General features: G+C 67.3%; 98 protein-coding genes and 2 pseudogenes (2 of these 100 only partly in view). 44 read left to right on the top strand and 56 right to left on the bottom strand.

Features of this window, described 5'->3' with window-relative positions; genetic code table 11:
* A protein-coding gene (locus tag AC6CR5_RS04525) for a branched-chain amino acid ABC transporter substrate-binding protein (RefSeq protein WP_006386439.1) crosses the window boundary here: on the bottom strand, window positions 1-152 show its 5' portion. It extends 976 nt beyond the left edge of the window; only the first 152 of its 1,128 coding nucleotides appear in the window; the start codon lies at window positions 150-152; its stop codon lies off the left edge, out of view.
* 292 nt (window positions 153-444) lie between these two features.
* On the opposite strand from AC6CR5_RS04525, the gene AC6CR5_RS04520 reads away from it, so the two are divergent.
* On the top strand, window positions 445-1,050 hold the full coding sequence (locus AC6CR5_RS04520) for an RBBP9/YdeN family alpha/beta hydrolase (RefSeq protein ID WP_026383505.1): 606 nt from the start codon (window positions 445-447) through the stop codon (window positions 1,048-1,050).
* Window positions 1,051-1,118: 68 nt separating this feature from the next.
* On the opposite strand, the gene AC6CR5_RS04515 is transcribed toward AC6CR5_RS04520, so the two are convergent.
* From AC6CR5_RS04515 to AC6CR5_RS04450, 14 genes are all read right to left on the bottom strand, one after another.
* Window positions 1,119-2,282 carry a pectate lyase family protein gene (locus AC6CR5_RS04515; protein ID WP_045953515.1) on the bottom strand — a complete coding sequence of 388 codons (1,164 nt, stop codon included), beginning with the start codon at window positions 2,280-2,282 and terminating at the stop codon, window positions 1,119-1,121.
* A 107-nt stretch (window positions 2,283-2,389) separates the two neighbouring features.
* Window positions 2,390-4,372, bottom strand: coding sequence for a Vi polysaccharide transport protein VexE (locus AC6CR5_RS04510; protein WP_153228327.1), 1,983 nt, complete (start codon window positions 4,370-4,372; stop codon window positions 2,390-2,392).
* Window positions 4,365-5,396 (bottom strand): KpsE/RkpR family capsule polysaccharide export protein, encoded by a 1,032-nt coding sequence (locus AC6CR5_RS04505; RefSeq protein ID WP_006386435.1) that lies wholly within the window; start codon window positions 5,394-5,396, stop codon window positions 4,365-4,367. Before AC6CR5_RS04505 ends, AC6CR5_RS04510 begins: the two co-directional genes overlap by 8 nt.
* 121 nt (window positions 5,397-5,517) lie before the next feature.
* On the bottom strand, window positions 5,518-6,231 hold the full coding sequence (locus AC6CR5_RS04500) for a P-loop NTPase family protein (protein WP_006386434.1): 714 nt from the start codon (window positions 6,229-6,231) through the stop codon (window positions 5,518-5,520).
* 9 nt (window positions 6,232-6,240) lie between these two features.
* Window positions 6,241-7,581, bottom strand: a complete 1,341-nt coding sequence (locus AC6CR5_RS04495) for an ABC transporter permease (protein WP_045953139.1) — start codon at window positions 7,579-7,581, stop codon at window positions 6,241-6,243.
* Between the two features lie 7 nt (window positions 7,582-7,588).
* Window positions 7,589-8,749 carry a polysaccharide biosynthesis/export family protein gene (locus tag AC6CR5_RS04490; protein WP_026383511.1) on the bottom strand — a complete coding sequence of 387 codons (1,161 nt, stop codon included), beginning with the start codon at window positions 8,747-8,749 and terminating at the stop codon, window positions 7,589-7,591.
* 57 nt (window positions 8,750-8,806) lie between these two features.
* Entirely contained in the window at window positions 8,807-10,867 is a 2,061-nt protein-coding gene (locus AC6CR5_RS04485; protein WP_006386431.1) for a glycosyltransferase, read from the bottom strand.
* Window positions 10,864-13,344: a capsular polysaccharide biosynthesis protein gene (locus tag AC6CR5_RS04480; protein ID WP_020927536.1), complete on the bottom strand. Its 2,481-nt coding sequence runs from the start codon at window positions 13,342-13,344 to the stop codon at window positions 10,864-10,866. Before AC6CR5_RS04480 ends, AC6CR5_RS04485 begins: the two co-directional genes overlap by 4 nt.
* A 43-nt stretch (window positions 13,345-13,387) precedes the next feature.
* Window positions 13,388-14,647 carry a nucleotide sugar dehydrogenase gene (locus AC6CR5_RS04475; RefSeq protein WP_150100375.1) on the bottom strand — a complete coding sequence of 420 codons (1,260 nt, stop codon included), beginning with the start codon at window positions 14,645-14,647 and terminating at the stop codon, window positions 13,388-13,390.
* A gap of 800 nt (window positions 14,648-15,447) precedes the next feature.
* Window positions 15,448-15,948, bottom strand: coding sequence for a Dps family protein (locus AC6CR5_RS04470; RefSeq protein WP_006386428.1), 501 nt, complete (start codon window positions 15,946-15,948; stop codon window positions 15,448-15,450).
* Window positions 15,949-16,065: 117 nt separating this feature from the next.
* Window positions 16,066-17,016: a LysR substrate-binding domain-containing protein gene (locus AC6CR5_RS04465; RefSeq protein WP_006386427.1), complete on the bottom strand. Its 951-nt coding sequence runs from the start codon at window positions 17,014-17,016 to the stop codon at window positions 16,066-16,068.
* A 77-nt stretch (window positions 17,017-17,093) separates the two neighbouring features.
* On the bottom strand, window positions 17,094-19,184 hold the full coding sequence (gene recG, locus AC6CR5_RS04460; protein WP_006386426.1) for an ATP-dependent DNA helicase RecG: 2,091 nt from the start codon (window positions 19,182-19,184) through the stop codon (window positions 17,094-17,096).
* Between the two features lie 36 nt (window positions 19,185-19,220).
* On the bottom strand, window positions 19,221-19,607 hold the full coding sequence (locus AC6CR5_RS04455; RefSeq protein ID WP_006386425.1) for a Rid family detoxifying hydrolase: 387 nt from the start codon (window positions 19,605-19,607) through the stop codon (window positions 19,221-19,223).
* Window positions 19,608-19,741: 134 nt separating this feature from the next.
* On the bottom strand, window positions 19,742-20,644 hold the full coding sequence (locus tag AC6CR5_RS04450; protein ID WP_024068766.1) for a LysR family transcriptional regulator: 903 nt from the start codon (window positions 20,642-20,644) through the stop codon (window positions 19,742-19,744).
* 91 nt (window positions 20,645-20,735) lie between these two features.
* On the opposite strand from AC6CR5_RS04450, the gene AC6CR5_RS04445 reads away from it, so the two are divergent.
* Genes AC6CR5_RS04445 through AC6CR5_RS04435 form a run of 3 tightly spaced genes read left to right on the top strand, consistent with a single transcriptional unit; the run spans window position 20,736 to window position 23,507 of the window.
* On the top strand, window positions 20,736-22,094 hold the full coding sequence (locus tag AC6CR5_RS04445) for an acyclic terpene utilization AtuA family protein (protein ID WP_020927532.1): 1,359 nt from the start codon (window positions 20,736-20,738) through the stop codon (window positions 22,092-22,094).
* Window positions 22,091-22,474: an AtuA-related protein gene (locus AC6CR5_RS04440; protein ID WP_006388243.1), complete on the top strand. Its 384-nt coding sequence runs from the start codon at window positions 22,091-22,093 to the stop codon at window positions 22,472-22,474. Before AC6CR5_RS04445 ends, AC6CR5_RS04440 begins: the two co-directional genes overlap by 4 nt.
* Before the next feature lie 55 nt (window positions 22,475-22,529).
* Window positions 22,530-23,507, top strand: a complete 978-nt coding sequence (locus AC6CR5_RS04435; RefSeq protein WP_054438456.1) for a Bug family tripartite tricarboxylate transporter substrate binding protein — start codon at window positions 22,530-22,532, stop codon at window positions 23,505-23,507.
* Window positions 23,508-23,616: 109 nt separating this feature from the next.
* On the opposite strand, the gene AC6CR5_RS04430 is transcribed toward AC6CR5_RS04435, so the two are convergent.
* Window positions 23,617-24,393 (bottom strand): ferredoxin--NADP reductase, encoded by a 777-nt coding sequence (locus tag AC6CR5_RS04430; protein ID WP_006388241.1) that lies wholly within the window; start codon window positions 24,391-24,393, stop codon window positions 23,617-23,619.
* Window positions 24,394-24,692: 299 nt separating this feature from the next.
* On the opposite strand from AC6CR5_RS04430, the gene AC6CR5_RS04425 reads away from it, so the two are divergent.
* The 3 genes from AC6CR5_RS04425 to AC6CR5_RS04415 all read left to right on the top strand — a co-directional run bounded on the left by AC6CR5_RS04425 (window position 24,693) and on the right by AC6CR5_RS04415 (window position 28,352).
* Complete coding sequence (locus AC6CR5_RS04425) at window positions 24,693-25,736, top strand: Fe(3+) ABC transporter substrate-binding protein (RefSeq protein ID WP_006388240.1); 1,044 nt, start codon at window positions 24,693-24,695, stop codon at window positions 25,734-25,736.
* Between the two features lie 163 nt (window positions 25,737-25,899).
* Window positions 25,900-27,570: an ABC transporter permease gene (locus tag AC6CR5_RS04420; protein WP_458212562.1), complete on the top strand. Its 1,671-nt coding sequence runs from the start codon at window positions 25,900-25,902 to the stop codon at window positions 27,568-27,570.
* Between the two features lie 5 nt (window positions 27,571-27,575).
* Window positions 27,576-28,352 (top strand): ABC transporter ATP-binding protein, encoded by a 777-nt coding sequence (locus AC6CR5_RS04415; RefSeq protein WP_026383520.1) that lies wholly within the window; start codon window positions 27,576-27,578, stop codon window positions 28,350-28,352.
* Between the two features lie 115 nt (window positions 28,353-28,467).
* Here AC6CR5_RS04415 and AC6CR5_RS04410 read toward each other — a convergent pair whose 3' ends face one another.
* Entirely contained in the window at window positions 28,468-29,445 is a 978-nt protein-coding gene (locus AC6CR5_RS04410) for a Bug family tripartite tricarboxylate transporter substrate binding protein (RefSeq protein ID WP_020927529.1), read from the bottom strand.
* A 416-nt stretch (window positions 29,446-29,861) separates the two neighbouring features.
* Here AC6CR5_RS04410 and AC6CR5_RS04405 point away from each other — a divergent pair, with 416 nt between their 5' ends.
* On the top strand, window positions 29,862-30,998 hold the full coding sequence (locus tag AC6CR5_RS04405; RefSeq protein ID WP_150100372.1) for an RNA ligase RtcB family protein: 1,137 nt from the start codon (window positions 29,862-29,864) through the stop codon (window positions 30,996-30,998).
* Window positions 30,998-31,621 (top strand): peptide chain release factor H, encoded by a 624-nt coding sequence (gene prfH, locus AC6CR5_RS04400; protein WP_054444903.1) that lies wholly within the window; start codon window positions 30,998-31,000, stop codon window positions 31,619-31,621. Before AC6CR5_RS04405 ends, prfH begins: the two co-directional genes overlap by 1 nt.
* Window positions 31,622-31,679: 58 nt before the next feature.
* On the opposite strand, the gene AC6CR5_RS04395 is transcribed toward prfH, so the two are convergent.
* Window positions 31,680-32,585: a pirin family protein gene (locus AC6CR5_RS04395; RefSeq protein ID WP_498085280.1), complete on the bottom strand. Its 906-nt coding sequence runs from the start codon at window positions 32,583-32,585 to the stop codon at window positions 31,680-31,682.
* A 150-nt stretch (window positions 32,586-32,735) separates the two neighbouring features.
* Window positions 32,736-33,434: a pirin family protein gene (locus tag AC6CR5_RS04390; RefSeq protein ID WP_150100371.1), complete on the bottom strand. Its 699-nt coding sequence runs from the start codon at window positions 33,432-33,434 to the stop codon at window positions 32,736-32,738.
* 187 nt (window positions 33,435-33,621) lie between these two features.
* Here AC6CR5_RS04390 and AC6CR5_RS04385 point away from each other — a divergent pair, with 187 nt between their 5' ends.
* Window positions 33,622-34,539: a LysR family transcriptional regulator gene (locus AC6CR5_RS04385; RefSeq protein ID WP_076415144.1), complete on the top strand. Its 918-nt coding sequence runs from the start codon at window positions 33,622-33,624 to the stop codon at window positions 34,537-34,539.
* Between the two features lie 71 nt (window positions 34,540-34,610).
* Here the strand turns inward: AC6CR5_RS04385 and ntrC are convergent, their stop codons facing one another.
* The 5 genes from ntrC to rdgB form a co-directional block, all read right to left on the bottom strand.
* The gene (ntrC, locus tag AC6CR5_RS04380) at window positions 34,611-36,113 is read right to left on the bottom strand and encodes a nitrogen regulation protein NR(I) (protein WP_498085279.1); all 1,503 of its coding nucleotides are present in this window, start codon (window positions 36,111-36,113) and stop codon (window positions 34,611-34,613) included.
* Window positions 36,113-37,177 (bottom strand): nitrogen regulation protein NR(II), encoded by a 1,065-nt coding sequence (glnL, locus tag AC6CR5_RS04375; RefSeq protein WP_006388232.1) that lies wholly within the window; start codon window positions 37,175-37,177, stop codon window positions 36,113-36,115. The genes ntrC and glnL overlap by 1 nt, the downstream gene beginning before the upstream one ends.
* 191 nt (window positions 37,178-37,368) lie before the next feature.
* A complete protein-coding gene (glnA, locus tag AC6CR5_RS04370; protein ID WP_020927523.1) occupies window positions 37,369-38,781 on the bottom strand; it encodes a type I glutamate--ammonia ligase in 1,413 nt (470 codons plus the stop codon).
* A gap of 184 nt (window positions 38,782-38,965) precedes the next feature.
* Window positions 38,966-40,189 (bottom strand): radical SAM family heme chaperone HemW, encoded by a 1,224-nt coding sequence (gene hemW / locus AC6CR5_RS04365; RefSeq protein ID WP_047993478.1) that lies wholly within the window; start codon window positions 40,187-40,189, stop codon window positions 38,966-38,968.
* Between the two features lie 30 nt (window positions 40,190-40,219).
* Window positions 40,220-40,843 carry an RdgB/HAM1 family non-canonical purine NTP pyrophosphatase gene (gene rdgB, locus AC6CR5_RS04360; protein WP_047993477.1) on the bottom strand — a complete coding sequence of 208 codons (624 nt, stop codon included), beginning with the start codon at window positions 40,841-40,843 and terminating at the stop codon, window positions 40,220-40,222.
* Between the two features lie 126 nt (window positions 40,844-40,969).
* Between rdgB and AC6CR5_RS04355 the strand changes: the two genes are divergently transcribed.
* Window positions 40,970-42,826, top strand: coding sequence for an EAL domain-containing protein (locus AC6CR5_RS04355; protein WP_006388228.1), 1,857 nt, complete (start codon window positions 40,970-40,972; stop codon window positions 42,824-42,826).
* Between the two features lie 144 nt (window positions 42,827-42,970).
* On the opposite strand, the pseudogene AC6CR5_RS04350 reads toward AC6CR5_RS04355, so the two are convergent.
* Window positions 42,971-44,404, bottom strand: a pseudogene (locus tag AC6CR5_RS04350) (methyl-accepting chemotaxis protein); the annotation flags it as partial.
* A gap of 233 nt (window positions 44,405-44,637) precedes the next feature.
* Here AC6CR5_RS04350 and AC6CR5_RS04345 point away from each other — a divergent pair.
* Both AC6CR5_RS04345 and AC6CR5_RS04340 read left to right on the top strand, forming a co-directional pair.
* A complete protein-coding gene (locus AC6CR5_RS04345; protein ID WP_047993476.1) occupies window positions 44,638-45,798 on the top strand; it encodes an acyl-CoA dehydrogenase family protein in 1,161 nt (386 codons plus the stop codon).
* Window positions 45,795-47,165 (top strand): MmgE/PrpD family protein, encoded by a 1,371-nt coding sequence (locus tag AC6CR5_RS04340; protein ID WP_026383528.1) that lies wholly within the window; start codon window positions 45,795-45,797, stop codon window positions 47,163-47,165. The genes AC6CR5_RS04345 and AC6CR5_RS04340 overlap by 4 nt, the downstream gene beginning before the upstream one ends.
* Before the next feature lie 16 nt (window positions 47,166-47,181).
* On the opposite strand, the gene rph is transcribed toward AC6CR5_RS04340, so the two are convergent.
* The gene (gene rph / locus AC6CR5_RS04335) at window positions 47,182-47,916 is read right to left on the bottom strand and encodes a ribonuclease PH (RefSeq protein WP_006388224.1); all 735 of its coding nucleotides are present in this window, start codon (window positions 47,914-47,916) and stop codon (window positions 47,182-47,184) included.
* A 179-nt stretch (window positions 47,917-48,095) separates the two neighbouring features.
* On the opposite strand from rph, the gene AC6CR5_RS04330 reads away from it, so the two are divergent.
* The 3 genes from AC6CR5_RS04330 to AC6CR5_RS04320 all read left to right on the top strand — a co-directional run bounded on the left by AC6CR5_RS04330 (window position 48,096) and on the right by AC6CR5_RS04320 (window position 49,943).
* The gene (locus tag AC6CR5_RS04330) at window positions 48,096-49,025 is read left to right on the top strand and encodes a YicC/YloC family endoribonuclease (protein WP_054507562.1); all 930 of its coding nucleotides are present in this window, start codon (window positions 48,096-48,098) and stop codon (window positions 49,023-49,025) included.
* A gap of 292 nt (window positions 49,026-49,317) precedes the next feature.
* Window positions 49,318-49,662, top strand: coding sequence for a type II toxin-antitoxin system RelE/ParE family toxin (locus AC6CR5_RS04325; RefSeq protein ID WP_498085278.1), 345 nt, complete (start codon window positions 49,318-49,320; stop codon window positions 49,660-49,662).
* Window positions 49,659-49,943 carry a helix-turn-helix domain-containing protein gene (locus tag AC6CR5_RS04320; RefSeq protein ID WP_081105005.1) on the top strand — a complete coding sequence of 95 codons (285 nt, stop codon included), beginning with the start codon at window positions 49,659-49,661 and terminating at the stop codon, window positions 49,941-49,943. Before AC6CR5_RS04325 ends, AC6CR5_RS04320 begins: the two co-directional genes overlap by 4 nt.
* A gap of 96 nt (window positions 49,944-50,039) precedes the next feature.
* Here the strand turns inward: AC6CR5_RS04320 and AC6CR5_RS04315 are convergent, their stop codons facing one another.
* Both AC6CR5_RS04315 and AC6CR5_RS04310 read right to left on the bottom strand, forming a co-directional pair.
* Complete coding sequence (locus tag AC6CR5_RS04315) at window positions 50,040-51,623, bottom strand: amino acid permease (RefSeq protein ID WP_024068754.1); 1,584 nt, start codon at window positions 51,621-51,623, stop codon at window positions 50,040-50,042.
* 160 nt (window positions 51,624-51,783) lie between these two features.
* Window positions 51,784-53,283, bottom strand: a complete 1,500-nt coding sequence (locus AC6CR5_RS04310) for an AMP nucleosidase (RefSeq protein WP_006388221.1) — start codon at window positions 53,281-53,283, stop codon at window positions 51,784-51,786.
* A 259-nt stretch (window positions 53,284-53,542) separates the two neighbouring features.
* Between AC6CR5_RS04310 and AC6CR5_RS04305 the strand changes: the two genes are divergently transcribed.
* From AC6CR5_RS04305 to AC6CR5_RS04295, 3 genes are all read left to right on the top strand, one after another.
* Window positions 53,543-53,839: a hypothetical protein gene (locus AC6CR5_RS04305; RefSeq protein WP_020927514.1), complete on the top strand. Its 297-nt coding sequence runs from the start codon at window positions 53,543-53,545 to the stop codon at window positions 53,837-53,839.
* A 59-nt stretch (window positions 53,840-53,898) separates the two neighbouring features.
* The gene (locus AC6CR5_RS04300) at window positions 53,899-55,989 is read left to right on the top strand and encodes a TonB-dependent receptor (RefSeq protein ID WP_173001274.1); all 2,091 of its coding nucleotides are present in this window, start codon (window positions 53,899-53,901) and stop codon (window positions 55,987-55,989) included.
* A 212-nt stretch (window positions 55,990-56,201) separates the two neighbouring features.
* A complete protein-coding gene (locus tag AC6CR5_RS04295) occupies window positions 56,202-56,795 on the top strand; it encodes a C40 family peptidase (RefSeq protein WP_006388218.1) in 594 nt (197 codons plus the stop codon).
* A gap of 107 nt (window positions 56,796-56,902) precedes the next feature.
* On the opposite strand, the gene AC6CR5_RS04290 is transcribed toward AC6CR5_RS04295, so the two are convergent.
* Window positions 56,903-57,673 carry an SDR family oxidoreductase gene (locus tag AC6CR5_RS04290; protein WP_498085277.1) on the bottom strand — a complete coding sequence of 257 codons (771 nt, stop codon included), beginning with the start codon at window positions 57,671-57,673 and terminating at the stop codon, window positions 56,903-56,905.
* Window positions 57,674-57,950: 277 nt separating this feature from the next.
* Here AC6CR5_RS04290 and AC6CR5_RS04285 point away from each other — a divergent pair, with 277 nt between their 5' ends.
* The 5 genes from AC6CR5_RS04285 to AC6CR5_RS04265 all read left to right on the top strand — a co-directional run bounded on the left by AC6CR5_RS04285 (window position 57,951) and on the right by AC6CR5_RS04265 (window position 62,981).
* Window positions 57,951-58,676 carry a c-type cytochrome gene (locus tag AC6CR5_RS04285; RefSeq protein ID WP_047992669.1) on the top strand — a complete coding sequence of 242 codons (726 nt, stop codon included), beginning with the start codon at window positions 57,951-57,953 and terminating at the stop codon, window positions 58,674-58,676.
* Between the two features lie 5 nt (window positions 58,677-58,681).
* Complete coding sequence (locus AC6CR5_RS04280; RefSeq protein WP_026383536.1) at window positions 58,682-59,602, top strand: c-type cytochrome; 921 nt, start codon at window positions 58,682-58,684, stop codon at window positions 59,600-59,602.
* A gap of 179 nt (window positions 59,603-59,781) precedes the next feature.
* The gene (gene gmk, locus AC6CR5_RS04275; protein WP_020927510.1) at window positions 59,782-60,414 is read left to right on the top strand and encodes a guanylate kinase; all 633 of its coding nucleotides are present in this window, start codon (window positions 59,782-59,784) and stop codon (window positions 60,412-60,414) included.
* A gap of 46 nt (window positions 60,415-60,460) precedes the next feature.
* Window positions 60,461-60,664, top strand: coding sequence for a DNA-directed RNA polymerase subunit omega (rpoZ, locus tag AC6CR5_RS04270; RefSeq protein WP_006219679.1), 204 nt, complete (start codon window positions 60,461-60,463; stop codon window positions 60,662-60,664).
* Between the two features lie 22 nt (window positions 60,665-60,686).
* On the top strand, window positions 60,687-62,981 hold the full coding sequence (locus AC6CR5_RS04265; protein ID WP_238874274.1) for a RelA/SpoT family protein: 2,295 nt from the start codon (window positions 60,687-60,689) through the stop codon (window positions 62,979-62,981).
* 135 nt (window positions 62,982-63,116) lie between these two features.
* Here AC6CR5_RS04265 and glnQ read toward each other — a convergent pair whose 3' ends face one another.
* The 3 genes from glnQ to glnH form a co-directional block, all read right to left on the bottom strand.
* Window positions 63,117-63,845 (bottom strand): glutamine ABC transporter ATP-binding protein GlnQ, encoded by a 729-nt coding sequence (gene glnQ / locus AC6CR5_RS04260; RefSeq protein ID WP_020927509.1) that lies wholly within the window; start codon window positions 63,843-63,845, stop codon window positions 63,117-63,119.
* The gene (gene glnP / locus AC6CR5_RS04255; RefSeq protein ID WP_035360348.1) at window positions 63,842-64,498 is read right to left on the bottom strand and encodes a glutamine ABC transporter permease GlnP; all 657 of its coding nucleotides are present in this window, start codon (window positions 64,496-64,498) and stop codon (window positions 63,842-63,844) included. Before glnP ends, glnQ begins: the two co-directional genes overlap by 4 nt.
* A 167-nt stretch (window positions 64,499-64,665) precedes the next feature.
* A complete protein-coding gene (gene glnH, locus AC6CR5_RS04250; protein ID WP_020927507.1) occupies window positions 64,666-65,418 on the bottom strand; it encodes a glutamine ABC transporter substrate-binding protein GlnH in 753 nt (250 codons plus the stop codon).
* A 165-nt stretch (window positions 65,419-65,583) separates the two neighbouring features.
* On the opposite strand from glnH, the gene AC6CR5_RS04245 reads away from it, so the two are divergent.
* The 5 genes and pseudogenes from AC6CR5_RS04245 to AC6CR5_RS04225 form a co-directional block, all read left to right on the top strand.
* Entirely contained in the window at window positions 65,584-66,624 is a 1,041-nt protein-coding gene (locus tag AC6CR5_RS04245) for a C45 family autoproteolytic acyltransferase/hydrolase (RefSeq protein ID WP_047992671.1), read from the top strand.
* A 209-nt stretch (window positions 66,625-66,833) separates the two neighbouring features.
* Window positions 66,834-67,709 (top strand): hypothetical protein, encoded by an 876-nt coding sequence (locus tag AC6CR5_RS04240; protein ID WP_047992672.1) that lies wholly within the window; start codon window positions 66,834-66,836, stop codon window positions 67,707-67,709.
* 858 nt (window positions 67,710-68,567) lie between these two features.
* On the top strand, window positions 68,568-69,143 hold the full coding sequence (locus AC6CR5_RS04235; protein ID WP_047992673.1) for a hypothetical protein: 576 nt from the start codon (window positions 68,568-68,570) through the stop codon (window positions 69,141-69,143).
* Window positions 69,140-69,835 carry a C39 family peptidase gene (locus AC6CR5_RS04230; RefSeq protein WP_080969384.1) on the top strand — a complete coding sequence of 232 codons (696 nt, stop codon included), beginning with the start codon at window positions 69,140-69,142 and terminating at the stop codon, window positions 69,833-69,835. The genes AC6CR5_RS04235 and AC6CR5_RS04230 overlap by 4 nt, the downstream gene beginning before the upstream one ends.
* Window positions 69,836-69,863: 28 nt before the next feature.
* Window positions 69,864-70,034 (top strand): annotated as a pseudogene (locus tag AC6CR5_RS04225) (C45 family autoproteolytic acyltransferase/hydrolase); the annotation flags it as partial.
* A gap of 30 nt (window positions 70,035-70,064) precedes the next feature.
* On the opposite strand, the gene AC6CR5_RS04220 reads toward AC6CR5_RS04225, so the two are convergent.
* The 3 genes from AC6CR5_RS04220 to nudC all read right to left on the bottom strand — a co-directional run bounded on the left by AC6CR5_RS04220 (window position 70,065) and on the right by nudC (window position 75,213).
* On the bottom strand, window positions 70,065-73,688 hold the full coding sequence (locus AC6CR5_RS04220) for a hydantoinase B/oxoprolinase family protein (RefSeq protein ID WP_498085276.1): 3,624 nt from the start codon (window positions 73,686-73,688) through the stop codon (window positions 70,065-70,067).
* An 86-nt stretch (window positions 73,689-73,774) separates the two neighbouring features.
* Entirely contained in the window at window positions 73,775-74,284 is a 510-nt protein-coding gene (locus tag AC6CR5_RS04215) for a winged helix DNA-binding protein (RefSeq protein ID WP_498085275.1), read from the bottom strand.
* A gap of 158 nt (window positions 74,285-74,442) precedes the next feature.
* Window positions 74,443-75,213, bottom strand: coding sequence for an NAD(+) diphosphatase (gene nudC / locus AC6CR5_RS04210; protein ID WP_006388201.1), 771 nt, complete (start codon window positions 75,211-75,213; stop codon window positions 74,443-74,445).
* Between the two features lie 277 nt (window positions 75,214-75,490).
* Between nudC and dctP the strand changes: the two genes are divergently transcribed.
* From dctP to AC6CR5_RS04190, 4 genes are all read left to right on the top strand, one after another.
* Window positions 75,491-76,465, top strand: coding sequence for a TRAP transporter substrate-binding protein DctP (gene dctP, locus AC6CR5_RS04205; RefSeq protein ID WP_024068741.1), 975 nt, complete (start codon window positions 75,491-75,493; stop codon window positions 76,463-76,465).
* Window positions 76,466-76,472: 7 nt separating this feature from the next.
* Window positions 76,473-76,973 (top strand): TRAP transporter small permease, encoded by a 501-nt coding sequence (locus AC6CR5_RS04200; RefSeq protein WP_020927502.1) that lies wholly within the window; start codon window positions 76,473-76,475, stop codon window positions 76,971-76,973.
* Complete coding sequence (locus AC6CR5_RS04195) at window positions 76,966-78,267, top strand: TRAP transporter large permease (protein WP_047992675.1); 1,302 nt, start codon at window positions 76,966-76,968, stop codon at window positions 78,265-78,267. Before AC6CR5_RS04200 ends, AC6CR5_RS04195 begins: the two co-directional genes overlap by 8 nt.
* Before the next feature lie 339 nt (window positions 78,268-78,606).
* Window positions 78,607-79,677: a porin gene (locus AC6CR5_RS04190; RefSeq protein WP_024068739.1), complete on the top strand. Its 1,071-nt coding sequence runs from the start codon at window positions 78,607-78,609 to the stop codon at window positions 79,675-79,677.
* Window positions 79,678-79,769: 92 nt separating this feature from the next.
* Here the strand turns inward: AC6CR5_RS04190 and AC6CR5_RS04185 are convergent, their stop codons facing one another.
* The 13 genes from AC6CR5_RS04185 to AC6CR5_RS04125 all read right to left on the bottom strand — a co-directional run bounded on the left by AC6CR5_RS04185 (window position 79,770) and on the right by AC6CR5_RS04125 (window position 93,175).
* Window positions 79,770-80,477, bottom strand: a complete 708-nt coding sequence (locus AC6CR5_RS04185) for an ABC transporter ATP-binding protein (RefSeq protein WP_047992676.1) — start codon at window positions 80,475-80,477, stop codon at window positions 79,770-79,772.
* 4 nt (window positions 80,478-80,481) lie between these two features.
* Entirely contained in the window at window positions 80,482-81,204 is a 723-nt protein-coding gene (locus tag AC6CR5_RS04180) for an ABC transporter ATP-binding protein (RefSeq protein ID WP_020927499.1), read from the bottom strand.
* Window positions 81,185-82,174 carry a branched-chain amino acid ABC transporter permease gene (locus AC6CR5_RS04175; protein ID WP_498085274.1) on the bottom strand — a complete coding sequence of 330 codons (990 nt, stop codon included), beginning with the start codon at window positions 82,172-82,174 and terminating at the stop codon, window positions 81,185-81,187. The genes AC6CR5_RS04180 and AC6CR5_RS04175 overlap by 20 nt, the downstream gene beginning before the upstream one ends.
* Before the next feature lies 1 nt (window position 82,175).
* Entirely contained in the window at window positions 82,176-83,027 is an 852-nt protein-coding gene (locus AC6CR5_RS04170; protein ID WP_498085273.1) for a branched-chain amino acid ABC transporter permease, read from the bottom strand.
* Between the two features lie 45 nt (window positions 83,028-83,072).
* Entirely contained in the window at window positions 83,073-84,323 is a 1,251-nt protein-coding gene (locus AC6CR5_RS04165) for an ABC transporter substrate-binding protein (RefSeq protein ID WP_054438417.1), read from the bottom strand.
* A gap of 373 nt (window positions 84,324-84,696) precedes the next feature.
* Window positions 84,697-85,503: a putative hydro-lyase gene (locus tag AC6CR5_RS04160; RefSeq protein WP_035200161.1), complete on the bottom strand. Its 807-nt coding sequence runs from the start codon at window positions 85,501-85,503 to the stop codon at window positions 84,697-84,699.
* A gap of 101 nt (window positions 85,504-85,604) precedes the next feature.
* Window positions 85,605-86,516, bottom strand: coding sequence for a LysR family transcriptional regulator (locus AC6CR5_RS04155; RefSeq protein ID WP_169537434.1), 912 nt, complete (start codon window positions 86,514-86,516; stop codon window positions 85,605-85,607).
* A 155-nt stretch (window positions 86,517-86,671) separates the two neighbouring features.
* Window positions 86,672-88,018 carry an amidase gene (locus tag AC6CR5_RS04150; RefSeq protein ID WP_251200465.1) on the bottom strand — a complete coding sequence of 449 codons (1,347 nt, stop codon included), beginning with the start codon at window positions 88,016-88,018 and terminating at the stop codon, window positions 86,672-86,674.
* A gap of 91 nt (window positions 88,019-88,109) precedes the next feature.
* Entirely contained in the window at window positions 88,110-88,793 is a 684-nt protein-coding gene (locus AC6CR5_RS04145; protein WP_316314153.1) for a DUF2848 domain-containing protein, read from the bottom strand.
* 79 nt (window positions 88,794-88,872) lie between these two features.
* A complete protein-coding gene (locus tag AC6CR5_RS04140; protein WP_054444919.1) occupies window positions 88,873-90,156 on the bottom strand; it encodes a TRAP transporter large permease in 1,284 nt (427 codons plus the stop codon).
* Complete coding sequence (locus AC6CR5_RS04135) at window positions 90,153-90,773, bottom strand: TRAP transporter small permease subunit (RefSeq protein ID WP_238874960.1); 621 nt, start codon at window positions 90,771-90,773, stop codon at window positions 90,153-90,155. Before AC6CR5_RS04135 ends, AC6CR5_RS04140 begins: the two co-directional genes overlap by 4 nt.
* 10 nt (window positions 90,774-90,783) lie before the next feature.
* Window positions 90,784-91,830 (bottom strand): TRAP transporter substrate-binding protein, encoded by a 1,047-nt coding sequence (locus tag AC6CR5_RS04130; RefSeq protein ID WP_054444920.1) that lies wholly within the window; start codon window positions 91,828-91,830, stop codon window positions 90,784-90,786.
* Window positions 91,831-92,266: 436 nt separating this feature from the next.
* Window positions 92,267-93,175: a LysR family transcriptional regulator gene (locus AC6CR5_RS04125; RefSeq protein WP_026383550.1), complete on the bottom strand. Its 909-nt coding sequence runs from the start codon at window positions 93,173-93,175 to the stop codon at window positions 92,267-92,269.
* An 87-nt stretch (window positions 93,176-93,262) separates the two neighbouring features.
* Here AC6CR5_RS04125 and AC6CR5_RS04120 point away from each other — a divergent pair, with 87 nt between their 5' ends.
* Together AC6CR5_RS04120 and fabV are read left to right on the top strand one after the other, a co-directional pair.
* Window positions 93,263-94,216, top strand: coding sequence for a DMT family transporter (locus AC6CR5_RS04120; protein WP_238919606.1), 954 nt, complete (start codon window positions 93,263-93,265; stop codon window positions 94,214-94,216).
* Window positions 94,217-94,345: 129 nt separating this feature from the next.
* Window positions 94,346-95,542, top strand: coding sequence for an enoyl-ACP reductase FabV (gene fabV, locus AC6CR5_RS04115; protein WP_047992684.1), 1,197 nt, complete (start codon window positions 94,346-94,348; stop codon window positions 95,540-95,542).
* 63 nt (window positions 95,543-95,605) lie between these two features.
* Here fabV and serB read toward each other — a convergent pair whose 3' ends face one another.
* Window positions 95,606-96,328, bottom strand: a complete 723-nt coding sequence (gene serB / locus AC6CR5_RS04110) for a phosphoserine phosphatase SerB (protein WP_026383552.1) — start codon at window positions 96,326-96,328, stop codon at window positions 95,606-95,608.
* Between the two features lie 13 nt (window positions 96,329-96,341).
* Window positions 96,342-97,250 carry a LysR substrate-binding domain-containing protein gene (locus AC6CR5_RS04105; protein ID WP_026383553.1) on the bottom strand — a complete coding sequence of 303 codons (909 nt, stop codon included), beginning with the start codon at window positions 97,248-97,250 and terminating at the stop codon, window positions 96,342-96,344.
* 242 nt (window positions 97,251-97,492) lie between these two features.
* Between AC6CR5_RS04105 and AC6CR5_RS04100 the strand changes: the two genes are divergently transcribed.
* The 3 genes from AC6CR5_RS04100 to AC6CR5_RS04090 are packed head-to-tail and all read left to right on the top strand — an operon-like array spanning window position 97,493 to window position 101,235.
* Window positions 97,493-98,569: an ABC transporter ATP-binding protein gene (locus AC6CR5_RS04100; RefSeq protein ID WP_047992797.1), complete on the top strand. Its 1,077-nt coding sequence runs from the start codon at window positions 97,493-97,495 to the stop codon at window positions 98,567-98,569.
* Between the two features lie 13 nt (window positions 98,570-98,582).
* Entirely contained in the window at window positions 98,583-100,229 is a 1,647-nt protein-coding gene (locus AC6CR5_RS04095; RefSeq protein ID WP_026383555.1) for an ABC transporter permease, read from the top strand.
* A 22-nt stretch (window positions 100,230-100,251) separates the two neighbouring features.
* Window positions 100,252-101,235, top strand: a complete 984-nt coding sequence (locus AC6CR5_RS04090; RefSeq protein WP_498085272.1) for an ABC transporter substrate-binding protein — start codon at window positions 100,252-100,254, stop codon at window positions 101,233-101,235.
* A 100-nt stretch (window positions 101,236-101,335) separates the two neighbouring features.
* On the opposite strand, the gene AC6CR5_RS04085 is transcribed toward AC6CR5_RS04090, so the two are convergent.
* Window positions 101,336-102,007, bottom strand: a complete 672-nt coding sequence (locus AC6CR5_RS04085) for an ABC transporter ATP-binding protein (RefSeq protein WP_006388175.1) — start codon at window positions 102,005-102,007, stop codon at window positions 101,336-101,338.
* Here AC6CR5_RS04085 and AC6CR5_RS04080 point away from each other — a divergent pair.
* Complete coding sequence (locus AC6CR5_RS04080; protein ID WP_026383557.1) at window positions 102,006-102,665, top strand: arylesterase; 660 nt, start codon at window positions 102,006-102,008, stop codon at window positions 102,663-102,665. The genes AC6CR5_RS04085 and AC6CR5_RS04080 overlap by 2 nt on opposite strands.
* 47 nt (window positions 102,666-102,712) lie before the next feature.
* Here AC6CR5_RS04080 and AC6CR5_RS04075 read toward each other — a convergent pair whose 3' ends face one another.
* Entirely contained in the window at window positions 102,713-104,683 is a 1,971-nt protein-coding gene (locus AC6CR5_RS04075; RefSeq protein WP_047992686.1) for a SurA N-terminal domain-containing protein, read from the bottom strand.
* A 339-nt stretch (window positions 104,684-105,022) separates the two neighbouring features.
* Here AC6CR5_RS04075 and AC6CR5_RS04070 point away from each other — a divergent pair, with 339 nt between their 5' ends.
* From AC6CR5_RS04070 to AC6CR5_RS04060, 3 genes are all read left to right on the top strand, one after another.
* The gene (locus AC6CR5_RS04070; protein ID WP_006388172.1) at window positions 105,023-106,315 is read left to right on the top strand and encodes a M20/M25/M40 family metallo-hydrolase; all 1,293 of its coding nucleotides are present in this window, start codon (window positions 105,023-105,025) and stop codon (window positions 106,313-106,315) included.
* Window positions 106,316-106,845: 530 nt separating this feature from the next.
* Window positions 106,846-107,595 carry a glycerophosphodiester phosphodiesterase gene (ugpQ, locus tag AC6CR5_RS04065; protein ID WP_006388171.1) on the top strand — a complete coding sequence of 250 codons (750 nt, stop codon included), beginning with the start codon at window positions 106,846-106,848 and terminating at the stop codon, window positions 107,593-107,595.
* Between the two features lie 12 nt (window positions 107,596-107,607).
* Window positions 107,608-108,498: a 23S rRNA (adenine(2030)-N(6))-methyltransferase RlmJ gene (locus AC6CR5_RS04060; RefSeq protein ID WP_498085271.1), complete on the top strand. Its 891-nt coding sequence runs from the start codon at window positions 107,608-107,610 to the stop codon at window positions 108,496-108,498.
* 61 nt (window positions 108,499-108,559) lie between these two features.
* On the opposite strand, the gene AC6CR5_RS04055 is transcribed toward AC6CR5_RS04060, so the two are convergent.
* The 3 genes from AC6CR5_RS04055 to AC6CR5_RS04045 all read right to left on the bottom strand — a co-directional run bounded on the left by AC6CR5_RS04055 (window position 108,560) and on the right by AC6CR5_RS04045 (window position 111,298).
* On the bottom strand, window positions 108,560-109,996 hold the full coding sequence (locus AC6CR5_RS04055; protein WP_448684928.1) for a dihydrolipoyl dehydrogenase: 1,437 nt from the start codon (window positions 109,994-109,996) through the stop codon (window positions 108,560-108,562).
* Between the two features lie 203 nt (window positions 109,997-110,199).
* Window positions 110,200-110,928: a glutathione peroxidase gene (locus AC6CR5_RS04050; RefSeq protein WP_006388168.1), complete on the bottom strand. Its 729-nt coding sequence runs from the start codon at window positions 110,926-110,928 to the stop codon at window positions 110,200-110,202.
* 169 nt (window positions 110,929-111,097) lie between these two features.
* A complete protein-coding gene (locus AC6CR5_RS04045) occupies window positions 111,098-111,298 on the bottom strand; it encodes a heavy-metal-associated domain-containing protein (protein WP_006388167.1) in 201 nt (66 codons plus the stop codon).
* Between the two features lie 162 nt (window positions 111,299-111,460).
* On the opposite strand from AC6CR5_RS04045, the gene AC6CR5_RS04040 reads away from it, so the two are divergent.
* The gene (locus tag AC6CR5_RS04040; protein WP_054443446.1) at window positions 111,461-113,734 is read left to right on the top strand and encodes a heavy metal translocating P-type ATPase; all 2,274 of its coding nucleotides are present in this window, start codon (window positions 111,461-111,463) and stop codon (window positions 113,732-113,734) included.
* A 26-nt stretch (window positions 113,735-113,760) separates the two neighbouring features.
* Window positions 113,761-114,153, top strand: coding sequence for a Cu(I)-responsive transcriptional regulator (gene cueR / locus AC6CR5_RS04035; RefSeq protein ID WP_006388165.1), 393 nt, complete (start codon window positions 113,761-113,763; stop codon window positions 114,151-114,153).
* 66 nt (window positions 114,154-114,219) lie between these two features.
* Here the strand turns inward: cueR and rlmD are convergent, their stop codons facing one another.
* On the bottom strand, window positions 114,220-114,273 hold the 3' end of the coding sequence (gene rlmD, locus AC6CR5_RS04030) for a 23S rRNA (uracil(1939)-C(5))-methyltransferase RlmD (protein ID WP_498085270.1). 1,452 nt of this gene lie beyond the right edge of the window; 54 of the gene's 1,506 nt are visible here — the last part of the coding sequence; its start codon lies beyond the right edge, outside the window; the stop codon is at window positions 114,220-114,222.

Here is a 114,273-nt window from a genome sequence, read left to right as displayed (position 1 = left end):
CGCACCATGTCGCCGTACTGGGTGACCGCGCCGGTGGTGGGGCCCACCACGCCGATCTTGATGGTCTGCGCCTGCGCGCCGGCGCTGAACGCCAACCCCGCGGCGACGCCCAGCGCCGCGATGACCGGGGTCAGACGAAATGCTTGCTTCATGAGTGGACTCCTTTAATGGCTTGTAATCGTTGGTTTTCGCACGGACGGACAGCCGGAAATGTGTTGGTCACGCCCCGTTACGTTGCATTAGCACGGCAAGCATACACTGAAAAATACCGGCATTTGCAGGGGGTTCCGGGCCGACTTGGGCGAGGTTTCGATATTGCGGTGCCGCATCGGCGACCCCGGCGCCGCCCCTCTCCCCGGCCGATTTCCTTTATGCCCGCCGCCGTATATGCAAAAGCGCATTTATTCGTTTGCGTTACTAAGACGGCGCGGCATCATGGCCGCCATGAGACTCCAACCGATCATCGTCCCCGGATGGAAAGACTCCGGACCCGAACACTGGCAATCGCGCTGGGCGGCCCTGCTGCCGCACGCGGTCAGGGTACGGCAACGCGACTGGGAAAATCCGGTCAGCGCGGAATGGATTTCCACGCTGGCGGCGCAGGTCGACCAGGCCCGCAGCCCGGTACTGCTGATCGCCCATAGCCTGGGCTGCCTGATCAGCGCGGCGCTGCCGGTGCCGCTGCGCGCCAAGGTCGCCGGCGCGTTGCTGGTGGCGCCGGCCGACGTCGAGCGCGCCGACGCCCCGGAATGCCTGCGCGGCTTCGCGCCGATCCCGCGGCACTCGCTGCCGTTCCAGAGCGTGGTGGTGGCCAGCGACAACGATCCCTATTGCCGGCTGGAACGGGCCCGCGCCTTCGCCGAGCACTGGGGCAGCCGCGTGGTGGTGATTCCGGGCGCCGGCCACATCAACGCCGACAGCGGCCTGGAAGACTGGCCGCAAGGCCTCAAGCTGTTCGGCGCGCTGCGCCGCCGCGCCTCGTGGCGGGTATCGCCGCCGCCCGAGCGCATCGCGCCGATTCCCGAGCGTCCCCTGTCGCACCAGGCCTGAGGCCGCCGGCTCTCTTGGCCGCCACGCGCGCGTCGGCCCGCGGCAGGCGGGAAACCCATCGCCGCCCGTCACCCTGCGCAGTTCGTCCCGACCCGTGATGCGGGCAGCGGGGTATCGCCGCTGGTGTTCCCCGCGTGCTTGCGGATGCGCTCCGCCAGCTCCGCCGAGGGCTTCTCATACCCATAGCAATAGGGCGGCGTCGGCGCGGCTTCCGGGCGATAGTCCTGCAGCACCGGCTTGGCGTCCCCCAGGTAGAGGTTGTCTTTCAGGCGCAGGAATGCCTTGAAGTCGCGCGTATAGCCGTGCACGGCCTTCAATTGCTGGTAGGCGCCCTCGTCGGAGGCGCCGTTGTCCAGCGCGCTGCGCTTGGCGGCCATGGGAATGTAGCGGCAGTAATTCACCTTGACGCCTTCCACCGTGGGGAAGAATTCCGGCTCCACGCACTCGCGCTTCGAATCGTTGTTGAAGATATTGCCTTCGACCAGCGCCTTGGCCTCCAGGCTGAAACTCATGCCGTAGAAATCCCAATTCTCCAGCAGATTGTTGAACAGGTGGAAGGTGCCGAACTGGCCCCTGGGGTTGCGCTGCACCGTGTTGAAGAAGTAATTGTGGTGCAGCGTCACGCGCGCGATGGAATCACGTTCGTAGTTCGCGAACAGGTCCTTCGAGGTGATGTTGTTGAGCAGCATGACCTTGTTCGAGTTGTGGAACTTGGTCCAGGAAATCGTCACGTCGGTCGAGCCGTTCTTCACGTTGAGCAAGCGGTCGGACATGCGCGACAGATCCATGTGGTCCACCCAGACATCGCGGCTGTCGTTGGCGATGTTCACCGCCTGCGTCAGGCGGTTCAGGCGGCCATCGATGGTCAGGTGCGTCAGGATCACGTTCCGGCTGCCATACACGCCCAGCCCGTCGTCGATCAGGGCCACGTGCCTGCCGCGGCCATCGATGGTCGTGTTCGACGGCACCCGCAGTTGCGATTTCAGAACGATGGTCATGTCGGAGGCGAAGCGGATCCAGGTGGGTCCCTTCTTGGCCTGCGCCAGCGCGGCGCGCAGCGTGCCCGGTCCGGCATCCTGGTCGGATGTGACCTCGATGAACCGGCCGCCCAGGCCGCCCGTGGCGCGGGCGCCATAGCCCTCCCGCTGCTGCAGCAGCGCGGACACGAATGGACAACGCTCGTCCGGGCTGGCGCAGGACTCGTTGGCGGCCGCCGCGCCGCCGTACAGCATGGCCAGCGCCGCCAGCCAGGCCAGCGCGCGCGGCAACCGCTTGGACCAGCGCCTGGCCCATTGCGGCGCCCTGCTCCTCATACTCTCTCTCGAATTCGTTCGCGGATTCATCGAAACTCGCTCCCCAACACTGCGCCGGCGGGCCGCGCGGATCGATCCGCGGGCTGCACGTGGCGCCAGATGCCGCCGCTCAGGCGCAGGTTTTCCGGCGGACCGGCCACATGCGCCCTCAGGTGTTTGAAATACGCCTCTTGCCAGCGCTGCGCGTACGCATCGGCGTCCTCGCCGGGTTCCACCGCGGGCAGCATCTCCAGCGTATAGGCGACGCGGCCGTTTTCCCAGCGCGGGGTGTAGAACACCGATGGCACGCCCTGGCGGTGCGCCAGGTGGGCGGCGAAACTGGAATAGGTCACCGCCTGCCCTTCGAACTGGGTGCGGGGCGCCGCCGGGTTGGCCGCGCCGTCCACCGCCAGGCACAGCACATTGCCCGCCGCCAGCGCGCGCATGCAGGCCTTGGCGACCTGCGCCTCGGTCTGGTCGGCGGTGGAGATCAGGGCGGCGGCATAGCTGCTCTGGGCGATGCTGGGCGCGGTGGCCAGCCAGCGGGAAGGGATGCCCAGCAGTTCCAGCGCCATCAGCCCGGCATACATGGGGCCGACGTGCGCCGTGGCCACCACCACGCCCCGGCCCGCCGCCAGCAGCGGCGCGAAGAAACGTTCGCCGGTGTCCAGTTCGCCCAGCATTTGCATGGCTTCCTCGACGCTGTCTTCGCGGCATTCGAGCCAATCGAACAGCAGGTGATCCACCAGGTGGCCCCAGCGCGCCCGCCGCTCCCATTGCGCGCGATCAGCCCCGGCATCGCCACGCAGCGACCAGGCCCAGTCCAGTCGCGCCTGCGGTATGGGCGCGGTATCCAGCTTCTGCTCCAGTTGTTCCAGCGCCTGCTGGAACGTTGGCGGCAGCGCCCGGCCGCGTTGCCCGACATAGCGCTCGAACAAGGCTTCGGCTTCCTGCTTGCGTCCCGCTTGCGAGAGCGCGCCGATGGCGGCGCGCTGCCAGAGTTGTTTGTCGGGCGATTTTTCGACCAGGTGCAGCAGTTGATCGGCGGCCTCCCCGTACTGCAGCGTGTAGCGCAGCGCGCGCGCATACAGGGCGCGTGTCTGCTCCAGTTCGGGGGCCAGCTCCATGGCCTGGCGCAGCGGCGCCACGGCGTCCTTGTAGCGGCCCGCGCGCAGCAGGGTTTCTCCGTGCAGCGTCAACAGCCGCACGTCGGTCGGGGCCGCTTCCAGGCCCGCCTCGAAGTGCGCCAGCGCGTGCACTTTGCGGTCGTCGTCCGTGGCGCGCCGCAGGTGCGCCAGCCCCAGCGATGCGCGCAACGCCGGGGCATCGTGCCCCGCGTCCAGCGCCGCATTGCCCAGCAGGATCGCCGCCTCGACCCGGTCGTCGTCGAGCAGCGCGCGCACCGCCACCGTCGCCACGCGCGCATTCGGCAGGTCATCGGCCTGCAAGGCCATGGCAATGCCGGCCGCCTCGACCGCGTCGCCGTTGCGCGAAAAGGCCAGCATCCACCAATGCGCGTCGCCCGGCGCGGCCGCCGCCAGGGCGGCGGTCTGGCGCGCGACGTCGGCCGCCTGCGCGATATGCCCGGCCTGCACCCGCAGTTGAATCCGCGCGGCCTGCAGCGCCGCGGAATCCGGCGCGATGGCGGCGGCGGCGTCCGCCTGGGCGATGGCGAGTTCCCACTGCTCGGTGCGGCCCAGCAGGCTGGCGAGCAGGCGGCGGTCGTCGGTGCGCGCCGGATAGGCCTGGACCAGCCGTTCCAGCGCGGCGATCGCCGGTTCCAGTCGCCCCACCCGCACGAACGGCGACACCAGCAGGCGGCGCGCATCGCGCCAGCCCTCTTCCACCCGCGCCAGCGCCGGCCCGAGCTCGGCCATGGCCTGCAAGGGGTCGTCCGCCTCCAGGATCCGCTTGATGACCGCGCGCAGGCGGCTGGTGGCATCGCTGGCGGCGGTGTTTGCGACGGCGGCGGGCGCCGCCGATGCCGGTGCCGCGGCGGTGCCGGGGCGTTCTATCGTCGTATCAACCATGGCGCAATCCTCTAAGCAAGGCCATCGCCGCGCGCAGGACGAACATGAGCACGAAGCCCAGCGCCAGCGCCTGCAACAGCAGCACGCCGGTGCGCGGACTGCTGGGCCGGTCCGTGGAGACCGGCTGCGCGATGATGGACAGGTAACGCTGCAGGCGCAGGGCGTCGGTCACGGCCTGCTGGTACGACTGCTGCGCCAGCGTCAGGTTCGAATCCGCAAAGGCCTGGGTGTTGCGCAGCGCCTCGTAGGATTTCAGTTGTTTCGCTTCCGTGTTGCCTTCGCCGCTCAGGCGCTGGCGCACGCTGGCGAGCCGTTTCTTCAGGGCCACGACCTGCGTTTCCGCGGGCTTGAGCATGAAGTGGTCCTTGTTGCCCAGCGCGCGGATCTTGTCCAGGTTGATCTGGGCGCTGCTCAGTTCCGCTTCGAGCTGGCTGGACAGGTTCAGCAGCATGGCCACCGTGGCGGTCGGGTCGATATTGCCGTGCGTGGTTCGCCACGAGGTCAGGGCTTCGCGCGCGGCCAGCGCCTTCTGCTCGGCCTGCCGGACCGATTCCTCGCTGACCTTCAGCTTGTCCGCCACGCCCTTTTCGTTCATGGAGCTGACGAAGTCCTCCGCCAGGCCGATCAAAGCCTTCGATAGCATTTCGGCGTCTTCGGGCGAATACGCGCGCACCCGCAGCACGTCGATCTGCTCCAGCGCATTGAAGGAAACCTGGACCGAGGCCCGATAGGCGCGATACAGATCGTCCTCGCTCGAATCCTCGGACAGGTGGTTGGCCGGGTCCAGGCCGGCGTTGCGCAGGTACTGCCGCAACCCGACCTTCTTGTCCAGCTGCCGCATGCTGTCGCGCGACCGCAGGAAATCGCTGACGGCCCAGCCGTCGACGAAACCGCCGAGCATGCCGCCCGAATTCCCCGTGGTGAGCAGGCTGGCCGCCATGGCGCCGCCGCCCTGCTGGCCCGAGCCCGATTGCACGAAGAAGCGCGATTCCGCTTCGTAGCGCGGCGTGGCCACGAACAGCACGTAGACCAGCGCCAGGGCGACCGGGGCGACGACGATGAAGGCATTGACCCAGCGGCGCCGGCGACGTTCGTCCAGCGCGGCCTGCCGCTCGCGGCGCCGGCGCTCGATCTCGGAACCGCTCTCAGAAGCCGAGCTGGCCCTCGTCGAAGCCGCCGAAGACGTCGTCGCCTGTTCCGGATTCGCTGCGTGATCGTCGCGGGGGGAACTTACTGATGCACTGGTCGAGGTCGTCTTCGATGCGGAGTGCGCTTCGTTCATAAATCAGGCCCTTCAGGCAATAGTCCGCCAATTGATTCTGGCGGTAACTGGAAAGAATGAGCGTCCTGCCGACCAGGCGTTCTTCGAACAGCGCCAGCCAGAGACGGGTGAAACGGCAGGGTTCGAAGGGAATCGCCCCTTCGATCACGTAGATGTCGAACGCCGGCGCCAGCGCCAGCGCGAACGAAAACTCCTGCCTCGCATACAGCGGCCAATGTTCCATCGGCCGGCTCAGGCTCCTGGGGTCGCTGATCAGGTCGGCCACCAGTTCGTACGTCGCATCGGCATCGATCTCGTACATCTGGCTCACCAGCTCGATCATGCTCAGGCCGTTGGCCTTGCCACGGATGAAGCCCTGCCGGCCGATGGCCCAGGACACGTTGCCCTCGTGCCGCACGAAGCCCTGGCGCGGCGGACGCAGGCCGCACAGCAGGTCGATGATCTGGCGATGCAGCTCCGGCGCGGGCGAAAGCAAGGCGTAGCGGCCGACGGGAATGTCGAGATGGGCGCCGGCCAGCAGCGCCTGCCGGCTGCCGAAGGCCAGGGGTTCATCCGTCACGCCATTGAGATGAATCATCGTCGTTCCTCACATGGGCTGGATATTGGGACGGGCCAGCCGCTCGGCCGCCAGGGCGACCACCATCAGGAAAACCAGGCTGGTCAGGAAATATCCCAGGCTCGCGTCCTGCGACGTGTAGGCGTCGAAATAGGCCGATCGCAACAGCTGCATGCCATGGGAGAACGGCAGCCACAGCATCCAGGGCCGCAATTGCTCCGGCAGCTGCTCCGAGACGAAAAAGACGCCGGAGAAAATCTGCAGGAAGCGCTCGATCACCGGCGCCAGCCGCAGGAAGAAGTGCCAGAAGGTCGCGATCGCGCCGAACAGCAGGCCCATCGCGGCGGCGCAGCACGCCATCAGCACCACGTACAGCATGAAGCCCGGCCAGCTCTTGGGCAGCGTTATGAGGTCCAGCGCATGGCCGGCGCCGATCAGCACCACGAACACCACCAGGTACACCGACACGTACAGCAGCGCCTGCACCAGCGCGCACATCAAGGGCGAAACGCCCTGGAAATTCAACAGGCCGCGGGCCGATACGTACGCCGTGCTGCTCCTGAAGATGATCTGCCGGAACATGATCCAGGTGGTCGCGCCCAGCAGCGAGAAGGTCTGCACGTCCATCCCCAGGATGTAGTGCGTGCCCATCAGGATGTACAGCGACGAAATCAGCGTCAGCAGCACCACCGGGCCCACCAGCGCCCACAACAGGGCGATGCGGCTCTCGCCGTGCATCACGTGCAGCTGGTAGACGAACAGCGCCAGCAACGTGCGTCCGCCTGGCCAGCCGCGGCCGGCCAGGCGCGGATGATGCCCGGCATGCAACCCGCGCAGCCGCTCCCGCAGGATATCCAGGTCGCCGGCCTCCCCCGGGGGCAGCTCCATTTCCAGCGCGACGTCGTTGCGCGACGCCTCGCGGCGCGCCTCCCGCGCCTCCTCCTGCCTGCGCCGTTCCTCGCGCCGCGCGTGCGCCTCGGCCAGGCGCCGGTCCTCGGCCACCAGCCGGGCCGGCATATAGCCCGGCGCGAACACGTCGACGCCCGCGCGGATGTCCTGCTCCAGCAGGCGCACGATGATGCGCAGGCGCCGCCGGGAGAAGTCCGCCAGCGTCTCGTCGACCTTGGCGCGCGCAATCTCCGCGTCCAGCTCCTCCTGCACCGCCTCGTACACCGCCCGCCGGGCGGCCACGGAGTCATGCGGCTCGCCCTGCAGGCGCGCCAGCAAAGGCCTGAACAGCACGGCCGGCTCGGCCTTCGCCTCGAACAGCGCGGCGGGATCCAGGCGCCACGCGGCGACGCCCGAACCCACCGCGTAGCTGCTGTCCTTTCTCCGCGCGCGCCAACCCTTGATCCGATCCTCGTTGCTCATCGACACGCTACTGGCTGACGCCGCTGGAGGAACTCGAGCCGGAGTCGGAGTCGATGGCGCGCGTCGCGCTGAAGCCGGCGCTCATGGTCACGCGGAACGCCGAAAGCACTTTCTGCACCTGCGTGAACGGCGCGTCGGAGATATAGATCGCCTGGCCCTCGTGCACGCTGAATTCGCGCGCCAGCGCCACCTGCTCGGCGCGCGTGAGATCGAACTGGTACACCACCGGCAGCAAGTCCGGCTTGCCGTCCACGCCTGCCTGCGCGGGCGTGAACAGGAAGACCGAGCGCGGGTCCGCCGTCTTGTCGTCCAGGCCCCTGGCATCGGCCAGCGCGTCCAGCACGCTGTAGTTGCGCTTGCTGATCGCCACGCGGCCCTGGTTGCCGGCGGCGCCCAGCACCGTCAGGAACTCACGCGATTCATACGCGGTGATGACATCGCCCGGGCGCAGCAGGATGTCGTTGTTCTGGTTGCGGTAGATGTCCGACAGGCGCACCGAGGCGACCTGATTGTCGCGTCGCAGGCTGACGACCAGTTGCTCCGGATTGGTCTGCACCGGCGCGGCCTGCGCCAGCGCGCTGCTCAGGCGCTGGGCGGTCTGCGTGATGGGATACATGCCCGGCTTGGTCAGGTTGCCCTGCACCGTCACCATCTGTCCGCGGGCGTCGGCCACGCGCGTCACGCTGACGTCGGCGCCGGCCACCAGCCGGCTCAGGCGCCCGACGATGGCGTCGTGCAGTTGCGCCAGCGTCATGCCGCCGGCCTGGAATTTGCCGAGAATGGGAAACGCGACATTGCCGTTGCGGTCCAGTTCCTGGTTGCCCAGGTCGCTCACGCCGGACGGGTCCGCCGTGAACACGCCCAGCCCGCCGCGCTCCCACACTTTCACGTTGACGCCGTCGCCCGGCACCAGGCGGTCGAAACCGGCCTGGGTCAGGTCGCGGTAGCGCACGGGAAAATCCGAGACCTCGGCAACCCGGCTCGCGCGCGCGAGCTCGCGCGAGGCCTGCATCACGACCACGTCCTTGGCGTCGTGGGCGCCTGTCACCTCACTGAGCATGGGGCCGGAACGCGGCAACTGGCAGCCGCTGAGCGTAAGCACGGTAATCAGCAGCAGGGCCGGCGCCGCGAGGCGGCGCGGGCCCGCGGCCGGGACGTTCATTTGCATAGTTTCCTTTGTCTTCGAAACCAGGGGACCTGGAGGGGGCCTGGGTAAGGCGGGCGTTCAGGCCTGCATCAGGCGCATCGGCGGCATATCCATGCTCTCGTCGTTCTCCGACTCGGGCATGGCCGGCATGCACAGGCTCAGGAACTTGGCCAGCATGGCCTCCAGCGAGAACAGGGTCTGCGCCCGATGGCGGCTTTGCGCCCTCAGGCTCGCGTCGGCGCGCACCCGATCCACGATCGAGGCGACCTTGTCGCAGGCCTCGTGCAGGTCCGGATGTTCGACATCGCCCAGCAGGTGGCCGGTCTGGTCCTCCTCGAAACACTCGCCCGCCCCGCCGGCCGGCGTCGAGACCACCGGCACGCCGAGCAATTGGGCTTCGATCAGCACGTTGGGCAGGCCCTCGTAGCGCGACAGCAGCACCTTGGCATCCATCTGCGAATACCAGTAGCCCACGTGGTTCGACAAGCCGACCAGCAGCAACCGGTCCATCACGCACAATTCCTGCGCCAGCGCCACGATGTTCTCGTGCAGGCGGCCGTCGCCGACGATGACGAAGCGCGCCTGCGGACGCTGCTTCAGGTAGAGCGCCGCGAGCTTTATCCATAGTTGCGGCCGCTTGTCCGGCTCCAGGCGGAACACGCCGCCGATGGTCTCCGTCGCGTCGGCGGTGCTTTCCTGGAAGGCGCGCCACTTTTCCTGGTCCGTCGCCGCGGCATCGGTGGCCAGGTCCGGCACGCCGTTGTACAGCACGTGGAAGCGCACGATGGGAATGCCGAGCCACTCCGCGTAGGCCTCGGCGGCCTTGCGGCTGTTGCTGACGAAATGCACGCCGGGCACCTGCGCCAGGGCCTGGTACAGCTCGGGATACTCCTCGCGGAAGCGGTCCTTGCGGATGTTCGGCGGCAGGCCGCGGAACACCAGGTGGATGGTCGGCGCGCCGGCCAGCAGCGCCGCCAGGGCGCCGAACAGGCACGTGCCGTCCTGCCACAGGCTGACCACGTCGAAGGTGTTGGCGCGCAACACCGGCGCCAATCGCGTCACGCCGTAGTGGACCGGCGGCGGCAATTGTTCCAGCAGCCGGCTCAGGCTGCCGTCCGGCACCGACTGGTGGGCCACCGAGATCGCCGGCAGCTTGTTGATTTCCGTGACCGGAATCCGCGCCTTGACCAGCACCGACAGGAAGAAGTCCAGCCCCTGCTTTTTGGTGGAACCGGCCGGCTCGGTGTGCTGCTTGACCAGCACCTCGACTTTTTCCGGCTTCATCGGCACGTCGGCGGGCCGCGGGGCGGGCGTATCCGCCATGCGGGCCAGTTCCCCGGCCAGCCGCGTCAGCTGCCGTTCGGCGCCGCCGGGCCCCAGGCTGCCGGTCACCAGCGCGACCGAGACGGGCTTGTCGGGCGAGTATTCCGGAATCTGCCGATTGCGGAAATGCAGGATCGCATGCTTCATCGAGACGATCCTGATGTCCTTGCCGGCCAGCGCGGCTTCGGGCTCCAGGCGCTGATAGAAGGCGTAGTCGCTGGCCAGGCCGTCGGCCAGTTCCGCCGCCTTGCTGCCCGGCGCAAGATGCTTGGCCACGGGCGCGATGACGTCGAAGGCGTCCGCCAGCAGGCCGCGCTTGCGCAGGCGCTTGGCGAACTCGACGCGGATGTTGCGGTCCGTATGCTGCAGGATCAGCCGGCGGAACAGCTCGTCGGACTGCTCATGCGCGCGGATATCGCTCAGCAGCTTGGCGCGGGCGAACAGCCGCGACGGATTGTCCGTGGACTCGGGCAGGTGCCGCTCGACCAGCGCCAGCGCGTCGTCGACGCGGCGCTCCTTGACCAGCCGGGTCGCGCAATAACGCACGATCTCCAGATCGTCCGGGCATTCCCGCAGCAGCGTGGCCCATTGCTCGGCCATACCCTCGTTCAGGCCGGCCGCTTCCTTCAGCCGGAGCAGCAGGAAGCGCACCTTGGAGTCGGCCATGTGGCCGCGCGCCAAGGCTTGCGCGTCGACCAGGTTCGCCTGCGCCACCTGGACCCGTCCCGACGCCGCCACGATTTCCTCCAGCCGCGTCTTGACCTCCTGCAGGTCGGACGCGGTGTTCTTGCGTTCGGTAGTCAGTGGCGGATTCATGCGGCCTTCCTGCGGTTGGCCTTGTCGATCCACACCAGGCAGCGCTGGATGTAGTGGTCGTACTGGGCCGGATTGTCGGAACGTTCCTGGAGCGCGCGCCAGTAGGGCAAGGCCTGTTCGAAGCGGTGCAGCCGCATGGCGCCGACCGCGGCCAGGCGCAGGCCGATGGGATCGTCCGGCACCAGCTGCAGGATGCGCTCACCCAGCGCCAGGCGCTCGGTGGTGCTGGACGAGTCCAGCGCGCGCGATTCGGCGTACAGCACGGCCAGGATTCGCCGCTTCTCGTGGTCGACTTCCGTCATCTGCGGCCACGACTGCGCCACGCGCTCGAGCAGGTTCCAGGCCGCCTTGGGATCGCCCGCCGACAGGATCTCGCGGGCGCCGCGGATGGCGCGCGGTCCCAGCCTTCCCAGCTGGCGTTCGGCTTCCTCCTTGGCGCTCTGGTCGGCCGAGCCATGGGCCAGCACCATCTTGTAGGCGTCGATGGCCTCGCCGAACCAGCCGCCGTTGAACGCGACCCGCGCGAAATGCAGCTGCGTGCTGAAAGGCGCGGATTCGTTGGCGGCGGCCTGCTCCAGGTGCCGCATGGCGGTCTGCTTGTCGCCCAGCGCGTCGGCCGCGCGGCCGCGCATCGCATGCAGTTCCGGGAACTCGACGCCGGTGTCCAGCGCGATGTCGGTCAGGTCGATCACTTCCTTGTGGTTGCCCGCCACCAGCGCCGCCCGCACGCCCAGGCGCATGGCGCGCTCGAAGGCGCGCTGCGCGCGCACGCCGGCCAGGGCGTCGGGGTTGAGCAGGCGGTGCGCGCAGATGCGCTCGGCGGCATCGCGCAGGCGGCCTTCTTCCAGCGCCTGCGCGCCCTCTTCCGCCCAGGCCGTGGATTGCGCGCGCAGCCAGGCCGAAATGTCCTCCTGCTCGCTGTCGGCAAGTTTGCAGGACACGGCCAGCGCGGCGGCGGCCATGATGCATCCGCGCCAGGTCGCTTCCTTGACCAGTTCCAGCGCCTCCACGTCCTTGAGCGTGGGCGACTCGGACGCCAGCGCTCGCAGCCCCGTACGGTCCCCGGCGATCAACCGGTCGCGCCACAGCATGGCGAAGCTGCGGCCATGCGACGGAATCGCGGCGCGCACCTCATGGACCCAGCGCAGGGTGGCGTCCATATCGCTGCCGGCCTGCAGCAGCGAGAGCACGGTGTCGGCCGCCTCCGTGGCGGTCGCGTCCTGCGGCGCGGAAATGCGGAACAGCTGCTTCCAGTTGCCCAGGGCTTCGTCCACGAATCCCAGGTGACCGGCCGAAATCGCCGCGATGCGCACGATTTCCGGCGTCTCGATCTCGTCGCCCAGCAGGCCGGCGGCCAGCGAGTGCGCCAGGTCATAGCGACCCAGCTTGAAGTGGTTGCGCATCAGGATCTGCTCGGCCTTGCTGCCGGTGGCCAGCGTGCCGTCCGCGCCGCCCAGCAGCGCCAGCGATCCTTCGTAGTCGCCCAGCTCTTCCTGGATGCGCGCGAACAGCAGCGTGTGGTCGGGCAGGCCCGGATGGCGGCGCAGCACGTCGCGCAGGCGGCGCGAGGCTTCGCGCAGCTCGCCCGCGTCCCAGATCTTCTCGATGCGCTCCGCGCTTTCTTCGGCGCCCAGCTTGGGCACGCTCAACTGCGGGGTGGAGGCGCTCAGGCGCGGACGCACGAAGGTCTTGAACCACTCGGTGTACAGGCGTTCGGCGAACAGCGGGGTGTAGTGCGTCAGGTCCAGCCCGCCATCTTCCATCGCGTCGGCCTGCCCGATCTTGTTCATCAGCGGCGTCGGATCGTAGCAAGGCACGCCGATGCGCTGGGCGCTGGCGGTCACCGCGGCGATCAGCTGGGCGCGTTGTTCGATCGGCACGTTGTCGGGCGTCATGGCGTTGACGTGCGTGACGAACACCACCTTGTCCCGGCCCAGCAGGTCGACCAGTTGCTGCATCTGCTGCTCGATCTCGTCGTCCGTCTGCTCACGCTTGACGATGCGGGCAAGCAGGTCCCGATTGTCCGCCGACAGGCTCTTGAAGACGGGATCCTGGTCCAGCCATGCGCGCCGCTCGGCGAGCCGTTCGTCGCTGGCCTGCGCCCAGAACGCGCGGGTGCGCGCCCGGTCGGCGAAGAACTCGCTGAAGTAGCGCCCCAGGTAGTTGGACTGGATCGGATAGCCGCCGACGGTCAGCAGCTTGCGCGAGGATAGCTCGACCATATACAGGTCCGCCGGCTTGTGCACGCCGCGCCGGGCCTGCTCGCCGTTCGACGGACGGAAGATCACGCGCTGCACGTCGGTCGGAATCTCGGCCTGGCCGAACATGAAGCGGGCCTGCTGCAGCGCCTCGGCGCTGGTGTGCACGAAACCGTAGTTGCGCCCGAGCTGTTGCTTGATCGGGTAGCGCGCCACGGCATCGCGCAGCGGGGTATGGATGCGGCAGGTGCCGATCGGAGCGATGGTAAAGGCTGTCATTCCGGGCCTCTCCTGTGTTTGATGGGTTGCGGCGGGCCTGGACTCAGAGCGTCCAGTACAACAGGTCGGACTGAAGCCGGCGGCTGTCCAGCACCGACTTCAGGTCGCACACCATGCCGCCGGCCTTGACCAGTTGCGGCAGGTCTTCCCAGATGGTGTCCATGGTTTGGCGGTGCGGCACCGCCAGGATCAGCACGTCCATGTCGCGGAACTGGTCGCGCTCCACCAGGCTGATGCCGTACTCATGGCGCATCTGTTCCACATCGACCATCGGGTCGCAGGCCACCGGCGTGATGCCGTAGTCGCCCAGCGCGCGATACAGATCGACCACCTTCGAATTGCGGATGTCCGGCACGTTTTCCTTGAACGTCATGCCGAGGATGCCGACCCGGGTCGAGGCGTTCAGGCGACCATTGCGCGCCAGGGTCTGCACCACGCGCGAGGCCACGTGGCCCGCCATGCCGTCGTTGATGCGGCGGCCCGACAGGATGACCTCGGGGTGGTAGCCCAGCTCCTGCGCCTTGGACGTCAGGTAGTAGGGATCCACGCCGATGCAGTGGCCGCCGACCAGGCCGGGCGTGAACTTGAGGAAGTTCCACTTGGTGCCCGCCGCTGCCAGCACCTCGGCGGTGCGGATGCCGACCAGGTCGCAGATCTTCGACATCTCGTTCATCAGCGCGATGTTGATGTCGCGCTGCGTGTTTTCGAGCACCTTGGCGGCCTCGGCCACCTTGATGGAAGAGGCGCGATGCACGCCCGCGTCGATGATCTGCTCGTAGACGCCCGCGATAATCTCCAGCGATTCCTCGTCCTGGCCGGACACGATCTTGACGATCTTCTCCAGCGGATGCTCGCGATCGCCCGGATTGATCCGTTCGGGGCTATAGCCGAGCTTGAAATCCACGCCGCAGCGCAGGCCCGATGCCTTTTCCAGCTCCGGACCGCAGATTTCCTCGGTCGCGCCGGGGTGCACGGTGGATTCGAAAACCACGATGCAGCCGGGACGCAGCACCGGGCCGATCGACCGGCAGGCGCGCACCAGCAGGGAAAAATCAGGATTGTTTTTCTCGTCGACCGGCGTCGGCACGGCCACGACGAAGAAATCGCACCCTTCCAATTCGCTCACCTGGTCGGTGAACTGCATGGGGGAAGCCAGCAATGCATCACGCTCGATCTCGCCGGTCCAGTCCTCACCCTCTTTCAGGCTCGTGATCCGCCGCTTGTCCACATCAAAGCCGACGACATCAAAACGCCTGGAAAATGCCACGGCCACGGGCAGGCCGACATATCCTAGACCGCACACTGCGATTCTCTTTACCACGGGGGACCTCACTGTTTTCGTCGTGTCGAAGACACTAGAAACCGACACCCGGGCATTACCGAATCGATGCGGAATCGCATCGCATTTGCCTGCCCGGGGTGGACGCGTTGCTCAAATTTGATTACATCTCGATACCCCGCCATACGGTCGGGTAGCGAGCCAACGAATCGTAGGCCCGGCAGACAGCAAATTTTTTTCTAAAAGTTTTCGATGCTATGGAAATAAGTCGCCGAGGTCGTAATAAACGTGGGGAAATCCCTGAAATAATCTCTTTTCCAACACAATTTGAAATGAATGAGATTGTTTGTCTTGTTAGCAAATATATAAAGTCGTTTTCTTATCTTGGCTTAATAAAACTGCAAGGAATGAGCATTCGTTCGGGAGCAGCAGTAAGCGCCCTGGGATAAATGTCTTTATTGCAACTTCAAGTCACGGATGGCGTCCGAATTTCCAAAAAATATCGTGCTAGAAGGGAATCGAAAATACTCACGCCGATTGACCATTTCCAAAGGCCGTGGCATACGCGCCCGCGAGTGGCGTACCCGGAAATCTGTCCTGATATTGAAATGACTTCCACCGATGACAGGCCGGTGGATTACACATTCGAACAAGTGCGCCAAAAGGGTGGCCGCCGATCCGCGCATATACCCGCCCCGCCTTCCGGAGAATGCGCCTGGCGTCCCGGCGGGAAACCGGAGCGCGGCCGCATGAAAAAGCCCCCGGGAACCGCAAGGTCCCCGGGGGCTTGGCATGCCGCTGGCGCCGGCCAGGCGCCGCCCTGCCTATTGCAGCAGGCTGCGCAGCATCCAGGCGTTCTTTTCGTGCACGTCCAGGCGCTGGGTCAGCAGGTCGGCGGTGGGCTGGTCATTGGCGGCATCGGCCTTCTCGAAGGCGGCGCGGGCCGTCTTGGCGACCGATTCGTTGGCGTTGACCAGCAGGCGCACCATCTCCAGCGCTTCCGGCACGGATTCCGGCTCGGCGATGGACGACAGCTTGGCGTACTCGCGATACGTGCCCGGCGCATAGTGGCCCAACGCGCGGATGCGTTCGGCGATGCTGTCCAGCGCGTTCCACGACTCGGTGTACTGGGTCATGAACATCAGGTGCAGCGTGTTGAACATGGGCCCCGTGACGTTCCAGTGGAAGTTGTGCGTCATCAGGTACAAGGTGTACGAGTCGGCCAGCAGCTTGGACAGTTCGCCGGCGACGGCGGCGCGGTCCTTGTCCGAAATGCCGATGTTGATGCGCGGAACGCTGGGGGTCTTCTTGGAGGACTTTGCCATTGCTAGCTCCCTGTGGGGTTGGTAGACAAAACGAGGATAACACCGCGATTGCGACAATCCGGCCCAAACGCCGGCCGGCGCGAGGCGGCTTGATCGAGCGCAAATGCGCTCGCAATTTCAATCCTGCACGGCCGCGGCTTCGTCCGACAGCATCCGCACGCCGGGCAGCTCGCATTCGTACACCGCCTGGGCCAGCGCCTCGATCGCCGCCAGCCTCGGGAAGCTGCGGCGCCAGGCCAGCACCACGCGGCGCTCGGGCACGTGGCCCTCGAACGGCAGGTAGCGCAGCAGGCTGTTGGAAGGCGGCTGCTCCGGCACCGCCGTCACCGGCAGCACCGTCACGCCGATGCCCGCGGCCACCATGTGGCGGATCGTCTCCAGCGAAGAGCCCTCGAAGGTGCGCTGGATGCCGTCGCTGGCGGCCGAGAAGCGCGACAGTTCCGGACACACCTCCAGCACCTGGTCGCGGAAACAGTGGCCGCTGCCCAGCAGCAGCATGGTCTGCTGCTTCAGGTCCTGCGCGTCGATCGATTCGCGCTGCGCCAGCTCGTGGTCTTGCGGCACCGCCACCACGAATGGCTCGTCGTACAGCGGCTGCATCACCAGCCCCGCTTCCGGCAGCGGCAGCGCCATGATGGCGCAATCGATCTCGCCCTGGCGCAGCAGCTCCACCAGCCGCACGGTGAAGTTCTCCTGCAGCAGCAGCGGCATCTGCGGGGTGCGGCCGATCTGCACCGGCACCAGGCGCGGCAACAGATACGGGCCGATGGTATGGATCACTCCGACCCGCAACGGGCCGGCCAGCGGGTCGTGCCCCTGGCGCGCGATCTCCTTGATGCTGGCGCTCTCTTCCAGCACCTTCTGGGCCTGGGCGACGATGCGCTGGCCGATGGGCGTGACGCCCACTTCGGCGCCGCCGCGCTCGAACAGCGTCACGCCCAGTTCGTCCTCGAGCTTGCGGATCGCCACCGACAGCGTGGGCTGGCTGACGAAACAGGCCTCGGCCGCCCGGCCGAAATGGCGCTCACGGGCCACGGCCACGATGTATTTGAGTTCGGTCAGAGTCATGGACTAGGCCCCGGGGGTTGGGCGCCGGCCCGGCGGGCGGCGCTGGAAAATGAAAAGGTCATTGGCAAACCCGTCCGCTAGGTGCGCAGGAAGTCTTCCCGGCCCCGCATCCAGCGGGCCAGGTGCGCCTCGACGGCGGCGGGATGTTCGGCGCGCAGCCAGACCGCGGCATCGCGCGCCTGTTCGGCGATCTCGGCGTCGGTTTCCAGATCGGCAAAGCGCAGCAGCGCCATGCCCGACTGGCGCGTGCCCAGGAATTCGCCGGGGCCGCGCTGCTCCAGGTCGCGGCGCGCAATCTCGAAACCGTCCGAGGTTTCGAACATGGCGCGCAGGCGTTCGCGCGCCACCTGCGACAGCGGCGTCTGGTAGAGCAGCACGCAGACCGATTCGGCGGTGCCCCGCCCCACCCGGCCGCGCAACTGGTGCAACTGCGCCAGGCCGAAGCGTTCGGCGTGCTCGATGACCATCAGCGAGGCATTGGGCACGTCCACCCCGACCTCGATCACGGTGGTGGCCACCAGCAGGTCGATCTCGCCCTCGCGGAAGGCCTGCATCACGGCGGCCTTCTCGGCCTGCGGCAGGCGGCCATGCACCAGGCCGATGCGCAGGTCCGGCAGGTCCACCCGCATGCCTTCGTAGGTATCGACGGCGGTCTGCAGTTCCAGCGCTTCGCTTTCCTCGACCAGCGGACAGACCCAATACGCCTGCTGTCCGCCGCGCGCGGCCTGCGCGATGTGGGCGATGACTTCCTCGCGGCGCGCGTCCGACACCAGCTTGGTCAGCACCGGCGTGCGCCCCGGCGGCAGTTCGTCGATCACCGACACGTCCAGGTCGGCAAAAAAGGTCATGGCCAGCGTGCGCGGGATCGGCGTGGCGCTCATGTTGAGCTGATGCGGCACGATGCGGCCGCGCACCGTCTCGCCCTTGCGCGTCAGCGCCAGTCGCTGGCCGACGCCAAAGCGGTGCTGCTCATCGACGATCGACAGGCCAAGGCGCTGGAATTCGACATGGTCCTGGATCAGCGCCTGCGTGCCCACCACCAGTTGCACGCTGCCGTCGGCCGCGGCGGCGGCGGCCTCGCGGCGCGCCTTGGCGGTCAGGCTGCCGCTGAGCCAGGCGACGTTCACGCCCAGCGGCTGCAGCCACGACACCAGCTTGCGGAAATGCTGTTCGGCCAGGATCTCGGTGGGCGCCATCAACGCCACCTGCGCGCCGCCGGCGATGGCCTGGGCCGCGGCGATAGCGGCGACCACGGTCTTGCCGCTGCCGACGTCGCCCTGCAGCAGGCGGTGCATCGGGTACGGCCGCGCCAGATCCGCCGAAATCTCGGCCACCACGCGCTGCTGGGCGCCGGTCAGCTTGAACGGCAGCGCCTGGTACAGCCGGTCCACCAGGCCGCCCGGCTCGTCGCGCACGGGCAGCACCTCGGCTTCCTTGACCCGGCGCGCGGCGCGCGCCGCCGCCAGCGACAGCTGCTGGGCCAGCAACTCATCGAATTTGATGCGACGCCAGGCCGGATGCACCCGGTCCAGCAGCGCCGCTTCGGATTCGCCCTGCGCCGGCGTGTGCAGCGCGCGGATAGCCGGCGCGAACGGCGGCAGGTCGTAGCGCGCCAGCGCTTGCGGCGGCAGGGTATCGGACAGGTCGGCGCGGTCGAGCGCCTGGGCGATGGCGCGCCGCAGCGTCAGCTGCGGCAGGCCCTCGGTACTGGGATAGACCGGCGTCAGGGCGGTGGGCAGCGGCGCGTCGGCATTGGTCAGGCGCGGATGCACCATCTCGCGTCCGAACAGGCCGCCGCGCACTTCGCCGCGCGCGCGCAGCCGCTTGCCGACCGTGACCTGCTTTTGCTGGCTGGGATAGAAATTCAACCAGCGCAATTGCAGTTCGCCGCTGTCGTCCGCCAAGGTGGCGGTGAGCTGGCGACGCGGCCGGTAGAGCACTTCGGATTTGGTGATCTCGCCTTCGACCTGGCCGGCGAAGCCGGGGCGCAACTGGCTGATCGGGATCACCCGGGTCTCGTCCTCGTAGCGCAGCGGCAGGTGCAGCACGAAGTCCTCGGGCAGCACCAGACCCAGGTTACGCAGCTTGCGCTCCGTATCCGTCATGGCTTTGCCGGCGCCTTTGGTATCGGCGCCGGATCGCTTGGTAGCCACGGCCGCGGCCGGCATATCGGGATGAAACCCCTGGGAAAACGCGTGGTGGCGTTACAGGACCAGGATGGCCTCGACCTCGAACTGGGCGCCCTTGGGCAGGCTGGCCACGCCCACCGTCGAACGGGCCGGGAACGGCTGCGGAATCAGCTCGGCCATGATGGCGTTGGCGGCGGTGAACTTGCCCAGGTCGGTCAGGAACAGCGTCAGCTTGACCACCTGGTCCAGCGTGCCGCCGGCGGCCTCGACCACCGCGGTCATGTTGGCGAACGCCTGGCGCACCTGCGCATCGAAGTTCTCGGAGACCAGGTCGCCGGTGCCGGGTTCGAGGCCGATCTGGCCCGACAGGTAGACGGTCTTGGTGCCGCTGACGGCAACCGCTTGCGAGTAAGGGCCGACGGCGGCGGGCGCGGCGTCGGTATGGATGATTTGCTTGCTCATGGGCGGAATCCTTCTGGTGACGGATAGCTACAACTATCGGATTTTAATCGGCAATAGGGTTTTGCGAAAGGCTCATGCGAGCCGACCCGAGCCTCCCATGTTACCCACACTTCACGGCGCGCAAGGGCAATCCGTCATCGGAACGCCGCGCCGATCTCCGCCCGGCTGGCCCACAGCAGGTCGTACAGCGCCTGGGCCGCCAGCGGCAGGCTACGCCCCTGGCGCCACACCAGGTACAGCGGCCGAAGCAGCGCCTTGCCCGCCAGCGGCACGATGCGCAGGTCCGGCCCGCCGAAATGGAACAGCGTCATCGCCGGCACCACCGCCACCCCCAGGCCGGCGCGCACCAGTCCCGTGACGGTCGCCAGGTGCTCGACCTCGAACACCGGCGGCGGCGCATCGGCGCCGAAGGCCGCATCCAGATGCTTGCGCACGCTGCTGTTGCGCGCCAGCTGGATCACCGCGTGGCGCGCCACGTCGCGCAGCCGCACCCGCGCCATCGCCGCCAGCGGATGGTCGGCGCGGCACACCAGGAAATAGCGGTCGGCGTGCAGGAACTCGCTGTCCAGGTCGCTCATGTCCGGCCGCCTCGACGCCACCGCGAAATCCACCTGGCCGTCGCGCACCATGTCCAGGCACGGATCGAGCAAGGCGTCGCGCAGGTCCACCGCGATGCCCGGATGCTGCTCGCGGAACCGCGCCAGCAGCGGCGGCAGCCAGCCCGCCGCCAGCGACGGCAGCGCGGCCAGCGCCACCCGGCCGCGGCGACGGGCCGCGTGGTCGCGCAGGTCTTCCATTACCAGGTCCATGTCGGCCAGCAGGCGGCGCGCCGAGGCATCCAGCACGCGCCCTTCGGCCGTCAGCTCCACATTGCGGGTATTGCGGTCGAACAGTCGCAGGCCGGCGCTGTCTTCCAACTGGCGGATCAACGCGCTGAAGGCCGGCTGCGTCAGGTGGCAGCGCTGGGCGGCGCGGGTGAAGTGCCTTTCGTCGGCCAGGGCCACGAAAGCGCGTAATTGCCGGGCGGATAGATTCATGGTTTTTCTGGATTAATTGATCCGATATTTCTATTTTACGGATGAGCGGGCGCTGCCTATAGTGGGCTCCGGCTTCCCCTACGCGACTTTTATGCCTTCCTCTCCCCTGCTCATCGGCTGCGCCTCCGGCTTCTCGGGCGACCGCAGCGACGGCGCCGCCGCCGTGGTGCGTACGCTGGCCGCCCGGGGCGGCGGCACGCTGATCTTCGAAACCCTGGCCGAGCGCACCCTGGCGCTGGCGCAACTGGCGCGCAATGCCGACCCCCGCCGCGGCTTCGAGCCGTTGCTGGACGAGCTGGTGGCGCCAGTGCTGGCCGACTGCCTGCGCCACGGCATCGCCATCGTCAGCAACTTCGGCGCCGCCAACCCGGTCGGCGCCGCGCGCCGCATCGCCGAGCTGGCCGCGCAACAGGGCTTGCCGGCGCCGCGCATCGCCGTGATCCATGGCGACGCCCTCGACACACCAGACCAGCGCGACCTGCTGCGCCAGCGCCTGGGCGCGGCGCTGGACGGGGTCGAGGTGGTCAGCGCCACGGCCTACCTGGGCGCCACCGAGATCGCGCAGGCGCTGGCCGCCGGCGCACAGATCGTCGTCGCCGGTCGCGTCGCCGACCCGTCGCTGACACTGGGTCCGGCGCTGGCCCACTTCGGCTGGCGCCACGATGACTGGCCGCGCCTGGGCCGCGCCACCATGGCCGGCCACATGCTCGAATGCGGCTTGCAGGTCACCGGCGGCTACTTCTGCGTGCCGGGCCTGAAGGAAGTGCCGGACGTGCATGCCGCGGGCTTTCCCATCGCCGAGATCCACGCCGACGGCGAGTTCGTCATCGGCAAGGCCGCCGATACCGGCGGGATGGTGGACGCCCGCACGGTCAAGGAACAACTGCTGTACGAGGTGCACGATCCCGCGCGCTACCTGACCCCCGACGTGACCGCCGACCTGAGCCAGGCGCGCGTCGAGGAACTGGGCCGCGACCGTGTCGCCGTGCGCGGCATCACCGGCCACGCGCGCCCGGCCGAACTCAAGGTCAACGTCTGCCACCACGGCGGCTGGCTGGCCGAGGCCGAAATTTCATACGCCGGCGTGCAGGCCGAGGCGCGCGCGCGGCTGGCCGCCGACATCGTGCACAAGCGTCTCGGATCGGCGCTGCGCCTGCGCGCCGACCTCATCGGCGCCATCAGCATCCTGGACAACGACGCGGGCGCCCTGCGCCACGACCATCCCGGCGGCCAGGCGCGCGACGTGCGCCTGCGCATCGCCGGCGAGCACGCCGAGCGCGCCATCGCCGAACGCGTGCTGCGCGAGGTCACGGCGCTCTATACCTGCGGCCCGGCCGGCGGCGGCGGCGTGCGCACCGCGCTGCGCCCGCGCCTGAACATGGTGTCCTGCACCATTCCCCGCGAGGCCGTAACCAGCGGCTGGCGCTTCCTGGACGAGATCCCGCAATGAACCCAGCCCTGACCTCCGTGCCCCTGTACCGCCTGGGCCACAGCCGCTCCGGCGACAAGGGCGACACCTCCAACCTCAGCCTCATCGCCTGGGATCCCGAATGCTATGAGGTGCTGGCCGAGCAGGTCACCGAAGCGCGCGTGGCCGCCTGGTTCGGCTATCGCCGACCGGCCCGCGTCACCCGCTACCTGTTGCCGACCCTGCACGCCATGAACTTCGTGCTCGAAGGCGTGCTGGACGGCGGCGTGAACGACGCGCTCAACCTGGACGCGCACGGCAAAAGCCTTTCCTTCCGCTTGCTGGACATGACGGTCCAGGTCAGCCCCGCGCTGGCCGCCCGCCTGCCCGACATCGCGGGCGACCACCCCGCCCCCGCCTGACCCCCGCAGTCCCTCACCACCACAACAACACACAACACACGACAGGAGACACACCATGCGCTTTACCCTCAAGGGCCGGCTGGCCCTGCTGCTGGCGGCCCTGCCGCTGACGGCCCTGGCCCAGGGCACGGCGGCGACGGGCTTTCCCGCCAAGCCGATCACCTTCATCGTGCCGTTCGCGGCCGGCAGCGCCACCGACCAGATCGGCCGCGCCATCGGCCAGGGCGTCACCGAGCAGACCGGCCAGGCCGTGGTGATCGAGAACAAGCCCGGCGCCAGCGCCATGATCGGCGCCGCCACCGCGGCCCGCGCCGCGCCCGACGGCTACACGGTGCTGATCACCACCAACACCACCCACGCCGCCAACGAGCATCTGTACAAGACGCTGACCTACCACCCGGTCAAGGACTACGCGCCGATCTCGCTGCTCGGCAAGGGCGGCCAGATCATGGTGGTCAACCCCAACTCGGCCGCCAAGTCGGTGGGCGACTTCCTGGCGCAGGCGCGCCAGTCGCCCGGCAAGCTGAGCTTCGGCAGCGGCAGCTCCAGCAGCCGCATCGCCGGCGAACTGCTGCAGCAAATGGCCGGCGTGCAATTGCTGCACGTGCCCTACAAGAGCAACCCGCTGGCCGTCACCGACCTGCTGGGCGGGCAGATCGACATGATGATCACCGACACCGCCACGGGCCTGCCGCAGGTCAAGTCCGGCAAGCTGCGGGCCCTGGGCGTGACCGGCCAGGCGCGCTCGCCGCTGGCGCCGGACGTGCCCACCATCGCCGAGTCCGGCGTGCCGGGCTACGAGATGGGCTATTGGTTCGCGGCCTACGCGCCGGCCGGCACCCCGCCGGACGTGGTCAAGCGCCTGAACGAGCTGCTGGTCAAGGCCACGCAGAGCGCTCCGGCCAAGCAGTTCTATGCCCAGACCGGCACCGACCCGGCCAGTTCCACGCCCGAGGAACTGGCGCGGTTCCAGCAGGCCGAGTCGAAGAAGTGGGGCGACATCATCAAGAAGGCCGGCATCCAGCCCGAATGACGTCCCCGGGGCGGCGCGCCCGCGCTGCCGCCTTTATCGCAACGCCGGAAACAAAAAGCCCCGTCGCATGTGCAACGGGGCTTTTTTGCCACGAAGGAAGGACCGCGCCTTATTTGTCCACGAAGGCGCGCTCGACCACGTAGTCGCCCGGCTGGCCGACGCCCGGGGACACCACGAAACCGCGCTTGTCCAGCATGGCGCTGATGTCGGCCAGCATGTGCGGGCTGCCGCAGATCATGGCGCGATCGGTTTCGGGGTTGATCTGGGGAATGCCGATGTCTTCACACAGCTTGCCGTTTTCCATCAGCTCGGTGATGCGGCCCTGGTTGCGGAACGGCTCGCGCGTGACGGTCGGGTAATAGACCAGCTTTTCGCGCACCACGTCGCCGAAGAACTCGTTGTTGGGCAGTTCGTTCTCGATGAAGTCGGCGTAGGCCAGCTCGCTGACCCAGCGCACGCCATGCACCAGAATGACCTTGTCGAAGCGTTCGTAGACGTCCGGATCCTTGATGATGCTCATGAAGGGCGCCAGGCCCGTGCCCGTGCCGAACAGGAACAGGTGCTTGCCGGGCTTGAGGTCGTCGACCACCAGCGTGCCGACCGGCTTGCGGCTGACCAGGATGGTGTCGCCTTCCTTCAGATGCTGCAGGCGCGAGGTCAGCGGACCGTTCTGCACCTTGATGCTGAGGAATTCGAGGTTCTCTTCGTAATTGGCGCTGGCGATGCTGTACGCCCGCAGCAGCGGCTTGCCTTCGACTTCCAGGCCGATCATGACGAAGTGGCCGTTGTGGAACCGCAGGGCCGCGTCACGCGTGGTGGTGAAGGAGAACAGGGTGTCGTTCCAGTGGTGCACGCTCAGCACGCGCTCGGTATTGAAAGCAGCCATGTCGTATCTAGTAAGGGCGGAACCAGGGGTCGACGGGAAACCGCAACGGCCTCGGCTCGTTCCGCGAGGGGTTCGCCATGGCGCACAAAAGACGCGCCCGGCATTAGGGTTGTCCCTATTCTACAGGGACTTGATGATAATTGCTCTCATTATTCCGTAATACCCTTATGCCGTATTGATGGGGATCAAGGGTCTTATGCACAGTCTTACATTGAGTTGAATACGATAAAACTTCCTGTTATCGTCCCGCTCTGACTTGATAATCATTTTCGTTAGCAGACCGCTTTGCCGGAGTCCCTATGTCCAAGCGTCCCCAAATGACCACCCTGCTGCGCGCCCTGGCCCTGGCCGGCGCTGCCGCCTTCGCCGTCCCGGCCCACGCGGCCGAGGAAGTCAGCCTCTACACCACCCGGGAACCGAAGCTGATCCAGCCGCTGCTGGACGCCTTCACCAAGGAAAGCGGCATCAAGGTCAACACCGTCTTCGTCAAGGACGGCCTGCTCGAACGCGTCAAGGCCGAGGGCGCCAAGTCGCCCGCCGACGTCCTCATGACCGTCGACATCGGCAACCTGCTCGACCTGGTGGACGGCGGCGTGACGCAGTCGATCAAGTCGCAGACGCTGGAATCGGTCATCCCCGCCAACCTGCGCGGCGCCGATGGCAAATGGTACGCCCTGTCGCTGCGCGACCGCGTGCTGTACGTCGAAAAGGACCTGAAGCTGGAATCCTTCCGCTACGAGGACCTGGCCGACCCGAAATGGAAGGGCAAGGTCTGCATCCGCTCGGGCCAGCACCCCTACAACACCGCCATGGTCGCCTCCATGATCGCCCATGACGGCGCCGAGGCCACCGAGAAGTGGCTGCGCGGCGTCAAGGCCAACCTGGCCCGCAAGGCCGCCGGCGGCGACCGCGACGTGGCCCGCGACATCCTGGGCGGCATCTGCGACATCGGCCTGGCCAACGCCTACTACGTCGGCCACATGAAGAACGCCGAACCCGGCACCGACGCGCGCAAGTGGGGCGACGCCATCAAGGTGGTCCGCCCGACCTTCGCCAACGAGAAGAGCGGTGGCACCCACGTGAACGTCAGCGGCGCCGCCGTGGCGGCCCATGCGCCCAACAAGGCCAACGCCATCAAGCTGCTCGACTTCCTGGTGTCCGAGCCGGCGCAGGCGCTGTACGCGCAGGCCAACTACGAGTACCCGGTGCGCAAGGGCGTCAAGCTCGACCCGGTCATCGCCAGCTTCGGCGAACTGAAGGTCGATCCCCTGCCCCTGACCGAGATCGCCAAGTACCGCAAACAAGCCAGCGAGCTGGTGGACAAGGTCGGTTTCGACAACTAAACCGCAGCCAGGCGGCGCCCACGGGCGCCGTCTCGCGGCACTCAGGCCTGCCCTCGCTCGCCCGGAAAACACCCGGACGGGCGACGGCAGGCCTTGACGCTACTATAGGCGCCGCCCGCGCGGCGCCTTCCCCGCAGTAAACCCGCAGTAAACCTTCTGAAGCATGCATACAGATTCCCTGCCCCGGCCACTGCGTTTGCGCTGGGCTGAACGCGGCGCCGGCTGGCTGGCCGGCGCCGCCCTGATCGGCCTGGCGGTGCTGGCGCCGGTGCTCACCCTGGTCTGGTGGGCGCTGGGCGGCGATCTGTCGCACTGGCGGCACCTGGCCACCTACGTGCTACCGCAGGCGCTGGCCAACACCGCCGTGCTGCTGGCCGGCGTCGGCGTGCTGGTGACATTGCTGGGCACCGGCTCGGCCTGGCTGGTGACGGCCTACGAATTCCCCTCGCGGCGCGCCTTGACCTGGGCGCTGCTGTTGCCGCTGGCGGTGCCGACCTACATCATCGCCTTCGCCTATCTCGACCTGCTGCATCCGATCGGCCCGATCCAGAGCGGCATCCGCGCGCTGCTGGGCTACGACAGCCCGCGCCAGTTCCGGCTGCCGGACCTGCGCTCGATCTACGGCGCCATCTTCGTGCTGGGCTTCGTGCTGTATCCCTATGTCTACCTGAGCACCCGCGTCATGTTCATGACGCAGGCGGCCAGCCTGCTGGAAGCGGCCCGCACGCTGGGCGCCGGCCGCTACGCCGTGTTCTTCCGGGTGGCGCTGCCGCTGGCCCGGCCGGCCATCGTGGTGGGCGTCAGCCTGGCGCTGCTGGAAACCCTGAACGACATCGGCGCCTCGGAATTCCTGGGCGTGCAGACGCTGACCGTATCGGTCTATACCACCTGGGTCACGCGTTCCGATCTGGCCGGCGCGGCGCAGATCGCGCTGACCATGCTGGCCATCGTCATCGGCCTGATCCTGCTTGAGCGCCATGGCCGCAAGCGCCAGCGCTACGCCAATACGCAACGCATGCGGCCGATGCAGCCGCGGCGGCTGCGCGGCGCGGCCGCCGTGCTGGCGGCGGTGCTGGGCTGGATTCCCGTGGTGGTCGGCTTCGCCGCGCCGGCGCTGTATCTGGTCGTCGAGACCTACAAGCGGCTGCACCTGGTGGGCGGCGTTTCCAGCCAGTTGCTCAACGGACTGGGCAACACACTGATCGTGGCGTTCAGCGCCACCCTCGTCACGCTGGTCTGCGGTCTGGTCGTGGCCTGGGCCGGCCGCACGCTGCGCGAAAGCGCCGGCTTCAATCCGGGCCGCGCCTGCGCCCGCGTCGCCAGCCTGGGCTACGCCGTGCCGGGCACCGTGCTGGCCATCGGCCTGCTCACGCCCTTCGTCTGGATCGACACCGCGGTGGCCAAGGTCTTCGGCGGCAGCGGCCTGTTCCTGATGGGTTCGATGGCGGCGCTGGTGTGCGCCTATGCCATCCGCTTCCTGGCCATCTCCACCGGCGCGCTCGAAGCCGGCCTGGCGCGCATTCCGCCGTCGCTGGAACAGGCCTCTCGGCTGCTGGGCGAAAGCTCGGCGGGCACCTTGCGCCGCGTCCACCTGCCGCTGCTGCGCCCGGCGCTGGCGGCCAGCGCGCTGCTGGTGTTCGTGGACGCCATGAAGGAATTGCCGGCCACGCTGCTGCTGCGGCCCATGAATTTCGACACGCTCGCCACCTGGCTCTATGCCGAAGCGGCCCGCGGCACCTACGAGGAAGGCGCGGTCGCCGCGCTGGCGATCGTGCTGGCCGGCCTGCTGCCCGTCATCCTGCTGGCCCGCACCAATCTGAAAATGGGACATTGAACATCGTGCCCGAACTGCTTGAACTCGATCACATCTCCCTGGCCTACGACACCCCCAAGGGCCTGCGGCCCGTGGTGCAGGACCTGACGCTGGGCCTGCCCGCCGGCCACATCGGCTGCCTGCTGGGCGAATCCGGCTGCGGCAAGACCACCGTGCTGCGCGCCATCGCCGGCTTCGAACCGGTGCGCGCCGGCCGCATCCTGCTCGATGGCGCTGTCATTTCCTCGCCCGCCGAACAGGTCGCCCCCGAAAAACGCCGCGTCGGCATGATGTTCCAGGACTACGCGCTGTTCCCTCACCTGTCGGTGGCGCAAAACGTTGCCTTCGGCCTGCGCCGCCTGGAACGCGCCGAGCGAGCGCGCCGCGTCGAAGAGATGCTGGCCCTGGTGGGCCTGGCGCACGCCGCCAACAGTTATCCGCACGAGATCTCCGGCGGCCAGCAGCAGCGCGTGGCGCTGGCGCGGGCCCTGGCGCCCTCGCCCGACCTGCTGCTGCTGGACGAGCCGTTCTCGAATCTGGACGTCGACACCCGCGAACGCCTCGCCTTCGAGGTGCGGGAGATCCTGAAGACCACGGGCCACACCGCCATCCTGGTGACGCACAACCAGGCCGAGGCCTTCGCCATCGCCGACCGCATCGGCGTCATGGCGGCCGGGCGCATCGCGCAATGGGACACGCCCTACAACCTGCACCACCACCCGGCCGACGACTTCGTGCGCGACTTCATCCGCCGTGAAGCGCTGGTGGAACAGCGCGAGCAGGTGTTCGCCCGCGGCCGCTGATCTTCCAGCCGGTTCGCCGCGCCCGGAACATGGGCGCGACACGCGGTGATCGCGCCCGCAGTCAGCGCCGCAGCCCGGTTCGGCCAACCGCGCGGCGCGCGCCGACGGCGGCCGATCAGTCGGCCGACAGCTTGACCTTCTGCGACAGCGCCTTGAACGACTCGTACTGGCTGCGCGTCAGGCGCTCCACTTCCGCCGGCGTCGAGCCATAGGGCATGAAACCGGCTTGCTCCAGCTTGTCCTTGACGTCCGGCATCGCCAGCGCGGCCTGGAAGGCTTCGCTCAACGCGTTGGTGATTTCCGCCGGCATCCTGGCCGGGCCATAGACGGCGAACCACGGATCCACCACTGCCCCGCCGTAGCCCAGTTCGGCCAGCGTCGGCACGTCCGGCAGCGCCGGCGCGCGCTTGCTGCCGGTGACGGCCAGCGCGCGGACCTTGCCCGACTTGATGTGCGGCAGCGAAGCCGGCAGATTGTCGAACATGATCGGCAGATGGCCGCCCAGCAGGTCGTTCAGCGCCTGCGCGCTGCCCTTGTAGGGTATGTGCTGCATGCCGGCGCCGGTGAGCTGGTCGAACATGACGCCGGCCAGGTGCATCGAGGTGCCGGTGCCAGGCGTGCCGAAGGCGGTGCCAGGATGCTGTCTGGCGTAGGCCACCAGGTCCTTGACGCTGTCGGCCTTGAGCGACGGGCCGGTTTCCAGCACGACCGAGGACGCGCCCAGCATGCTGATGCCGGTGAAGTCCTTGGTCGGGTCGAACGGCATCGACGGATAGACGAAGGGATTGAGCGCATTGGTGGAGATGGCGCCGAAGCCGATGGTGTAGCCGTCCGGCGCGGCCTTGGCCACCGCATCCATGCCGATGTTGCCGCCCGCGCCGGGACGGTTCTCGACGATGACAGGCTGGCCCAGTTTCTCGGCCACCTTGGCGCCGGCGGTACGCGCCACCAGGTCGGTGGTGCCGCCCGCGGTGTACGGCACGATGAACACGATGGGCTTGGCCGGATAGCCGGCGGCCTGCGCCACGGCGGCGCCGTGGACCAGGGCCAGCGCGGCCAGGCCGCGCAGCGCGTTCAGGGTAAAACGTTGCATGATGTCTCCATCCCGATTGTTATCACGTTAGGGATGCGCATCATACTGTGTGGCGCAATTCAGACGCCATGAAGAACGAAATCGCGGATCTTCGCGCGCGCCCCGATCCATCCGCCGCGATCGGTGATACAGTGCCGACTTCCCGGCAAGCGGCGCCTTGATTGCGTCCTGGCTTCGCCAGCCCCGAGGCGCCGCGCCCGATGCGCGGCCCCGCCCATACCCACCGACTGCACAGGAGGAAAGCACCATGCAACAACAGACTTCCGCCGTTGCAGGCCGCGTCTAGCACGTTCGAATTTCCTTGCCGCTCATAGCGGCAGACCGTTCGCATTGCCCTGGCCCGGACCTGCCTGACAGGGTCTCTCATTCGTATCGCAATGAGAGCAGCCCTTCTCATGACCTGATCTGGAATTTCCATGGGCAATTGCATTCAAGCATTGTCCGAGCGCGTCACATTGATCGCCTCGGACGACACCTGGATCGAAGGCAACGCGATCCAACAACTACACACCACCGCCAGGCTCGCCGGCATGCGCCGCGTCGCGGGCATGCCGGACCTGCATCCCGGACGCGGCTATCCAGTGGGCGCCGCGTTCTTCTCGCTCGGCCGCCTGTATCCGGCCTTGATCGGCGGCGATATCGGCTGCGGCATGGCGCTCTGGTCGACTCATCTCGAAAGCCGCAAAGTCGCGCCGGACAAGCTCGACAAGCGGCTGCGCAACATCGACGAACCGCTGGACGACACATGGCAGGCGCTAGTGTCGGAACTGGCGCCCGCCGGCGTGGGCCATCGGCAGGCGCTGGGCACCATCGGCGGCGGCAACCACTTCGCCGAGTTGCAGTGCATCGATGAAATCCACGATGCGCAGGCATTGGCGGCCTTGCGCATCGACGAGAAACAACTGCTGCTGCTGGTGCACAGCGGTTCGCGCGGCCTGGGCCGCTCGATCCTGGAGGAACATGTCCGTCGCCATGGCCATGACGGCCTCGGGCAGGACAGCGCCGCATGCCGGGATTACCTGGCGCAACACGACGACGCGTTGCGGTTCGCGCAGGCCAATCGCCACCTGATTGCGCGCCGCATGCTGGCGCGCTGGGACGTGGACGGCGAACAGGTACTGGATGTCGACCACAACCTGGTGACCCCGGCCACCATCGCCGGAGAAGCGGGCTGGCTGCACCGCAAGGGCGCGACCCCGTCCGACGGCGGACCGGTCATCATCCCCGGTTCGCGCGGCGATTTCAGCTATCTGGTGGCGCCGATCGCCAGCGAGGCCAGCCTGTTCTCGCTGGCGCACGGCGCGGGCCGCAAGTGGATGCGCAGCGAGTGCAAGGACCGCCTGTTCAAGCGCTACAGTCCCGCGCAACTGAGCAAGACCCGGCTGGGCAGCCACGTGATATGCCAGGACAGGCAACTGATCTATGAGGAAGCGCCGGAGGCGTACAAACCCGTGGACAGCATCATCGCCAGCCTGCAGCAAGCGGGCCTGCTGACGGTGCTGGCCAGGCTGCGCCCGGTGTTGACCTACAAGACCCGGGGGGAGTGCTGCTGATGATGCTGCTACAGTTATCCGCGGCCCAGGGGCCCGACGAATGCTGCCTGGCGGTCGCCAAGGCCCTCGCCTACCTGTTGCGCGAGGCCGAGGCCCATGGCGTTGGCGTCGATATCCTCGAACGGGAGAGCGGCGCCAAGGCCGGCACGTACCGCTCGGTGCTGCTGGCCCTGGACGGCCCCGGCGCGGCCGGCCTGGCCGCGTGCTGGGAGGGATCAATCCAGTGGATCTGCCCCAGCCCCTATCGCCCTGGCCATCAACGCAAGAACTGGTTCATCGGCGCCTTGCGCTGCGACCCGCCCGCCAGCCGCCTCGACGCGGAAATACGCTTCGAAACAACGCGTTCATCCGGGCCGGGCGGCCAGCACGTCAACAAGACGGAATCCGCGGTGCGCGCGACGCACGTGGCAACGGGCATCAGCGTGAAGGTGCAGTCCGAACGCAGCCAGCATGCCAACAAGCGCATCGCCGCGCTGCTGATCGCGCATCGGCTGGCCCAACACGAGCAGGCCGCGCATGCCACGGAACGCGCCCGGCGGCGGCAATTCCACCACGAGGTGGCTCGGGGCGGTCCCGCGCGCGTGTTCAAGGGAGAGGCGTTCGAGTTGCTGAAAGCCCGATAGGCGACGAATCGGCCGGAGCCGCCGGGCGCATGCCGCCCCGACGCTCCGGCCGCCGACGTCAGGCCCGCGGCGGCGGCAGCGGGATGAACTCGGTCTCGTCGCCCGGCACGGTCTGGCCGAAGCGGTTGCGCTGCCAGTCTTGCTTGGCCTGCTCGATGCGGTCCTTGCTGCTGGAGACGAAGTTCCACCAGATGAAGCGCGGGCCTTCCAGCGGCTCGCCGCCGAGCACCGCGAAGCGCGCGTCGGTACAGGCGCGGATCTGCACCGGGCGGCCCGGCGCGAACACGATCAGGCGGCCGCTTTCGAACACCTGCCCATCCACCTCGACCGAACCGACCACCAGGTAGGCGGCGCGTTCTTCATGTTCGGCGGGCAGCACCGTGACGGCGCCGGCCCGCAACTGCATGTCGCCATAGAACAGCGGCGAATGGGTCTTGACGGCCGAGGTCTTGCCGAACAGCGAGCCGGCCACGACCTGGGCGCGCACGCCCTCGCCTTCAACCACGGGCTGGGCGTCCAGGCCGTAGTGGGTGAAGCCGGGATCGGTTTCCTCGTGCGCCTTGGGCAGGCCGACCCAGATCTGCAATCCGGTCAGGCGCTGCGCGGCCTGGCGGCTTTCGAGCGAGGAACGTTCGGAATGGACGATGCCGCGGCCGGCCGTCATCCAGTTCACTTCGCCCGGCAGGATGGTCTGCGTGTTGCCGGCGCCATCGCGGTGCACCATCGAGCCTTCGTACAGGTAGGTCACGGTGGACAGGCCGATGTGCGGATGCGGGCGCACGTCAATGCCCGAGCCCGCGGCGAAGTCGACCGGGCCCATGTGGTCCAGGAACACGAACGGGCCGACGGTGCGGCGCTGCGCCGAGGGCAGCGCGCGGCGGACTTCGAAGCCGCCGAGATCGCTGCTGCGCGGCACCACCACGGTTTCGATCTGGCTATCGCCGGGTTGGGACAAGGTGGACATGGAAATGCTCCTGTAGGTTGGCCGTCTTGGGACCATGTTAAGGCCCCGGGGGCCTTTGCTGAACCGCCTGCCGCGCCATCGCCCGACGGCGGACCGGCCACGCATCGAAAACAGGCCGGGCGGACCATTGGTCCGCCCGGCCGCGGGCCGTCAGGCCAGGTCGAACACCAGCACCTCGGCGTTGTCGCCGCCGGACAGCACCACCCGCGTTTCATCGCTGATGGCGACCGCGTCGCCGGCCGCCAGGGCGACGCCATTGACCGTCAGGCTGCCGCGCGCCACGTGCACCCAGGCACGGCGGCCGGGGGCCAGTTCCAGCGTGGCCGACTCGTCGCCGTTGAACAGGCCGGCGTAGAGCCGCGCGTCCTGGTGGATGATCATCGAACCATCGACGCCGTCGCCCGACACCAGGGCTTGCAGGCGGCCGCGCTTTTGCGCGTCGCTGAACGCCTTTTCCTCGTACTCCGGCGCGATGCCGGTGACGTTCGGCTCGATCCAGATCTGCAGCATGTGCGTTTCCTTGTCGGCGCGCGGGTTGAACTCGGAATGCATCACGCCGCGGCCGGCGCTCATCCGCTGCACGTTGCCGGGCTGGATGGTGGAACCGCTGCCCATGCTGTCCTTGTGCGCGATGGCGCCGTCCAGCACGTAGGTGATGATCTCCATGTCGCGGTGCCCGTGGGTGCCGAAGCCGCGGCCGGCGGCGATGCGGTCATCGTTGATCACGCGCAGCGCGCCGAAACCCATATGGGCCGGATCGTAGTAGTTGGCGAACGAGAAGGTGTGGAACGAATCGAGCCACCCGTGGTTGGCGTGACCGCGTTCGGCGCTACGGCGAATGGTAAGCATAGTGGACTCCCTGTTTCAAATAAGTGAATGGTTTCGCGGTGGCTGGCTTCCCTGCTTTCTGGTCGGGAAGACAGCGCTGCGCAACCGGCATGAATGACATTGTGCGCGTACTTGGCAGCCGGTTTGACGCTATGATTTGAAGAAACCATTCAAATTATTTGAATGATATTTTCCGGAGCCCGTCCCCATGCAACAGCCGATCACCCCCGAATTGCTGGTCCTGGTGGACGCGATCGCGCGCCACGGCAGCTTCGCCAAGGCGGCGCGCGAGCTGGACAAGGTGCCCTCCGCCGTGACCTACGCGATCCGCAAGCTGGAGGATGGGCTGGACGTGCTGCTGTTCGACCGCTCAGGCCACCGCGCCGTGCTGACGCCAGCCGGCGAGACGCTGCTCAAGGATGGCCGCCACGTATTGCAGTCGCTGGACGATCTGGCCTGCCGGGTCAAGCGCATCGCGACCGGCTGGGAGGTGGAACTGCGCATCGCGGTCAGCGCGGTGCTGCCGTGGCGGCCGCTGTACGACCTGGTCGAAGAGTTCCAGGCGCTGGGCAGCGCGACCACGCTGCGCTTTTCGACCGAAGTGCTGAGCGGCAACTGGGACGCGCTGACCTCGAACCGCGCCGACCTGGTGATCGGCGCGGGCGCGGCGGGCGAGCCCACCGGCCCCTACCGCTCACAGACCATGGGCCAGGCCCAGTTCGGCTTCTGCGTGGCCGCGCATCACCCGCTGGCGTCGGCGCCGCAGCCCTTGAGCCGCGCCGACATCACGCGCTATTGCGCGGTGGTGGTGGCCGACACCTCGCGCAACCTGCCCCCGCAATCCCGCGGCATCCTGGCCGAGCAACCGACACTGGTGATGCCGACGATGCAGGCCAAGATCGAGGCGCAGATCCGCGGCCTGGGCTGCGGCTACCTGCCGCTGACGCTGGCCGCGCCCTATCTGGCGCAGGGCGTGCTGGTGATCTGCGACACCGACGAGGGCATGTCGCTGACCGAGCACGTGGCGTATGCGTGGCGGGCGGAGGCGCCGGGCGAGGCGTTGAAGTGGTGGTTGCAGAAGCTGAAGTCGCCGCGCCTGTGCGAAGGGCTGCTCGGCATGGCGTGAGCGCATCGTTTCCGCAAGAGAACGCCACGCGGGCGACGCAGCGCCGCCCGCGCGTTCCAGGCAAATGCGCCCTACTCGTCTTCGATGCCGAGTTCGCGCAGCTTGCGGGTGATGGTGTTGCGGCCGATCCCCAGCCGCGAGGCGGCTTCGACGCGGCGGCCGCGGCTGGCGTCCAGGGCGCTTTGCAGCAGGATTTTCTCGAACTGGCGCGTCAGGGTCGCCATGACGGCGGGCTCGCCGCGTTCCAGGCGGTACTGGGCGTCGCGCAGCAGCGAGTCCTGCCAGTTGCGCGGCGCGTCGTCGTCGATGGCGGCGGCCGGCGTGTGCTGGACCACGGTGCCGATGGCGGCGACGCTGGCGCCGGCCGGTGGGCGCGGCGAGACCGTGCCGGCGGCCGGCGCGTGTTCCATGGCGCGGATCTCGGGCGGCAGGTCGGCGCGCTCGACCGTCTGGCCCGGGGCCATGACGGTGAGCCAGTGGCAGAAGTTCTCCAGCTGGCGCACGTTGCCGGGAAAGTCGAACTTGGTCAGCACCGCCAGCGCCTCCGGCGTCAGCCGCTTGACCGGCACGCCCAGCGAGCGCGCGCTGGCGGTCAGGAAATGCTGGGCGAGCGCGGGAATGTCCTCGACCCGCTCGCGCAGCGGCGGCAGGCGCAGGCGGATCACGTTCAGGCGGTGGAACAGGTCTTCGCGGAACAGGCCCTGCTCGACCCGCTGTTCCAGCGGCTGGTGGGTGGCGGCGACGATGCGCACGTCGACCCGCACCGGCTGGGCGCCGCCGACGCGATAGAAGCTGCCTTCGGCCAGCACGCGCAGCAGGCGGGTCTGCAGCTCGATCGGCATGTCGCCGATTTCGTCCAGGAACAGCGTGCCGCCGTGGGCTTCCTCGAAGCGGCCGCGGCGCAGCGTGTTGGCGCCGGTGAAGGCGCCGCGCTCATGGCCGAACAGCTCGGCTTCGAGCAGGTCGCGCGGAATGGCGGCGGCGTTCAGCGCCACGAACGGGCCGCTGGCGCGCACGCCGTGGCCGTGCAGCGCGCGCGCCACCAGCTCCTTGCCGGTGCCGGACTCGCCGGTGATCAGCACGGTGACCTTGGACTGGGCCAGCCGGCCGATGGCGCGGAACACTTCCTGCATGGCGGTGGACGAGGACTGCGTCATCATCCAGCGCTCGTTGTTCTGGGCTTCGCCCTGCCCTTCGGGACTCTCGGGCTGGGCCGATTCCTGCATGGCGCGCTGGATCAGCGCGACCGCCTCGTTCACGTCGAAGGGCTTGGCCAGATAATCGAAGGCGCCGCCCTGGAAGGCGGACACGGTGCTGTCCAGGTCGGCGAAGGCGGTCATGACGATGACCGGCAGGCCCGGATGGCGTTCCTTGAGCTGGCGCAGCAGCTCGAGGCCATTGCCGCCGGGCATGCGGATATCGGAAACCAGGGCGACGGGCGTCTCGTGCGACAGCGCTTCGAGCACGTCGGCGGCCTGGGAAAAACTACGGGTGGGGACACCGGCGCGGGCCAGGGCCTTTTCGAGGACCCAGCGGATGGCCTGGTCGTCGTCGACGATCCATACGGGTTTCATCAGAGTGCGGGCTCCATCGGTAGGACCAGGCGAAACTCGGTGCGCCCGGGTCGGGATTCAAATTCGATGATGCCTCCGTGCTGCTGCACGAAATCCTGGGCCAGGCTCAGGCCCAGGCCGGTCCCGCCGGCGCGCGCGGTGACCAGTGGATGGAAGATGCGGTCGCGGATATGGTCCGGCACGCCGGGGCCGTTGTCGATGATGGACAGTTCCAGCGCCAGGCGGTGCTGGCGGTGCGCCAGCATGACCTGCCGCGCGACGCGCGTGCGCAGCGTGACCACGCCCGGCTCCAGCCCGGGCGCCTGCGGCCGCGCCACCAGTTCCTGCGCGGCGTTGCGGGCCACGTTCAGCACCGCCTGCATCAGGCGGGCGGCGTCGCCCTTCAGGTCGGGCATGGAGGCGTCGTAGTCGCGCACCAGCGTGACGTCGTTGCGGAATTCGGCCTGGATCAGCGCGCAGACGCGCTCGCAGATCTCGTGGATGTTCACCGGCCGCGCGTTCAGCGGCACGCGCTGCGGCCCGCTCAGGCGGTCCACCAGCGCCTGCAGGCGGTCGGCTTCGGAAATGATGACCTGGGTGTATTCGGCCAGCGCCGCGCTCGGCAGCTCGGCTTCCAGCAGTTGCGCGGCGCCGCGCAAGCCGCCCAGGGGATTCTTGACTTCATGCGCGAGGTTGCGCAGCAGCTCGCGGTGCGCCTCGATCTCGTCGACCAGGCGGTGATTGCGGTCGGCCAGCACGCGCTGCTCGATCTCGCGGGTCTCGATCAATGCGGGCCAGGGCTGGCCGCTCAGTCCCACCGTGGTCACCGCCACTTCCACCGATTCAGCGGCGCGGCGCAACGATGCCAGTTGCCGGACGTCGGCATACCTGCCAGCGGCGGCGCGGTCGATGGACGACTGGATGTTCTCAGGATTGTCGAACAGCGTGGCGGCGGAATGGCCGCGCAGCTGCTTGCGGGAACGGCCGAAAAGATCCTCGGCGGCCGCATTGGCGTATTCGATATGACCGCGTTCGTTGACCAGGAAAACGGACGTGGCAAGCAGATCGAGAGCTTCTACATTCATTTTTCAACGTACCCGAATGACTACATGGGGGAAATCGGCACGCCGGTCCGGCGGCGCCCGCGAGCGCGGCGCCCTGCCCGCCGGCACGGGGCCGGGCGGGCAAGTCTTCGGTCGGCGACCTGGCGGTGCGCGTGGTGTCGGCCCTGGTTTCTGCCTACATCATCGCGCTCCCCCAGCCACGGCCCCTGGGATCAGAGGCTGTAGTACATGTCGAATTCGACCGGATGCGTGGTCATGCGCAGACGGTTCACATCGGCCATCTTCAGGTCGATGTAGGCGTTGAGCATGTCGTTGCTGAACACGCCGCCGCGGGTCAGGAACTCGCGGTCGTTGTCCAGCGCTTCCAGGGCCTGTTCCAGCGAGGAGCAGACGGTCGGGATCTTCGCGTCTTCTTCCGGCGGCAGGTCGTACAGGTTCTTGTCGGCCGGATCGCCCGGGTGGATCTTGTTCTGCACGCCGTCCAGGCCGGCCATCATCAGGGCCGAGAAGGCCAGGTACGGGTTGGCCAGGGGGTCCGGGAAGCGCGCTTCGACGCGACGGCCCTTCGGGTTGCCCACGTACGGGATGCGGATCGAGGCCGAACGGTTGCGGGCCGAGTAGGCCAGCTTGACCGGGGCTTCGTAGTGCGGGACCAGGCGCTTGTACGAGTTGGTGCCCGGGTTGGTGATGGCGTTCAGGGCGCGGGCGTGCTTGATGATGCCGCCGATGTAGTACAGCGCGAATTCCGACAGGCCGGCGTAGCCGTTGCCCGCGAACAGGTTCTGGCCGTCCTTCCAGATCGACTGGTGCACGTGCATGCCGGAACCGTTGTCGCCGACGACGGGCTTGGGCATGAAGGTGGCGGTCTTGCCATAGGCGTGGGCCACGTTGTGCACGATGTACTTGACGATCTGGGTCCAGTCGGCGCGTTGCACCAGGGTGCTGAACTTGGTGCCGATTTCCAGCTGGCCGGCGCCGGCCACTTCATGGTGGTGCACTTCGACCGGCACGCCCATCTGTTCCATCAGCAGGCACATTTCCGAACGCATGTCCTGGAACGAGTCAACCGGGGGAACCGGGAAGTAGCCGCCCTTGACCGCGGGACGGTGGCCGGTGTTGCCGCCTTCGAATTCCAGGCCGGTGGACCAGGAGGCCTCTTCCGACTTGATCTTGACGAAGGTGCCCGACATGTCGGTATTCCAGGTCACGCCGTCGAACACGAAGAATTCGGGTTCCGGACCGAAGTAGGCGGTGTCGCCCAGGCCCGAGGCCTTCAGGTAGGCTTCGGCGCGCTTGGCCAGCGAACGCGGGTCGCGGTCGTAGCCCTTCAGGTCGGACGGCTCGACCACGTCGCACGACAGGATCAGGGTCGGCTCTTCGCGGAACGGATCCAGGTTGGCGGTCGACAGGTCGGGGATGAGCAGCATGTCGGAGGCTTCGATGCCCTTCCAGCCCGGGATCGACGAACCGTCGAAAGCCTGCCCGCTTTCCAGCTTGTCTTCATCGATCGCGGTCGTGGGCACCGACACGTGGTGCTCGCGGCCGACCGTATCGGTAAAGCGGAAATCCACGAATTTGACTTCGTTGTCGGCGATCTGTTTCAGGACGTCTTTCGGGCTTGCCATGTCATCTCCATTAGATAAAAGGGTCGAGGGCTGTGCCGCTCGACTGGCATAAAAGAGGGAAGCAATAAGCGTGCCAGGTTTCACCCCCGGGATTGCCCGGGGAAGGCGGCAAGGCGATGGGAAAATGTAGCACCGATTTGGTGCAAAAGATGGGGCATGATTGCCCCATCATGGTGCCTGACTGCTACAGGAACATTTCCTGCAGGTCGTTCAGGAAGCGCCAGCCCAGGGGCGTGGCCCGCAACCGGGTGGGATCGGCGTCCAGCAGGCCTTTGGCGGACGCTGCCTCCAATTGGTGCGCAATGGCGGCCAGCGACAGGCCGGTGCGCTCGTTGAACAGGGTGGCGGCCACCCCGTCCTTGAGCCGCAAGGCATTGAGCATGAACTCGAACGGCAGTTCGTCCGGGCCGACCTGGCGGCTCTCGGCCAGGTGGCTGCCGTCGTGCGCGGCGGCGGCCCGCAACCAGGACTCCGGGCTGCGCAGGCGCGCCTCGCGCACGATGCGGTCGTGGAACGACAACTTGCCGTGCGCGCCCGGCCCCAGGCCGAGGTAGTCGCCGAATTCCCAGTAGTTCAGGTTGTGGCGGCAGCGCGCGCCGGGCCGCGCGTACGCCGAGACCTCGTAGCGCGCCAGGCCGGCCGCGGCAAGTTCGGCCTCGACCGCGTCCTGCATCGCGGCGCTGGTGTCATCGTCCGGCAGGTCCTCGGGGGGAAACTTGGCGAAGACCGTGTTCGGCTCCATCGTCAGGTGATAGAGCGATAGGTGCTCGGTGCCGAAGCCGATGGCCTGGCGCAGATCGTCCACGCAGGCCGCCAGGGTCTGCCCGGGCAGCGCGAACATCATGTCCAGATTGACGCGCGGCGCGGCGCGCTGGGCCATCTCGATGGCGGCGCGGGCCTGGGCCGAGTCGTGGATGCGGCCCAGCTTCTTCAACTGGGCGTCGTCGAAGCTCTGGATGCCCAGCGAAAAGCGCGTCACGCCACTGGCGGCGTAGTCGCGGAACCGGCCGGCCTCGGCGGTGCCGGGGTTGGCCTCCATGGTGATTTCCGCGTCGGGCCATACGTTCAGACAGGCGCGCAGCATCGCCAGCAGCTCGTCCAGGCCGGCGGCCGAGAGCAGGCTGGGCGTGCCGCCGCCGATGAACACCGAAACCACCTGGCGGCCCCAGATCGACGGCAGCGCCTGCTCCAGGTCGCTGCGCAATGCGTCCAGGTAGGCGCGTTCGGGAATCTCGCCGCCGGGCGCCGCATGCGAGTTGAAATCACAGTACGGACACTTGCGCACGCACCATGGCACATGCACATAGACCGACAGCGGCGGCAGGCTGGTCAGCGTGGCGCCGGCCGGGGTGACCAGGCGCGTACGGGCCGCGCCCGATTCGGCGCGGATGGGGATGGTGATGGACATTCGGTGTTCCTGGGCGCCACGGCGCCCGTGTCAAGCCTGGTTCAGCTTGCTCAGCAATTCGCGCAGGGCCCGGGCGCGATGGCTGATGGCATTCTTTTCCTCGGGTGCGAGCGCGGCGGCCGTCAGGCCCTGATCGGGCAGATAGAAATGCGGATCGTAGCCGAAACCGTTCGCCCCTTCGGGCTGGTCGATGATCTCGCCCTGCCACAGGCCTTCGCCGATCAGGGGACGCGGATCGTTCTCGCCGCGCACCAGGGCCAGCACCGCCACGTAACAGGCGCTGCGGTCGCTGGCCGCCGCCAGCTTCTCGACCAGCAGCGCGTTGTTGGCCTGGTCGGATTTCTCGCCGCCATGCATCTTGGCGTAGCGGGCCGAGTACACGCCCGGCGCGCCGCCCAGCGCGGCCACACAAAGGCCCGAATCGTCGGCCAGCGCCGGCAGGCCGGTCAGGCGGCTGGCGTGGCGCGCCTTGGCCAGCGCGTTTTCGACGAAGGTGACGTGCGGCTCCTCGGCTTCGGGCACGCCGAGTTCGCCCTGCGGCACCAGCTCGATGCCGAGCGGCGCGAACAAGGCGGAGAACTCGCGCAGCTTGCCGGGGTTGTTGGACGCCAGCACGACGCGGCGCAGGGAATCGGGAATCTTGGGGGATGTCATGGGCCAAATTGTATAGGGCGCGGCGCCGATGCCCAGGCGTAACCGCCGCGATGGCGAAACAACGCCGACATATTTCGTTGTCAATATGATCAATCTTGTCACTGATCGTATCTGAACGTCCCGGCGATGAACCCACTTCACGCTTTGCCCCGGCCGGCCGCGGCCAGCGCGCCTCCCCTTTCCACCGGCGCCGCGACGCCCGCGCCGGTCAGCCTGGCGGGCATCCTGCGCGAACGGCTGTTGCGACCCCGTTTTCAACCGGTGATCGACCTGTCCCACAGCCGCATCTATGGCCACGAAAGCCTGATCCGCGGCCCGGTCGACACCACCCTGCACTTTCCTGACGCCCTGTTCGCCGAGGCCCGCCGCCAGGGCCTGCATCCACAACTGGAGCTGGCCAGCTTTCGCGCCGGCGCCCAGGGTTTCAACCAGAACCCGGCTGCCGGCAAGCTGTTCCTGAACCTGTCGGGTTCGGCGCTGATCCACTACTGGTCGCTGTGGGGCGACGAAATGCCCTTGCGCCTGCTCAAGGACTGCACCCTGGCGCCGTCCGACATCATTGTCGAACTGACCGAGCAGGACCCGCTGTCCGAGCACATGTCGACGCTGGGCAGCGCCTTCGCCTGCCTGCGCGAATATGGCATGCGCATCGCGCTGGACGACTATGGCGTGGGCAATTCGAACCTGCAGCTGTGGGCAGAAATGCAGCCCGACCTGGTCAAGATCGACCGCTACTTCTTCAATGGCATCGGCCACGACGACCGCAAGCAGAACATGGTGCGCGCCATCCTCAAGGTGGCGCAGTACCTGGGCACGGCCATCGTCGCCGAGGGCATCGAGACCGCCGAGGACCTGGCGGTGGTGCGCGACCTGGAGATCCGCTACGCCCAGGGCTGGCTGCTGGGCCGTCCCGACGAAACCCTGCTGACCGAACTGACCCCGCCGCTGCGCGACTCGCTGCGGGTACGCGCGCCGGCTCCGCTGTCGCAACGCTCGGCCGGCGGCACCGCCGCCAGCCTGCGGGTCGAGGCCCCGGCCGCCTTGCTGAACAAGCACACCAACGACGACGTGCATCGTCTTTTCATCGAGCACAAGAGCCTGCACGCGGTGGCCGTGGTCGACGCCGACAACCGGCCGGTGGGCATCATCAACCGCCGCGATTTTTCCGAGCACTATGCGCAGCGCTACACCCGCGAGCTGTTCGGCCGCGACGCCTGCTCGACCTTCATGAACGCCGAGCCGGTGCTGGTCGACCTGGACGTGTCCATCGACCAGTTGAGCCACGTGCTGATCTCCGAAGACCAGCGCTACCTGATGGACGGGCTGATCATCACCCGCGACGGCCGCTACGACGGCCTGGCCACCGGCGAGACGCTGGTGCGGTCCGTGACCGAGATGCGCATCGAGGCCGCGCGCTATGCCAATCCGCTGACCTCGCTGCCGGGCAACATCCCCATCAGCCGGCATATCGCCACGCTGCTGGACGACGCCGCGGACTTCACCATCTGCTATGGCGACCTGAACAACTTCAAGCCGTTCAACGACGTCTACGGCTACTGGCGCGGCGACGACATGATCATGCTGACCGCCGACGTCATCAAGCGCCACTGCGACCCGCTGCGCGATTTCGTCGGCCACGTTGGCGGCGACGACTTCGTGGTGCTGCTGCGCAGCCCCGACTGGAGCGAACGCATCCAGCGCATCATCGCCGAATTCAATGAACGCGCCATCGACCTGTACGACGACGAAGGCCGCCGCAACGGCGGCATCGAGGCCGAGGACCGCTACGGCGTGCCGCGCTTCTTCCCGTTCGTGACACTGGGTGTCGGCGCCCTCACCGTCACCCCATCCCTATGCGAGCGCATCCGCCCGGAGGACATCGCGTCGGCCGCCGCCCATGTCAAGCACAAGGTCAAGCATGGGAACTTGTCGCTGGTGGCCGAGCGCTACAGCGGCGCCAGCCTGCCGCAGGTCGCCGCCTGAAGCGTGGCCGGCGGCCTGCGCCTGGGCGATCTGGAATACCGACACCGCCCGGCGCAGATGCTGCGCCTGCAGTTCCAGCGCGGCCGCGGCGGCGGCCGTCTGTTCGACCATGGCGGCGTTCTCCTGGGTCGAACGCTCGATGTCCGCCACGGCGTCATTGACCGAAGCGATACCCGCGGCCTGCTCGGCCGTGGCGCTGGAGATCTCGGCCACGATCTGCGTCACGCGGTCGACCGACACCAGCATGTCGCGCATGGTGTCGCCGGCCAGATTGACCTGGCGCACGCCGGCCTCGACGCGCGAATTCGAATCCTCGATCAAGCCCTTGATTTCCTTGGCCGCCTGCGCGCTGCGCTGCGCCAGCGAGCGCACTTCACCCGCCACCACCGCGAAGCCCTTGCCCTGCTCGCCCGCGCGGGCCGCTTCCACCGCCGCGTTCAGCGCCAGGATGTTGGTCTGGAACGCGATACTGTCGACCACGCCGACGATCTCGCCGATGCGGCGCGCGCTGTCGGCGATGCCTTGCATGCTGGTCACGACTTCCTCCACCGCCTGCCCGCCGCGCTGCGCAAGCTGCGTGGCGCCGAGCGCCTGGCGGCTCGCCAGATCGGCGTTGCCCGCGGTCATCTGCACCGTGTGCGCCAGCTGCGTCATGTTGGCCGCCGCTTCCTGCAACGATCCGGCCTGGCGCGCGGTGCGGTCCGACATGTCGGCGCCGCCGGCGGCGATCTCGCCCGAGCCCGTATGGATTTCCTCGACGCCATGGCGCACCGACGCCACCGCCGCCGACAGGCCGGTCTGCATGCGCCGCATGGCCGAATACAGCACGCCGATCTCGTTGTCGCCATGGACGGCGATATTGCCGGTCAGGTCGCCGTCGGCGATGCGGTCGAAGTGCGCGCCGGCCTCGTTCAACGGGCGCAGGATGCGTCGGCGCACGGCCAGCCGGATCAGCACCGCCAGCACCAGCACGAAGCCGAGCACGGCCACGGCCACCAGCGTCACCCGCTGCATGGTCTGGCTGGCGCCGGCCACCGCCGCCTGGCCCTGCTGGCGCGCGTAGGCCTGGTAGGCCTCGGCCTGCTTGACGTAGGCCGCGCCGGACACCGGCAGCACCTTGTCGACCAGCCGGTTGACCTCGATGCCGTTCCAGCCCTTGATCGCCTTGAACATCGGCGCCAGGGTCTGGTCGGCAAAGGCGGCATAGGCCGCCAGCGTCTGGTCGAACAGCGGCGCGCCCTGCGCGCTGGTGTCGGCATTGGCGCGCAGCCGCGCCTGGCTGGCCGCCGCCTGCTTGAGCAGCGCGTCGGCCTGGTTCAGCGACTGGTCGCGCGCCTCCTCCAGTCCGCCTTCCATGGCGGTTTTGGCGTCAGTCAGCGCGGCGCGCGCCTGGAACAGCCGGCTGGTCATGTCCGACAGGTCGCTGGCGCGCTCGATGCTGCCGCGGCCCAGCGCCTCGATGTCGGCGCGGTTTTCGCGCAGCACGAAGATGCCGGCCGCCGCGGCCAGCGCAAACAGCGCCACAAACACCGCCAGAATGGCGGAAACCGCCGTCGTCACCCTGAGATTTTTCCGCATATCCATCCGTCTGTTGCATCGCCACCTAGGCGTATCGGGGCGATTATGGGGATGCAGTTTGGCAATTTCTTGACACAACCCCGCTCCCCGCATGACGAACGGCGGTCACATAAATGCGCTTTTGCGAACAGGAACCCCGTATTAATGAATTGTGAATTGGCAGGCGCGGCGCCTTGCGGCACATTCAATCCTGTCCCGAATTCCCTTTCATTGTCGACATCGCAACCCACCCCATGCCTCAAGCCTCCCACGCCTACCAGGACATCCGCGAAGCCGTCCGCGACCTGTGCGCCCAGTTCCCCGCCGAATATTTCCGCAAGATCGATGAAGAACGCGGCTATCCCGACGCCTTCGTGCGTGCCCTGACCGACGCCGGCTGGCTGGCGGCGCTGATCCCGCAGGAATACGGCGGCTCGGGCCTGGGCCTGACCGAAGCCTCGGTCATCATGGAGGAAATCAACCGCAGCGGCGGCAATTCCGGCGCCTGCCACGGCCAGATGTACAACATGGGCACCCTGCTGCGGCATGGTTCCGAGGCGCAGAAGCGCGAATACCTGCCGCGCATCGCCGCCGGCGAGCTGCGCCTGCAGTCCATGGGCGTGACCGAACCCACCACCGGCACCGACACCACCAAGATCAAGACCACCGCCGTGCGCCGCGGTGACCGCTATGTCATCAACGGCCAGAAGGTCTGGATCTCGCGGGTGCAGCATTCCGACCTGATGATCCTGCTGGCGCGCACCACGCCGCTGGACCAGGTCACGCGCAAGTCCGAGGGCATGTCGATCTTCCTGGTGGACCTGCACGAGGCGGTCAAGCACGGCATGTCGATCCGCCCGATCCCCAACATGGTCAACCACGAGACCAACGAACTGTTCTTCGACAACCTCGAAATCCCGGCCGACAACCTGATCGGCGAGGAAGGCAAGGGTTTCAAGTACATCCTGGACGGCCTGAACGCCGAGCGCACCCTGATCGCCGCCGAGTGCATCGGCGACGGCTACTGGTTCGTCGACAAGGTCACCGCCTACGCCAAGGAACGCATGGTGTTCGGCCGCCCCATCGGCCAGAACCAGGGCGTGCAGTTCCCCATCGCCCGCGCCCACATCAACGTCGAGGCCGCCAGCCTCATGCGCTACGAGGCCTGCCGCCTGTTCGACGCCCACGAACCCTGCGGCGCGCAGGCCAACATGGCCAAGCTGCTGGCCGCCGACGCCTCCTGGGAGGCCGCCAACGCCTGCCTGCAGTTCCACGGCGGCTTCGGCTTCGCCACCGAATACGACGTCGAGCGCAAGTTCCGCGAGACCCGTCTCTATCAGGTCGCGCCGATCTCGACCAACCTGATCCTCTCCTACGTCGCCGAACACATCCTGGGCCTGCCGCGTTCCTTCTGACCATGACTACCGACACCTCCCACCCCAGCGCCACCCTCGCCGCCTTCGCCGCCAACCTGCGCTTCGAGGACATCCCCGCCCCGGTGCTGCGGCGCGCCGAAGACCTGCTGCTGGATTGCCTGGCGTCGATCCTGGCGGGCGCCTCGGCGCGGCCGGTGCTGGCCATCGACCGCTACGCCGCCGCCATGGGGCCTGCGGACGGTCCCAGCGAGATCCTGATCAACCGGCGCCGCACCTCGCCGGTGTTCGCCGCCATGGTCAACGCCGCCGCCGCCCACGTGGTCGAGCAGGACGACGTACATAATGGTTCGGTGTTCCACCCGGCGGCCGTGGTGTTCCCGCCGGCGCTGGCGGTGGCCCAGGCGCTGGGCCGCAGCGGCCGCGACCTGCTGGTGGCGGCCGTGGCCGGCTACGAAGTCGGCATCCGCGTCGGCGAATTCCTCGGCCGTTCGCACTACAAGATCTTCCACACCACCGGCACCGCCGGCACGCTGGCCGCCGCCGCGGCCACCGGCCGCCTGCTGGGCCTGTCGCCCGCGGCCATGCTGGACGCCTTCGGCTCGGCCGGCACCCAGGCCGCCGGCCTGTGGGAATTCCTGCGCGATGCCGCCGATTCCAAACAACTGCATACCGCCCGCGCCGCGGCCAACGGCATCGCCGCGGCCTACCTGGCGCAGGAAGGCTTCACCGGCGCGCGCCACATCCTCGAAGGACCGCAGGGCATGGCCGCCGGCATGTCGAGCGACGCCGATCCGGCGCGCCTGACCGACCGCCTTGGCACGCGCTGGGCGCTGGCCGAAACCTCGTTCAAGTTCCATGCATCGTGCCGCCACACCCATCCGGCGGCGGACGCCCTGCAACAGGTGCTGCGCGAACACGAGCTGGCCGAAAGCGATATCGCGCGCGTGGTGGCGCACGTGCACCAGGGCGCCATCGACGTGCTGGGGCCGGTGGTCGATCCGCGCACCGTGCACCAGTCCAAGTTCTCGATGGGTACGGTGCTGGGGCTGATCGCGCGCCAGGGCCGCGCCGGCCTGCCGGAATTCGACGCCGCGCTGGACGATCCGGCAGTGGCCGACTTCCGCGGCCGGGTCACGATGGAACTGGATCCGGAAGTCGACGGCGCCTATCCGCAGCGCTGGATCGGCAAGGTCACGGTGCATACCCGCGACGGCCGCGTGCTGCACGGCCGCGTCGACGAACCCAAGGGCGATCCCGGCAACACCCTGTCGCGCGACGAGATCGAAACCAAGACGCTGAGTTTGGGCCGCTATGCCGACGCCGCCACCGAGGCCGAACTGCGCGGTCTGATCGACGCGATCTGGGGCCTGGAGCGGGCCGGCAAGGTGGGCGCCCTGCTGCCCTGAGGCCCGCGCCGGCCGCTTAGGCCAGCGCCGCCCGCTGCGCCCGCACCAGGCCGGCGATGCCGTTCTCGGCCAGGCCCAGCATCGCGTCCAGCTCGGCGCGCGTGAAGGTGGCGCCCTCGCCCGTGCCCTGCACTTCCACGAAGGCGCCGCCGCCCGTCATGATGACGTTGACGTCGGCGTCGCAGGCCGAGTCTTCCTCGTAGTCCAGGTCCAGCACCGGACGGCCCTGCACCAGCCCGACCGACACCGCCGCCACCGCGTCGCGGATTGGATTCACGGCCAGGTCGCCGCGCTGCATCAGCAGCGCGACCGCGTCGGACGCCGCCACCCAGGCGCCGGTGATGCTGGCGCAGCGCGTGCCGCCGTCGGCCTGCAGCACGTCGCAATCCAGGTGCAGCGTGCGCTCGCCCAACGCCCGCATGTCGAACACGGCGCGCAGGCTGCGGCCGATCAGGCGCTGGATTTCCTGGGTGCGGCCGCTCTGCTTGCCGCGCGCGGCCTCGCGGTCGCCGCGGGTGTGGGTGGCGCGCGGCAGCATGCCGTATTCGGCCGTGACCCAGCCCTCGCCCTTGCCCTTGAGGAACGGCGGCACCTTTTCCAGCACGCTGGCGGTGCACAGCACGTGCGTATTGCCGGCCTTCACCAGCACCGACCCTTCGGCGTAGCGCGTGAAACCGCGCTCCAGGCTGAACGGGCGCAGTTCGTCGACGGCGCGGCCCGACGGGCGGGCAATGGCGTTGGCAGTGGTCATGGCAAGGCTCCAATCAGATTCGGTTGGCGGCATTGTACGGGCTGCCGGTCGCTGCCCCGCCCGGGTTTGGAGTATCCTGCCGCGATACACGGGTTGCATATACCCGCCCGCGTCCGCGCACGACGGACAGGCGGAACCGGCGCGGCCCGATCCAAAACAAGCAACAGGATATCGACACCATGATTCGCAGCATGACCGCCTTCGGCAACGCCCGGGCAGACCTGGAACAAGGCACGCTGGCGCTGGAACTGCGCAGCGTCAACAGCCGCTTCCTAGACCTCTATTTCCGCCTGCCCGACGAGCTGCGCCACGTCGAGACGCCGCTGCGCGAACTGCTGACGGCGCAACTGGCGCGCGGCAAGGTCGAGATCCGCGTGTCGTACACGCGCAATGCCAGCACCGATCTGTCCAAGCTGGAACCGGCCTGGCTCGAAAGCCTGGCCGAACAACTGCAGGCCGCGCGCCGCATCCTGCCCGACATCGCCGCGCCGCGCCTGGTGGAACTGTTCAACTGGCCCGGCCAGCGCGCCAATGACGCGCTCGACCCGCAAGTGTGGGGCACGGCCTGCATGCAGGCCGCCCAGGAAGCGCTCAAGCAGTTGCAGGAAGGCCGCGCGCGCGAAGGCGAACGCCTGGCCGGCATGATGCGCGATTGCGCCGACGGCGTGGCCGGCATCGTCGAACTGGTGCAGAACCACCTGCCCCAGTTGCTGGCCGACCACCGCGACAAACTCGCCGCCAAGCTGCGCGAAAGCGTGGAATCGGCCTTCCCCGGCGGCTTCACCCATATCTCGGGCGCCGAACTGTCCGAGCGCCTGTCGCAGGAAGCCAACCTGTTCGCGCTGCGCATCGACGTTGCCGAGGAACTGTCGCGCCTGCGTTCGCACGTGGAGGAACTGCGCCACCTGCTGACCGACGGCGGCGGCAAGGCCGCGGGCAAGAAGAACGCCGGCAGCGCCGGCAAGCGCCTGGACTTCCTGTTCCAGGAAATGAACCGCGAAGCCAATACGCTGGGTTCCAAGGCAGGCAGCATGGAAGTCACGCGCGCCGCCATGGACCTGAAGCTGCTGATCGAGCAGATGCGCGAGCAGGCGCAGAACATCGAGTGAGGCGTCGATAAGGCTCGCGCATCCGCATTGCCGATCGCGGCGCATGCACTGAAGTCTTGCGGCGCACCCTGGGCCGTACAGCCAGTATGGCCCCCTCGGGAACATAGAACCCGCTTGTCGTTTGAGCGAACGGCCCGCATGCGCCCGGGCATGGATCGACATTGCCCGCTCGTCCAGGAACAGATGACGAATCGGTCCCTGGCCCGCCAATCGACCCGCTGCCTATCAATACAATGCCAGTTGCTCTTGTATCAGCTAATCCATTGGATTAGGATAGGACTCACGCGAAGTCATGCACGGCCTTGTCGAATTGCCCTCTTATATCCGCTTGGCCGACAAGCTTCTGACTGCGCAGGAACGCCAGGACCTTATCGACTATCTGGCCGGGAATCCAAAAGCCGGAGACATCATGGAAGGCACGGGCGGCGTACGCAAACTGCGCTGGCGCCGCGGTGACCACGGCAAGAGCGCGGGCGTGCGCGTCATCTACTACTACCATGATGACCTCATGCCCTTGTATCTGCTGACGCTCTTCGCCAAAGGCGACAAAGGCAATCTGACCAAGACCGAGCGCAATGATCTGGTCAGCCTGGTCGACGTCTTGACGAACATCTGGAAGAGGCGAGCGCAATCATGAGCAGCACATTCAACAACATCAAGCAGGGCTTGCACGAAGCGATCGCCCATGCCGAGGGCGATACTCGGGGCGTGCGCGTGCACCGCCCCCGTCAAGTCGACGTAAAAGCGGTACGAGCCAAAGTGGGCATGACCCAGGAGCAATTCGCCGCCCGATTCGGCTTTTCCACTGCGACGTTGCGGCACTGGGAACGCGGCGACCGTTCTCCGCGAGGACCGGCGCTGGTATTGCTTAACGTGATTGAAAGAAACCCCGAAGCGGTGATGGAAGCACTGACATAAGCTGAACGCTTGTAGTGCTTCTGCTCGTGCTGGCTATCGGCGCCCCGCTGCCGCGGCTCCGTTCATCGGCGCCAGGACAACGGGGTATCCCACCTTTCATCGCCCGCCAGTGCCCGGCGCAGGCGCCGTCTCCGGCCCGACCGTGGCCGGCTCGCCGCGCAGCGCCGAGTCCAGGTAGGCGCTGCGCGCCCGGGCGTCCGGGAATGTCATGTCCTTGTAGCTCACGAAGCGCGAACCCTTGACCAGGCGGTAGCCCAGCCAGATCAGCAGGAACAGCGGGATGCCGATATAGGTGGCCGCCACCCCGCCCCAGTCGATCCGGTGCTCCAGGAAGGCCTGGTAGTTCTGGCCCAGCGTGATGATCAGGCACAGCACGAAGGCGAAGATCGGGCCGAACGGGAAGAACGGCGACACGTAAGGCAGGTCGGCCAGGTTGCGGCCCTGCTTGACGTAGCCGCGGCGGAAGCGGTAGTGGCTGATCGCAATGCCCAGCCAGGCGATGAAACCGGTCATGCCCGACGTGTTCAGCAGCCAGATGTAGACCGCCTTGGGGCTGAAGATGAACGAGAAGAAACAGAGCGCCGCCACCACCGTGGTGGCCAGCAGCGCCCACAGCGGCACGCCGTTGCGCGCCACCCGGCCGAAAATACGCGGCGCCTTGCCATCGCGCGCCAGGCTGTAGAGCATGCGGGTGGCGGCGTACATGCCGGAGTTGCCGGCCGACAGCACCGAGGTCAGCACCACCGCGTTCATGATCGAGGCCGCCGCCAGCAGGCCGGCGCGCTCGAAGATCAACGCGAACGGGCTGACGCTGACGTCGGTGACGTCGTTGCGCAGCAGGTGCGGATCGGTATAGGGGATCAGCAGGCCGATCACCAGGATCGCCATCACGTAGAACAGCAGGATGCGCCAGAACACCTGGCGCACGGCGCGCGGCAGGTTGCGCGCCGGATCCTTGGATTCGCCGGCGGCGATGCCGATGAGTTCGGTGCCCTGGAACGAAAAGCCCACCACCATGGCCACGCCGATCAGCGCCGCGAAACCGCCGGCAAACGGCGCGTCGCCCACGGTCCAGTTGGCCACGCCGCCGTCCTCGCCGCCGCGGATGATGCCCAGCAGCATCATCACGCCCATGGCAACGAAAGCCAGCACCGCGATCACCTTGATCAGCGCGAACCAGAATTCGGCTTCGCCGAAGCCGCGCGCCGACAACGCGTTCAGGCCGAACGTGATGGCCAGGAACAAGGCGCTCCAGTACACGCCCGGCACGTCGGGAAACCAGTAGGCCATCACCAACTGCGCGGCCACCAGGTCCACCGCCACCGTGACGGCCCAGTTGTACCAGTAGTTCCAGCCCAGCGCGAAGCCGAAGCCGTCCTCGACGTAACGGGCGCCGTAGGTCGAGAACGACCCTGACACCGGCATGGCGGCGGCCAGCTCGCCCAGGCTGGTCATGAGGAAATAGACCATCACGCCGATCAGCACATAGCCCAGCAGCGCCCCGCCCGGTCCGGCCTGGGCGATGGTGGCGCCGGAGGCCACGAACAGCCCCGTCCCGATGGAGCCGCCCACCGCGATCATCGTCAGGTGGCGCGCCGACAGGGCGCGGCGCAATTCGGACGGTTCTGCCGCCCCCTTCTTGCCGCCGGCGCGGTGCTGGTCGTGTTCCGTCAATGCCAAAGTCGTGTTCCTTCAGAGCAAAAAAGCCCCCGCGGATTGTGCCCCCGGGCGCCGTGGATTTCCACGCAACGCGCGAGCATAGCGCAACTGCCCCCCGGCCGTCGAAACCGCGGGGGAGCCGGCGAGGATCCGTCCCCGCCCGCGAAAGCCCGCTACGGGGCTATTGGAACGCCGTTTCCATGAAGGTGCGCAACTTGCGCGAGTGCAGCCGCTCGGGCGGCATGCCGCGCAGGCGCTCCAGCGCCCGGATGCCGATTTCCAGGTGCTGGTTGACCTGGCGCCGGTAGAACGCGCTGGCCATGCCCGGCAATTTCAGCTCGCCATGCAGGGGCTTGTCGGACACGCACAGCAGCGTGCCGTACGGCACGCGGAAACGAAAACCGTTGGCCGCGATGGTGGCCGACTCCATGTCCAGCGCGATGGCGCGCGACTGCGCGAAGCGCTCGACCAGCTCGACATGGTCGCGCAATTCCCAGTTGCGGTTGTCGATGGTGGCCACCGTGCCCGTGCGCATGATGCGCTTGAGGTCCCAGCCGGACAGGCCGGCCACCTCTTCCACCGCCTGCTCCAGGGCCACCTGCACTTCGGCCAGCGCCGGCACCGGCACCCAGGTGGGCAGGTCGTCGTCCAGGACGTGGTCCTCGCGCACGTAGCCGTGCGCCAGCACGTAATCGCCCAGGCGCTGCGAATCGCGCAGGCCGGCGCAGTGGCCCAGCATCAGCCAGGCGTGCGGGCGCAGCACCGCGATGTGGTCGGTGATGGTCTTGGCGTTGGACGGCCCCACGCCGATGTTGACCAGCGTGATGCCGGAGTGATCGCCGCGCACCAGGTGATAGGCCGGCATCTGCGGCAGGCGCTGGCCCTGGCCTTCGTCGGCCGGGCCGGATTCGCCGCGCCGCGTGATGCGGTTGCCCGGCTCCACCAGCATCTCGTAGTCCTCGTTGCCGCTGGCCATCAGCGCGCGGGCGCGGGCGCAGAACTCGTCAACGTAGAACTGGTAATTGGTGAACAGCACGAAATTCTGGAAATGCGCCGGCGCCGTCGCGGTGTAGTGCTGCAGGCGATGCAACGAATAGTCCACCCGCTGCGCCGTGAACGGGGCCAGCGGCTTGGGTTCGCCCTCCTTGCCGCGCCAGGAGCCGTTGACGATGGCATCGTCCGTCACCGCCAGATCCGGCACGTCGAACAGGTCGCGCAGCGGGCGCTTGAGGGCCTCGAGGTGCTCGCCTTCGACGTAGGCGCCTTCCGGGAAGGCGAAATGCAGCGGGATCGGCGAATCGGATTCGCCCACTTCCACCGCCACGCGGTGGTTCTGCAGCAACTGGCCGACCTGCTCGATCAGGTAGTCGCGGAACAGGGTCGGCTGGGTGATGGTGGTCTGGTATATGCCGGGCTCGGCCACGTGGCCATATGACAGGCGGGTATCGATCGGGTCGTAGGTCTCGACCAGGATGCGGATGGCGGGGTAATAGGCGCGGGCCCGCTCGCGGCCGCTGGTGGAGCCCTTCAGGACGTCGCGGAACGCCGCGCGCAGGAAGGCCGTGTTGCGCGCATAGATTTCGGCCAGCCGGTCCACCGCCGCCACGGCGTCATGGTAGGGCTCGAAAGGAATCGCCTCGGGCCGGTTCATCGAGGACAAAGGGTGTACTGCGTTCATCATTGAGCTTGGCTCCGCTTTCTTATGGTCTTCTTTCAGCGGCCGCTCGCGGCGATCAAGCCGGGAGGGCCGATGCCAACGATTATGCCCGAGCCTAGGACTACATGAAGCGTCATATTCGGCCGCGTTGCGCGGCCGGATGCGCGGGCGCGCATCGCCACAATCAAAGAAACAATATATCATTCCGATTTTTCGCCTTTCCGCCCCGCCCATGCCGCCGGCTTCCCGCCTCCATCCCGCTGCGCGCCCTGCCCGATGGGCAGTGCTGGGTTGGCTGTGCGCCTGCCTGTTGCTGTCACCGCTGGGCGGCGTGCGGCACGCGCTGTCGCACCTGGCGGGGAGTCCCGCTTCCAGCCAGGACGACGCGCACACCCCCGACAAGCTGGGCCATTGCGACCTCTGTCATATCTGGGATCTGCTGGATGCCACGCTGCCGGCTTCCTTTCCCGCATTCGCCTGCGGCGCGCCGCGCATCGCGGCGTCCGCGCCGGTGCCAAGCGGCACCACCCTCATCGCCACGCCCTGGTTCCAATCGCGCGCCCCGCCCGCCGCGGCCTGACACCCGCCCGCCCGATTTCAACCGCCGCCGCCTGCCGGCCGGCAACCAGGATTGCCACCATGCCTTTTGCTGCTTCCCATGCGGGGACGCGTTCGTCCCTGCGCGTCTTTTCCCTGAGCCCGCTCGCCCTCGCCTGCCTGCTCGCCTTGCCGCCGGCCGCCCGCGCCCAGGCCGACGCGCCTGACGCGGCCACGCTGTCGCCCGTCATCATCACCGCCAACCCTCTGGGCAGCGAAGCGCTGGCCTCGCCGTCGACCGTGCTGCAAGGCGCCGGCCTGGACCTGCGACGCGCCTCGAACCTGGGCGAGACGCTCAACGGCCTGCCGGGCGTATCGACCACCACGTATGGCCCGATGGTGGGCCGCCCCATCATCCGCGGCATGGACGGCGACCGCATCCGCCTGCTGAACAACGGCGTCGGTTCGCTCGACGCCTCGTCGCTGTCGTTCGACCACGCCGTGCCGCTGGACCCGCTGTCCACCAACCGCGTCGAGATCCTGCGCGGGCCGGCCGCCCTGCTGTATGGCGGCAGCGCCATCGGCGGCGTGGTCAACACCATCGACAACCGCATCCCCACCGAGCCCATCGACGGCGTCCAGGGCGACGTCGCCGGCAGCTATGGCGGCGCCAACAACGACCGCAACGGCGCGATCCAGCTCGAAGGCGGCGACGGCACCTTCGCCATCCACGCCGACGCCTTCAGCCGCAAGACCGGCGACCTGCGCATTCCCGGCTACGCCCGCACCTCGCGGCAACGCGCGATCGACGGCCCCGACCGGGACCAGCCGCGCGGCACCCTGCCCAACAGCGACGGCCAGGCCAGCGGCGGCGCGCTCGGCATGTCCTGGACCGGCGACCGCGGCTATGCCGGCCTGTCCTACAGCGGCTACGACTCCGACTACGGTTCGGTGGCCGAGCCGGACGTGCGCATCAGGATGCGCCAGGAACGCTTCGGCTTCGCCAGCGAGCTGCGCGACCTGGAAGGCCTGTTCACGAGCGTCAAGCTGAACTTCGCCTACACCGACTACCAGCACAAGGAAATCGAGGACGGCGAAACCGGCACCCTGTTCAAGAACCGCGGCTACGAGGCCCGCATCGAGGCGCGCCACGCCGACATCGGCCCGCTGCACGGCGTGGTCGGCCTGCAACTGGGCCAGACGCGCTTCTCGGCCCTGGGCGAGGAAGCGCTGGTGCCCACCACCGACACCGACGCCATCGCGCTGTTCGCGCTGGAGGAATGGAAGATCAATGATCGCCTGACGCTGAGCGCCGGCGCGCGCGCCGACCATACCCGCCTGACCCCGGGCGGCGGCGGCAACGAACGCTTCGACGGCTCCAACCGCCGCACCTTCACCGCCGGCAGCTTCTCGCTGGGCGGCATCTACAAGCTGGACAGCGCCTGGTCGGTGGCCGCCAACACCGCCTACACCGAGCGCGCGCCCACCTTCTATGAGCTGTACGCCAACGGCCCGCACGCCGCCACCGGCCAATACCTGGTGGGCGACCAGAACCTGGCCAAGGAACGCGCCTGGTCCGGCGACCTGTCGCTGCGCTACAAGAAGGACGCCGACAGCGCCAGCGTGGGCGTGTTCTACAGCCGCTTCTCCAACTACCTTGCCGAGATGAACACCGGCCGCTTCCGCGACGACGACGGCGATCTGGTGGCCGCCGGGGACGACGAGGCCCTGCCCGAGGCGCGCTACCAGGGCGTGTCCGCGCGCCTGTACGGCGTGGAGGCCGAAAGCAGCACGCGCGTGCTGCAGTTGGGCGGCCACAAGCTGGACCTGGGCCTGTCGGGCGACTACACGGTGGCGCGCAACAGCGATACCGGCCACTCGCTGCCGCGCATTCCGCCGCTGCGCCTGCGCGTGGCGCTGGACTACGGCTACGGCCCGTACAGCGCCGGCTTGAGCGTGTCCAAGGCCTTCGCCCAGCACAGCCGTCCGGACAACGACACCGCCACCGCCGGCTACTACAGCCTGGACGCCAACGCCGGCTACCGCTTCAAGGTCGCGGCGGTGCAGTGGCAGGCCTACGTGCGCGGCATCAACCTGACCAACCAGGACATCCGCTACGCCACCTCGGTGCTGCGCGACGTCGCGCCCGAGGGCGGCCGCGCCGTGATGGTCGGCCTGCGCGGCAGCTTCTGACCCTGGCGCCCGGTGCCCGTTACCTTTCCCCGACCGGATCAGGTAACGGGCGGCCCGCCAGGATGCTGCATTGCACTACAAATGTAATGAAACTTTATTCCATTACAATGCGATGGCAGTTCGTGAAGCTCAAGCCTCCCCTGCCCCCTTTCCGCCGGCTTGTCCCCCGTGGACAAAGCCATGCCGCCCACTCCGATTTTTGAAGTGACGTAATGACGCCGCCCACGCGAAAAGCCCGCCTTGCCTTTTTCCGCCTTCCCGCTTTGCTGTCAGCGCCCCTGCTGGCCCTGACGTTCTCCTGGTTACCCGGCGCCGCCCAGGCGTCGATCCCCTCCGAACAGGCCCGCGCCTCCCTGTCCGGCCTGCGCCTGGCGCAGGACCCCACCGTGCCGACCCTGCGCGAACGCGTGGTGCAGGCCGGCCTGGCCGCCATCGGCACGCCCTACAGCTGGGGCGGCGACGATGCCGCCGAAGGTTTCGACTGCAGCGGCCTGGTGCTGTACGTCTACCGTGAGATCGCCGGCCTGGAACTGCCGCGCACCGCGCGCCAGCAACGCACCCAGGGCGACACGGTGAACAACAAGAAGCAGCTCAAGCCCGGCGACCTGGTGTTCTTCGCCACCCGCGGCCGCGGCATCACGTCGCACGTGGGCATCTACATCGGCCAGGACAAGTTCGTGCACGCCCCGCGTCGCGGCGCCAAGGTGCGCGTGGACGAAATGAAGAATCCGTACTGGTCCAAGCGCTACCTCGGCGCCCGCAGCTACATCGATACGGCTAAGGGCCAGATGCTGGCGCAGAAGTAAAGCCCGAAGGACGGGCCCCCGCGCTGCGCGCCATGCGCTTGTCGACGAAATGGCTCGATAAAAAATAAAAAAGCGCCCGCGGGCGCTTTTTTCATTGGTGGCGCGGTTCAGCCGCGCCCGACGAACGGCATGTTGGTCGCCATGATCGTCATGAACTGGACATTGGCGTCCAGCGGCAGACGGGCCATGGCCGCGACGGCCTGCGCGACGTGGGCCACGTCCATGCGCGGCTCGACCTTGGTGCTGCCATCGGCCTGCAGGATGCCGGCGGCCATGCGTTCGGTCATGTCGGTGGCGGCATTGCCGATATCGATCTGGCCGCAGGCAATGTGGTACGGACGGCAATCCAGCGAGATCGACTTGGTCAGGCCCGTCACCGCGTGCTTGGTGGCGGTGTAGGCGATCGAGAACGGCCGCGGCGCGTGCGCCGAGATCGAGCCATTGTTGATGATGCGTCCGCCCTGCGGGGTCTGCGCCTTCATCACGCGGATCGCGGCCTGCGCGCACAGGAACATGCCGGTCAGGTTGGTGTCGACCACCTCGCGCCAGAGCGCCACCGGCAGTTCCTCGATCGGCATCGCCGGCGCGCCGCGGCCCGCGTTATTGAACAGCACGTCCAGGCGCCCGTATTCGCGCTGGGTGGTGTCGAACAGCTCGCGCACCGCCTGTTCGTCGGACACGTCCGTGGGAACCACCAGGGCCCGCACACCATCTTCGCCCGCCGCCGTGCGCGTGGCTTCGAGCAGCTCGCGCCGACGGCCGGCCAGCACCACGCGATAGCCTTGCGCCAGGAATTCCAGCGCCACCGCGCGGCCAATGCCGGTGCCGGCGCCGGTGACCAGCGCAACGCGGGGAGGGTCGATCTCGTTCGTGTGCATTGGATGCTCCTTGTTATCTGTCGGCGAAATGCTACCCGAATCATTCTGGCGATGGTGCAAGCGAACGTTCCATTCGCTACGCGCCGAGTGCGGCTGGACAAGCACGGATCAGGAAACGAGCCGGCGAACGGATGCAGCGCCGCCGCGATTGCCGCCATCGCTGTTGCAAATTGAACGCGCGCAAAACCCCTGGCGGGCTTTGATCTGTCACAAATTTCCATATAATTTCTGGAAATTAACTTATTACCAAAATTCCAATAAATTTCGGAGTTTGATCATGGCATTACTGCCCTTTTCCACCGTTCGTTGGGCGGGCGCGCTCGCCCTGAGCGCCGGCGTGCTCGGTGCGCTGCCCGGTCCCGCGCAGGCCGCTCCCGATGGGCGCCAGATCAGCACACAGGGCGCCAACGGCGCGCCGGCCTGTATGACCTGCCACGGCGCCAACGGCGAAGGCAACCCCGCCGCCGGCTTTCCCCATCTGGCGGGCATGGGCGCCGCCTATCTCGCCGAACAGCTCGAAGCCATGGCCAACGGCTCGCGCGTGAGCCCGGTGATGGCCGCCACCGCCAAGGCGCTGGACCCCGCGCAGCGGCAAGCGGTGGCCGCCTATTACGCCGGCCTGCCGTCGCCGCTGAACATCGACCGATTGGCCGCCACGGCCCGGCATCCGGTCAAGCCCGACGATACCGGCGCCTGGCTGGCCACGCGCGGCGCCTGGGACAAGAACGTGCCAGCCTGCAATCAATGCCACGGCCCGGGCGGCATCGGCGTGGGCGCCAACTTTCCCAGCCTGGCCGGCCAGCCCGCCGCCTACATCGCGGGCCAACTGCGCGCCTGGCGCCAGGGCCAGCGTCCGCCCGGCCCGCTCGGCCTGATGCCAGCCGTGGCCACCCGCCTGACCGACGCCGAGATCGACGCCGTGTCCGCCTACTACGCCGGCCTGCCCAAGGCCGCCGACCTGCTTGCCGCGCAAGCCAACACCGCCGCGGGAGCCAAGCAATGACCCCGATCCGTCACCGACTCGCTCATCTTCTGTTCGCCGCCGCGGCAACCAGCGCGTTGCTGTCGACCGGAGCGGCCGTGGCCGCCGATGCGCGCCCCGACTTCACGCCGCCCAGCGCCGCGTCGCTACCCGACAGCGAATTCGGCAAGATCGTGCGCCAGGGCGAGCAGATCTTCCTGCACACGCCGCAGAACGCCAGCAAATTCGTCGGCAACGACCTGAACTGCGCCAGTTGCCACCTGGACGCGGGCCGCCGCCCCGATTCCGCGCCGATGTGGGCGGCCTACGTGCTGTATCCGGCCTACCGCGCCAAGAACGGCCACGTCAACACGCTGGCCGAGCGCCTGCAAGGCTGTTTCCGCTTCAGCATGAACGGCAAGCCGCCCGCGGCCGACGACCCGGTGCTGACCGCCTTGCAGACCTATATGTTCTGGCTGGCGAGCAAGGCGCCCACCGGCGTCGCGCTCAAGGGCCAGGGCTACCTCAAGCTGCCCAAGCCGGCCCAGAAGGCCGACTACGTGCGCGGCAGCGAGGTCTACGCCCAGTACTGTGCCGTCTGCCACGGCGCCGAGGGCAAGGGACAGAAGAACGGCGAGCACTGGGTATTCCCCGCGCTGTGGGGCCCGGATTCCTTCAACTGGGGCGCCGGCATGCACCAGATCGGCAACGCCGCCGGCTTCATCAAGGCCAACATGCCGCTGGGCCAGGCAGGCATGCTGAGCGACCAGGAAGCGTGGGACGTGGCCTACTTCATGAACGCCCACGAACGCCCCCAGGATCCGCGCTACACCGAATCGGTGGCCAAGACCCGCGCCAAGTACCACGACTCCGACGACTCGCTCTACGGCATCGAGGTGAACGGCCACCTGCTCGGCAGCGACGCGCCCGCGCCGGGCGGCAAGCTGACGCAGGCGGCGGCGCGCTGATCCGCTCCCGCGCGGCGGCCCCGCCACGGGCCGCCGTTCGGGGCCGCTTTCTTGCCGGGCCGCATCGCGCGCCCCAACCCGCAGGTGGTTGGCATTGACAGCGCGCGCAGGGTTTTCCCCCTGCCGCGCTGCGCGATTTGCTATTCTTCGGGTCTCGGCATCACACGCTCGTCACATTCATGCACGCCACTTCCGGCAATGTCTTCATGGTCGTCGCCCCCAGCGGGGCCGGCAAGTCCAGCCTGGTCAAGGCCTTGCTGCAGCAAGACCCGTCCATTCTCCTCTCCGTCTCCTGCACCACGCGTGCCCCCCGCCCCGGCGAGGAAGACGGCCGCGAATACCGCTTCATCGGCATCGACGAATTCAAGCAGTTGCGCGACGAGCAGCGCCTGCTGGAATGGGCCGAGGTGCATGGCAATTTCTACGGCACGCCGCGCGATCGCATCGACGAAGCCACCCGCGAGGGCCGCGACGTGCTGCTGGAAATCGATTGGCAAGGCGCGCGCCAGGTGCGCCAGCGTTTTCCCGGCGCGATCGGCATCTTCGTGCTGCCGCCTTCGATCGAGGAACTCGAAAGCCGCCTGAAGGCGCGTGGCCAGGATGCGCCGCAGGTGATCGCGCGCCGGCTGATGGCCGCGGGCGGCGAAATCGCGCACGCGCCTGAATGCGAATATGTTATTATTAATCAAGAATTTAGCGTGGCCTTGTCGGAACTGACTCAAATCGTCAGCGCCGCGCGGCTGCGTTTTTCGTCTCAGGCCGTGCGCCACGCCGAATTGTTTGCGCAGCTCGGCATCCCGGCGGCGCACTGAAACGAAACCGCATTCTCCCTATCCACCATCAGCACCAGGTGTCCTAATGGCTCGCATTACCGTCGAAGACTGTCTGAACCAGATCCCCAACCGTTTCAAGCTCACGCTGGCCGCCACCTACCGCGCCCGCGAGCTGGCGCAAGGCCATGCCCCGCGCCTGGACAGCAAAGACAAGCCCACGGTCACTGCCCTGCGCGAAATCGCGGGCGGCCTCACCGGCGTGGAAATGCTGCGTAAAGTTCCCACCTGATCTTTTCCGGGGGGCGGCAAGCATGGCTTTTCCCGGGCTGAAGTACGCTTCATCAGGTCTGCTTGCCGCGCTACGTGCCGGCTCCCGTCTCGGGCGCCGCGCGGGCAAGAAAGACAAGAATTCCCCCACGCCACCCTCCGTCGCCGCGCAAGAAGCGGCGGATGCGACCGCCTCGCCGGTCGCCTCGCTGGCGCCGCTGACCGAAATCATCGGCAGCTATCTCGACAAGAAAGATGTAGAACGCGTGCGCGAAGCCTATCGCTTCGCCGACCAGGCGCACCTGGGCCAGTTCCGCGCCAGCGGTTCGCCCTACATCTCGCACCCCATCGCCGTCACGGAAATCTGCGCGGGCTGGAAGCTCGACGCGAATGCGTTGTCCGCCGCCCTGCTGCACGACGTGATGGAAGACCAGGGCATCGCCAAGCACGAGCTGGCCGAGAAGTTCGGTCCTGAAGTCGCCGAGCTGGTCGATGGCCTGTCCAAGCTGGACCGCCTGGACTTCGCCACCAAGGCCGAGCAGCAGGCTGAAAGTTTCCGCAAGATGCTGCTGGCGATGGCGCGCGACGTGCGCGTCATCCTCATCAAGCTGGCCGACCGCCTGCACAACATGCGCACGCTGGACGCGGTCAACCCCGAGAAGCGCCGCCGCATCGCCCGCGAAACGCTGGACATCTACGCGCCCATCGCCCACCGGCTGGGCCTGAACCTGCTGTTCCGCGAACTGCAGGACCTGTGCTTCGCGGCCATGTACCCGAACCGCTACCAGGTGTTGTACAAGGCCGTGCTGGCCGCGCGCGGCAACCGCCGCGAGGTGATCGGCAAGATCGCCGACTCGGTCCGTGCCGCGCTGCCCGCCGCCGGCATCGAGGCCGAAGTCACCGGCCGCGAGAAGACGCTGTTCGGCATCTACCGCAAGATGGTCGACCAGAAGAAGTCGTTCTCGGACGTGCTCGACATCTATGGTTTCCGCGTCATCGTCCACACGCTGCCCGAGTGCTACCTGGCACTGGGCACGCTGCACCAGCTGTACCGGCCGGTGCCCGGCAAGTTCAAGGACTACATCGCGATCCCCAAGGTCAACGGCTACCAGTCGCTGCACACGACGCTGGTGGGCCCCTACGGCACCCCGGTGGAATTCCAGTTCCGCACCCGCGACATGCATCACGTGGCCGAAGAAGGCGTGGCCTCGCACTGGCTGTACAAGGGCGCCGACCTGACGCTCAACGACCTGCAGAAGCGTACCCACCAGTGGCTGCAATCGCTGCTGGACATCCAGAGCCAGACCGGCGATTCGGGCGAATTCCTCGAACACGTCAAGGTCGACCTGTTCCCGGACGCCGTCTACGTCTTCACCCCGCGCGGCAAGATCATCTCGCTGCCGCGCGGCGCGACGCCGGTGGATTTCGCCTACGCCATCCATACCGACATCGGCAACCAGGCGGTGGCGGCCAAGGTCAACGGCGAGTTCGTGCCGCTGCGCACGGAACTGAACAGCGGCGACACGGTGGAGATCGTCACCTCCCCCGCTTCGCGCCCGAACGCGCAATGGCTCAATTACGTGCGCACCGGCCGCGCCCGTTCGGAAATCCGCCACTACCTGCGCACCGTCAAGTACGAGGAATCGGTGGCCTTCGGCGAGCGCCTGCTGGGCCAGGCCCTGCAGGAATTGCACATGCCGCTGCCGGCCACCGACGACCCGGCCTGGCAGAAGCTGGCGCGCAGCACCGGCGCCAGCTCACGCGAGGAAATCCTGGCCGACATCGGCCTGGGCAAGCGCCTGGCCGCCGTCGTGGCGCGCCGCTTCGCGCCCGAACACCAGCTGGTGGCCACCACCGCCGCGGCGGTGGACGAGCTGACCTCGGCGCGCAGCGCCCCGATCCTGATCCAGGGCAACGAAGGCCAGGCGGTGCAGTTGGCGCCGTGCTGCGGCCCGCTGCCCGGCGACCCGATCATCGCCGGCATGCGCATGGGCCATGGCCTGGTGGTGCACACCGCCGACTGCCCGGTGGCCATGCGCCAGCGCCTGCGCGAACCGGAACGCTGGATCAACGTCGCCTGGGACGCCCACACCGCCAAGCACCTGGCCACGCGCCTGGACATCGTCACGCGCAACGAGCGCGGCGTGCTGGGCCGGCTGGCCGCCGAAGTCACGGCGGCCGACGCCAACATCATGCATGTGACCATGCACGATGACGCGGTCTCGACGGTGTCGCTGCACCTGACCATCCAGGTGGACAGCCGCAAGCACCTGGCGCAGGTGATCCGCGCCATCCGCCACGTGCCGCAAGTGCAGAAGATCGTGCGCGTGAAGGGCTGAAGGCGGAGCCCACCCCCGAAGCGCTGCGCGCTTCCCCCTCAAGGGGGCATGTCTACGGACCGGCGGAGCCGGATCCGTGACATCCCGCTTGGGGGCGCTTTCATTGCGGCCTTTGAAGCGTGGGGCGATCCGTGCTCAGGCCACGTGTTGCAGGAAGTCCTTCAGGCGCTGGCTGGGCGGATTGTCCAGCAGCTCGGCCGGCGGACCGTCATGCGCGATCTTGCCGGCATCGATGAAGATCAGGCGGCTGCCGACCTTGCGCGCGAATTCCATTTCGTGCGTGACCACCACCATGGTCATGCCCTCCTCGGCCAGGTCGCGCATCACCTTCAGCACCTCGTGGCGCAGTTCCGGATCGAGCGCCGAGGTCGGCTCGTCGAACAGCATCAGCTTGGGCTTGATCGCCAACGCGCGGGCGATCGCCACGCGCTGCTGCTGGCCGCCGGACAGCTCGGATGGGTAGTGGTTCATGCGCTCGGCCAGCCCGACCTTGCCCAGCAGTTGCTCGGCCAGTTCGCGCGCCTCGTCGCGGCTCTGTCCGCGCGTGTGCACCGGCCCGAACATGACGTTCTGCAGCGCGGTCATCTGCGGGAACAGATTGAACTGCTGGAACACCATGCCGGCCTCGCGCCGGATCTCGCGCACCTGGGCGGCGCCGCCGTGCACGCTCAGGCCGTCGACCAGCAGGTCGCCGCCGTTGATCGTTTCGAGCACGTTGATGCAGCGCAGGAAGGTGGACTTGCCGGAGCCGGAGGGCCCCACCACCACGACCACCTCGCCCGCGTCGATATTGAGCGAAATGCCGTCCAGCACCGTGGACGCGCCGAACGTCTTGGTGACGTCATGAAATTCAACCATGCTCATAGTATGCGCATCCTCTTTTCCACCAGGTGCAGGATCAGCGCCATCGTGCCCGTCAGGATCAGGTAGACGATGGCAATGGCCGACCAGATCTCGACCGCGCGGAAGTTGCTGGCCATGATCTCCTGGCCCTGACGGGTCAGTTCCGCGACGCCGATCACGATGAACAGCGACGAATCCTTCAGGCTGATGATGCACTGGTTGCCCAGCGGCGGAATCATGCGGCGGAACGCCACCGGCCCGATGATGTGGAACAGGATCTTGTGAAACGGCAGGCCCATCGCCTGCCCGGCTTCCTTCAGCCCCTTGTGGACCGACAGCAGCGAACCGCGCACGATCTCGGAAATATAGGCGCCTGAATTGATGATGAGCGTGACGATGGCCGCCCACTCGGCGTCCACCCGGATGTTCGCCAAGAGCGGCAAGGCGAAATAAATGAACATCACCTGCACCACGATCGGCGTGCCGCGGATCACCGCGACATACACCTGGGCGATGCCCGACAGTATCGGATGCCCGTAGGCCCGCGTCACGCCGGAGAGCGCGCCCAGCAGAAAGCCGCCGAACAGGCCCCAAAAGGTGATCTTGATGGTCATCTGCGTGCCCACCCACAGGTTGGGCAGCGCATCCATCACTACATTCCAGTCAAAATCCACGAATTACCCCTCAATGGCGCGCCCGCGCGCCGCATCATGGCGGAAACGCCCGGCGCCGCAAGCGGCTCGGGGCCGCCCCGTCCCGGGCCCGGCGTCGCCGGAGCGAAGCGCCGGGGCCCCAGACTGCCGGGCGGCCCCGAAATGCAACATCAATCCGACGAAAAAGCTCAGGGCTTCTTGCCGAACCACTTCTCGTAGATGGCGTCGTACTGGCCGTTGGACTTGAGCGTGGCCAGGGCCTTGTTGACCTGCGGCACCAGTTCGCTGCCCTTGGGGAAGGCGATGCCGTAGAAGTCGCCGCTCTTGACCGAGCCGACCACCTTGACGCGGCCCTTGCCAGCCGTGTTGGCGTAGTACTGGACGTTGGGCGTGTCGTGCACGGCGGCGTCGACCCGGCCGGTGGCCAGTTCGAGGTAGGCGTTGTCGATGTTGGGGAACAGCTTGAGCTTGGCGTCCGGCACCTGGGCCTTCAGGAAGTCCACGGTGGCCGTGCCGGTCTTGACCGCGACGGTCTTGCCGGCCAGCGACTTGGCGTCCTTGATGTCGGTGTTCTTTTCGCCGACCAGGATGGCCAGGCCGCTTTCGTAGTAGGGATCGGAGAAGTCGATCACCTTCTTGCGGTCATCGCGGATGGTGATGCCGGCCAGCGCCACGTCGATGTTCTTGGTCTGCAGGCCGGGGATGATGCCGTTGAAGTCCATCGGCTGCAGCTTGTACTTGACGTTCAGTTCCTTGGCGATGGCCGCCCACAGGTCCACGTCAAAGCCGGTGTAGGTGTTGCCCTGCTTGAACTCGAACGGCACGAACGCCGTGTCGGTGGCCACCACCAATTCCTTGCCTTGGGCGTAGGCGCCGGAGGCGGCGCCGAACATGGCCACGGACAGGCCGACCAAGGCGGCGGCGACTTTACGTTTAATCATGAAACTCTCCTCTTGGGGCTGATAGCGCCCGGGGTTGCAGTTGGAACATGATGCGCGGGCCACGCCGGGATCGCCGGAGCAACTTACGGCGCATGTTAACGCATCCGTCCCCACCGCAGAGAGCTTAGAAAAATTACAATCCGCATGACACCCCGGAGAATCCCCATGCCCTACAAGTATGTACGCATCGCCGGCAACCGGCGCCAGGTCGGCGTGGCCCTCGGCAAACTGGCCCGCCCGCTGATGGCGACCTACCTGGACCAGAGCGCCACCTGGAAGGCGCTGCGCCCCTGGCGCGGCCATCCGTACCTGGACGAACTGGGCGAACAGGCCCGGCGCGCCCTTCCCGCCGTGTGGGACGAACTGGAGGGGCTGGCCGAGGGGCTGGGGATGCCGCTGGCGGACGTGTTGCTGTGGAACTGCCGGGGCGACCTGCTGCACAGCAGCGGCAGCGGCGACGGCTGCACCTCGGTGGCGCTGAAGGCGGCCGATGGCACCCGCTGGATCGGCCACAACGAGGACGGCGATCCGTTCCTGTACGGCCGCTGCCATCTGGTCGACGTGGCGCTGGACGACGCGCCCGGCTACCTGAGCTTCTATTACCCGGGATCCCTGCCCGGCCACACCTTCGGGGCCAATCGCGCCGGCCTGGTGCAGACCATCAACAACCTGCGCACGCGCCTGCGCCAGCGCGGCGTGCCGCGCATGCTGCTGGCGCGCGCCGTGCTCGACTGCGCCACGCTGGACGAGGCCGTGGCGCTGCTGCGCGACGCGCCGCGCGCGGGGGGCTTTCACCATACGCTGGGGTCGGCGGCCAACGCCCGCATCTTCAGCGTCGAGGCGACGCCGGGCGCCGCGTCAGCGCAGGAGATCGGCACCCGGTATGGCCACGCCAACCACATGGTGCATCAGGCCAGCCGGGGGCAATCGCAGATCATCACCGACTCGTCGCGCGAGCGCCAGCGCCGCATCGAGGGCATCGTCGACACCTGGTCCCCCGCCACCATTGGCGCCGACCTGCTGACGGCGCTGCATGACACCGAGGGCGAACTGCCGATCCTGCGCACCGATCCCAAGGATCCGGACGGCGAAAACACGCTCGCCACCGCGATCTTCGAAATCGGCGATGGCGAGGTGACGCTGCGGGTCTATGACCGCAAGACCAAGGCGGACATTGTGCTGGATGTGATGAACGATCCGGAGTAGAAATACTTGCGCGCAGAACCGCGCGCAAGTATCAGCAATGCACTGAGATGCTAGCCAACGAATGTCAGGGTGCCCTCTCCCTCACGACGGTTCTTGGCATACACGGCATGCAGGTGACCTCACGCAATTCCGACAAATCCCGGACCAAGTCCAATCGAAAAATACCGCAACCAAAAATAGAATGAGACTCAATATTATTTGAGAGTCTCATGCGTATTTCGCGCCTTTGTGCCAGCCTAATTCTAGCTATCCCCTTCCCAGCGTGGGCTGAGTTGCCTCTTACGGTGGAGAACCTGATCACCGACGCGGGAAAGCTCAGAATGGAATTATCGTTGGCCTACGCCAACACGGACCGCTCTGGCATATCAATCGGCGAACCGATTATTGTCCAGACGGGGCCGACGTCATTCATTACCGTTCCCACCTCGCTCGGAGAGAGTCTCGGTAATAGCGACACCGTGGTAGGCACACTCGGCCTGCGATACGGCCTGACAACAGACACCGAGCTATACGCCCGAATAAGCGGCCTCTCATCAAACCAACGCAATAGCGGTGTCGACGGCACAACCACCAGCAGCGAGTCGAAATTCGTCGATGCTTGGGTAGGCATCAACTATCAATTCAAGCAAGACGACGACGGTCCTGCCGTACTCGGATTTGCGGAAATCGCTTTACGGGAAAAGCACAGGCAAGGCAGTACCAGCCTCAAGTCGGCCATGCTAGGCGTCACCGCCTACCACGCGATCGACCCAATCTTATTCTCATTGACGGCCGCCTATCAGTTCAACCAAGCCCGTGCAGATGGTTCTTACCGATACCAGCCAGGCAACTTGCTATTGCTCAACCCGTCGGTAGGCTTCGCCGTCAACGACCGCGTGACACTGACCACCGGCACGCAATGGACATATCGGCAGGCCGATCGGCTGGACGGTCATAGCCAAGGTATCAATCGCACCTCGACTGATCTATTACTTGGCGCCGGTTACGGCCTCACAAGCGATAGCACACTGACCACCACCCTAAAAGCCAATGTATCGGGCCGTAGCGGTTCGGAGTTGCGAGCCAACTGGCTGTACACATTTTAATTTTGGGTGTGATCGTAAGAAAAAGGGCGGCAAGCCGCCCAAAAAATTGCCGGTGACGCAAACACCGTCAATAGGTGCCTTGGGAGTCTATTTCAAGGCTGGTTGTAGTTCCTGCAGTTCCTAGAGAGTCTATATGAAACCTTTAACACGCTTAGCGCTAATACTACTAACCGCCGGCCTTCTGTCATCGCAGGTATATGCCAGCTCACCGCAGACACGCGGACCGATTGCAGTTTTCAATCAGACCGATATAAATCTGATGTTCGAACCTTCGAATAGCCCAATGCAACTGGCGACGTTGTCACAGCAGGAAATGAAAGAGACAGAGGGTGCATGGTGGCGGTATTACATGTATTTTTATGCCCCTCGTCTTTCTGCTGCTGGATGGTCGGTCTATCAAGCCGCGCCATATATGAGGTTCTACCATTTCCGCAACCTTGTTGAGTATTACTGGCACAGACGATAACAACCGGAACACCATCTTACAGTCGCCAAGGTAGCCATAGTCGCCTTGGCGACCTCAAAACGGAGCAAAGCTTGGAGCCACATGAGTAAAAAAATCCGTAACTATTTTCGTTCGATAAAGTGGAGTGACCCTGGCACTATTTTTTTCTTATGTGAATTCATCCCCTTCCTCTTATTTGTGATTGCCATAATATTAGTGGGTGTTCTAGCAATTCGAGATTGGCAATCTCTTTGAATCACCCTAATCAGAACGCTATGCCATCACAACGTTGAATTATTACGATCAAGCGCTCCAGACAGCAACGCATCTGTCAGTTGCTGCGGTTACCACTATGCACCCCAAAAGTTCTGACAGACGCCATCAATCACGGTGCATTTAAGCGACAAGCCCCAATGATCGCATCTTCCCTCTCCCTCTTTTGCCTGAGCGAACTGCCCTTCTCGCGGTTCGGTTTCCCTCGCTGGCGATCCGCGCTAGCCATCACGATCCTCGGTTTGGGAGGCGGTTTGATTTCCGGGGTGCTCCCCCCAGAATCGAATTGGCCTGCGGTCCCCATGTGGGTAACCCTATGCGGAGCAATAATCTCCACCTGGGCCGCCTTTCTTATCATCGTCTGCGTATTGCGAGCCTGGATGAAACGCGATGGCCGATGGGATGGCCAAGGCAATTTGTTCAACTTGGTGGCGACCTCTTGGCTCGTGGCCGACCTGCTCGGTATCGGCCTGACCGCCATGGGTGTCCCCCTGCTCGCTACGCTGCTGTTGTGGCTATATTCAGTGTGGGTCGGGGCCAATGCCCTCTCGAGCGCGATCCCCAAAGCCAGTATAGGCTACAGCATCGGCGGCATTGCGATGGGGCTGATTCCAGCCATCTTGGTCACAATACTTGTGTATACGGCGCTTGGCGTCGTCCTAGCCATGTTGAGAATCGCTTTGCCGCTCCCGCCCATCGTCGCCCCAGCGCAATGAACCAGACGTATTTCATCGTGCCGCGGCTTCTCGCCCTTGCCGCGCTAGCAGCGGCCAACGCCATTGCGGCCGGCGCGTCGAGCGATGCCATTCCTCCCGGCCCGGTAGGCGTCCTGCTCCTGACGCACTCCAGCAATGGAATCGTTCCGGTAAGAAGCTGGAAACATCTGCGCGACGACCGGATAGTCAAGCAGGATCTGGACTACTCTTGCGGCGCCGCAGCTCTTGCCACGCTACTCGACAGCCACTATGGTCAGGCAGTCAGCGAAGAACAACTTCTTAAGGCCATGGACAAAACTGATGGAAGAGCCAGCTTCGAGGACATGGCAAATGCTCTCGCCCAGTTCGGCTTCAAGGCTCAAGGCTTTGCCGCGAGCTTCGATCAATTGGCCAGACTTAAAATGCCAGTCATCGTTTACATGAAGCACCGCAAGGACGATCACTTCAGCGTCTTGCGAGGCATCAACGGAGACACCGTATGGCTGGCGGACCCATCGCTGGGCAATCGTACATTCAGTCGTACACAGTTTGAATCTATGTGGAATGTGAGGGGAGAGGCGCTTTCAGGGAAATTCTTGGCGGTGTTACCGATTGACCCCGAGACGACAGCCGCAAACACTTTTTTTTCCAAGACGCCTCGCCGTCAAACCGCCAATACAGTCAAGCAACTGACGATTCACCCGATACCCTAAGCAGTTCGTAACGATACAGAAGCCTGCCATCCTGCGCACCGATGCCCAGGACCCGGACGGCGAAAACACGCTCGCCACCGCGATCTTCGAGATCGGCGATGGCGAGGTGACGCTGCGGGTCTATGACCGCAAGACCAAGGCGGACATTGTGCTGGATGTGATGAACGATCCGGACGACGCGGCGCCCGATCCCGCCTGAACGGACTCGGACGCCGATGGTGGGCGGCGCTTACGCCGCGCCGTAGCCCCCGCCTCCCGGCGTTTCCACCACGAACACGTCGCCCGGATGCAACTGGGCGCTGTCCTGCGGACCAAGCTCCTCGATCGAGCCATCCAGCCGCTCGACATAGTTGCGGCCCATCGCGCCCGGCTCGCCGCCGGCCAGGCCGAACGGCGCATAGCGGCGGTTGTTGGACAGGATCGCGGCGGTCATGTCTTCCAGGAAGCGGATGCGGCGCACGCCGCCGTTGCCGCCCGGATAGCGCCCCGCCCCGCCCGAACCGTGGCGGATCTCGTACGACTCCAGCCGCACCGGGAAGCGAAACTCCAGCACTTCGGGGTCGGTGAGGCGCGAGTTGGTCATGTGCGCCTGCACCACCGAAGTGCCCGGGAAGCCTTCGTCGTGGGGACCGGCGGCATCGATGCGCACGGGACCGGCGCCGGTGCCGCCCGAGATGGTCTCGTAGTACTGGTGACGCGCGTTGCCGAAGGTGAAGTTGTTCATGGTGCCCTGGCTGGCGGCCAGCACGCCGAGCGCGCCGTACAGCGCGTTGACGATGCACATGGACGTTTCGACGTTGCCCGCCACCACCGAGGCCGGCGGGTTCGGGCGCAGCATCGAGCCTTCCGGCAGGATGATCGACAGCGGCACCAGGCAGCCGTCGTTCAGCGGGATGTCGTCGTTGACCAGGGTGCGGAACACGTACAGCACCGCGGCCACGGCGATGGCACCCGGGGCGTTGAAGTTGTTGTCCAGCTGGTCCGAGGTGCCGGTGAAGTCGACCACGGCGCTGCGCGCCTGGTTGTCCACCCGCACCGCGACGCGGATGACCGCGCCGTTGTCCAGCGGATACTCGTAGCTGCCGTCCTTGAGCACCGAGATCACGCGGCGCACCGCCTCTTCGGCGTTGTCCTGCACGTGGCCCATGTAGGCGCGCACCACGTCCAGGCCGAAGTGATCGCACATGCGCAGCAGTTCCTGCACGCCCTTTTCGTTGGCGGCGATCTGCGCGTGCATGTCGGCGATGTTCTGGTCCGGATTGCGCGCCGGCCAGCGGCCGGAACCGAGGATGTCGCGCGCGGCCTGTTCGCGGAACTCGCCGCCCTTGACCAGCTGGAAGTTGGTGAACAGCACGCCTTCGTCTTCGACCGTCTTCGAATCCGGCGGCATCGAGCCCGGCGTGGTGCCGCCGATGTCGGCATGGTGGCCGCGCGAGCCGACGTAGAACAGGATCTCGCTGCCCTTGCGGTCGAACACCGGCGTGATCACCGTGACGTCCGGCAGGTGGGTGCCGCCGTGATACGGGTCGTTGACCACGTAGGCGTCGCCCGGCTGCATGCGGCCGGCGTTGGCGTTCATGACGGTGCGCACCGACTCGCCCATGGAGCCCAGGTGCACCGGCATGTGCGGCGCGTTGGCGATCAGGCGCGCCTGGGCGTCGAAAATGGCGCAGGAAAAGTCCAGGCGTTCCTTGATGTTGACCGAATACGCCGTGTTCTGCAGGCGGTAGCCCATCTGCTCGGCGATCGACATGAACAGATTGTTGAACACCTCCAGCATCACCGGGTCGGCCTGGGTGCCGATAGCGCGGCGCTCGGGGCGGGCCTCGACGCGGCGGATCACGAAGTGGTCCTGTTGCGTCAGCTCGGCCTGCCAGCCGGGCTCGACCACGGTGGTCTGGTTCGGCTCGGAGATGATGGCGGGGCCCGCCACCACGTCGCCGCCGGCCATGTCTTCACGCACGTACAACGGCGTGTCGCGCCAGGCGCCGCCGCTGTACATGCGCACGGCGCGGCGCGGCGCCAGCGCGCCGTCGCGGCTGCGCGAAGCGGGCGTCTCGGTGACGCGCTCGCCGCCGCCGGTGGCTTCCACCGAGATGGTCTCCACCACCAGCTCGCGGTTGGGCATGAGGAAGGAATAGCGCTGGCGATAGGCCGCCTCGAAGTCCTTGCGGGCCTGGTCCAGGTCCGAATACGGCACTTCGAGCGCGGTGTCGGTGCCGCGGTACTTCAGGTGCAGGCGGCGCTGCACCTGGATGTCGCTGTCGGCCACATGCTGGCGGCGCAGTTCGCCCACGGCCTGCTCGGCCAGCGCGTCCAGTTCGCCTTGCAGCTCGGTCATCAGCGCGGCGTCGAGCGTCTTTTCGACGGTCTTCTGGCGCATGTCGGTCTGGTCGGCCAGGCCCATGCCGTAGGCCGACAGCACGCCGCCCAGCGGGTGCGCGAAGACCGTGGTCATGCCGAGCGCGTCGGCCACCAGGCAGGCGTGCTGGCCGCCGGCGCCGCCGAACACGGTCAGCGCGTATTCGGTGACGTCGTGGCCGCGCTGCACCGAGATGCGCTTGATGGCTTCGGCCATGTTGCCGACGGCGATTTCCAGGAAGCCTTCGGCCAGCTGTTCCGGCGTCATGTCGCGGCCGGTGGCGGCGCGGACCTCGTCGGCCATGGCCTCAAAGCGCTGCACGACGGCGTCGCGATCCAGCGCTTCGTTGGCGTCGGGGCCGAACACCTTGGGGAAGAAATCGGGCTGAATCTTGCCGAGCAGCACGTTGCAGTCGGTCACGGCCAGCGGCCCGCCGCGGCGGTAGCAGGCGGGGCCGGGGTTGGCGCCGGCCGAATCCGGGCCGACGCGCAGGCGCGCGCCGTCGAAATGCAGGATCGAACCGCCGCCGGCCGCGACCGTGTGGATGCTCATCATGGGCGCGCGCATGCGCACGCCGGCCACCAGGGTCTCGAACTCGCGCTCGAATTCGCCGGCGTAGTGCGACACGTCGGTGGAGGTGCCGCCCATGTCGAAGCCGATGATCTTGTCGAAACCGGCCTGCTCGCTGGTGCGCACCATGCCGACGATGCCGCCGGCCGGGCCGGACAGGATGGCGTCCTTGCCGCGGAAGCGGTGCGCGTCGGTCAGGCCGCCGCTCGATTGCATGAACATCAGGCGGATGCCGGGCAGTTCGCCGGCCACCTGGTCGACATAGCGCTTGAGGATGGGCGACAGGTAGGCGTCGACCACGGTGGTGTCGCCGCGCGAGACGTACTTGATCAGCGGGCTGACCTCGTGCGAGGCCGACACCTGGGTGAAGCCGATCTCGCGCGCGATGCGGGCGGCGCGCTGCTCGTGGCCGGTGGCGTGCCAGGCGTGCATGAAGACGATGGCGACGGTGCGGATGCCGCTGTCGTACGCCGCCTGCATGTCACGGCGCAGCGCGGCCTCGTCCAGGTCGCGGATCACTTCGCCGTCGGCGGCGACGCGCTCGTCGGCCTCGACCACGGCTTCGTAGAGCATTTCCGGCAGCAGCACATTGCGGTCGAACAGGCGCGGACGGTTCTGGTAGGCAATGCGCAGGCCGTCGCGGAAACCGCGCGTGGTCACCAGCAGCGTGCGTTCGCCCTTGCGCTCGAGCAGCGCGTTGGTGGCGACCGTGGTGCCCATCTTGACGCATTCGACCTGCTCGGCCGGCACCGGCTGGCCGGGCGCGATGCCCAGCAGCTTGCGGATGCCCGCCACCGCCGCGTCGCGGTACTGCTCGGGATTTTCCGACAGCATCTTCGCGGTGGTGGTGGTGCCGTCGGGGCGGCGCGCCACGATGTCGGTGAAGGTGCCCCCACGATCAATCCAGAATTGCCACTTCATAACTATCCTCGGGTACAAGAAGCCGCCACGGCGCTGCCGGCCGCGGCGTGCGGGTTGCGGTACGGGGCGCTGCCCCGCGTATCGGTTTACAGGGAGGTCGCGGCGCGCGCGGCCTGGTCGTACAGGCCGGACAGGGCGCGCAGCATGTGCGCCAGCTGGCGGCTGAATTCCAGGCCTCCCCCACCCGGCGCGTCCAGGCCGGCGGTCAGGCATTGCTCGCGGATTTCACCGTAGCGCTTGATGATGGCCGCGCCCTCGGGCGTGACGCTGTAGAACACTTCCTTGCTGGCGCGCTCGCCCTTGACCACGCCCAGGCGGTCGAGCTTTTTCAGCGCGTAGTTGACGATGTGCGTGTCCTCGACATTCAGCGTGAAGCAGATGTCGGCCAGCTTCTTGGGGCGCTGGCGGTGGAACACGTGGTGGAACACCATGACGTCGGTGGGCGTCAGGTCGGGCAGGCCCGCCGCCGCCATGCAGCGCACGGTCCAGCGATCGAAGGCGTGGCTGGCGATCATCAGGCCGAATTCGACTTCGGACAGGTCCGGCGCGCTGCCGCCGGCCAGGTGGGCCGACGAGGCGATCAACGTGGAGGTCATAAGGGCCGCGCAACAAGTTTATCTGCGCGAAATACTAATAATTTATCTATATTTCATCAATAAAAAACAAAACAGGGACGGAAAAAATCCCTCGATTCGAGGGAATACCCCTAGGATGAATGCCCGCCTAAGGCGCGGGGGCGGCACTCCGCGCCTTGCTAGGGCGCGTCCCAGCCAGCCGGCAGGTGCGCGCGGATCAGCGAACCGGCAATGGAGATGCGCGCCGCGATCTCTGGCATCGGATCGCCCGGACCGAACCAGCGCGCGTCGGCGATCTCGTCTTCCTGCACGCGGATCTCGCCCGACACGTACTCGGCCGTGTAGGCCACCATCAGCGAATGCGGGAACGGCCACGATTGGCTGCCGAAGTACTTCAGGTTGCCGACCCTCAGGCCGACCTCTTCCAGCACCTCGCGGTGCACCGTCTGCTCGATGCTTTCGCCCGGCTCGACAAAGCCGGCCAGGGCCGTGTAGCGCCCGGCGGCATTGGCGGTGTGGCGCGCCAGCAGGATACTGTCGCCCTTGCGGATCAGCACCATCATGGCCGGCGAGATGCGCGGATAGGCCGAGAAGCCGCAGGCCGGGCAACGCTGGCAGAACTCGCCGCTGACGCGCGTGGTGGGCGTGCCGCAGGCGCCGCAGAAGCGATGGGTGCGGGCCCATTCGGCGATCTGGTAGGCGCGCCCGGCAAGCGCCATGCGTTCCTCGTCCAGCACCCCGAACAAGGACCGCAGCTTCTTGAAGGCGTAGCCGTGCGGCGCTTCGATGCCCGGTTCGACATGCGCGGCGCGGGCCGGCGAATCCGGCGTGGCCCAGACCGGCTGCAGGGCGTCGGCCCCAAGCCCGGCGCGCCCACAGGCATCCAGGTCCGGCAACACGCTGGTGGCTTCCTCGACCAGCAACTCGTCACGACGAAAAACGAAATTCACACGACCCTCTGCGACACGACTGCGATGACGAGATCTTAGAAGAAAAAGACGCTGCCGCAAGACAACGTCCGGCCCGTGGGCACACTATTTCAATCATCAAGTATTTCGGACCCGGCGGCCTAGGAATTACCCGTAAACACGCGCTTGCAGGCACTTTGTGACCAAGAGGCAACATAGAATGGCACGGCTTTTCAGCTATGCGTCATGCCGCGCCGCGCGCTTTTTCGCAATGCCTCCGGGCCCTGCCCGCACTCATCATTCGCAAAGAAGGACCATCATGTTCAAGAAGCTCTCGCTGTTGACCGGCTCCATCGTCCTGGCGTTCAGCGCCGGCGCCCAGGCCCAGACCAAGTGGGACCTGCCCAGCGCCTATCCCGCCAGCAACTTCCACGTCGAAAACCTGACGACCTTCATCAAGGACGTCGACACGCTGTCGGAAGGCAAGCTCAAGATCACGCTGCACAACAACGCCTCGCTGTACAAGGCGCCCGAGATCAAGCGCGCGGTGCAAGGCAACCAGGCCCAGATCGGCGAGATCCTGCTGACCAACTTCGCCAACGAGGACCCGATCTACGAACTGGACGGCCTGCCCTTCCTGGCCACCGGCTACGACGCCTCGTTCAAGCTGTACCAGGCGCAGAAGCCGTTCCTGGAAAAGAAGCTGAATTCGCAGGGCATGACGCTGCTGTACGCGGTGGCCTGGCCGCCCCAGGGCATCTTCGCCAACAAGGACATCAAGCAGATCAGCGACATGAAGGGCCTGAAGTGGCGCGCCTACAGCCCGGTGACGGCCAAGATCGCCGAACTGGTCGGCGCCCAGCCGGTGACGGTGCAGCAGGCCGAACTGTCGCAGGCGCTGGCCACCGGCGTGATCGACTCGTACATGTCGTCGGCCTCCACCGGCTACGACACCAAGACCTACGAGTACATCAAGAAGTTCTACGACACCCAGGCCTGGCTGCCCAAGAACGCCGTGATCGTCAACAAGAAGGCGTTCGACGCGCTTGATCCGGCCACACAGGAAGCCTTGAAGAAGGCCGGCGCGCAGGCCGAGGAACGCGGCTGGAAGCTGTCGCAGGAAAAGAACAAGTGGTACCAGGAAGAACTGGCCAAGAACGGCATGGAAACCGTCAAGCCCACGGTCGAACTGAAGGAAGGCCTGTCGGTGATCGGCAAGCGCATGCTGGATGACTGGCTCAAGAAGGCCGGCGCCGACGGCCAGGCCATGATCGACGCCTACCGGAAGCAGTGATACGACCATGCGCCGCTTTCTGGATGGACTTTACGGCGCGGCCGGCCTGCTGGCCGGCCTGTGCACGATCGGTGTATTGGTTGCGGTGCTGGCCGCGATCGTCGCGCGCCAGCTTGGCCTGAACATTCCCGGCACGGACGCCTATGCCGGGTATTTCATGGCCGCCGCCGGGTTCCTGGCGCTGGCCAGCACCTTCAAGCATGGCGAACACATCCGCGTGACGCTGCTGCTGAACGCGCTGTCGCCAGCCGGTAGCCGCCGCCTGGATATCTTCGCGCTGGCGGCGGGCACCCTGATGGCCGCCGCCTTCGCCTTCTTCAGCGTCAAGCTCACTTACGACTCCTGGCAGTTCAACGACATCTCCACGTCCAACGACGCCACGCCGCTGTGGATTCCGCAGCTCAGCATGGCCGTGGGCACGGTCCTGTTCCTGGTCGCCCTGCTCGATGAGCTGGTACGTCGTTCACGCGGCCTGGCCGCCGCCACCTCGCAGCAAACCCATGAATGAACTTCTCGTCATTACCCTGCTGGTCGTCTCGATCTTCGCATTCCTGGGATGCGGCGTCTGGGTCGGCCTGACGCTGGCGGGCACCGCCTGGATCGGCATGGAGATGTTCTCCAGCCGCCCGGCCGGCGATGCCATGGCCGTCACCATCTGGGGCGCCTCGTCCAGCTGGACGCTGACCGCCCTGCCCCTGTTCCTGTGGATGGGTGAAATCCTGTTCCGCACCCGCCTGTCGGAAGACCTGTTCAAGGGCCTGGCCCCCTGGCTCAACCGCCTGCCGGGCCGGCTGCTGCACACCAACGTGATCGGCTGCGCCATCTTCGCGGCGGTGTCGGGCTCGTCCGCGGCCACCTGCGCCACGGTCGGCAAGATGACCATCCCCGAGCTGACGCGCCGCGGCTACCCCGAATCGAAGATCCTGGGCACGCTGTCGGGCGCGGGCACCCTGGGCCTGCTGATCCCGCCGTCGATCATCATGATCGTCTACGGGGTGGCGGCGGACGTGTCGATCGCCAAGCTGTTCATCGCCGGTATCGTGCCGGGCATCCTGCTGGCGCTGTTGTTCATGGGCTACATCGCCTGGTGGGCAATCCGCAATCCGGACGAAGTGCCCGCCGCCGACCCCGGCCTGACGTTCAAGGAAAAACTGTCGCGTTCGCGCCACCTGATTCCGGTGATGCTGCTGATCGGCGCGGTGCTGGGCTCGATCTACACCGGCCTGGCCACGGCGACCGAGGCCGCGGCGGTGGGCGTGGTCGGGGCGCTGATCCTGTCGGGCCTGCAAGGGTCGCTGTCGCGCGCCACCTTCATGCAATCGCTGCTGGGCGCCACCCGGTTGTATTGCATGATCGCGCTGATCCTGGCGGGCGCGCAGTTCCTGACGCTGGCGATGGGCTACATCGGCCTGCCGCGGGCGCTGGCCGAGTGGATCGGCGGACTGGGCCTGTCGCAGTTCGGGCTGATCGTGGCGCTGATGGTGTTCTTCATCGTGCTGGGCTGCTTCCTGGACGGCATTTCCATCGTCGTGCTGACCATGGGCGTGCTGCTGCCGACGGTGCAGGCGGCCGGCATCGATCTGATCTGGTTCGGCATCTTCATCGTTTTCGTTGTGGAAATGGCACAGATCACGCCGCCGGTGGGCTTCAACCTATTCGTGCTGTCGGGCATGAGCGGGCGCGAGCTGCCCTATATCGCCCGCGCCTCGCTGCCGATGTTCTTCCTGATGATCCTGGCGGTGCTGCTGCTGTACCTGGTGCCGGGCATCGCGACGTGGTTGCCGCTGCACATGACGCTCTGATTCGCACACTACCCGCCCAAAACCCCGTTCCTGCAACGGGTTTTTTTTTGGAACAATGCCAGGATTGTTCCAGTCGTCGCCTTTTTTGCAATTCTGTAAACCCAGGGAAAACGCGAAAAAGATAAACGCACTACACAAGCCGTAACTTTTCTAGAATCCTCGTGGCGTTCTGGATTGGCACCACTATGGCGCACGGAACGTACAGAGGGCCCATGCTCCGGACCCGCGCCAACCCCTGGCGTCGGTGCAACGGCCCAGCTCCAGGCGAACCGCCAGGCGCGTCCAGCCGAGCCAAAAGCCCGGCCCACGCTAAGAACAGAAACATTAGGAGAAGCCTTCGTGAAACGCATTACTCTTACGCTCGCCGCTGCTGGCCTTGGCCTGGCCGCAGGCGCCGCTTCCGCTGAAACCAGCGTCACCCTCTACGGTATCGCCGACGTCAGCATGCGCTACGTCAATACCGGCTCCGGCGCATCCGGCGAGGACGGCAGCCGCCTTTCGATGGAAAACGGCGCCATCTCCAACAGCCGCTGGGGCCTGCGTGGCTCGGAAGACCTGGGCGACGGCAACCGCGCCTTCTTCCGCCTGGAGCAAGGCTTCAACGTGCAGAACGGCAACTCGTCCAGCTCGGGCAAGACCTTCAACCGCCTGGCCTACGTCGGCCTGGACGGCGGCAGCATCGGCGCGCTGACGCTGGGTCTGCAGAACACGGTGATCCAGGACCTGATGGCGGACTACTTCGACCCGCTGACCGTCGGTAACTACAACGAAAACTCGTGGCTGCCCGCCGCCATGGGCCGCGTGCGCAACAACAACACCTTCCGCTACTCGAACACGCTGGGCGACCTGAACGTGATCGCGTCGTGGGCCAACGGCGACAAGTGGTCGGACCGCAAGGCCGGCCAGCAGATGGGCGTGAGCCTGCGCTATACCGTTGGCCAGCTGGGCCTGGGCGGCGCCTTCATGCGCACCTACGAAGGCAACGACTCCGAACTGCGCCAGCAAGTGTGGAACTTCAGCGCCTCGTACCAGTTCGAAAGCGCCAAGGTCTTCGCCGGCTACTTCAACGGCCGCGACCAGACCGGCTGGGTCAACGCCGTCATGGGCGGCACCACCACCGCCCAGCTCGACCGCAAGGACAACGGCTACTTCGCCGGCGTGACCTGGCAGGCCACCCCGCGCTGGGCCATCACCGGCGCCGCCTACTACGACCAGAGCAAGAACGTGGTCGAAGACGGCGACAAGGGCAAGCGCTACGCCCTGGTGGCCGTGGCCGAATACGCGCTGTCCAAGCGCACCCAGGTGTACGGCACCGTGGACTACAACAAGGTCCGCGACGCCGCCACCGGCGAAATCGCCGGCCGCACCAGCCAGCTGGGCGCCGGCGTGGGTATCCGCCACATCTTCTAAGTCCTTCGCGACTTACGGCCCGCCCCCGGCCGCATGTCAAAAAGCCCGTCGCGCGAGCGACGGGTTTTTTTTCGTCCAGCGCCTTGCCCGCGCTACATCCCCAGATAAGCCTGCCGCACCTCGTCCGACGCCGCCAGTTCGGCCGCGTTGCCGGACAGCGCGACTCGTCCGCTCTGCATCACATAGGCGCGCGCCGCCACTTCCAGCGCCTGCGCCATGTTCTGCTCCACCAGCAGCACCGACAGGCCGTCGTCCCGGTTGAGCGCGGCCAGCGCGTCGAACACCTGCTCGACCAGCAGCGGCGACAAACCGAGACTGGGCTCATCGATCAGCAGCAGCCGTGGCCCGCTCATCAGGGCCCGGCCGATCGCCAGCATCTGCCGCTCTCCGCCGGACATGGTGCCCGCCAGTTGTTCCCGCCGCTCTTTCAGGCGCGGGAACAGCGCGTAGACCTTGTCAAGCCGTTCGCGATAGACGCGCTCGTCGCGCACCGTGTAGGCCCCCAGGCGCAGGTTCTGCTCGACCGGCTGACGCGCAAACACCCGCGCGCCCTCCGGAATCATGGCAATGCCCTGCTTGACCAACTGGTCCGGCGGCGTTCCCGTGATGTCGCGCCCTTCGAAGACGATCCGGCCTTCCTTGGGTTTGACCGAACCGATGATGGCCAGCAGGGTGCTGGACTTGCCGGCGCCGTTGGCGCCCAGCAGCGCCGCGATTTCGCCCGGGCGCACTTGCAGCGACAGGTCGCGCACGGCCTGCACGCCGCCATAGGCCACGCTCAGGTTGTCGACTTTCAACATCACGTCAGGCACGGTGCTTTCTCCCCAGATAGGCTTCGATCACGGCGGGATTGCGCACGATGTCCTGCGGCGCGCCTTCGGCGATCATCTGGCCGAAGTTCAGCACCAGCACCCGCTGCGCCAGCCGCATGACCACCTCCAGCACGTGCTCGACGATGATCAGCGTGACCCCGGCGGCGTGGATGCCGCGCAGGATCTCGGCCAGCGCGATGGCTTCGGCCGGATTCAGGCCGCCGGCCACTTCGTCCAACAGCAGCATGCGCGGCTCGGTCGCCAGCGCGCGCGCCAGCTCCACCCGCTTCTGCCCCGCCACGTTCAGTTCCGCCGCCAGCGTGTCGGCGCGGTCGGCCAACCCCACCAGTTCCAGCACCCGCGCCGAGGCGCGGCGCGCGTCGGGCAGGCGCGGATGGCGCAGCAGCGCGCCGACCATGGCGTTTTCCAGCACCGTCATCTGGCCGAAGCTGCGCGGGATCTGGTAGGTGCGCACCAGCCCCATCGCCGCGACCTGCTCCGGCCGCCGGCCGATCATGGATTCGCCGGCGAACGCCACCGTGCCGGAGGTCGGCTCGTGATGGCCGACCAGGCCGTTGAACAGCGTGCTCTTGCCGGCGCCGTTGGGGCCGATGATGGCGACGATCTCGCCCGCCTCGACCGACAGCGAGATGTCCTTGTTGGCGACCAGGCCGCCGAAGCGCTTGGTCAGGTTCTTAACGTCGAGCAGAGCCACGGCGCCTCCTCAATGTCACCAGACCGCCTGGCAGGAACAGGGTGACGAGCAGGATCGCCAACCCGAAAATCAGCAGATCCAGGCCCAGGCCCGAACTGCCCCACAGCACCCGCGTGCCTTCCGACAGCGGCAGCAGCACGGCCGCGCCCAGCCACGGACCGACCAGCGTGCCGACGCCGCCCAGGATGGCCACCAGCACCACCTGCACCGACATCGTCAGGCTGAACATCGATTCGGGATCGATGAAGCCCACGTACATGGCGAAAAAGCCGCCCCAGACACCGGTCATGCCGGCAGACAGCACGAACGCCAGCATCTTGTAGCGATCCGCCGGCACGCCCAGGCTGCGCGAGGCTGCTTCGTCGCCGTTGATGGCGCGCCAGTAGAAGCCGGTCTTGGAGTGCACCAGGAAGTACGTGGCGCAGAACGTGAGGAACGCCAGTCCCACCGCGATCCAGTAGTACGGCACCTTGCTGCGGAACAGCAGCATCCAGGCGGCGTCGCCGATCGGCGCTTCCAGCCCGACGGCGCCGCCGGCCCAGTCCCAGTTGATCATCAGCAGCAGCCCGATCTGCAGCAGCGCGATGGTGGCCATGGCGAAGTAATGGCCGGACAGGCGCAGCGTCGGCCCGCCCACCAGCCAGGCCAGCGCCGCGCTGATCAGGCCGCCCAGCGGGATGCCGAGCAGCGGCGTCAGCTTCAGGTGATGCAGCAGCAGCAAAGTGGTGTAGCCGCCCACGCCCACGAACACCGCGTGGCCGAAGGAAATGCGCCCGAGAAAGCCGCCCACCAGGTTCCAGCACGCGCCCAGCGCGCCGAACATGATGGCCAGCAGCAGCACCTGCAAGGTGAACGAGTCGGTCACCACCAGCGGCACCAGCGCCAGCAGCACCGCCACCGCCAGCGCCACGGCCACCGGCCATTTCGGCACGCCCGAGGCGGCGCCGTCCTTTTTCTGTGTCGTCGTCATGTCACCACCGCCCGAACAGGCCGCGCGGCCGATACCAGAGAACCAGGATGAAGAGGATGAAGACGCTGACCGTCTTCAGCGCCGGCGCCACGAAGTAGCCCGTCATTGCCTCGATGATGCCGATCAGGATGCCCGCGATGAAGGCGCCCGGCAGCGAGCCGAAGCCGCCCATGCAGACCGCCACGAAAGCCAGCAGGCCGAACACCGTGCCCACCGAGGGGAACACGTAGAAGAACGTGGTCAGCAGCGCGCCGGCCAGGCCGACGGCGGCGCTGCCCAGCATCCAGACCTGGGCGTTGACGCGGTCCGGCGAAATACCGACCAGCGCGGCCACCTGGCGGTCTTCGGCCACCGCCTGCAGCGCGTGGCCCCAGCGCGTGCGGTACACCAGCACGAACAGCGCGGCCACCACCACCAATGCCACCAGCCCGGTCACCACTTGCGGACGGCCCAGCGACATGCCGGCAACCGTGACGCTGCCGGACACCAGGGTATCGGGCAGGCTGCGATAGTCCGGGCTGAAGGCGATGAACGCCAGCTGGCGCAGCACCAGGCCCAGGCCGAAGGTGGCCAGGATCACCGCCATTGCGGGACCTTTCTGCAGGCGTTTGATGATCAGCGCATAAGTGAGGAAACCGACGAAGGCCAGCACGATGGCGACCAAGGGCGCCGACAGCGTGGGGTCGATATTACCCAGGGTATAGAGCCAATAGGCGGCATACATGCCGAGCATCAGGAATTCGCCATGGGCGAAATTGATGACGTCGGTGATGCCCCAGATCAGCGCCAGCCCCACCGCCACCGCGGCATAGATCAGGCCGTTGAACAGGCCTGCCGAGAGAGCTTCGAACATGGAGTGCTCCTGTGGCGGGCCCCCGCGGCCCGCCACGGCTGGTGATTACTTCCAGGAGAACGGCAGCGTGGGCAGCGTCTTGTCGGTGCGGTACTTTTCCGGCCATACCGTCTGGTAGGACGAACCCTTCAGTTCCAGGATCAGGCCGGACCCCTTGGTGTTCTGGCCCTTGTCGTCGAACTTCACGCCGGCCCAGGGCATGGCTACTTGCGCCTCGCCCAGGTCGGTGGCCGCCAGCGCCTTGCGGATCGCTTCCGGATCGGTGGAACCGGCGCGGTTGATGGCGTCGGCCAGCACCAGCACGCCCTGCATCGAACGGGCGTTGTTGCCGTTCAGGTCCTTGCCGGTCTTGGCCTTGTACATGTCGTTGATCTTCTTCAGGCCGGCCTTGGCGGCGGCGACGTCGTTGCCCCACACGTCGCGCGTCAGCACGCCCTGCACCTGCGGGCCCACTTCCTGCACGAAGCGCGAATCGATGAAGCCGGCGTCGTTGGCCAGCAGCACCGGCGGCGCGTACTTGCTTTCGCGCATAGTGCGCACGAACAGCATGGCGTCCGAGGTGTAGCTGGCGAAGATCGCCACGTCGGGCTTGGCGGCGGCCAGCTTCTGCACCTCGGCCGTCACCGAGGCCGAACCGGCGCTGTAGGCAATGTTGGCCACCACCTGGCGCTTGTACTGCTTGGCGAACTTCTCGACCGCCTTGTAGGTGTTGACGCCAAAGTCGGTGTTCTCGTACACCACCGCGATCTTGGCGGTGGGCGCGCCCTTCACGCCGTCCAGGAACTGCATCATGTTCTCGACGAAGGTGTCGTCGTTGGGCGAGGTGCGGAAGAACCACTTGTAGCCGCGCTCGGTCAGGTCCGGGCTGCTGGACTCGCCATTCAGGTAGGGAATGCCGCGCTGCTCGGCGATGCGGCTGGCGGTCTTGGTGACGGCCGACTGGTAGGCGCCGGTCAGGGCCACCACCTTTTCCTGGTCGATCAGGCGCTGCGCGTCGGCCAGGCCCACTTCCGGCTTGCCCTGCGAATCGCCGAACACCACTTCGATCTTGGCCCCGCCCAGCGCCGGCAGGCCGGCGCCCGCGGCCAGCGGGATCCCTTCGAGTTCGGGATGCGGGTTATTGACGATGTCCACGGCCAATTCCACCGCGGCCTTGATCTCGGCGCCGGTGGACGCCAGCGCGCCGGACAGGGGATAGATCGCGCCGATCTTCACGGTCTTGACCTGCGCCTGCGTCGGCGCGGCGGCCAACAGCGCCAGACTCGCGGCGACACCCGCAATGAGCTTCATCTTCATTACCTGACTCCTGGAAAAAATTCCACTGTGAAAGCAATGCAATCCACGGGGCGCGCGGCCCCGGGGCCCGGCGGATCCGGGCCTGCGGCGGCCCTGCCCCGCCGGCATGCCGGCAGGCGCTGGGCCTGAAACTTCTGTCGCCTTTTCCCCTTGTCCTTTCATGGATCTTTCTGGAGGCAAAACCAAAGCTGCGGGTACGCCATGACAGGCGCCATGAGGGCGCCATGAGGGTGCCATGAAGGCACCATGAGCACGTCATGGGGACGTCACAAGGACGCCCGGTACGGCTGATTCCTGATCGATGCGATTCCTGTTTCTAGCGGTTTTCCGCTGACGGTTGACTGAGAATGGCTGGTGGCGACTCCGATGGCGACTACAGGATCGCCATGCGGCTGTTGACGAGATCCGTGACCAGCATGTGGCCAGGCGCGTGCGTGATGCAGAAGTCGGGGCGCACCGCGGCCACCACCGACTGCGGTGTGACGCCGCAGGCCCAGAACACCGGCATTTCGCCCGGACGGATCTCCACGGGATCACCATAATCCGGCCGGTTGATGTCGGCAATCCCGATCAATGCCGGGTCACCCAGGTGCACCGGCGCGCCATGGACCGAGGGAAAACGCGAAGTCACCTGGATGGCGCGGATGGCGTCGGCGGCCTTCAGCGGCCGCATCGACACCACCAGCGGACCGCCGAACACGCCGGCGGCATGGGTCGGGATGCTGGTGCGGTACATCGGCACGTTGCAGCCCTGCTCGATGTGGCGCACCGGCAGGCCGTTGTCGAGCATTGCTTCCTCGAACGAGAACGAGCAGCCGATAAGGAACGACACCAGGTCGTCGCGCCACCAGTCGCGCACGTCGGTGGGTTCGGCCACCAGCTCGCCGTTCTGCCAGACGCGATAACGCGGGATGTCGCTGCGGATGTCGATATCGTGGCCCAGCTCGGGCAACGCCGGGTCGCCCGGCTCGGACATGGCCAGCAACGGGCATGGCTTGGGATTGCGCTGGCAGAAGTGCAGGAAATCGGCCGCCAGGGCGCGCGGCAGGATCGCCAGGTTGGCCTGCACATGGCCCGGGGCCAGGTTGGCGGTGGGGCCGGTCAGCTTGCCGCTGCGGGCATCGAGCCGCGCGCGGCGCGCCAGTTCCACGCTGCTGCGGACCGCCGAATCCAGTGCCATGTCAATTCCCCTTGCATCGATGTTGGTATGGGGACATTGCACAGGAACTCGGCCGCAGCGTCTAATCACATGTTGCGATAGACCCCGATCAGAATTCCTTATCAGGGTTTTGCCGGATGGCGCAGCGCTTCTTCGCGCGCAATCTGCTGCGCGGCCTCGGCCACGGTGCGGGGCACCTGGCTGTCCGGCCCCTGCATCCAGCAGGCGGTGTAGTGCAGCGGCGGCAGCGGCGGCGCCTTCACGTCGAGCAGCCGCAATTCGCCCTGCGCCAGCTCCTTATGCAGGATGACGGGCGCGATCACCGCCGTGCCGATGCCGTCCAGCGCCATTCGCACGATCACGCTCAGGGCCGAGCTGCCATACATGCGCGGCGCATCGACACCGGCCTGCTGCAGCACCTGCCGCACCGCGCGGTGCGGATCGGTGGTGGACGAATAGGTGATCACCGGCCATTGCCCCAGCCGCTTCAGGCTGATGGGCTGGCGCCCCACCTTGAGCTTGGGGCTGGCGACCCAGCTGAGCGGGTAATTGCACAGGTACAGGTTTTCGATGCGCGGCTCTTCCATCGGCCCCAGCAGGAACGCCAGGTCGATCTGGCGCGACGCCAGCTGGGTCTTGAGCATGGTGGTGGTGTCGACCTGGATCTCGACCATCAGCGCCGGATAGGCATCATGCAGGTACTCCATCAGCGTCGGCAGCCAGGTGTGGACGATGGTCTCGGACACGCCCAGCCGCAGGGTGCCGCTCATCACGCTCTTGGCGCGCGCCGCCTCCTGCATGTCGCGCCGCAGCTGCAGCATGCGCTCGGCATGTGACAGCAGTTCGCGGCCCTTGCCGGTCAGCTTGATGCCGCGCATGTCGCGGTCGAACAGGCGGATGCCCAGGTCGGACTCGAGCGACGCGATGCGCTGGGAAATCGCCGGTTGGGTGGCGTTGAGTTTTTCGGCCGCGGCGCGAAAGCCGCCCAGCGTAGCCACCCAGAAAAACGTCTCGATATTGCGCAGATCTATCATGGCGCCCGAATCCTGCCCCGTTGCGCGGCCTGTCCCGTCGCCATGTTAGCGTCGGAAGGACAATGCCGATATGGCGGAAAACACCGCCCTGCCCGCCCGCGCCGTGGGACGGCGGGAAAGCGTGGGCCGCGACGCAACGCGGCCCCGGCGCCGGTTCAAGCGGCGAGCAATTCCTCGACCGCCAGGCCGATCGCCAGCACGCGGCGGTCGGCGCCATTGCTGGCGGCGATCATCAGGCCGACCGGCCCGGTGCCCGGGGCATGGCACGGCAGCGACAGCGCGCAGCCATCCAGGAAATTGATCAGGGTGGGATTGCGCAGGATCAGGCCGTTGGCGGCGTAATAGGCTTCGTCCGAGGCTTGCAGATCCGCCACCGCCGGCGCCACGATCGGCGTCGTCGGCAGGATCAGGGCGTCGTAGCTGGCGATGCGGCGGTCGACCGCGGCCACCCAGGCTTCGCGCGCATCCAGCAGGTCCAGATAGTCGGCGGCGCTCATGTCCTTGCCGCGCAGGATGCGCGACACCACGCGCGGATCGTAGCGCTTGCCGGCGCGCGCGATCAGGTCGCGGTGCCAGGCCCAGGCCTCGGCGGCCGTGAAGCCGCCCTTGGCATTGATGTTGGCCAGTTCGGCGAATTCCGGAATGGCGATCTCGTCGACCAGGGCGCCGGCTTCCTTCAGGCGCGCCACGGCGCGGGCGAAGGTGTCGGACACGTGCTTGTCCATGCCGTCCAGCGCCAGCGTCCTGGGCACCGCCAGGCGCAGGCCGCGCAGCGGCAGCGCCTCGGGCACCGGGCCGCCCTCGCCCGACAGGATCGCGTCCAGTTCGGCGCAGCAGCGCACGCTGGCGGCGATCGGGCCGATGGAGTCCAGGTTGGCCGACAGCGGCAGCACGCCTTCCATCGAGACGCGCCAGGCGCTGGGCTTGAAGCCGGTCAGGCCGCACAGCGCGGCGGGAATGCGCACCGAGCCGCCGGTGTCCGAGCCGATGGCGGCCACGGCCATGCCGTCGGCCACCGACACCGCCGCGCCGGAGGACGAGCCGCCGGGAATGCGGCCGGTGGCGCGATCCCAGGGATTCAGCGGCGTGCCGTAATGGGGATTGATGCCCAGGCCCGAATAGGCGAATTCGGTCATGTTGGTACGGCCGATGATGACCGCGCCGGCGGCGATCAGGCGCTGCACCACTTCGGCGTTGGCGTCGGCGGCGGGTTCGCCTTCGCGCGCCACCGAGCCGGCCATGGTGGTCTCGCCCTCGACGTCGAACAGGTCCTTGATGCTGATCGGCAGGCCTTCGATGGCCGAGCGCACGATGCCGGCGGCGCGCAGTGTGTCCGAGGCGCGCGCCTGCGCCAGGGCCGATTCAGCGTACAGCCGGGTGAAGGCGCGGGCGCCCTCGCCGTCCGGATCGCCGGCACGGGCCAGCGCGGCTTCCGTCAGTTCAACGGAGGTGCTGCGACCGTCGTTCAGGGCGGCGGTCAGGTCGTTCAAGGTCGGATACATACGATTCCAGGTGCCGCGTGACGGCATGAAAGTGTTGGACCGGCGCGCCCCGCCGGGGCGCGTCATGACAAATCAGGACGCCGGCCAGGCATCAGGCCACCACCGGCAGGACCTCGACATGATAACGGTGGCGCAGGCTGCGTTGGCGGCGCGGATCGTACAGCTCCATGGCGAATTCGGCCGACGGGCGGATGCCGCCGATGGCGCCGACGGTGCCGCAGGTCATGCCGGCGCCTTCCGGCAGCGTCGCGGCCCCGCCGGTGTAGCCGGCGATCAGGTCCTGCGGCGTGCGCAGCGAGGCCAGCGGGCCTTCCTGGTACAGCACCTCGGCGCCGTTCTCGACGATGTACGAACGGATCACCAGCTCGTCCCAGTAGTCGGCCACGTCGGCCAGGCGCCAGGCCGTGGTCGCCACCGGCTTGACGCAGACCTGCTTGGACATGGCCACGCTGACCGTCTCCAGCTTGCGGTCGGTGTGGTCCGAGGCAATGCTTACGTACATTTCGCCGCCGGCCGCGAACACGAAGGTCTCGACCTCGCCGGAGGAATCGGCGCCCACCGCCTGCACCTGTTCGGCCTGGGTCAGCTGGTTGTCGGCGATGCGGTAGTACAGCGGCACGCTGGTGGGACGCGGCACGCCGATGGCGGCCAGTTCCTCGATATGGTGCTCGATGGCGGCCATGTCGCGGCCGGCCCAGCCCGCCACGATGAGGGTGTTGAAATCCACCTCGACCTGGCGGGGGGAATCGGCTTCGATCTGGAATACGGCTTTCATGAAAAGTCCTGCGGAGAAAACGGGGAAAATGGGCGTGGCTCCCGGAGGCCACGCCCGCAACGGTTATGGGCCCGGCGCGCTAGCCGAACACCCGCGGCAGCCACAAGGCCAGGTCGGGCCACCACGCCAGCAGCGCCAGCATCACGAACATGGCCGCCACGAACGGCAGGCTGCCGGTGATCACGGCGCCCATCGAGCCGCTCTTGCGCAGGCTCTGCACCACGAACAGGTTCAGTCCGACCGGCGGCGTGATCAGCGCGGCCTCGACCAGGATGATGATGATGATGCCCAGCCAGATCGGGTCGTAGCCCAGCGCGATCATGATGGGCGCGACGATCGGGATGGTCGTGATCATCATCGACAGGGTCTCCATGAAGCAGCCCAGTACCAGGTAGAACACGATCACGATCAGCAGCATCCAGCCCGGCGACAGGCCCAGCCCGGTGATGGACTGCGTCAGCGCGTCGGTCAGGCCGGTGGCCGACATGACGAAGTTCAGGAAGCTGGCGGCCACCACGATCAGCATGATCATGGCGGTCGAGCGCATGGTGCCTTCCATGGCTTCGCGCAGCATGGTCCAGGTCAGGCGGCGGAACCAGGCGGCCAGGATCAGCGCGCCCAGCACGCCCAGCGCGGCGGCCTCGGTCGGCGTGGCCAGGCCGGCGTAGATCGAACCCACCACCAGCAGGAAGATGCCCATCGGCGGCGCCAGGTGCACCAGGCTGGCGAAACGCTGGCCCCAGGTGGCCTGGATCTTCTTGCCGCCCCAGGACGGCTTGGCCACGCAGGCGATCATCACCGTCAGCATGAACAACGCCGCCATGGCGAAGCCCGGAATGATGCCGGCCAGGTACAGCTTGGGCACGGACGAATTGGTCAGCACGCCGTAGATGACCAGGTTGATCGACGGCGGGATCAGGATGCCGAGTGTGCCGCCGGCGGCCAGGCTGCCCAGGAACAGCGGCTCGTTGTAGCCGTACTTGCGGATCTGCGGAATCGCCACCGTGCCCACGGTCGCGGCGGTGGCGACGCTGGAGCCGGAGGTGGCCGAGAACAGCGTCGAGGCGCCGATGTTGGCGTGCATCAGGCCGCCCGGCAGCCACGACAGCCACAGGCTCATGGCGCCGTACATGCGTTCGGCGAAGCCGGCCCGCAGCAACACCTCGCCCAGCATGATGAACAGCGGAATGGCGACCAGCAGGAATTCGTTGTTGGTGCTCCAGGAGATCTCGCCGATCGCGCGCGACAGCGGCAGCATCGAGAACATCGGGTCCAGGATCAGGCCCAGCACCCCCAGGGCCGCGCCCACGGGGATCGACAGGCCGATCAGGACCAGCAGCAGAGTCAGGGCGGTGGCGATCATGCGGCGGCTCCCTTGACCATGCGTTCGCCGGCGGCGGCTTCCTCATCGGCCTCTTCCTGCGCGGAACGCACGCCGCAGATTTCCTTGACCAGTTCGATGTCGCCGGTCACCAGGGCGGCCGAGGCGCGCGCCAGCATCAGGGCGACGGTAATGCACATCCAGGCCAGGCCCAGCAGCCACAGGCCCTGCGGAATCCACAGCGGCGTGGCCAGCGGCGTGTTGGCGGCGGACTTCTGCGCCCACGACATCTGCACCACTTCATAGGCGTAATAGGTCAGGAACACCATGAAGACCGCCAGCGCCACCATGGAAACCCAGTCGAGCACGGCCGACAGGCGCACCGGCAGCTTCTGGTACAGCACGTCCACCCGCACGTTGGCGCGCTGCAGCGTGGCGAAGGCCAGCGCCCAGGAGGTGCTGATGGCGAAGGCGTAGCTGGACAGTTCGTCGGCGCCGCCGGTGGTAAAGCCGAGGAACTTGCGGGCCAGCACGTCGAAGGAAATGAGCAGCACGCTGGCGATGGTCAGCGCGCCGCCCGCCCATACCGCGACGCGCGAGAAGGTCTCGGCGCGCCGCAGCAACCCGCCCAGCAGGCGGAAATGTTCGGATCGGGTCATGGCGACAGCCTTACTTGCTGGCGGTCACGCCCAGCGTCTTGCCGACGGTGGCGTTGAAGTCCTTGACGCACTGCGCCGAGCAACGCGCGGCCCACTTGGGCAGCACGGCTTCCTGCGTCACCTTCTTGAGCAGTTCGCGGTCGGCGTCCGAAGGCTGCACCAGCACCATCTTGCCCTTGACCGGGAACGGGCACGCCGCCGCGCCGGTGTTGCAGTCATAGCCTTCCTGGGTCTGGCGCGCCGCGGCGTCCCAGATGTTGTCGACCAGCGTCTTGACGTTGGCCTGCAGGAAGGTGCGCACGTTGGGGTCGAGCTTGTCCCAGGCCTTCTGGTTGACGGCGTGGATCTGCTGGTTCCAGTTGATCGGCAGCGCCACCAGGTGGGTCGACACTTCGTACCACTTGGCCGAATAGCCCGACAGCGAGCCGGTGATGGCGCAATCGACCACCTTGTTCTGCAGCGCCGGCACCACTTCGCCGAACGCCATGGTGACGCTGGAGCCGCCCAGCGCTTCCACGAATTCGGCGGTGGTGCGGCTGCTGGTGCGGACCTTCTTGCCCTTGATGTCGGCCAGGCCCTTGATCTCGGCGTTGCAGAACAGCACCTGCGCCGGATAGGTGGAGATGCCCAGCAGCTTGACGTTGCTGCCCTCGCCGTACAGGCGCGCGTAGACCGGCTCGAAGGCGTTGGTCACCTCGCGCGCCGTCTTCACGTCCGGCGCCAGGCCGGCCAGATCGATGGCTTCGTTGATCGGGTTGTCGCTGGCGAAGTACGACAGCGTGGCGGTGCCGAACTCGACCACGCCGGTCGACATCAGGCGCAGCAGTTCCGGGCCCTTCAGGCCCATTTCGTTGAAGCCCTTGATGTCCGCGGTGATCTGGCCCTTGGACGCTTCCGGAATGGTCTTGGTCCAGAACGGCTTTTCGTAATCGTTGTAGGCGGTCAGGTTGGACAGGCCGCCGACCACCTTGAGGTGGGTCTTGGGCAGGTCTTGCGCCTGGGCGGCGCCGGCCAACAGGCTGGCGGCGACGGCGGCGAGAGCGAGCGACTTCTTCATGGACGAAACTCCTGGCTGGCGGGATGGTCTGGCGCGCGCGGGTCCCCGTTACCTTGAGCGCGCGGGTAGAAATCGGAACGTCAGAGGAGCAAAGGTTTTCCCCCGGGCCTGTCTTTCCAGGCGATCTTCTTGATGTGCCGCCATTGCAGCGTCAGGGGCGCCGAGCGTCCAATCGTATGTTGCGATGTGGGGGTATAAATATTTCTTGGGTCTCGCCGGCCGGCCGCCCGGCGCCGGGCGCAGAGCCAGCAACCATGCGGCCTGGCGCGGGATCGCGGGGTCGGACGCAGGCGCGCCGCGAGCGCTTCGCATGACCACCCGCGCGCCTGGCGCTGGGGAAAACACCTAGGCGCGCGCGCCGCGGCGGATCATGATGCGCGCCGTTGCCGGCGCGGCCCGGGGGGCCGCGCGCGGCTTCCTTTCGCGCGAACAGGCGCTAGGACGACGCCACGCCGTCGCCCGCCTGCGCGGCCACTTTCTGCGCCATCTGCGCGATCAGGCGCGCCGCATGGCTGTCCGGCCCCTGCACCCAGGTGGCCGTGAAGCTCAACTCAGGCAGCGGATCGGCGTCCACTTGCAGGATGCGCAGTTCGCCTCGCGCCAGTTCCTTGCCCAGGAACACCGGGGCGATCACGCTCGTGCCGATGCAGTCCTGCGTCATCCGCACCACCATCGACATCGAGGCGCTGCCGTACATGCGCGGCGACACCACGCCGGCGCGCGTCAGCATGTCGCGCACCACGCGGTATGGCGCGCTGTTGGACGGATAGGTGACGATCGGCAGGCGGCCGATGCGTTCCAGCGTCAAGGGCTCGGGGCCCAGTTCCAGCAGCGGACTGGCGACCCAGGCCAGCGGATAGGTGCACAGCGGCAGGTTCTCGACCCGCGCCTCCAGCACCGGGCCCATCAGGAAGGCCAGGTCGATCTGGCGCGACATCAGGTGCGAGCGCAGCACGTGCGTGGTGTCCACCTCGATCTCCAGCACCAGCGCCGGATACGCGGCGTGCACCAGCTCGATCAGCGTCGGCAGCCAGGTCTGCACGATGGTTTCGGCCACGCCGATGCGCACCGTGCCCGTCATCACGTTCTGCTCGCGCGCGGCCTCGAACATGTCGCGCCGCACCTGCAGCATGCGTTCGGCGTGCGACAGCAGTTCGTGGCCCTTGGCGGTCAGCTTGACGCCGCGGGCGTCGCGCTCGAACAGCCGCACGCCCAGATCGGCCTCGAGCGAGGCGATGCGTTGCGATACCGCCGGCTGCGTGGTGTTGAGCTTGTCGGACGCGGCGCGGAAGCTGCCCAGCGTGGCGACCCAAAAGAATGTTTCTATGTTGCGTAGTTCGATCATGAACCTTTCCCCCTGCCGCGATGAGCGTATCATGTCAGCCGCCCCGTGGCCCCCGCCCGGGATTGATCGCGCACAAGGAGTCCGTCCATGTCCCCGGCCGATACCGGTCGCCCGCGCCTCGGCGCGCCCGCCGCCAGCGGCCCGCTCGTCGGGATCCTGCTGCTGGTGCTGTCGATGTGGACGCTGTCGTGCCTGGACGCCAGTGGCAAGTGGGTCATGAACGCCGGGGTGCCGCTGCTGGTGCTGTCGTGGTTCCGCTACGCGGTGCACCTGGTGCTGGTGCTGGCGCTGGTGCTGCCCACGCGCGGAACCGGCATCCTGCGCAGCAAAAAGCCCCGCGAACAGATCCTGCGCGGCGGCTCGATGTTCCTGGCCACGCTGATGTTCTTCACCACGCTCAGCTACATTCCCCAGGCCGAGGCCACCGCCATCAATTTCCTGGCGCCCTTGCTGGTGCTGTCGCTGGCGCCGTGGATCCTGAAGGAGCCGGCGCGCATGTCGCGCTTTGTCGCGGCGGGCATCGCCTTCGTCGGCGTCATCATCGTCATCCGCCCGGGCGGCGGCCTGCATCCGGTCGGCACCATTTTCGGCCTGCTGACGGCCTGTTGCTTCGCGGCCCAGTTCATCGCCACGCGCCGCGTCGCGGGCGACGATCCGTTCACCTCGCTGATCTGGAGCGGCGCCGTCGGCACCGGCTGCCTGACGCTGGCCCTGCCCTTCATCCTGCCCCCGGCGCTGCCGGTGCTGCAGGCGCTGACGCCGCTGGACTGGACCCTGCTGATCTCCACCGGCGTCACGGGCGGCCTGGGCCACCTGTTCCAGATCGCGGCCTACCGCCGCGCGCCGGCCTCGACCCTGGCGCCCTTCATCTACCTGCAGATCATCAGCGCCACCACGGTCGGCTGGCTGGTGTGGGACCACTTCCCGGATCCCCTGACCTGGCTCGGCATCGCCATCATCTGCGCCAGCGGCATCGGCATCGGGCTGGTGGAATGGCGGCGCGGCCGCGCGTTGGCCGCGGCCGCCGCCAACGCGCGCTGAGCGCGGCGATCGGGGCCCGCGGAATGCCCGGGCGCCCTCGCCCGGCGCGCCGCCCCGCTCCCGTACAATCCGGAGCGGTCCCGCCTCTGGCGCGGGACACCGTCCCGGCATTCCCAGAACGAGGTCTTCATGATCATCAAACCCCGCGTGCGCGGCTTCATCTGCGTGACCACCCATCCCGTCGGCTGCGAGGCCAACGTCAAGAACCAGATCGACTACGTCCGCGCCCAGGGCCCGATCAGCGGGGGCCCCAAGCGCGTGCTGGTGATCGGCGCCTCCACCGGCTACGGGCTGGCCGCCCGCATCAGCGCCGCCTTCGGCTGTGGCGCCCAGACCCTGGGCGTGTTCTTCGAACGCCCTGGTGAAGCGTCCAAGGCCGGCACGCCGGGCTGGTACAACAGCGCCGCCTTCGACAAGTTCGCCAGCGCCGCGGGCCTGTACGCCAGGAGCATCAACGGCGACGCCTTCTCCGACGCCATCAAGGCCCAGACCATCGCCGCCATCAAGCAGGACCTGGGCCAGGTCGACCAGGTCATCTACAGCCTGGCCGCGCCGCGCCGCACCCATCCGGTGAGCGGCAAGGTGTTCAACTCGACCCTCAAGCCGGTCGGCCAGGCGGTCACGCTGCGCGGCCTGGATACCGACAAGGAAGTCATCAAGGAATCGGTGCTGGAACCGGCCACCCAGGAAGAGATCGACGCCACGGTGGCGGTCATGGGCGGCGAGGACTGGCAGATGTGGATCGACGCCCTGCTTGAGGCCGGCGTGCTGGCCGAGGGCGCCACCACCACCGCCTTCACCTACCTGGGCGAGAAGATCACCCATGACATTTACTGGAACGGCTCGATCGGCGCGGCCAAGAAGGATCTGGACCAGAAGGTGCTGGACATCCGCGCCAAGCTGGCCGCGCGCGGCGGCGACGCCCGCGTCTCGGTGCTGAAGGCGGTCGTGACCCAGGCCAGTTCGGCCATTCCGATGATGCCGCTGTACCTGTCGCTGCTGTTCAAGGTCATGAAGCAACAGGGCACGCACGAGGGCTGTATCGAGCAGGTGTACGGGTTGTACCGCGACAGCCTGTGCGGCGCGGCGCCGATCCTGGACGCCGAAGGCCGCCTGCGCGCGGACGGCAAGGAGCTGGACCCTGCGGTGCAGGCGCAAGTGCAGGCGCTGTGGCCTCAGGTGACCGAGTCCAATCTGTATGAACTGACCGATTTCGCCGGCTACAAGCGCGATTTCCTGCGCCTGTTCGGGTTCGAGATCGATGGGGTCGATTACAACGCCGATGTCGACCCGGATGTGAAGATCCCCGGACTGATCACCGCCTGAGGCGGGTTCGGGTCCACCGAGGGCCGCGTTCGCGCCGCCGGGGGCGGCCCGTCAGCGCCGCGCCTATGCCTTGCCGGCGCTGAACAGGCGCAGCAACTGGTCCAGCCCGCCCTGGTCGATCGCCACCTTGGCCTCGCGCCGCACCGCCGGCTTGGCGTGATACGCCACCGACAGCCCGGCGGTGCGCAGCATCGGCAGGTCGTTGGCGCCGTCGCCCACCGCGATGGCGCGCTCCGGTCCGACGCCCAGCGTCGTGCACACCTCCAGCAACTTGCGGCGCTTTTCCTCGCCGTCGCACAAGTCGCCCCAGGCTTGCGGCAGCAGCCGCCCAGTCAGGCGGCCATCGACGATCTCCAGCACGTTGGCGCGCACGTCGTCCAGCCCCAGGCGCAGCCGCAGCCGATCGGTGAAGCAGGTGAAGCCGCCCGTCACCAGCAGACAGAACAGGCCGGCGGCCTTGCAGGCCGCGATCAGCGTTTCCACGCCCGGATTGAGCGCCAGGCGGTGTTCATACACCTCGTCCAGCGCCGCCGCCGGCATGCCGGCCAACAGCGCCACGCGCTGCCGCAGGCTCTGCTTGTAGTCGACGATCTCGCCGCGCATGGCCGCTTCCGTCAGCGCGGCCACCTCCGCTTTTTTTCCCATCAGGTCGGCCATCTCGTCCAGGGTCTCGATGGCGATCAGCGTCGAATCCATGTCGAAGGCGATGACCTTGTAGTCCGATAGCGCCAGCGGCGGCTGGATGCCGCGCCAGTGCAGGCCGGCATCGCTCTGGAAATCTTGCATGGGCATTCCTTATCTATTGGTCAGGTAGCGGATGGCCGGCCTCGCGGCCCAGCCAGTCGATGAAATGGCGCGCCGCGGCCGCCGCTGGCGCATCCGGGCGGAACAGCGCATGGACGCCGGCGTTGGGCAGGCGCGGCTGCAGGAACAGCGGCCGCAGCCGGTCGGCGCGCAGGTCGTCCTGCAGCAGGCACCACGGCGCCAGGGCGATGCCCAGGTCATTCATGGCGGCCTGCATGCACAGGAATTGATGGTCGAAGACCGGGCCGGGCAGCTGCGCCGGCACATCCACCCTGGCCAGCGCGAACCAGCGCGGCCAGTGGTCCATGCCGCCGGCCACCTTCAGCAAGGGGTGCCCCAGGCAATCCGCCGGCGCGGCCAGCCGGTTGCGCTCGATGAAGCGCGGCGACGCCACCGGCACGTGGAAGTCGTCCAGGCAGTGCACGCAGCTCATCTCCGCGTGCGCCACAAAACCGTGGCGGATGAACACGTCGCTGCCGCCCTCGTCGCCGCGGTCCAGGAAGGAACGCCCCTGTGTGGTGAGCTGCACATCGATACCGGGATGCAGCGCCTGGAACGCCGACAGGCGCGGAATCAGCCATTTCATCGTCAGCGACGGCGTGGCACTGACGCGCAGCACCCCGCCATGGCCCGGCGAGCGCAGCTTGGCGGTGGCCGCGGCGATACGCTCCAGGCTGGCCTGGACCTCGGGAAAATATGCCTGCGCGCACGGCAGCAGCGTGACGCCGCGCGCCTCGCGCGCGAACAGCGGCTGGCCGATGTAATCCTCCAGGATGCGGATCTGCTGGCTGACCGCGCTGTGCGTGATGCTCAGTTCGTCGGCCGCCGCGGTGAAACTGCGCAGGCGCGCCGCGGCCTCGAACACCCGCAAGGCTTTCAGCGGCGGCAGGCTCGGGCCCGCCATCTCAGGCGATACCCGCCCGTGCGCCTGGCCGGCGCAAGGCTTTGCTGCGATTTCCCACGATTTCCCTTGTCGTCTGTTTTATTCGGCGCCGCTCGCGGCCGCACCGTTGCTATGAGCGGCATTCTAGGGGATTGCGGCGCCGCCGACCTCTTAGAAAAACTAACGCCAGCCCTTAAAAAACACCGCTGGTCGCCATGGCCCGGCATTCCTATGATGCGCTCAATCCCAGGCAGGAACCCTTCATGGCATCGATCACCGTAGACGGCATCATCAAGACATTCGGCGGCCAGCAGGTGCTGCGCGACCTGTCGCTGCACATTCCCGACGGCGCGTTCTACACGCTGCTGGGCCCCAGCGGCTGCGGCAAGACCACCCTGCTGCGCTGCATCGCCGGCTTCTACGCGCCCGACGGCGGCCGCCTGCTGTTCGACCAGGACGACGTCACGCACGTGTCGGCGCACCGCCGCGACATCGGCATGGTGTTCCAGGACTACGCACTGTTTCCCGACAAGACCGCCTTCGACAACGTCGCCTACGGCCTGCGGGCCCGTGGCGTGGCGCGGGCCGAGATCAAGCGGCGCGTCGACGAGGCGCTCGACAAGGTCGGGCTGGCGGCCCTGGCCGACCGCTACCCGGCGCAGATGAGCGGCGGCCAGCGCCAGCGCGTGGCCCTGGCGCGCGCCCTGGTGATCCGGCCGCGCGTGTTGCTGATGGACGAGCCGCTGTCGAACCTGGATGCCAAGATGCGCCTGCAGATGCGTGACGTCATTCTCGACCTGGTGCGCGAGGCCGGCATCACCACCGTGTTCGTCACCCATGACCAGGAAGAAGCCCTGGCCATGTCCGACCGCATCGCCATCATGGACCACGGCCGCATCGCCCAACTGGGCACGCCCGAGGAACTGTACGGCACGCCGGTCAACGCCTATGTGGCCGACTTCATCGGTTCGGCCAACGTGATCCCGGTGCCGGCGCGCGGCGGGCTGCCCGGCGCGCCTGCCGGCCACGTGCGCTACGAGCTGTGCGGCCTGGGTTTCGACGGCACGCTCGGCAGCGACACGCTGGCCGAACGCGCGGTGCTGATCGCCCGCCCCGAGGAACTGGCCCTGATGGCGCCGGCGCCCTACGTGCCCAACACGCTGCCCGGCAAGGTGCTGCGGCGCCAATACCTGGGCTTCAAGACCGCCTATCGCATCGCGCTGCAGGACGGCTCGGAGATCCGCGTGGAGCTGCACGCGGGCAACATGGTGGCGCAGTTCCAGCCCGGCGAGGCCGTGCAGGTGCTGATTCCCGCCGACAGCCGCGTCGTCAACGCCTGAGGACCGCCACACCATGAAAATCAAATGGTGGCCCTGGGGCATCCTGACGGCAATCAGCCTGGCGCTGCTGCTGTTCTTCGTGCTGTATCCGCTGGCGGTGTTGTTCAGCAACAGCGTCACCGGCCAGGACGGCGGCTTCTCGCTGGAAGGTTTCCGCGCGCTGCTGGCCGACTCGCAATACCTGGAGGCCTTCGGCAACACGCTGGTGCTGGGGCTGGTGGTGACCACCTGCACCATCCTGGTGGGCGTGCCGTTCGCCTACATGGTGGCGCGCTACGACTTCCCGCTCAAGAACCTGGTGGCGATCCTGCCGGTGCTGACCATCGTCATTCCCGAGATCATCGTCGGCCAGTCGTGGCTGCTGGTGCTCGGCAACAACGGCATCCTGACCAATCTGCTGGGCGACGCGGGCATCTCGCTGCCGTCGTTCTACGGCTGGACCGGCATGGTGTTCTCGATGACGCTGGTCTACTACACCTACATCTACCTGGGCGTGCTGGCCGCGCTGCGCGGCTTCGACGGGCAGCTCGAGGAAGCCGGCCTGAGCCTGGGCACGCCGCCGCTCATGACGCAGCTGCGAGTGCTGGTACCGGTGCTGCTGCCGGCGGTGCTGGTGAACGCGCTGGTGGTGTTCACGCTGGTGGTGGGCAACTTCGCGCTGGCGATGCTGCTGGGCAGCCGCGTGCCGCTGCTGTCGGTGATGACCTACAACACCTTCGTCAGCGAAATGGGCGGCAGCCCGACACTGCAGAGCGCCATGTCGGTGGTGTCGATCGCCATCGTCGCCATCGTGCTGTTCGTGCAGAAGCGCGTGGTCGAGCGCAAGGTCTACACCATGACCCAGGGCCGCGCGCCGGCGGCGCGGCGGGTGCGTTCGTGGCAGGCCATCCTGTACACGGGCGGCGTCGGCCTGGTGATCCTGCTGTCGCTGCTGCCGCTGATCGTGGTGTTCATCGCCGCCTTCACCAAGACCAGCGGGCCGGTGATGCACTGGGGCTCGTGGTCGCTGGCCAGCATGCAGCGCGCGCTGCACGGCGCGCCCGAGCCGATCCTGAACTCGCTCAAGTTCGCCTCGCTGGCCACCGTCACGGGCGTGGCCTTCGCGGTGCTGGTGAGCTACCTGACCATCAAGAAACGCAGCGCCTTCACCCAGGTGCTGGACTACATCGTGGTGCTGCCGCTGACCATCTCCGGCACGGTGCTGGGCATCGCGCTGGTGCAGACCTTCAACACCGGCTGGCTGGTGCTGGCCGGCACCTCCGGCATCATGGTGCTGTGCTACGCGGTGCGGCGCCTGCCGTTCGCGGTGCGCAACGCCTCGTCGGTGCTGTTCAACATACCCGACTCGATCGAGGAAGCCTCGATCAGCCTGGGCGTATCGCCGCTGATGACCTTCTTCAAGGTGATCCTGCCGGCCATGAAGGCCTCGATCATCTCGGCCGCCATCCTGATGTGGCTGACCACGATTTCCGAGCTGTCGGCCTCGATCGTGGCCTACAGCGGCGGCCTCGAAACCATGCCGATCGCCATCTTCCGCCAGGTCGACGGCGGCCGCCTGGGCATGGCCTCGGCCTATGGCGCGGCGCTGGTCACGGTGATCGTGCTGCCCATCATCGTGTCGGTCAAGGCGTTCCGCATCAAGCTGTTCTCCGGCAAATAACCCGCATCCACAAAGGCTAACCATGCACCTCAAACACCTCCTGCAAACCGGCCTGCTGGCCGCCACCCTGGCCGCGGGCGCCGCGCAGGCGCAGAACGTGGTCCTGTACTCGTCCAACAACACCGAGACCATCGAAACCGCGCTCGACGCCGTCAAGAAGCGGTCGCCCAAGCTGAACGTGCAGCCGGTCACCGGCGGCACCGGCACCATGATGAAGCGCATCGAGGCCGAGGCCCAGAACCCGCGCGGCGACCTGTTCTGGAGCGGCGGCTTCGGCACGCTGGGCGCCTACCGCCAGCACCTGCAACCGTACCGTCCGGCCGACATCGACAAGATCCCGGCCGAGTTCCGCGGCCCGGACGATCTGTGGGTCGGCACCAACGTGCACATCATGGTGCTGATGGTCAACGAGCGCCAGTTGAAGGGCCTGGCGGCGCCGGCCACCTGGTCGGACCTGATGCAGCCGCAATGGAAGGGCAAGTTCGCCATCACCGATCCGTCCAAGAGCGGCACCGCCTACATGCTGGTCTACGGCCTGTACAAGCAGTTCGGCCAGGAAGGCCTGGACAAGATCGCCGCCAACGCCGTGGTCACGGCCTCGTCGGGCACCACCTACAAGGGCGTGGCGGCCGGCGAATACGCGGTCGGCATGACGCTGGAATACGCCGCCCAGGAATACGTGGCCGGCGGCCAGAAGGAAATCAAGCTGGTCTACCCGACCGAAGGCAGCTACCTGGCGCCCGAAGGCATGTTCATCATCAAGGGCGCCAAGAACCTGGACGCCGCCAAGGCGCTGTACGACGGCCTGCTCAGCAAGGAGGCGCAGGAAGCGCAACTGGTGAAGAACTTCCGCCGCCCGACCCGCAGCGACATCGCGGTGGCCCGCCTGACCACCCTGCCCGACTTCAACAGCATCAAGATCTTCCCGGTGAGCCAGGACGCCGCCGCCAAGGAATACGAGGCCGTCGTCAGCGCCTGGAACCAGGCCGTGGCCAAGGCCAAGTAAGGCTCGCACCAAAGGCCAAGCAAAAACGCCACCCGAAGGTGGCGTTTTCGTTTCAGGCTGGTATCGCCGGCGCGGGCCGCAGGGGCTGGTCGCATCCCGCCTACGCCGCCATGCGCCCCGCCGCCAGCACCACCTGCCGGCCGCAACGCGCCGCCAGTTGGGGATCGTGCGTCACCAGCACCAGCGTGGTGCCGTGCTCGCGGTGCAGGTCGAACATCAGGTCGATGACGGTGACGCCGGTGGCGGCGTCCAGGCTGCCCGTGGGTTCATCGGCGAACAGCAGGTCGGGCCGCACCACGAACGCGCGCGCCAGCGATACACGCTGCTGCTCGCCGCCAGACAGGGTGCGCGGATAGTGATGCAGGCGCGCGCCCAGGCCGACGCGCTCGAGCATGGCCTGGGCCGCCTCGCGCGCCGGCTGGCCCGCCAGTTCCAGCGGCAGCATGACGTTTTCCAGCGCGGTCAGGTTCGGCAGCAGCTGGAACGACTGGAACACGAACCCCACGTGATTGGCCCGCAGGCGCGCGCGGCCGTCCTCGTCCAGGGCGAACAGGTCCTGCCCGGCCAGCCGCACGCTGCCGCTGCTGGGAACATCCAGCCCGGCCAGCAGTCCCAGCAAGGTGGACTTACCCGACCCGGAGCTGCCGGTGATGGCCACGGCGCTGCCCGACGCCACCGTAAAATCGATGTCTTCCAGGATAGACAGCGTCCCGCCGGCATCGGCCACCCGCTTGCCCAGCCCTTTCACCTCGATCGAATTCTTGCTATCCATGCGCCTGATTCCCCTGATTCGCCGTTCACTACTGATATCCACGCTCGCCACGGCCACGCTGATGGCGCCCGCCCACGCTCAGACCGCCACCGCGGCCCAGGGTTCCGCGCAGCGCACCGTGCTGGTGGTGGGCGACAGCCTGGCCGCCGAATACGGCATCAAGCGCGGCACCGGCTGGGTGCCGCTGCTGTCCGCGCGGCTTTCCGAACAATACCCGAAGTACAAGGTGGTCAACGCCAGCATCAGCGGCGACACCACCAGCGGCGGCGTCGCCCGCTTGCCGGCCCTGCTGCGCCAGCACGAGCCGGCGGTGGTGGTGCTGGAACTGGGTTCGAACGACGCCCTGCGCGGGCTGCCGCTGAACATGACCGAACAGAACCTGCGCACCATGGCGCAGGCGGCGCGCAAGGCCGAGGCCAAGGTGGTCATCGTCGGCATGCAGATCCCGCCCAACTATGGCCGTGACTACACCCAGCGCTTTTCGCAGGTATTCCCGACCGTCGCCAAAGACGAAAACGCCCGGCTCGTGCCCTTCCTGATGGAAGGTATCGCAACGGACCGGGCGATGTTCCAGGCCGATGGCATCCATCCCAACGAGGATGCCCAGGCCAGGTTGCTGGACAATGTGTGGCCGGTGCTGCGGCCCTTGCTGCAATGATGCAATGACGCGGGCCTGGGCGGCCCGCGCGCGACGCGGCAGGCCGGTCAGCCCGCCGCCTGCTGCGAGGCGTCGCCGCCGCGGATGGCCTCGGCGGCCGCCGGCAGCACCTGCACCTTGTATTCCTCGCGCAGCATGCGCACCAGCGCTTCGTTCTCGGCCTGGCCCCAGGCGCCCGCCAATTGCTGCGCCAGGCGTTCCTTGTCGGCGGCCTCGACCGTGCCGGCCTCGACCTTCTCCAGGCGCACCAGCGTGTAATCGGCGCCCGACTGCACGCCGGTGTAGGCCGGCAACTTGGTGGCCGGCAGACGCATCACGGCGTCCAGCACCGAGCGCGGCAGGTTCTTCGGATCCTGGCGCGACACCACCAGCGGACCGCCGAAGCCTTCCGGCGCGGCGGCCGGGTTGGCCTGGTCAGCCGCCAGCGCGGCCTCGCCGGCCTTCTTGGCGGCTTCGGCCGAACGCTCGTCCAGCAGCTTGGCGCGAATCGAATCGCTGACCTTGTCCAGCGGCGGCACATGGGCCGGCTGCACCGCGGCCACGCGCACCGCCAGCATGGTGTCGGGCGACAGCTCGATCACGCCGGAATTCTGCTTTTCACGCAGCACGTCGGGCGAGAACAGCACCTGGCGCACGCGCGGGTTGTCCAGCAGCGCGGCGTCCGGGCTGTCCACGGCGGAACCGGGGCCGGCCTGGTCGGCGGGCAACAGGCCTTCGCGCGTCACGCCCGAAGCGGTGCGCAGCTTCAGGCCCACCGCGTCGGCGGCCGGTTGCAGGCTGTCGCGCTGGTCGTAGACCTGCTTGTTCAGCTGGCTGGCCATCTCCGAAAAACGCACGGCGGCCAGTTGCTTGCGCACTTCGGCGGTGATCTGGTCCTTCACCTCGGCCAGCGGCTTGATCGCGGCCGGCTGGATCTCGGTGACCTTGACCACGTGGAAGCCTGACGGGCTTTCGACCACGCCGGACACCTGGTCCTTGGACTGGCTGAAGATCGCCTTTTCCAGCGGGCCGGACAGCATGCCCGGCGCCAGCCAGCCCAGGTCGCCGCCATTGGCGGCCGAACCGGCGTCCTGCGAATTCTTGCGGGCCAGCTCGGCGAACTGCGCCGGATTGGCGGCGGCCTGCGTAGCCAGGGCCTCGGCCTTGGCGCGGGCGGCCTTGCGCGCATCTTCCGAAGCGCCCGCGGGCACTTCGATCATGATGTGGCTGGCGCGGCGGCGCTCGGGCTGGCCGAAGCGGTTCTTGTTCTGTTCGTAATACGAAGCCAGATCTTCGTCCTTGACCTGAACGCCCTCGGTGGCGGCGGCCTCGTTCAGCACCAGGTACTGCACCTGGACCTGCTCAGGAACCTGCAACTGCTGCTTGTTGGCGTCGTACCAGGCCTGGATGTCGGCCGGGGTGACGTTCACTTGCGAGCGGAAGTCGGCGGCGGCGAAGCGGCGCAGTTGCACGGTGCGCTGTTGCGTCAGGGCGGTTTCGAGCGAAGCCACCACCTCCGCCGGCGCGCGGGCCGACTGGCCGACCGGTTCCAGCACGCGGGCCACGGCCAGGTCACGGCGCAGGCCGGCCTCGAACGAGGTCGGCGACATGCCCTGGGCCGCCAGCACCTGGCGATAGCGCTCGGGCGAGAAGCGGCCGTTGTCCTGCACTTCCGGAATCGCGGCAATGGTGTTGCGCAGCGTTTCATCGGACACCGAGAAGCGGTTGTCCACGGCCACGTTCGCCAGCAGGCGCTGGTTGATCAGCTGGTTCAGCAGCGCTTCGCGCAGCTGCGGCGTGTCGATCACGGCCGGGTCGAACTGCGCGCCCAGGCGCTGGCGATACTGTTCCAGCTGGTTGCGGTGCGCCTGGTCGAACTCCGCGCGGGAAATCGGCTGGCCGGCGACCGTCGCCAATTCCGGCTCCTTGCGCATGAAGCTCTCATAGCCCTGGATCCCGACGAGGAAGAAGGACGGCACAATCAGAAGCAGCAGGATGAACTGCATCCAGCGCCGGTGGCTGCGAATAAATTCGAACATGGAATCCCTGTTGCCGCACTCGGGAGGAGACTTCCGCCCGGGCCGCACGAAAACGCATAAAAAAAGGCGAATCTCATTCGCCCTATTCCCATACCGGTCAAACCGGGTCAGCGGGCGGATTTTAGCATTTCTCATTCGTCCCGCAGCGTCTGCTTACACCGATGCGCCCAGCGCCCCTCCCGCCCCCGCGGCACGGGGTTTCCACCCCCACGGAAGCCCGTCCCGGTCAACCCGGGAAACCCCGGTTTTCGCCTTCCGTCCCCACTCGTATCGTGAAACCCGGGCCGCCACGCCCTGGCCGGCGCCTTCCTTCCCCTTTTCATGCAGAGGTGACTTTCGATGCCGCTCCCGTCCTCACGTCCGCTCGTCCTTCGCACCCTCCTCGCCCTGGCCTGCCTGGGCGGCGCATCCGCCCTCCAGGCCGCCCCGCTGGCCGCCGTGCACGACGCCGCCAAGGCCCAGCAGCAGCCCATGCTGGACACCATGCGCGACCTGGTCGGCATCGAATCGGGCAGCAAGGACGTGGAGGGCGTGGAACGCATCGCCGCGCTCATCGGCGAACGCTTCAAGGCCCTGGGCGGCAAGGTCGAGATCATTCAACCCGCCGACATCTTCCGCCTGGATGACACGCCGGAGCGCGTCGGCCCGATGGTGCACGCCGAATTCAAGGGCAGCGGCCAGAAGAAGATCATGCTGATCGCGCACATGGACACCGTCTACCGCAACGGCATGCTCAAGGACCAGCCCTTCCGCATCGATGGCGACCGCGCCTACGGCCTGGGCATCGCCGACGACAAGCACGGCGTGGCCACCATCCTGCACACCCTGGCCCTGCTGCAGAAACTGGGTTTCAAGGACTACGGCACCCTGACCGTGCTGATCAATGGCGACGAGGAAATCAGTTCCCCCGGCGCTCGCGCCACCATCACCCGCCTGGGCGCCGACCAGGACGCGGTGTTTTCCTTCGAAGGCGGCGGCGCCGAGGCCCGCCTGACCCTGGCCACCAGCGGCATCGGCGCCGCCTACCTGACCGTGCAGGGCAAGACCTCGCACGCCGGCGCCCGTCCCGAAGGCGGCGTCAACGCCCTCACCGAGCTGTCGCACCAGATCCTGCAACTGAAAGACCTCTCCAAGCCCGAGGAAGGCCTGAAACTGAACTGGACCGTGGCCCAGGCCGGCACCAACCGCAATGTCATCCCCGGCCAGGCCACCGCCCAGGCCGACGCCCGCGCCCTCAAGGTCGCCGACTTCGACGCCCTGGAACGCACCTTGCAGGAACGCATCCAGAAAAAGCTGCTGCCCGACGCCAAGGTCAGCCTCAAATTCGAAGTGCGCCGCCCGCCGCTGGAAGCCACCCCCGCCTCGCGCGCCCTCGCCAACCACGGCGTCGCCATCTACCAGGAACTCGGCCTGCCCATGAAAGTCATCGACCGCGCCAGCGGCGGCGGCACCGACGCCGCCTTCGCCGCCCTCAAGGCCCGCGGCCCCGTCATCGAAGGCATGGGCCTGAGCGGCTTCGGCGCCCACTCCAACGACGCCGAATACATCCAGATCCCCTCCATCGTCCCCCGCCTCTACCTGGCCGCCCGCATGATCATGGACGTCTCCCAGGACAAGGCCCCGATGAAATAAGCGCCAGGCGCCTCCGGCGGCGCAACCCTACGAAGGCCGCCCCTGCCCCCAAGGCGACAGGCTCCCCGCCCGCAAATCCCACCTCCCGCCCCAGGATGCGCCCGCGCGAGCAGCCACCACGTATGTCCGACAAGGCCGCGCAGGGCGGCCTTGTCGGACGGGCGCCAGCAAATCCTTCAAGCGCCGCAATCCTTCCCACGAAGCCCAAGCACACCCCCCGCCCCAGCGACGCCCCGAACTTTCACCACCGCGAGCGGCTGTGGGGCCGTGGCGCGGGGCCGGGGCGTGTAGAGGCGCGCGCGACGGAATCCGAAGGAGCCGCAGGCGACGAGGATGAGGATGCGCTGTCCGGCGCGCAGGCGCCGGACAAGCCTCGTAGCCGCGGCCCCGCGCCACGGCCCCGCAGCCGCGCCAAAAGAACCGAACCCGCCACACAGGCACGAAGCAAGCCCCCCGCACGACAGGAAAGGACCCCCCAGAACAGAGTATCCTTCCACCCTGTCCCAAAGAACCCCAAAGCATCAACAGAAATGACCGCATCCCTCCCCACCTGGCCCTATTCCCGCCACATCGCCCACCGCGGCGGCGGCCGCCTGGCCCCGGAGAACACCCTCGCCGCCATGCGCGTCGGCGCCGAACACGGCTTCACCATGTTCGAATACGACGTCAAGCTCAGCCGTGACAACGTCCTGGTCCTGATGCACGACGACGACGTCGACCGCACCTCCAACGGCCACGGTCCCGCCGCCGCCAAGACCTTCAGCGAACTGGCGCAACTGGACTTCGGCAGCTGGCACTCCGCCGCCTACGCCGGCGAGCCCCTGCCCACCTTCGCCGCCGTGGCCCGCTACACCGTCGCCAACGGCATCGCCAGCAACGTCGAGATCAAGCCCTGCCCCGGCCGCGAAGCCGAGACCGGCGCCGCCGTCGCCCTGGCAGCCCGTGAACTCTGGAAAGGCGCCGCCGTGGCCCCGCTGCTGTCCTCCTTCGCCGAGGAAGCCCTGCAGGCCGCCAAGGACGCCGCGCCCGAACTGCCGCGCGCCCTGCTGGTCGAGAAGGTGCCGGCCGACTGGCTCGACCGCCTGGTCAAGTACGACTGTGTTGCCCTGAACATCAACCAGAAGGACGCCACGCGCGAACTGATCGACGCCGTGCACGCCGCCGGCTACCGCATCGCCGCCTGGACCGTCAACGACCCCGAGCGCGCGCGCCTGCTGCTCGACTGGGGCATCGACGGCATCTTCACCGACGAACTGGCCGCCATCCGGCCGGCCGCCTGAGGCCCCCGCCCCGTGTTCAGCTATCGCCACGCCTTCCACGCCGGCAACCACGCCGACGTGCTCAAGCACGCCATCCTGGTCCACACCCTGGACTACTTCAACCGCAAGGACGCGCCCTACTGGGTCATCGACACCCACGCCGGCGCCGGCCTCTACAGCCTGGACAGCGACTGGGCCGCCAAGACCTCGGAATTCGCCGATGGCATCGGCCGCCTGTGGGAACGCGACGACCTGCCGCCCCTGCTGGCCGACTACGTCGCCCGCATCCGCGCCTTCAACACCAACGGCCGCCTCAAGCGCTACCCCGGCTCGCCCTGGCTGACGCTGGACGCGCTGCGCCCGTCCGACCGCCTGCGCCTGTTCGAAATGCACCCGACCGAGATCGACACGCTGGTCGGCAACCTCGAACACATGGACCGCACCGCGCAGCGCCAGACCACCATCTACGGCGACGACGGCTTCGAGGGCGTCAAGGCCCTGCTGCCGCCGCCGACGCGCCGCGGCATGGTGCTGATCGACCCGTCCTATGAAGACAAGAACGACTACCGCCGCACGCTGATCACCGTCAAGGAATGCGTCAAACGCTTCGCCACCGGCACCATCGCCGTCTGGTATCCGCTGGTGCAGCGGCGCGAGGCCAGCGAAATGGCGCGTCACTTCGAGAACCTCAAGGTCAAGAGCTGGCTGCACGCCACCCTCACCGTCAAGAAGGCCACCATCGACGGCTACGGCCTGCACGGCAGCGGCATGTTCCTGATCAACCCGCCGTGGACGCTGCACGACGCCCTCAAGCAGACCATGCCCGACCTGGCGCGTGAGCTGGGCCAGGACGAACGCGCCGGCTTCACGCTGCAATTCCGCGAGAATCCGTTCCCCGCGCCCAAGAAGCAGTCCGACGACTGATTCCAGGCCGGAACGAAAAAAGGGCTGCCCACGGGGCAGCCCTTTTGCATGGAGACGGCGTTCAGGCCGCGGCGTCTTCCGCCTCCACCTGGCGCAGCGCTTCCTGCGCCCGCGCCAGCTTGGCGGCCGCGTCGCGCAGCGCGGTGCGCAGGCCTTCCTCGATGACCGGATGGTAGAACGGCATTTCCAGCATGCGCGCCACGGTCAGCTCCTGCTGCACCGCCCACGCCAGCAAGTGGCCGATGTGCTCGGCGCCGGGGCCGACCATTTCCGCGCCCAGGAAACGGCCGCTGGCGATATCGGCGTACACGTGCAGCAGGCCGCGGTTCTTCAGCATCACCCGCGAACGGCCCTGGTCGCCGAAATCGACCTCGCCCGTCACGAAAGTGCCCGGCGTCAGGCGGGCGTGGCCCTGCCCGGCCAGCGCGATCTGCGGGTCCGAGAACACGACCGCCAGCGGCGCGCGGCGCAACCCCTGGCGCACTTCGGGATAGCGCGCCGCGTTCTCGCCGGCGATACGGCCTTCGTCGGCCGCCTCGTGCAGCAGCGGCGCGTCGGCGTTGGCGTCGCCGGCGATGAAGATCGCCGAAGCACCCGCCTGCATGGTGTCGCGGTCGAACAACGGCACCCCTTGCGCGTTCAGCTGCAGCGAGGTGTTCTCCAGGCCCAGGCCGTCCACATTGGGGCGGCGGCCGGTGGCCACCAGCGCGTAGTCGAAGCGCTCGGTGCGTTCGGTGTTGTCCAGCGCCACGTAGCGCACCTCGACCTCGTCGCCGACGCGCTGGGTTTTCAGTACGCGCGCATCCGGGTCCAGGTAGAACTCCTGCTGGAAGATCTTGCGGGCGCTGTGGCGCACCTGCGGATCGCTGATGCCGCCCAGGCTGCCGCTGACGCCGAACACGCGCACCTCGACGCCCAGCCGCGCCAGCGCCTGGCCCAGCTCCAGCCCGATCACGCCGGGGCCGAACACCGCCACGCGGCGCGGCAGGTCATCCCAGGCGAACACGTCGTCGTTCAGCACCAGGCGGTCGCCCAGCCCGCGGAACGGCGGCGGCACCGACGGCCGCGAGCCGGTCGCGATCACCACGCGGGACGCATGGATCTCGGTGTGGTCGTCGACCCGCAGCACCGTGTCCGATTCGAAGCGGGCATAGCCGCGGATCTTGTCTTCCGCCGGGATGTTCTCCACGCCCTCGAGCACGAATCCGACGAAACGGTCGCGCTCGCGCTTGACGCGGTCCATCACCTCTTCGCCGTTGACCGTGACCTCGCCCTCGACGTGCACGCCGAACGGCGCGGTGTGCGCCGCCTGGTGCGCGGCCTCGGCGGCCGCGATCAGCAGTTTGGACGGCATGCAGCCGACCCGGGCGCAGGTGGTGCCGTAGGGGCCGCCTTCGATCAGCAGCGCGCGCTTGCCCGCGGCCTTGGCGGCGCGGTAGGCGGCCAGGCCGGCGGTGCCAGCGCCCAGGACGGCGATATCGGTGTGCAAAGTCTTCATGAGTGGATCCCCCGGTGTGGCGTGGAGCAAACGTTGTCAAAGGCGGATTCCGCCTTGTTGCGCACCCTCGGGACGAACGCCGTCCCGCGGCACCGCTCGGGGCCGCGCGAAGATGCGGAAAAAGGGAAACCGGCGCGCCGGACCGCTCCTTGCGGGAGCGGCCGCGGCAAGGGAAAGGGACTGCGTCCCCTTCCCGGCCAGCATCAGGCGAAGTGCGCCTTCAGGTCTTCCAGGCCGCCGATCAGCGAACCATTGATGAACACCTGCGGAGCGGTGCCCTTGCCGGACACGGCGCCGATCACGCGGCCGCGCACCTTGTTCTCCAGCGGGATCTCGATCGGGGCATAGCCCTTGTCTTCGAGCAGCGCCTTGGCTTCCACGCAGAACGGGCAGCCGGGCTTGGAGAACACCACGACCTGGTCGGGCTTCTTGGCCGACGGGGCGAAGTGGGCCAGCATGGTGTCGGCATCCGACACTTCAAACGGGTCGCCTTCCTTTTCGGGCTCGATGAACATCTTCTGCACCACGCCGTCCTTGACCAGCATGGAATAGCGCCAGCTGCGCTTGCCGAAGCCCAGGTCGCTCTTGTCGACCAGCATGCCCATGCCTTCGGTGAATTCGCCGTTGCCGTCGGGCAGCAGCGTGATGTTGGCCGATTCCTGGTCCTTGGCCCATTCGTTCATGACGAAGGTGTCGTTGACGGACACGCAGACGATGCTGTCGACGCCGGCGGCGAAGAAGGCCGGAGCCAGTTCGTTGTAGCGCGGCAAGTGGGTCGACGAGCAGGTCGGCGTGAAAGCGCCGGGAAGCGAAAAGACCACGACCGTCTTGTTCTTGAACAGGTCGTCGGTCGTGACCTTCTTCCAGGTGTTGCCCTCGCGGACGGGGAACGTTACGTTGGGAACACGTTGGCCTTCACGGTTTTGCAGCATTCAATCTCTCCTTGGGGTAGCGGGGTCTGTTCAACCACCATGGAAAGAATGATAAATCCCAACTATCAATTAATCAAATTTAATTAGTTTAATTGATTGATAGTTTTTGACAATAACAAGTTCATCGCCGCCAGACGTTATCTATCATACGCCTGGCGGCGGCCCACCCTTACACCGGCTGCGGCTCGTAGCCGGCGTCGCGGATGGCGGCTTCGACCTTGTCGGCCTGGTCGCTGCCGGTGACCGTCACGCGGTGCGTGGACAGGTCCACCGCCACGCTGGCCCCCGGCACGGCTGCCGTCACCGCGCCGGTGATGGTCTTGACGCAATGGCCGCAGGTCATGTCGAGGACTTGGAATTGGATGCTCATGGTGTTCTCCGTGTGAATCAAGGATGGTCGCGCCGCCTTCGGTGCGAACTGGAATCCAGCTTAGACCTTCCCATTATAGGAAGGTCAAGCGTAGAATAATCCTTGACCTTCCCATAATTGGAAGGATGAAACTGAGGTCTTCCTACCTCAACCGAGACTGCCATGAGCGTTGCCAACCCTTCCGTCGAGCTTGAACTTGCCATCGAGGGCATGACCTGCGCGTCCTGCGTGAAGCGCGTGGAAAAGGCCCTGACCCGCGTCCCGGGCGTCGCCCAGGCCCAGGTCAACCTGGCCACCGAACGCGCCCTGGTGGCCTATGACCCGGCCGCGGCCCGGCCCGACGCCCTGGTCGAGGCCGTGGTCAAGATGGGCTACGAGGCGCGCCCGATCGCCGCCCAGGACGACCACGCCGAACGCCAGTCCGAGGCGCGCGACGCCGAGGCGCGGCGCCTGCAGCGCGCCTTCATCGCCGCGCTGGTGCTGACGCTGCCCGTGTTCGCCCTGGAAATGGGCTCGCACCTGATCCCCGCCATGCACCACTGGGTGCTGGCCAACATCGGCCAGCAGAACAGCTGGCTATTGCAGTTCGTGCTGACCACGGCCGTGCTGGCCTGGCCCGGCCGCCACTTCTTCAGCAAGGGCCTGGTGGCGCTGTGGCGCCGCGCCCCCGAGATGAATTCGCTGGTGGCGCTGGGCGCCGGCGCGGCCTGGGGCTACTCGGTGGTCGCCACCTTCGCGCCGGACTGGCTGCCGGAAAGCGCCCGCAACGTCTATTACGAAGCCGCCGCCGTCATCGTCACGCTGATCCTGCTTGGCCGCACGCTGGAAGCGCGCGCCAAGGGCAAGACCGGCGCCGCCATCAAGCGCCTGATCGGCCTGCAGCCGCGCACCGCGCGCGTGCTGCGCGACGGCCAGCCGCAGGACATCGCCATCGAACAGGTGCGCAAGGGCGATATCGTGGTGGTGCGTCCCGGCGAGAAGATCCCGCTGGACGGCGAGATCATCGAAGGCAGCTCGTACGTCGACGAGTCGATGCTGACCGGCGAACCGGTGCCGGTGGAAAAGCAGCCGGGCATGCAGGCCACCGGCGGCACGCTCAATACGTCGGGCAGCTTCACGCTGCGCGTCACCCACACCGGCGCCGACACCATGCTGGCGCGCATCATCCGCATGGTTGAAGCCGCCCAGGGCGCGCGCCTGCCGATCCAGGCGCTGGTCGACCAGGTCACCGCCTGGTTCGTGCCGGCCGTGATGGGCATGGCGCTCTTGACCTTCCTGGCCTGGCTCTTCCTGGGGCCGGCGCCGGCGTTGTCGCATGCGCTGGTCAACGCGGTGGCGGTGCTGATCATCGCCTGCCCTTGCGCCATGGGCCTGGCCACGCCGACCTCGATCATGGTCGGGACCGGCCGCGCCGCCGAAATGGGCGTGCTGTTCCGCCAGGGCGACGCGTTGCAGACGCTGCGCGACGTGCAGGTGGTGGCCTTCGACAAGACGGGCACGCTGACGCTGGGCAAGCCGACCCTGACCGAACTGGAGCCGGCCGCAGGCTTCCGTGATGCGGACGTGCTGCAATGGGTCGCGTCGGTGCAGGCGCGCTCCGAGCACCCGATCGCGCTGGCCATCGTGGCGGCCGCCGCCGACCGCAAGATCGACCTGCTGCCGGCCGAAGGCTTCGCCGCCATCACCGGCGCCGGGGTCGAAGCCAGCGTGGCCGGCAAGCGCGTGCTGGCAGGCGCCGACCGGCTGATGGCCGAGCGCGGCGTGGACGTCAGCGCCTTCGGCCAGCGCGCCGAGCAGTGGGGCAACGAAGGCAAGACGCCGATCTACGTCGCCATCGACGGCCGGGCCGCCGCCATGATCGCGGTGACCGATCCGGTCAAGCCGTCGGCCGTGGACGCGATCGCGGCGCTGCACGCGCAGGGCCTGAAGACCGCCATGATCACCGGCGACAACCGCCACACGGCGCAGGCCGTGGCGCGCCAGCTGGGCATCGACGAAGTGCGCGCCGAAGTGCTGCCCGACGGCAAGGTCGAGGCCATCACCGCGCTGCGCGCCGGCGGCCGCAAGCTGGCCTTCGTCGGCGACGGCATCAACGACGCGCCGGCGCTGGCCGCGGCCGATACCGGCATCGCCATCGGCACCGGCACCGACGTCGCCATCGAGGCCGCATCCGTGGTGCTGATGGCCGACGACCTGCACGGCGTGCCGAACGCCATCGCGCTCAGCCGCGCCACGCTGGCCAACATCCGCCAGAACCTGTTCTGGGCCTTCGCCTACAACGCCGCGCTGATCCCGCTGGCGGCGGGCGCCCTGTATCCGGCCTATGGCCTGTCGCTGTCGCCGATCTTCGCGGCCGGCGCCATGGCGCTGTCCAGCGTGTTCGTGCTGGGCAACGCGCTGCGCCTGAAGACCTTCCGCCCGCGCGCCGCGCACTGACGCGCCAGCCAACCAGGAGACCTCACATGAACATCGGACAAGCCGCCCAGGAATCCGGCATCTCCGCCAAGATGATCCGCTACTACGAAAGCATCGGCCTGATCGGCCCGGCGTTGCGCAAGGATTCGGGCTACCGCGTCTACAGCGAGCATGACTTGCATACGCTGCGCTTCGTGCGGCGCGCGCGCGACCTGGGCTTCTCGGTGGAGCAGATGAACGAGCTGCTGGCGTTGTGGCGCGACCGCAGCCGCGCCAGCGCCGACGTCAAGCGCATCGCGCTCGAACACGTGGCCGAACTGGAACGCAAGGCCTGCGCCCTGCGCGACATGGCGGCCACGCTCAAGCACCTGGCGCACAACTGCCACGGGGATGATCGACCCGACTGCCCCATCCTGGAAGACCTGGGGCGCTCCCACTAAGAAAAAAGGGCAAGCCAACCGGCCTGCCCTTCTTGCATGCGGCCCGGTCCACGCCGGGTCGGGGTCTCACGCCTGGCTTTGCGCCGGCGCCTCGCCTTCGGCCGCGACGCGGGCGTGGTA

The organism is Achromobacter sp. EG18 (assembly GCF_059759395.1).
Note: the sequence above shows the minus strand (reverse complement) of the source record. Positions and strands in the feature narration are given on the sequence as shown.

Bases quoted from the DNA above. Each gene is read 5' to 3' on its own strand.
- AC6CR5_RS04090 (WP_498085272.1), top strand. From the start codon at position 100,252: ATGCACCTCAAACACCTCCTGCAAACCGGCCTGCTGGCCGCCACCCTG.
- AC6CR5_RS04105 (WP_026383553.1), bottom strand. From the start codon at position 97,250: ATGGCGGGCCCGAGCCTGCCGCCGCTGAAAGCCTTGCGGGTGTTCGAG.
- AC6CR5_RS04420 (WP_458212562.1), top strand. From the start codon at position 25,900: ATGCATACAGATTCCCTGCCCCGGCCACTGCGTTTGCGCTGGGCTGAA.
- AC6CR5_RS04425 (WP_006388240.1), top strand. From the start codon at position 24,693: ATGTCCAAGCGTCCCCAAATGACCACCCTGCTGCGCGCCCTGGCCCTG.
- AC6CR5_RS04150 (WP_251200465.1), bottom strand. From the start codon at position 88,018: ATGTATCCGACCTTGAACGACCTGACCGCCGCCCTGAACGACGGTCGC.
- glnL (WP_006388232.1), bottom strand. From the start codon at position 37,177: ATGAATGTAGAAGCTCTCGATCTGCTTGCCACGTCCGTTTTCCTGGTC.
- glnQ (WP_020927509.1), bottom strand. From the start codon at position 63,845: ATGAGCATGGTTGAATTTCATGACGTCACCAAGACGTTCGGCGCGTCC.
- AC6CR5_RS04235 (WP_047992673.1), top strand. From the start codon at position 68,568: ATGATCGCATCTTCCCTCTCCCTCTTTTGCCTGAGCGAACTGCCCTTC.
- AC6CR5_RS04295 (WP_006388218.1), top strand. From the start codon at position 56,202: ATGACGCCGCCCACGCGAAAAGCCCGCCTTGCCTTTTTCCGCCTTCCC.
- rdgB (WP_047993477.1), bottom strand. From the start codon at position 40,843: ATGACATCCCCCAAGATTCCCGATTCCCTGCGCCGCGTCGTGCTGGCG.
- AC6CR5_RS04220 (WP_498085276.1), bottom strand. From the start codon at position 73,688: ATGAAGTGGCAATTCTGGATTGATCGTGGGGGCACCTTCACCGACATC.
- AC6CR5_RS04140 (WP_054444919.1), bottom strand. From the start codon at position 90,156: ATGATCGCCACCGCCCTGACTCTGCTGCTGGTCCTGATCGGCCTGTCG.
- AC6CR5_RS04325 (WP_498085278.1), top strand. From the start codon at position 49,318: ATGCACGGCCTTGTCGAATTGCCCTCTTATATCCGCTTGGCCGACAAG.
- glnA (WP_020927523.1), bottom strand. From the start codon at position 38,781: ATGGCAAGCCCGAAAGACGTCCTGAAACAGATCGCCGACAACGAAGTC.
- AC6CR5_RS04075 (WP_047992686.1), bottom strand. From the start codon at position 104,683: ATGTTCGAATTTATTCGCAGCCACCGGCGCTGGATGCAGTTCATCCTG.
- AC6CR5_RS04265 (WP_238874274.1), top strand. From the start codon at position 60,687: ATGGCTTTTCCCGGGCTGAAGTACGCTTCATCAGGTCTGCTTGCCGCG.
- rph (WP_006388224.1), bottom strand. From the start codon at position 47,916: ATGACCACTGCCAACGCCATTGCCCGCCCGTCGGGCCGCGCCGTCGAC.
- AC6CR5_RS04355 (WP_006388228.1), top strand. From the start codon at position 40,970: ATGAACCCACTTCACGCTTTGCCCCGGCCGGCCGCGGCCAGCGCGCCT.
- AC6CR5_RS04520 (WP_026383505.1), top strand. From the start codon at position 445: ATGAGACTCCAACCGATCATCGTCCCCGGATGGAAAGACTCCGGACCC.
- AC6CR5_RS04410 (WP_020927529.1), bottom strand. From the start codon at position 29,445: ATGCAACGTTTTACCCTGAACGCGCTGCGCGGCCTGGCCGCGCTGGCC.
- AC6CR5_RS04450 (WP_024068766.1), bottom strand. From the start codon at position 20,644: ATGAATCTATCCGCCCGGCAATTACGCGCTTTCGTGGCCCTGGCCGAC.
- AC6CR5_RS04240 (WP_047992672.1), top strand. From the start codon at position 66,834: ATGCGTATTTCGCGCCTTTGTGCCAGCCTAATTCTAGCTATCCCCTTC.
- fabV (WP_047992684.1), top strand. From the start codon at position 94,346: ATGATCATCAAACCCCGCGTGCGCGGCTTCATCTGCGTGACCACCCAT.
- prfH (WP_054444903.1), top strand. From the start codon at position 30,998: ATGATGCTGCTACAGTTATCCGCGGCCCAGGGGCCCGACGAATGCTGC.
- AC6CR5_RS04510 (WP_153228327.1), bottom strand. From the start codon at position 4,372: ATGGTTGATACGACGATAGAACGCCCCGGCACCGCCGCGGCACCGGCA.
- AC6CR5_RS04135 (WP_238874960.1), bottom strand. From the start codon at position 90,773: ATGACCCGATCCGAACATTTCCGCCTGCTGGGCGGGTTGCTGCGGCGC.
- AC6CR5_RS04130 (WP_054444920.1), bottom strand. From the start codon at position 91,830: ATGAAGAAGTCGCTCGCTCTCGCCGCCGTCGCCGCCAGCCTGTTGGCC.
- AC6CR5_RS04080 (WP_026383557.1), top strand. From the start codon at position 102,006: ATGCGCCTGATTCCCCTGATTCGCCGTTCACTACTGATATCCACGCTC.
- AC6CR5_RS04515 (WP_045953515.1), bottom strand. From the start codon at position 2,282: ATGCTGTACGGCGGCGCGGCGGCCGCCAACGAGTCCTGCGCCAGCCCG.
- AC6CR5_RS04050 (WP_006388168.1), bottom strand. From the start codon at position 110,928: ATGCTGCAAAACCGTGAAGGCCAACGTGTTCCCAACGTAACGTTCCCC.
- hemW (WP_047993478.1), bottom strand. From the start codon at position 40,189: ATGTCCATCACCATCCCCATCCGCGCCGAATCGGGCGCGGCCCGTACG.
- AC6CR5_RS04175 (WP_498085274.1), bottom strand. From the start codon at position 82,174: ATGACGACGACACAGAAAAAGGACGGCGCCGCCTCGGGCGTGCCGAAA.
- AC6CR5_RS04300 (WP_173001274.1), top strand. From the start codon at position 53,899: ATGCCTTTTGCTGCTTCCCATGCGGGGACGCGTTCGTCCCTGCGCGTC.
- recG (WP_006386426.1), bottom strand. From the start codon at position 19,184: ATGCCGGCCGCGGCCGTGGCTACCAAGCGATCCGGCGCCGATACCAAA.
- serB (WP_026383552.1), bottom strand. From the start codon at position 96,328: ATGCAAGATTTCCAGAGCGATGCCGGCCTGCACTGGCGCGGCATCCAG.
- AC6CR5_RS04245 (WP_047992671.1), top strand. From the start codon at position 65,584: ATGCCCTACAAGTATGTACGCATCGCCGGCAACCGGCGCCAGGTCGGC.
- AC6CR5_RS04095 (WP_026383555.1), top strand. From the start codon at position 98,583: ATGAAAATCAAATGGTGGCCCTGGGGCATCCTGACGGCAATCAGCCTG.
- AC6CR5_RS04310 (WP_006388221.1), bottom strand. From the start codon at position 53,283: ATGATGAACGCAGTACACCCTTTGTCCTCGATGAACCGGCCCGAGGCG.
- ntrC (WP_498085279.1), bottom strand. From the start codon at position 36,113: ATGAAACCCGTATGGATCGTCGACGACGACCAGGCCATCCGCTGGGTC.
- AC6CR5_RS04040 (WP_054443446.1), top strand. From the start codon at position 111,461: ATGAGCGTTGCCAACCCTTCCGTCGAGCTTGAACTTGCCATCGAGGGC.
- AC6CR5_RS04320 (WP_081105005.1), top strand. From the start codon at position 49,659: ATGAGCAGCACATTCAACAACATCAAGCAGGGCTTGCACGAAGCGATC.
- AC6CR5_RS04445 (WP_020927532.1), top strand. From the start codon at position 20,736: ATGCCTTCCTCTCCCCTGCTCATCGGCTGCGCCTCCGGCTTCTCGGGC.
- AC6CR5_RS04390 (WP_150100371.1), bottom strand. From the start codon at position 33,434: ATGCTTACCATTCGCCGTAGCGCCGAACGCGGTCACGCCAACCACGGG.
- gmk (WP_020927510.1), top strand. From the start codon at position 59,782: ATGCACGCCACTTCCGGCAATGTCTTCATGGTCGTCGCCCCCAGCGGG.
- AC6CR5_RS04435 (WP_054438456.1), top strand. From the start codon at position 22,530: ATGCGCTTTACCCTCAAGGGCCGGCTGGCCCTGCTGCTGGCGGCCCTG.
- AC6CR5_RS04465 (WP_006386427.1), bottom strand. From the start codon at position 17,016: ATGACTCTGACCGAACTCAAATACATCGTGGCCGTGGCCCGTGAGCGC.
- AC6CR5_RS04125 (WP_026383550.1), bottom strand. From the start codon at position 93,175: ATGATCGAACTACGCAACATAGAAACATTCTTTTGGGTCGCCACGCTG.
- AC6CR5_RS04185 (WP_047992676.1), bottom strand. From the start codon at position 80,477: ATGTTGAAAGTCGACAACCTGAGCGTGGCCTATGGCGGCGTGCAGGCC.
- AC6CR5_RS04290 (WP_498085277.1), bottom strand. From the start codon at position 57,673: ATGCACACGAACGAGATCGACCCTCCCCGCGTTGCGCTGGTCACCGGC.
- AC6CR5_RS04485 (WP_006386431.1), bottom strand. From the start codon at position 10,867: ATGAATCCGCCACTGACTACCGAACGCAAGAACACCGCGTCCGACCTG.
- AC6CR5_RS04285 (WP_047992669.1), top strand. From the start codon at position 57,951: ATGGCATTACTGCCCTTTTCCACCGTTCGTTGGGCGGGCGCGCTCGCC.
- rpoZ (WP_006219679.1), top strand. From the start codon at position 60,461: ATGGCTCGCATTACCGTCGAAGACTGTCTGAACCAGATCCCCAACCGT.
- AC6CR5_RS04070 (WP_006388172.1), top strand. From the start codon at position 105,023: ATGCCGCTCCCGTCCTCACGTCCGCTCGTCCTTCGCACCCTCCTCGCC.
- AC6CR5_RS04055 (WP_448684928.1), bottom strand. From the start codon at position 109,996: ATGAAGACTTTGCACACCGATATCGCCGTCCTGGGCGCTGGCACCGCC.
- AC6CR5_RS04440 (WP_006388243.1), top strand. From the start codon at position 22,091: ATGAACCCAGCCCTGACCTCCGTGCCCCTGTACCGCCTGGGCCACAGC.
- AC6CR5_RS04490 (WP_026383511.1), bottom strand. From the start codon at position 8,749: ATGCAAATGAACGTCCCGGCCGCGGGCCCGCGCCGCCTCGCGGCGCCG.
- ugpQ (WP_006388171.1), top strand. From the start codon at position 106,846: ATGACCGCATCCCTCCCCACCTGGCCCTATTCCCGCCACATCGCCCAC.
- glnH (WP_020927507.1), bottom strand. From the start codon at position 65,418: ATGATTAAACGTAAAGTCGCCGCCGCCTTGGTCGGCCTGTCCGTGGCC.
- AC6CR5_RS04170 (WP_498085273.1), bottom strand. From the start codon at position 83,027: ATGTTCGAAGCTCTCTCGGCAGGCCTGTTCAACGGCCTGATCTATGCC.
- AC6CR5_RS04480 (WP_020927536.1), bottom strand. From the start codon at position 13,344: ATGACAGCCTTTACCATCGCTCCGATCGGCACCTGCCGCATCCATACC.
- AC6CR5_RS04165 (WP_054438417.1), bottom strand. From the start codon at position 84,323: ATGAAGATGAAGCTCATTGCGGGTGTCGCCGCGAGTCTGGCGCTGTTG.
- AC6CR5_RS04230 (WP_080969384.1), top strand. From the start codon at position 69,140: ATGAACCAGACGTATTTCATCGTGCCGCGGCTTCTCGCCCTTGCCGCG.
- AC6CR5_RS04195 (WP_047992675.1), top strand. From the start codon at position 76,966: ATGAATGAACTTCTCGTCATTACCCTGCTGGTCGTCTCGATCTTCGCA.
- AC6CR5_RS04405 (WP_150100372.1), top strand. From the start codon at position 29,862: ATGGGCAATTGCATTCAAGCATTGTCCGAGCGCGTCACATTGATCGCC.
- AC6CR5_RS04215 (WP_498085275.1), bottom strand. From the start codon at position 74,284: ATGACCTCCACGTTGATCGCCTCGTCGGCCCACCTGGCCGGCGGCAGC.
- AC6CR5_RS04120 (WP_238919606.1), top strand. From the start codon at position 93,263: ATGTCCCCGGCCGATACCGGTCGCCCGCGCCTCGGCGCGCCCGCCGCC.
- AC6CR5_RS04330 (WP_054507562.1), top strand. From the start codon at position 48,096: ATGATTCGCAGCATGACCGCCTTCGGCAACGCCCGGGCAGACCTGGAA.
- AC6CR5_RS04385 (WP_076415144.1), top strand. From the start codon at position 33,622: ATGCAACAGCCGATCACCCCCGAATTGCTGGTCCTGGTGGACGCGATC.
- AC6CR5_RS04200 (WP_020927502.1), top strand. From the start codon at position 76,473: ATGCGCCGCTTTCTGGATGGACTTTACGGCGCGGCCGGCCTGCTGGCC.
- AC6CR5_RS04430 (WP_006388241.1), bottom strand. From the start codon at position 24,393: ATGGCTGCTTTCAATACCGAGCGCGTGCTGAGCGTGCACCACTGGAAC.
- cueR (WP_006388165.1), top strand. From the start codon at position 113,761: ATGAACATCGGACAAGCCGCCCAGGAATCCGGCATCTCCGCCAAGATG.
- AC6CR5_RS04155 (WP_169537434.1), bottom strand. From the start codon at position 86,516: ATGATAGATCTGCGCAATATCGAGACGTTTTTCTGGGTGGCTACGCTG.
- AC6CR5_RS04160 (WP_035200161.1), bottom strand. From the start codon at position 85,503: ATGGCACTGGATTCGGCGGTCCGCAGCAGCGTGGAACTGGCGCGCCGC.
- AC6CR5_RS04085 (WP_006388175.1), bottom strand. From the start codon at position 102,007: ATGGATAGCAAGAATTCGATCGAGGTGAAAGGGCTGGGCAAGCGGGTG.
- AC6CR5_RS04500 (WP_006386434.1), bottom strand. From the start codon at position 6,231: ATGATTCATCTCAATGGCGTGACGGATGAACCCCTGGCCTTCGGCAGC.
- AC6CR5_RS04395 (WP_498085280.1), bottom strand. From the start codon at position 32,585: ATGTCCACCTTGTCCCAACCCGGCGATAGCCAGATCGAAACCGTGGTG.
- AC6CR5_RS04145 (WP_316314153.1), bottom strand. From the start codon at position 88,793: ATGAAAGCCGTATTCCAGATCGAAGCCGATTCCCCCCGCCAGGTCGAG.
- AC6CR5_RS04045 (WP_006388167.1), bottom strand. From the start codon at position 111,298: ATGAGCATCCAATTCCAAGTCCTCGACATGACCTGCGGCCATTGCGTC.
- AC6CR5_RS04495 (WP_045953139.1), bottom strand. From the start codon at position 7,581: ATGAGCAACGAGGATCGGATCAAGGGTTGGCGCGCGCGGAGAAAGGAC.
- AC6CR5_RS04345 (WP_047993476.1), top strand. From the start codon at position 44,638: ATGCCTCAAGCCTCCCACGCCTACCAGGACATCCGCGAAGCCGTCCGC.
- AC6CR5_RS04100 (WP_047992797.1), top strand. From the start codon at position 97,493: ATGGCATCGATCACCGTAGACGGCATCATCAAGACATTCGGCGGCCAG.
- AC6CR5_RS04470 (WP_006386428.1), bottom strand. From the start codon at position 15,948: ATGGCAAAGTCCTCCAAGAAGACCCCCAGCGTTCCGCGCATCAACATC.
- dctP (WP_024068741.1), top strand. From the start codon at position 75,491: ATGTTCAAGAAGCTCTCGCTGTTGACCGGCTCCATCGTCCTGGCGTTC.
- AC6CR5_RS04455 (WP_006386425.1), bottom strand. From the start codon at position 19,607: ATGAGCAAGCAAATCATCCATACCGACGCCGCGCCCGCCGCCGTCGGC.